This window comes from Halomonas sp. KG2 (genome assembly GCA_030440445.1).
Taxonomy (GTDB): Bacteria; Pseudomonadota; Gammaproteobacteria; order Pseudomonadales; family Halomonadaceae; genus Vreelandella.
Genome location: CP098528.1, coordinates 2184342 through 2299684, shown reverse-complemented (window position 1 = coordinate 2299684; position 115343 = coordinate 2184342). Strand labels below are relative to the sequence as shown.

The 115343-nt window shown below is 50.3% G+C and carries 110 protein-coding genes, 5 tRNA genes and 1 pseudogene (2 of these 116 cut by a window edge); 74 read left to right on the top strand and 42 right to left on the bottom strand.

Features of this window, described 5'->3' with window-relative positions; translation table 11 throughout:
* The 5 genes in view from rsxG to rsxA are tightly spaced (at most 5 nt apart) and all read right to left on the bottom strand, a layout consistent with a single transcriptional unit that may run on beyond the window.
* Positions 1 to 542 carry the 5' portion of an electron transport complex subunit RsxG gene (gene rsxG, locus NDQ72_10720; protein WKD26549.1) on the bottom strand. Its footprint begins 118 nt before the window's first position, so the window shows 542 of its 660 coding nt (coding positions 1-542); the start codon lies at positions 540 to 542; its stop codon lies beyond the left edge, outside the window.
* A complete protein-coding gene (locus tag NDQ72_10715) occupies positions 539 to 1588 on the bottom strand; it encodes an RnfABCDGE type electron transport complex subunit D (protein ID WKD26548.1) in 1050 nt (349 codons plus the stop codon). Before NDQ72_10715 ends, rsxG begins: the two co-directional genes overlap by 4 nt.
* Positions 1585 to 3264, bottom strand: coding sequence for an electron transport complex subunit RsxC (gene rsxC / locus NDQ72_10710; protein WKD26547.1), 1680 nt, complete (start codon positions 3262 to 3264; stop codon positions 1585 to 1587). The genes NDQ72_10715 and rsxC overlap by 4 nt, the downstream gene beginning before the upstream one ends.
* On the bottom strand, positions 3251 to 3853 hold the full coding sequence (rsxB, locus tag NDQ72_10705; GenBank protein ID WKD26546.1) for an electron transport complex subunit RsxB: 603 nt from the start codon (positions 3851 to 3853) through the stop codon (positions 3251 to 3253). The genes rsxC and rsxB overlap by 14 nt, the downstream gene beginning before the upstream one ends.
* A gap of 5 nt (positions 3854 to 3858) precedes the next feature.
* Positions 3859 to 4440 (bottom strand): electron transport complex subunit RsxA, encoded by a 582-nt coding sequence (gene rsxA / locus NDQ72_10700; GenBank protein ID WKD26545.1) that lies wholly within the window; start codon positions 4438 to 4440, stop codon positions 3859 to 3861.
* A gap of 273 nt (positions 4441 to 4713) precedes the next feature.
* Here rsxA and NDQ72_10695 point away from each other — a divergent pair, with 273 nt between their 5' ends.
* The 3 genes from NDQ72_10695 to NDQ72_10685 are packed head-to-tail and all read left to right on the top strand — an operon-like array spanning position 4714 to position 7087.
* Entirely contained in the window at positions 4714 to 5877 is a 1164-nt protein-coding gene (locus NDQ72_10695; GenBank protein WKD26544.1) for a Na/Pi symporter, read from the top strand.
* A gap of 20 nt (positions 5878 to 5897) precedes the next feature.
* Positions 5898 to 6128 carry a hypothetical protein gene (locus tag NDQ72_10690; protein WKD26543.1) on the top strand — a complete coding sequence of 77 codons (231 nt, stop codon included), beginning with the start codon at positions 5898 to 5900 and terminating at the stop codon, positions 6126 to 6128.
* Entirely contained in the window at positions 6125 to 7087 is a 963-nt protein-coding gene (locus tag NDQ72_10685) for a PstS family phosphate ABC transporter substrate-binding protein (protein ID WKD26542.1), read from the top strand. Before NDQ72_10690 ends, NDQ72_10685 begins: the two co-directional genes overlap by 4 nt.
* Before the next feature lie 130 nt (positions 7088 to 7217).
* Here the strand turns inward: NDQ72_10685 and metG are convergent, their stop codons facing one another.
* The 4 genes from metG to NDQ72_10665 form a co-directional block, all read right to left on the bottom strand.
* Positions 7218 to 9254 (bottom strand): methionine--tRNA ligase, encoded by a 2037-nt coding sequence (metG, locus tag NDQ72_10680; protein ID WKD26541.1) that lies wholly within the window; start codon positions 9252 to 9254, stop codon positions 7218 to 7220.
* 99 nt (positions 9255 to 9353) lie between these two features.
* A complete protein-coding gene (locus NDQ72_10675) occupies positions 9354 to 9635 on the bottom strand; it encodes a hypothetical protein (protein WKD26540.1) in 282 nt (93 codons plus the stop codon).
* A 215-nt stretch (positions 9636 to 9850) separates the two neighbouring features.
* Complete coding sequence (locus NDQ72_10670; GenBank protein WKD26539.1) at positions 9851 to 11032, bottom strand: 1-acyl-sn-glycerol-3-phosphate acyltransferase; 1182 nt, start codon at positions 11030 to 11032, stop codon at positions 9851 to 9853.
* Between the two features lie 58 nt (positions 11033 to 11090).
* Positions 11091 to 12029, bottom strand: coding sequence for a recombination-associated protein RdgC (locus tag NDQ72_10665; GenBank protein WKD26538.1), 939 nt, complete (start codon positions 12027 to 12029; stop codon positions 11091 to 11093).
* A gap of 157 nt (positions 12030 to 12186) precedes the next feature.
* Between NDQ72_10665 and NDQ72_10660 the strand changes: the two genes are divergently transcribed.
* The 8 genes from NDQ72_10660 (at position 12187) to NDQ72_10625 (ending at position 23235) form a co-directional block, all read left to right on the top strand.
* Positions 12187 to 12621 carry an acyl-CoA thioesterase gene (locus NDQ72_10660; GenBank protein WKD26537.1) on the top strand — a complete coding sequence of 145 codons (435 nt, stop codon included), beginning with the start codon at positions 12187 to 12189 and terminating at the stop codon, positions 12619 to 12621.
* A gap of 152 nt (positions 12622 to 12773) precedes the next feature.
* On the top strand, positions 12774 to 15548 hold the full coding sequence (gene gyrA / locus NDQ72_10655; GenBank protein ID WKD26536.1) for a DNA gyrase subunit A: 2775 nt from the start codon (positions 12774 to 12776) through the stop codon (positions 15546 to 15548).
* Positions 15532 to 16635 (top strand): 3-phosphoserine/phosphohydroxythreonine transaminase, encoded by a 1104-nt coding sequence (gene serC / locus NDQ72_10650; GenBank protein WKD26535.1) that lies wholly within the window; start codon positions 15532 to 15534, stop codon positions 16633 to 16635. Before gyrA ends, serC begins: the two co-directional genes overlap by 17 nt.
* A gap of 5 nt (positions 16636 to 16640) precedes the next feature.
* A complete protein-coding gene (gene pheA / locus NDQ72_10645; GenBank protein WKD26534.1) occupies positions 16641 to 17732 on the top strand; it encodes a prephenate dehydratase in 1092 nt (363 codons plus the stop codon).
* Positions 17733 to 17743: 11 nt separating this feature from the next.
* On the top strand, positions 17744 to 20035 hold the full coding sequence (locus tag NDQ72_10640; GenBank protein ID WKD26533.1) for a bifunctional prephenate dehydrogenase/3-phosphoshikimate 1-carboxyvinyltransferase: 2292 nt from the start codon (positions 17744 to 17746) through the stop codon (positions 20033 to 20035).
* Positions 20025 to 20714, top strand: coding sequence for a (d)CMP kinase (gene cmk / locus NDQ72_10635; protein ID WKD26532.1), 690 nt, complete (start codon positions 20025 to 20027; stop codon positions 20712 to 20714). Before NDQ72_10640 ends, cmk begins: the two co-directional genes overlap by 11 nt.
* A gap of 184 nt (positions 20715 to 20898) precedes the next feature.
* Positions 20899 to 22575, top strand: coding sequence for a 30S ribosomal protein S1 (rpsA, locus tag NDQ72_10630; protein ID WKD26531.1), 1677 nt, complete (start codon positions 20899 to 20901; stop codon positions 22573 to 22575).
* Positions 22576 to 22860: 285 nt separating this feature from the next.
* Complete coding sequence (locus NDQ72_10625; protein WKD26530.1) at positions 22861 to 23235, top strand: DNA binding protein; 375 nt, start codon at positions 22861 to 22863, stop codon at positions 23233 to 23235.
* Between the two features lie 78 nt (positions 23236 to 23313).
* Here NDQ72_10625 and NDQ72_10620 read toward each other — a convergent pair whose 3' ends face one another.
* Together NDQ72_10620 and NDQ72_10615 are read right to left on the bottom strand one after the other, a co-directional pair.
* A complete protein-coding gene (locus tag NDQ72_10620; GenBank protein WKD26529.1) occupies positions 23314 to 23751 on the bottom strand; it encodes a hypothetical protein in 438 nt (145 codons plus the stop codon).
* 177 nt (positions 23752 to 23928) lie between these two features.
* Positions 23929 to 24135: an AraC family transcriptional regulator gene (locus NDQ72_10615; GenBank protein ID WKD30381.1), complete on the bottom strand. Its 207-nt coding sequence runs from the start codon at positions 24133 to 24135 to the stop codon at positions 23929 to 23931.
* Positions 24136 to 24517: 382 nt separating this feature from the next.
* On the opposite strand from NDQ72_10615, the gene NDQ72_10610 reads away from it, so the two are divergent.
* Positions 24518 to 24865: a hypothetical protein gene (locus NDQ72_10610; GenBank protein WKD26528.1), complete on the top strand. Its 348-nt coding sequence runs from the start codon at positions 24518 to 24520 to the stop codon at positions 24863 to 24865.
* Between the two features lie 27 nt (positions 24866 to 24892).
* Here NDQ72_10610 and NDQ72_10605 read toward each other — a convergent pair whose 3' ends face one another.
* From NDQ72_10605 to pilB, 6 genes are read right to left on the bottom strand one after another with little or no spacing between them, the layout of a single operon-like run.
* On the bottom strand, positions 24893 to 25765 hold the full coding sequence (locus NDQ72_10605) for a DNA replication terminus site-binding protein (GenBank protein WKD26527.1): 873 nt from the start codon (positions 25763 to 25765) through the stop codon (positions 24893 to 24895).
* A 13-nt stretch (positions 25766 to 25778) separates the two neighbouring features.
* A complete protein-coding gene (yacG, locus tag NDQ72_10600) occupies positions 25779 to 26012 on the bottom strand; it encodes a DNA gyrase inhibitor YacG (protein WKD26526.1) in 234 nt (77 codons plus the stop codon).
* Positions 26013 to 26051: 39 nt separating this feature from the next.
* Positions 26052 to 26648, bottom strand: a complete 597-nt coding sequence (gene coaE, locus NDQ72_10595) for a dephospho-CoA kinase (GenBank protein ID WKD26525.1) — start codon at positions 26646 to 26648, stop codon at positions 26052 to 26054.
* Between the two features lie 40 nt (positions 26649 to 26688).
* Positions 26689 to 27534 (bottom strand): A24 family peptidase, encoded by an 846-nt coding sequence (locus NDQ72_10590; protein ID WKD26524.1) that lies wholly within the window; start codon positions 27532 to 27534, stop codon positions 26689 to 26691.
* 40 nt (positions 27535 to 27574) lie between these two features.
* A complete protein-coding gene (locus tag NDQ72_10585; GenBank protein ID WKD26523.1) occupies positions 27575 to 28804 on the bottom strand; it encodes a type II secretion system F family protein in 1230 nt (409 codons plus the stop codon).
* Positions 28805 to 28810: 6 nt separating this feature from the next.
* Positions 28811 to 30565, bottom strand: coding sequence for a type IV-A pilus assembly ATPase PilB (pilB, locus tag NDQ72_10580; protein WKD26522.1), 1755 nt, complete (start codon positions 30563 to 30565; stop codon positions 28811 to 28813).
* Positions 30566 to 30808: 243 nt separating this feature from the next.
* Here pilB and NDQ72_10575 point away from each other — a divergent pair.
* From NDQ72_10575 to NDQ72_10560, 4 genes and pseudogenes are all read left to right on the top strand, one after another.
* Positions 30809 to 30919 (top strand): annotated as a pseudogene (locus NDQ72_10575) (prepilin-type N-terminal cleavage/methylation domain-containing protein).
* A 416-nt stretch (positions 30920 to 31335) separates the two neighbouring features.
* Positions 31336 to 31791 (top strand): RcnB family protein, encoded by a 456-nt coding sequence (locus tag NDQ72_10570; protein WKD26521.1) that lies wholly within the window; start codon positions 31336 to 31338, stop codon positions 31789 to 31791.
* 93 nt (positions 31792 to 31884) lie between these two features.
* Positions 31885 to 32694: an inositol monophosphatase gene (locus NDQ72_10565; protein ID WKD26520.1), complete on the top strand. Its 810-nt coding sequence runs from the start codon at positions 31885 to 31887 to the stop codon at positions 32692 to 32694.
* 126 nt (positions 32695 to 32820) lie between these two features.
* Positions 32821 to 32897 (top strand) — tRNA-Pro (locus NDQ72_10560).
* Positions 32898 to 33037: 140 nt separating this feature from the next.
* Here NDQ72_10560 and NDQ72_10555 read toward each other — a convergent pair.
* Positions 33038 to 33790, bottom strand: coding sequence for a VIT1/CCC1 transporter family protein (locus tag NDQ72_10555; protein WKD26519.1), 753 nt, complete (start codon positions 33788 to 33790; stop codon positions 33038 to 33040).
* A gap of 78 nt (positions 33791 to 33868) precedes the next feature.
* Positions 33869 to 34228 (bottom strand): hypothetical protein, encoded by a 360-nt coding sequence (locus NDQ72_10550; protein WKD26518.1) that lies wholly within the window; start codon positions 34226 to 34228, stop codon positions 33869 to 33871.
* 944 nt (positions 34229 to 35172) lie between these two features.
* Between NDQ72_10550 and NDQ72_10545 the strand changes: the two genes are divergently transcribed.
* Positions 35173 to 36174, top strand: a complete 1002-nt coding sequence (locus NDQ72_10545; protein WKD26517.1) for a GGDEF domain-containing protein — start codon at positions 35173 to 35175, stop codon at positions 36172 to 36174.
* Positions 36175 to 36211: 37 nt separating this feature from the next.
* On the opposite strand, the gene NDQ72_10540 is transcribed toward NDQ72_10545, so the two are convergent.
* A complete protein-coding gene (locus NDQ72_10540) occupies positions 36212 to 36901 on the bottom strand; it encodes a Crp/Fnr family transcriptional regulator (GenBank protein WKD26516.1) in 690 nt (229 codons plus the stop codon).
* Positions 36902 to 37361: 460 nt separating this feature from the next.
* Here NDQ72_10540 and NDQ72_10535 point away from each other — a divergent pair, with 460 nt between their 5' ends.
* Positions 37362 to 40085 carry an HAD-IC family P-type ATPase gene (locus NDQ72_10535; protein WKD26515.1) on the top strand — a complete coding sequence of 908 codons (2724 nt, stop codon included), beginning with the start codon at positions 37362 to 37364 and terminating at the stop codon, positions 40083 to 40085.
* A 127-nt stretch (positions 40086 to 40212) separates the two neighbouring features.
* Here NDQ72_10535 and NDQ72_10530 read toward each other — a convergent pair whose 3' ends face one another.
* Both NDQ72_10530 and ppnN read right to left on the bottom strand, forming a co-directional pair.
* A complete protein-coding gene (locus NDQ72_10530) occupies positions 40213 to 40938 on the bottom strand; it encodes a sulfite exporter TauE/SafE family protein (protein WKD26514.1) in 726 nt (241 codons plus the stop codon).
* Between the two features lie 72 nt (positions 40939 to 41010).
* Entirely contained in the window at positions 41011 to 42363 is a 1353-nt protein-coding gene (gene ppnN / locus NDQ72_10525; GenBank protein WKD30380.1) for a nucleotide 5'-monophosphate nucleosidase PpnN, read from the bottom strand.
* Between the two features lie 206 nt (positions 42364 to 42569).
* Here ppnN and NDQ72_10520 point away from each other — a divergent pair, with 206 nt between their 5' ends.
* On the top strand, positions 42570 to 43472 hold the full coding sequence (locus NDQ72_10520; protein ID WKD26513.1) for a LysR family transcriptional regulator: 903 nt from the start codon (positions 42570 to 42572) through the stop codon (positions 43470 to 43472).
* Between the two features lie 65 nt (positions 43473 to 43537).
* Here NDQ72_10520 and gcvP read toward each other — a convergent pair whose 3' ends face one another.
* Both gcvP and gcvH read right to left on the bottom strand, forming a co-directional pair.
* Entirely contained in the window at positions 43538 to 46432 is a 2895-nt protein-coding gene (gene gcvP, locus NDQ72_10515) for an aminomethyl-transferring glycine dehydrogenase (protein WKD26512.1), read from the bottom strand.
* A 77-nt stretch (positions 46433 to 46509) separates the two neighbouring features.
* A complete protein-coding gene (gene gcvH, locus NDQ72_10510; GenBank protein ID WKD26511.1) occupies positions 46510 to 46899 on the bottom strand; it encodes a glycine cleavage system protein GcvH in 390 nt (129 codons plus the stop codon).
* A gap of 411 nt (positions 46900 to 47310) precedes the next feature.
* Between gcvH and NDQ72_10505 the strand changes: the two genes are divergently transcribed.
* On the top strand, positions 47311 to 48720 hold the full coding sequence (locus NDQ72_10505; GenBank protein WKD26510.1) for a sodium:alanine symporter family protein: 1410 nt from the start codon (positions 47311 to 47313) through the stop codon (positions 48718 to 48720).
* 93 nt (positions 48721 to 48813) lie between these two features.
* Positions 48814 to 49926, top strand: coding sequence for a glycine cleavage system aminomethyltransferase GcvT (gene gcvT, locus NDQ72_10500; protein ID WKD26509.1), 1113 nt, complete (start codon positions 48814 to 48816; stop codon positions 49924 to 49926).
* A gap of 51 nt (positions 49927 to 49977) precedes the next feature.
* Here gcvT and NDQ72_10495 read toward each other — a convergent pair whose 3' ends face one another.
* The 3 genes from NDQ72_10495 to NDQ72_10485 form a co-directional block, all read right to left on the bottom strand.
* Complete coding sequence (locus NDQ72_10495; protein ID WKD30379.1) at positions 49978 to 50778, bottom strand: LysM peptidoglycan-binding domain-containing protein; 801 nt, start codon at positions 50776 to 50778, stop codon at positions 49978 to 49980.
* Between the two features lie 83 nt (positions 50779 to 50861).
* Positions 50862 to 51743 carry an acyltransferase gene (locus NDQ72_10490; protein WKD26508.1) on the bottom strand — a complete coding sequence of 294 codons (882 nt, stop codon included), beginning with the start codon at positions 51741 to 51743 and terminating at the stop codon, positions 50862 to 50864.
* 146 nt (positions 51744 to 51889) lie between these two features.
* Positions 51890 to 52783 carry a LysR family transcriptional regulator gene (locus tag NDQ72_10485; GenBank protein WKD26507.1) on the bottom strand — a complete coding sequence of 298 codons (894 nt, stop codon included), beginning with the start codon at positions 52781 to 52783 and terminating at the stop codon, positions 51890 to 51892.
* Between the two features lie 147 nt (positions 52784 to 52930).
* Here NDQ72_10485 and NDQ72_10480 point away from each other — a divergent pair, with 147 nt between their 5' ends.
* Complete coding sequence (locus NDQ72_10480; protein ID WKD26506.1) at positions 52931 to 53629, top strand: CoA transferase subunit A; 699 nt, start codon at positions 52931 to 52933, stop codon at positions 53627 to 53629.
* A gap of 45 nt (positions 53630 to 53674) precedes the next feature.
* The gene (locus NDQ72_10475) at positions 53675 to 54340 is read left to right on the top strand and encodes a CoA transferase subunit B (GenBank protein WKD26505.1); all 666 of its coding nucleotides are present in this window, start codon (positions 53675 to 53677) and stop codon (positions 54338 to 54340) included.
* Between the two features lie 40 nt (positions 54341 to 54380).
* On the opposite strand, the gene NDQ72_10470 is transcribed toward NDQ72_10475, so the two are convergent.
* Positions 54381 to 55148, bottom strand: coding sequence for a DUF1338 family protein (locus NDQ72_10470; protein WKD26504.1), 768 nt, complete (start codon positions 55146 to 55148; stop codon positions 54381 to 54383).
* A 122-nt stretch (positions 55149 to 55270) separates the two neighbouring features.
* Entirely contained in the window at positions 55271 to 55534 is a 264-nt protein-coding gene (locus tag NDQ72_10465; protein WKD26503.1) for a GrxA family glutaredoxin, read from the bottom strand.
* Positions 55535 to 55675: 141 nt separating this feature from the next.
* On the opposite strand from NDQ72_10465, the gene hybE reads away from it, so the two are divergent.
* Both hybE and NDQ72_10455 read left to right on the top strand, forming a co-directional pair.
* On the top strand, positions 55676 to 56113 hold the full coding sequence (gene hybE, locus NDQ72_10460; protein WKD26502.1) for a [NiFe]-hydrogenase assembly chaperone HybE: 438 nt from the start codon (positions 55676 to 55678) through the stop codon (positions 56111 to 56113).
* Between the two features lie 75 nt (positions 56114 to 56188).
* Entirely contained in the window at positions 56189 to 56962 is a 774-nt protein-coding gene (locus NDQ72_10455; protein WKD26501.1) for a 3-hydroxybutyrate dehydrogenase, read from the top strand.
* 52 nt (positions 56963 to 57014) lie between these two features.
* On the opposite strand, the gene NDQ72_10450 is transcribed toward NDQ72_10455, so the two are convergent.
* From NDQ72_10450 to NDQ72_10440, 3 genes are read right to left on the bottom strand one after another with little or no spacing between them, the layout of a single operon-like run.
* Positions 57015 to 57554: a response regulator transcription factor gene (locus NDQ72_10450; protein ID WKD26500.1), complete on the bottom strand. Its 540-nt coding sequence runs from the start codon at positions 57552 to 57554 to the stop codon at positions 57015 to 57017.
* Positions 57555 to 57592: 38 nt separating this feature from the next.
* Positions 57593 to 58867 carry an ATP-binding protein gene (locus tag NDQ72_10445; protein ID WKD26499.1) on the bottom strand — a complete coding sequence of 425 codons (1275 nt, stop codon included), beginning with the start codon at positions 58865 to 58867 and terminating at the stop codon, positions 57593 to 57595.
* 7 nt (positions 58868 to 58874) lie between these two features.
* Positions 58875 to 59291 carry a hypothetical protein gene (locus NDQ72_10440; GenBank protein WKD26498.1) on the bottom strand — a complete coding sequence of 139 codons (417 nt, stop codon included), beginning with the start codon at positions 59289 to 59291 and terminating at the stop codon, positions 58875 to 58877.
* Positions 59292 to 59440: 149 nt separating this feature from the next.
* Here NDQ72_10440 and pyrC point away from each other — a divergent pair, with 149 nt between their 5' ends.
* Positions 59441 to 60478 (top strand): dihydroorotase, encoded by a 1038-nt coding sequence (gene pyrC / locus NDQ72_10435; GenBank protein ID WKD26497.1) that lies wholly within the window; start codon positions 59441 to 59443, stop codon positions 60476 to 60478.
* Between the two features lie 60 nt (positions 60479 to 60538).
* Here the strand turns inward: pyrC and mtnN are convergent, their stop codons facing one another.
* Both mtnN and folD read right to left on the bottom strand, forming a co-directional pair.
* Positions 60539 to 61252: a 5'-methylthioadenosine/S-adenosylhomocysteine nucleosidase gene (gene mtnN / locus NDQ72_10430; protein ID WKD26496.1), complete on the bottom strand. Its 714-nt coding sequence runs from the start codon at positions 61250 to 61252 to the stop codon at positions 60539 to 60541.
* Positions 61253 to 61300: 48 nt separating this feature from the next.
* On the bottom strand, positions 61301 to 62167 hold the full coding sequence (folD, locus tag NDQ72_10425) for a bifunctional methylenetetrahydrofolate dehydrogenase/methenyltetrahydrofolate cyclohydrolase FolD (GenBank protein WKD26495.1): 867 nt from the start codon (positions 62165 to 62167) through the stop codon (positions 61301 to 61303).
* Positions 62168 to 62499: 332 nt separating this feature from the next.
* Between folD and NDQ72_10420 the strand changes: the two genes are divergently transcribed.
* The 8 genes from NDQ72_10420 (at position 62500) to NDQ72_10385 (ending at position 67745) form a co-directional block, all read left to right on the top strand.
* Positions 62500 to 62576 (top strand) — tRNA-Pro (locus tag NDQ72_10420).
* A gap of 92 nt (positions 62577 to 62668) precedes the next feature.
* A tRNA-Arg gene (locus tag NDQ72_10415) sits at positions 62669 to 62745 on the top strand.
* Positions 62746 to 62802: 57 nt separating this feature from the next.
* Positions 62803 to 62877, top strand: a tRNA-His gene (locus NDQ72_10410).
* A 37-nt stretch (positions 62878 to 62914) separates the two neighbouring features.
* A tRNA-His gene (locus NDQ72_10405) sits at positions 62915 to 62989 on the top strand.
* Positions 62990 to 63515: 526 nt separating this feature from the next.
* Positions 63516 to 64757: an FAD-binding oxidoreductase gene (locus NDQ72_10400; GenBank protein ID WKD26494.1), complete on the top strand. Its 1242-nt coding sequence runs from the start codon at positions 63516 to 63518 to the stop codon at positions 64755 to 64757.
* A 118-nt stretch (positions 64758 to 64875) separates the two neighbouring features.
* A complete protein-coding gene (locus NDQ72_10395) occupies positions 64876 to 65085 on the top strand; it encodes a putative motility protein (protein ID WKD26493.1) in 210 nt (69 codons plus the stop codon).
* A gap of 245 nt (positions 65086 to 65330) precedes the next feature.
* Positions 65331 to 66920: a peptide chain release factor 3 gene (locus tag NDQ72_10390; protein ID WKD26492.1), complete on the top strand. Its 1590-nt coding sequence runs from the start codon at positions 65331 to 65333 to the stop codon at positions 66918 to 66920.
* Positions 66921 to 66953: 33 nt separating this feature from the next.
* Positions 66954 to 67745: a TatD family hydrolase gene (locus NDQ72_10385; protein WKD26491.1), complete on the top strand. Its 792-nt coding sequence runs from the start codon at positions 66954 to 66956 to the stop codon at positions 67743 to 67745.
* Here the strand turns inward: NDQ72_10385 and NDQ72_10380 are convergent.
* Entirely contained in the window at positions 67742 to 68710 is a 969-nt protein-coding gene (locus tag NDQ72_10380) for a folate-binding protein (protein ID WKD30318.1), read from the bottom strand. The genes NDQ72_10385 and NDQ72_10380 overlap by 4 nt on opposite strands.
* A 177-nt stretch (positions 68711 to 68887) precedes the next feature.
* Between NDQ72_10380 and NDQ72_10375 the strand changes: the two genes are divergently transcribed.
* The 7 genes from NDQ72_10375 (at position 68888) to NDQ72_10345 (ending at position 76559) form a co-directional block, all read left to right on the top strand.
* The gene (locus NDQ72_10375; protein ID WKD30317.1) at positions 68888 to 69085 is read left to right on the top strand and encodes a hypothetical protein; all 198 of its coding nucleotides are present in this window, start codon (positions 68888 to 68890) and stop codon (positions 69083 to 69085) included.
* Positions 69085 to 69492, top strand: a complete 408-nt coding sequence (locus tag NDQ72_10370; protein WKD30316.1) for an OsmC family protein — start codon at positions 69085 to 69087, stop codon at positions 69490 to 69492. The genes NDQ72_10375 and NDQ72_10370 overlap by 1 nt, the downstream gene beginning before the upstream one ends.
* A 27-nt stretch (positions 69493 to 69519) precedes the next feature.
* Positions 69520 to 71544: an excinuclease ABC subunit UvrB gene (uvrB, locus tag NDQ72_10365; GenBank protein WKD30315.1), complete on the top strand. Its 2025-nt coding sequence runs from the start codon at positions 69520 to 69522 to the stop codon at positions 71542 to 71544.
* 3 nt (positions 71545 to 71547) lie between these two features.
* On the top strand, positions 71548 to 72369 hold the full coding sequence (gene nei / locus NDQ72_10360; protein WKD30314.1) for an endonuclease VIII: 822 nt from the start codon (positions 71548 to 71550) through the stop codon (positions 72367 to 72369).
* Between the two features lie 177 nt (positions 72370 to 72546).
* Positions 72547 to 74052: a fumarate hydratase gene (locus NDQ72_10355; protein ID WKD30313.1), complete on the top strand. Its 1506-nt coding sequence runs from the start codon at positions 72547 to 72549 to the stop codon at positions 74050 to 74052.
* A 118-nt stretch (positions 74053 to 74170) separates the two neighbouring features.
* On the top strand, positions 74171 to 75589 hold the full coding sequence (gene cls, locus NDQ72_10350; protein ID WKD30312.1) for a cardiolipin synthase: 1419 nt from the start codon (positions 74171 to 74173) through the stop codon (positions 75587 to 75589).
* A 52-nt stretch (positions 75590 to 75641) separates the two neighbouring features.
* Positions 75642 to 76559 carry a LysR substrate-binding domain-containing protein gene (locus NDQ72_10345; GenBank protein WKD30311.1) on the top strand — a complete coding sequence of 306 codons (918 nt, stop codon included), beginning with the start codon at positions 75642 to 75644 and terminating at the stop codon, positions 76557 to 76559.
* A gap of 32 nt (positions 76560 to 76591) precedes the next feature.
* Here the strand turns inward: NDQ72_10345 and NDQ72_10340 are convergent, their stop codons facing one another.
* Complete coding sequence (locus NDQ72_10340) at positions 76592 to 77686, bottom strand: bifunctional nicotinamide-nucleotide adenylyltransferase/Nudix hydroxylase (GenBank protein ID WKD30310.1); 1095 nt, start codon at positions 77684 to 77686, stop codon at positions 76592 to 76594.
* Between the two features lie 174 nt (positions 77687 to 77860).
* Between NDQ72_10340 and NDQ72_10335 the strand changes: the two genes are divergently transcribed.
* Together NDQ72_10335 and NDQ72_10330 are read left to right on the top strand one after the other, a co-directional pair.
* Complete coding sequence (locus NDQ72_10335; protein ID WKD30309.1) at positions 77861 to 78760, top strand: YihY/virulence factor BrkB family protein; 900 nt, start codon at positions 77861 to 77863, stop codon at positions 78758 to 78760.
* 144 nt (positions 78761 to 78904) lie between these two features.
* Complete coding sequence (locus tag NDQ72_10330) at positions 78905 to 79180, top strand: acylphosphatase (protein WKD30308.1); 276 nt, start codon at positions 78905 to 78907, stop codon at positions 79178 to 79180.
* Here NDQ72_10330 and NDQ72_10325 read toward each other — a convergent pair.
* The gene (locus NDQ72_10325; GenBank protein WKD30307.1) at positions 79177 to 80142 is read right to left on the bottom strand and encodes a D-2-hydroxyacid dehydrogenase; all 966 of its coding nucleotides are present in this window, start codon (positions 80140 to 80142) and stop codon (positions 79177 to 79179) included. The two genes, NDQ72_10330 and NDQ72_10325, sit on opposite strands and share 4 nt — an antisense overlap.
* A gap of 202 nt (positions 80143 to 80344) precedes the next feature.
* On the opposite strand from NDQ72_10325, the gene NDQ72_10320 reads away from it, so the two are divergent.
* The 13 genes from NDQ72_10320 (at position 80345) to NDQ72_10260 (ending at position 91291) form a co-directional block, all read left to right on the top strand.
* Positions 80345 to 80626, top strand: a complete 282-nt coding sequence (locus NDQ72_10320) for a zinc ribbon domain-containing protein (GenBank protein WKD30306.1) — start codon at positions 80345 to 80347, stop codon at positions 80624 to 80626.
* Positions 80627 to 80692: 66 nt separating this feature from the next.
* Positions 80693 to 82474 (top strand): aspartate--tRNA ligase, encoded by a 1782-nt coding sequence (aspS, locus tag NDQ72_10315; protein WKD30305.1) that lies wholly within the window; start codon positions 80693 to 80695, stop codon positions 82472 to 82474.
* A gap of 102 nt (positions 82475 to 82576) precedes the next feature.
* A complete protein-coding gene (gene ruvC / locus NDQ72_10310; GenBank protein ID WKD30304.1) occupies positions 82577 to 83128 on the top strand; it encodes a crossover junction endodeoxyribonuclease RuvC in 552 nt (183 codons plus the stop codon).
* Between the two features lie 70 nt (positions 83129 to 83198).
* Positions 83199 to 83807, top strand: coding sequence for a Holliday junction branch migration protein RuvA (ruvA, locus tag NDQ72_10305; protein ID WKD30303.1), 609 nt, complete (start codon positions 83199 to 83201; stop codon positions 83805 to 83807).
* A 42-nt stretch (positions 83808 to 83849) separates the two neighbouring features.
* Positions 83850 to 84887 carry a Holliday junction branch migration DNA helicase RuvB gene (gene ruvB / locus NDQ72_10300; protein WKD30302.1) on the top strand — a complete coding sequence of 346 codons (1038 nt, stop codon included), beginning with the start codon at positions 83850 to 83852 and terminating at the stop codon, positions 84885 to 84887.
* Between the two features lie 14 nt (positions 84888 to 84901).
* Positions 84902 to 85276, top strand: a complete 375-nt coding sequence (gene ybgC / locus NDQ72_10295; protein ID WKD30378.1) for a tol-pal system-associated acyl-CoA thioesterase — start codon at positions 84902 to 84904, stop codon at positions 85274 to 85276.
* Positions 85277 to 85459: 183 nt separating this feature from the next.
* Positions 85460 to 86140 carry a protein TolQ gene (gene tolQ, locus NDQ72_10290; GenBank protein ID WKD30301.1) on the top strand — a complete coding sequence of 227 codons (681 nt, stop codon included), beginning with the start codon at positions 85460 to 85462 and terminating at the stop codon, positions 86138 to 86140.
* A gap of 11 nt (positions 86141 to 86151) precedes the next feature.
* Positions 86152 to 86589, top strand: coding sequence for a protein TolR (gene tolR, locus NDQ72_10285; protein ID WKD30300.1), 438 nt, complete (start codon positions 86152 to 86154; stop codon positions 86587 to 86589).
* Between the two features lie 13 nt (positions 86590 to 86602).
* Positions 86603 to 87739, top strand: a complete 1137-nt coding sequence (tolA, locus tag NDQ72_10280) for a cell envelope integrity protein TolA (protein WKD30377.1) — start codon at positions 86603 to 86605, stop codon at positions 87737 to 87739.
* Positions 87739 to 89031, top strand: coding sequence for a Tol-Pal system beta propeller repeat protein TolB (tolB, locus tag NDQ72_10275; GenBank protein ID WKD30299.1), 1293 nt, complete (start codon positions 87739 to 87741; stop codon positions 89029 to 89031). The genes tolA and tolB overlap by 1 nt, the downstream gene beginning before the upstream one ends.
* Positions 89032 to 89077: 46 nt before the next feature.
* Positions 89078 to 89623: a peptidoglycan-associated lipoprotein Pal gene (gene pal, locus NDQ72_10270; GenBank protein WKD30298.1), complete on the top strand. Its 546-nt coding sequence runs from the start codon at positions 89078 to 89080 to the stop codon at positions 89621 to 89623.
* Positions 89624 to 89707: 84 nt separating this feature from the next.
* Positions 89708 to 90496 carry a tol-pal system protein YbgF gene (gene ybgF, locus NDQ72_10265; protein WKD30297.1) on the top strand — a complete coding sequence of 263 codons (789 nt, stop codon included), beginning with the start codon at positions 89708 to 89710 and terminating at the stop codon, positions 90494 to 90496.
* A gap of 33 nt (positions 90497 to 90529) precedes the next feature.
* Entirely contained in the window at positions 90530 to 91291 is a 762-nt protein-coding gene (locus NDQ72_10260) for a YciK family oxidoreductase (protein ID WKD30296.1), read from the top strand.
* A gap of 71 nt (positions 91292 to 91362) precedes the next feature.
* On the opposite strand, the gene NDQ72_10255 is transcribed toward NDQ72_10260, so the two are convergent.
* Positions 91363 to 92028: an HAD-IA family hydrolase gene (locus tag NDQ72_10255; protein WKD30295.1), complete on the bottom strand. Its 666-nt coding sequence runs from the start codon at positions 92026 to 92028 to the stop codon at positions 91363 to 91365.
* Complete coding sequence (gene ubiG, locus NDQ72_10250; GenBank protein WKD30294.1) at positions 92029 to 92772, bottom strand: bifunctional 2-polyprenyl-6-hydroxyphenol methylase/3-demethylubiquinol 3-O-methyltransferase UbiG; 744 nt, start codon at positions 92770 to 92772, stop codon at positions 92029 to 92031.
* Positions 92773 to 92937: 165 nt separating this feature from the next.
* Between ubiG and NDQ72_10245 the strand changes: the two genes are divergently transcribed.
* The 6 genes from NDQ72_10245 (at position 92938) to NDQ72_10220 (ending at position 102242) form a co-directional block, all read left to right on the top strand.
* On the top strand, positions 92938 to 94230 hold the full coding sequence (locus NDQ72_10245) for a nucleotide sugar dehydrogenase (protein ID WKD30293.1): 1293 nt from the start codon (positions 92938 to 92940) through the stop codon (positions 94228 to 94230).
* A gap of 9 nt (positions 94231 to 94239) precedes the next feature.
* Positions 94240 to 95088 carry a hypothetical protein gene (locus tag NDQ72_10240; GenBank protein ID WKD30292.1) on the top strand — a complete coding sequence of 283 codons (849 nt, stop codon included), beginning with the start codon at positions 94240 to 94242 and terminating at the stop codon, positions 95086 to 95088.
* Between the two features lie 70 nt (positions 95089 to 95158).
* A complete protein-coding gene (locus NDQ72_10235) occupies positions 95159 to 97012 on the top strand; it encodes an autotransporter assembly complex protein TamA (GenBank protein ID WKD30376.1) in 1854 nt (617 codons plus the stop codon).
* 9 nt (positions 97013 to 97021) lie between these two features.
* Complete coding sequence (locus NDQ72_10230) at positions 97022 to 101029, top strand: translocation/assembly module TamB (GenBank protein ID WKD30291.1); 4008 nt, start codon at positions 97022 to 97024, stop codon at positions 101027 to 101029.
* A gap of 9 nt (positions 101030 to 101038) precedes the next feature.
* Positions 101039 to 101659: a peptide-methionine (S)-S-oxide reductase MsrA gene (gene msrA / locus NDQ72_10225; protein ID WKD30290.1), complete on the top strand. Its 621-nt coding sequence runs from the start codon at positions 101039 to 101041 to the stop codon at positions 101657 to 101659.
* Positions 101660 to 101744: 85 nt separating this feature from the next.
* Positions 101745 to 102242, top strand: coding sequence for a cytochrome c (locus NDQ72_10220; GenBank protein ID WKD30289.1), 498 nt, complete (start codon positions 101745 to 101747; stop codon positions 102240 to 102242).
* Positions 102243 to 102281: 39 nt separating this feature from the next.
* Here the strand turns inward: NDQ72_10220 and can are convergent, their stop codons facing one another.
* Positions 102282 to 102929 (bottom strand): carbonate dehydratase, encoded by a 648-nt coding sequence (gene can / locus NDQ72_10215; GenBank protein ID WKD30288.1) that lies wholly within the window; start codon positions 102927 to 102929, stop codon positions 102282 to 102284.
* A 172-nt stretch (positions 102930 to 103101) separates the two neighbouring features.
* Here can and gorA point away from each other — a divergent pair, with 172 nt between their 5' ends.
* The 10 genes from gorA to yidD all read left to right on the top strand — a co-directional run bounded on the left by gorA (position 103102) and on the right by yidD (position 112106).
* Positions 103102 to 104484 carry a glutathione-disulfide reductase gene (gene gorA, locus NDQ72_10210; protein ID WKD30287.1) on the top strand — a complete coding sequence of 461 codons (1383 nt, stop codon included), beginning with the start codon at positions 103102 to 103104 and terminating at the stop codon, positions 104482 to 104484.
* A 236-nt stretch (positions 104485 to 104720) separates the two neighbouring features.
* Complete coding sequence (gene ectA, locus NDQ72_10205) at positions 104721 to 105299, top strand: diaminobutyrate acetyltransferase (GenBank protein WKD30286.1); 579 nt, start codon at positions 104721 to 104723, stop codon at positions 105297 to 105299.
* Between the two features lie 114 nt (positions 105300 to 105413).
* The gene (gene ectB / locus NDQ72_10200; protein ID WKD30285.1) at positions 105414 to 106682 is read left to right on the top strand and encodes a diaminobutyrate--2-oxoglutarate transaminase; all 1269 of its coding nucleotides are present in this window, start codon (positions 105414 to 105416) and stop codon (positions 106680 to 106682) included.
* 84 nt (positions 106683 to 106766) lie between these two features.
* A complete protein-coding gene (locus NDQ72_10195; protein WKD30284.1) occupies positions 106767 to 107165 on the top strand; it encodes an ectoine synthase in 399 nt (132 codons plus the stop codon).
* A gap of 249 nt (positions 107166 to 107414) precedes the next feature.
* Positions 107415 to 108254, top strand: coding sequence for an ATP-dependent zinc protease (locus NDQ72_10190; GenBank protein ID WKD30283.1), 840 nt, complete (start codon positions 107415 to 107417; stop codon positions 108252 to 108254).
* 38 nt (positions 108255 to 108292) lie between these two features.
* Complete coding sequence (locus tag NDQ72_10185) at positions 108293 to 109816, top strand: inactive transglutaminase family protein (protein WKD30375.1); 1524 nt, start codon at positions 108293 to 108295, stop codon at positions 109814 to 109816.
* The gene (locus NDQ72_10180) at positions 109813 to 110811 is read left to right on the top strand and encodes an alpha-L-glutamate ligase-like protein (protein ID WKD30282.1); all 999 of its coding nucleotides are present in this window, start codon (positions 109813 to 109815) and stop codon (positions 110809 to 110811) included. The genes NDQ72_10185 and NDQ72_10180 overlap by 4 nt, the downstream gene beginning before the upstream one ends.
* 31 nt (positions 110812 to 110842) lie before the next feature.
* Entirely contained in the window at positions 110843 to 111292 is a 450-nt protein-coding gene (locus NDQ72_10175; protein ID WKD30281.1) for a transcriptional repressor, read from the top strand.
* Complete coding sequence (gene hisI / locus NDQ72_10170; protein ID WKD30280.1) at positions 111292 to 111759, top strand: phosphoribosyl-AMP cyclohydrolase; 468 nt, start codon at positions 111292 to 111294, stop codon at positions 111757 to 111759. Before NDQ72_10175 ends, hisI begins: the two co-directional genes overlap by 1 nt.
* A gap of 71 nt (positions 111760 to 111830) precedes the next feature.
* Positions 111831 to 112106, top strand: coding sequence for a membrane protein insertion efficiency factor YidD (gene yidD, locus NDQ72_10165; GenBank protein WKD30374.1), 276 nt, complete (start codon positions 111831 to 111833; stop codon positions 112104 to 112106).
* Between the two features lie 26 nt (positions 112107 to 112132).
* On the opposite strand, the gene NDQ72_10160 is transcribed toward yidD, so the two are convergent.
* Both NDQ72_10160 and NDQ72_10155 read right to left on the bottom strand, forming a co-directional pair.
* Entirely contained in the window at positions 112133 to 112549 is a 417-nt protein-coding gene (locus tag NDQ72_10160; GenBank protein WKD30279.1) for a SufE family protein, read from the bottom strand.
* 38 nt (positions 112550 to 112587) lie between these two features.
* Positions 112588 to 113784 (bottom strand): site-specific integrase, encoded by a 1197-nt coding sequence (locus NDQ72_10155; protein ID WKD30373.1) that lies wholly within the window; start codon positions 113782 to 113784, stop codon positions 112588 to 112590.
* 203 nt (positions 113785 to 113987) lie between these two features.
* Here NDQ72_10155 and NDQ72_10150 point away from each other — a divergent pair, with 203 nt between their 5' ends.
* Complete coding sequence (locus NDQ72_10150) at positions 113988 to 115022, top strand: DNA-binding protein (GenBank protein WKD30278.1); 1035 nt, start codon at positions 113988 to 113990, stop codon at positions 115020 to 115022.
* Positions 115023 to 115260: 238 nt separating this feature from the next.
* Positions 115261 to 115343: the beginning of a TetR/AcrR family transcriptional regulator gene (locus NDQ72_10145; GenBank protein WKD30277.1), read on the top strand. Its footprint extends 559 nt past the window's final position; 83 of the gene's 642 nt are visible here — the first part of the coding sequence; its start codon is at positions 115261 to 115263; its stop codon lies beyond the right edge, outside the window.

The following is a 115343-nucleotide window of genomic DNA, read 5'->3' as shown; positions in this document are numbered from 1 at the left end:
ATGGTGGCGCCCGTAAAAGCGTCAAAGTTGCCACCATCTTTACGTACGGCCCATCCTCCCGGCGGCAGGCTATTTAAACTCAAACCGTTAAACGTGGTTATCCAGTCACTACGCTGGCGCTCAATGTCATCGCCAAGCCCAGGCGTTTCTTTGTGTTGTGTAACGCGTACACCGGTAATGCGTTGCTGCTGGTCAATGCCCACCAGTAGCCGAATTTCGCCATTATAACCTTGGCGAGTAACAACCGGCAGAATGACGACCCGCTGTTGACCGCGCTGGACGTACCATCCTTGTTGAGGTTCGCGGTGCCCCAGCTGTTCTGGGTTAGGGAGCTTGAATACGCCATCTAAAACCGTTTGAACCGCTATATCTGTTAATGCGCCAGGCAATACATCCTGCAGTTGGCGGTGTTGGTAGGCTAGCTGATGATCAGCGATACGCTCGGCAGTCACCGCCCGGGTTAACGCAACGCTACCTGCGGTGACCAGTGAGAACATTCCTAAGGCGAAAGCGCCGCGTAGCATGGCTTGGCGGGGCGTCATGGTGAGCCACCGTGCTTGGCATGCTGCTGTGCTTTAGGCTGGCCCGTAGGGCGTGGCACGGTATAGATATCCAATAGCGGTACACATAAGTTCATCAGTAAAACGGCAAATGCCACTGCATCGGGGTAGCCGCCAAACGTGCGAATAATCATCACCAACGCGCCAATCCCTGCGCCAAAAAATAGTTTTCCTCGGCGGCTGGTCGCCGCTGAGACGGGATCAGTGGCAATGAAAAATGCACCGAACATTGCTGCACCCGTGGTTAGGTGAAACAGGGGTGAAGCGAAGTGGCTTGGGTCGCTGGCATAAAAAAGCGTGGCGAGCACTGTTATGCTAACAAGCATTGCAACAGGGATATGCCAACTGATAATCCGTTTGGCAACTAATAGCAGTCCACCTGCTAACCAGGCTAGCGCGACGTTGCGCCAAGCGTTCAATGCTCCTTCAGGTAAAGGCTGACTAGCCCAAAACTCGCTGGCCAGTAGCGTTTCGCCTTTATGTTTAAAGGCATCTAGCGGCGTAGCACCACTTAGCGCATCAAGTGTGGAAGCTGGTAAGGCTCCGCTTATCTGGGCCCATAGGTTTTCTGAGATTAGTGGCTGCGGCGGCGACCATAACGTCATGTAAGTGGGAAACGATACGAGTAATAGTGCGTAGCCCACCATAGCGGGATTGAAAGGATTCTGGCCTAGGCCGCCATACAGTTGTTTAGCAACCACGATGGCCGCAATAACGCCTATCCCAATGAGCCACCAGGGGCTAGCAGGTGGTAGCGATGCACCTAACAGTACGCCGGTTAATACTGCGCTTGAATCTCTAAGCGCAGGCTGTAACGGGCGCTGGCGAAGTTTTAACACCAGCGCTTCGGCGCCGAGTGCAAACAGGGCGGCTAAAAGCACATTACTAATAACGCCCAGGCCGAAGTAAAACGTCATTGCGGCAAGACCCGGTGCGGTGGCGACGATCACCCATCGCATTAGATGGGCGGTGGGTGGCATCGTATTTAATGATTCAGTCGTTCGCTGCGAGGCGTGCATCATGCTCATGGCGTTTCCTGTTGTGCCATCGTGGCGCGAGCTTCAGCCAGCCGGGTATCAGCTGCCTTAAGGTTTTCTTGGGCGGTGGCCAGTTGGGTTTCTAAATCATCGTGGCGCTGACTTGGGTCTTCTGCTGCAGCCCTTGCGAGGGTTTTTTCAGCTTTTCTGACTGCCGCTTTAGCGGCGGTTTGAGCAATCCGCAAGCTGCGTAAATCCACCACTGGCGCTGCACTGTCGGTGGCCTTTGCGCTATCTGACGTCTGACGATTTTGTGCCTGCCTCGCTTGGCGACGAGCTTGCTTCTCGGCATTCTCGCGTGCCAGTCGAGCCTGACGAAATTCAAATCGATGTTTAGCGTGCTCGGCTTTGGCGGACTCAATGCGCTTAACGCGAATACGCTGCTTTGCCGAACGATAGTCTTGCACTAATGGAATGTAGCTAGGGCAAACATAACTGCAGGCACCGCACTCAATACAATCAAATAAGTGGAATTTTTCCAATGTAGCGTCGTTCTCTGCACGGGCATACCAATGCAGTTGTTGCGGAAGAAGCTGAACAGGGCAAACACTTTCACAGGCACCACAGCGAATGCAGGGAGACTCACTGGGGGCTGGAGGAAGCTTTTCACGGGTGGCTGCAATCAAGCAGTTTGTCGTTTTGGTCACTGGGACATCAAGTGTTGTGAGTGGTGAGCCCATCATCGGGCCGCCCACAATGACTTGATGAAGCTGTTGGTTTGCTAACCCTACCTGCTGAAGCAGCGTTTCAACAGATGTGCCAAGGCGCACCCAGTAGTTGCCTGGTGTGTTGATGGCGTCTCCCGTCAAGGTGACGATTCGCTCGACCAAAGGTTTACCATCACGTACTGCGTATAGCGCTGCCAGCAGTGTGCCGGGGTTGTGACAGAGAACGCCGACATCGGCAGGAAGGCCACCACTGGGAATATCAAGGTTGAGCAGTTTCTTGATCAATTGGCGCTCACCACCGCTGGGATAGCGGGTCTCGATGACCTTCATCGTTATGCTCGCTGGAAGCTGGCAGTCAGACTGTTGAAAGTGAGCGAGCGCCTCCTTTAATGCATGGGTCGCTTCGGGCTTATTATCTTCAATACCCACCACAATCTGACGGGCACCGCAGAGCCTAGCGACCATTTGCGCGCCTTCCAGTATCTCGGTTGGATAGTGGCGAAGAGCCAAGTCGTCTGCTGTGATATACGGCTCGCATTCGGCGGCGTTGATGACGAGCGTATCAATGCGGTGATGATCCGCTATTTGGGCTTTGATATAAGCGGGAAAACCGGCACCACCAAGGCCTACTAGCCCGCAGCTGTCTAGTCTAGCAATGATCGCTTGGTGGTCTTCGCTACGCCAGTCAAGCGAGGGTTGCACGTGCCAACGGTCTAAGCCATCGGCGTCGATGGTGATGGCGGTATCACTAATCTGAGTCACTGTCCCGCTAATACTGGCGTGCAGGTTGGCTGATACCATGCCGTCTCGCTGGGCAATCAGGCTACCCACCTGAACCGCATCATCGATAGCAACACAGGGGATCGCGGGATTACCTGAATGCTGTTTAAGCGGAAGTGTTACCTGGGTAGGCAGCGTCGCGTTGCGAAGCGGCGATTGGTTAGAGCGGTCTTTTCGTTCGGGCGGAGTAATGCCACCTGGAAATTCATAGGCTGGCATGCTGGCTCCTGGTTAGCTGGCGATCGCTGGCGATTAAAGGTGCTATGGTGACGACAGGCTGCCATTGGTTGAGAGGCTTGCTTCTGGGCAACATATCAATACAGTCTACGGGGCAGGGTGCAACGCACAAATCGCAGCCGGTGCATTCATCTTCTATCACCGTATGCATTTGCTTTGCAGCGCCAATAATGGCATCCACTGGGCATGCTTGGATGCACTTAGTGCAGCCAATGCACTCGGCTTCACGAATAAATGCGACGCTATCTTCGCTGGCTGCTTCGCCATCCAGTGGCACAGGCTCTCGGCCTAATAAGTCTGCTAATGCGTCAATAGTCGCTTCGCCGCCAGGCGGGCACTTATTCAAAGCATCGCCCTGATTGATGGCTTCGGCATATGGCCGACAGCCTGGATAACCGCACTGGCCACATTGGGTTTGTGGCAGCAGCGCATCAATCTGCTCTACCAGCGGGTTCTCTTCGCCCTTGAAACGCACACTGGCCATTCCCAGTAGTGCTCCAAACGTGATGCCAATTCCGGTCAACACCCCCACTGCACTGAGAATGCCCCACCAAGAAAATATGTCTCCCATGGCGGTTACCCCTGTACTAAACCTGAAAAGCCGAGAAAGGCCAGTGACATAAGACTGGCGGTGACCATTGCAATGGCGGCGCCTCTAAACGGGGTTGGTATATCAGCACTGGCCAATCGCTCGCGCATCGCTGCGAACAGCACCAAAATCATCGAAAACCCAAGCGCAGCACCCAGGCCATAGAGAGTCGTATGAAAGAAACTAAGCTCGCGGTTAAGTGATAACAGGGCAACGCCAAGTACCGCACAATTAGTCGTAATCAGCGGTAGAAAGATCCCCAGCACTTGATGCAATAGGGGACTGAGTTGGCGCACCATGATTTCGGTAAACTGCACGACGGCGGCAATAACAACGATAAAGCTGATAGTGCGAAGATAGGTAACGTCCAAGGGTACAAGTAAGCCATGATAGACCACATAACTAGCGGCAGATGCTAGTGTCAGCACAAACGTCGTCGCAAGCGACATACCCATCGCGGATTCCAGCTTATTGGAAACCCCCATAAACGGGCAGAGCCCTAAAAACTGTACCAATACGAAGTTGTTGACCAGCGCAGTGCTGACCAAAATCAAGAAGAGTTCATTCATAGCGGCGTATTGTGCGCAGAAAAATCGTTGCTGGCTAGTGGGGGAAGCGCTATGACTCACTATTATCAGAAATAAGTACTTGGTCAGCAGAACTTGCTACCGCTCTCCTGATGCCCATCTTCGTAAATGACGGCAGGGGCAGGGGCAGGGGCAGGGGCAGGGGCAGGGGTAGGCACAGGCATTGGTCATGAGACCGTTTTGAACCTGTCATCAAACCTACATCATCGCTGCATACCCTCATCCAAATTAAAATCAGCTAGGGAGGGGGAACACATGTCGACTTCAGAAGTTGTCTTACCGACGCAGGGGGAGCGCCCAGGGACGTCGCAATGGCTATCATGGTTAATTGTCATTGGACTGGTTTATTTGTTGTTAGCCGCAGTGGGGGCTATCGGGGACGGTTTTAAGGCTGCTACCGCAAGCAATGCTAAGGAGCTATTTTCATTTGCTACTAATCCAATGATTGGGTTAGTTATCGGAGTTGTCGCAACTGCGCTAATTCAGAGCTCAAGCACTGTAACCGCTATCATTGTGGGGATGGTGGCGGGTGGTTTGCCAGTCAGTATTGCGATCCCGCTCATCATGGGCGCCAACATTGGTACGTCGCTTACCAGCACCATCGTCAGTTTAGGCCATGTGCGTAGTGGTGAGGAGTTCCGTCGTGCCTTCTCTGCGGCGACGGTGCACGATGCGTTCAATATCGTTGCCGTGGCTATACTGCTTCCGTTAGAAATGATGTTTGGTTTTTTAGAAAAAACCTCCGCCTTGCTGGCGGGCTTTTTTGTTAGCGATGCCAGCGTCGACATGAAAAGCGTCAATTTCATGAAAATGGCGATTTCACCGGCGACCGATGTGCTGAGCGCCTCGGTATCGTGGCTGCCGAATCAGGTCTGGATGGGCGTTGCGCTGATTGTTATTGGGGTGGCACTAATCCTATTTGTGGTAACGGCGATTGGTAAGGTATTACGCAAGGTCATGGTGGGTAAGGCGCGTGACATCATGCACGCAAGCGTGGGGAGAGGGCCTGTCTCGGGTATGTGTTCGGGGGCAATCATTACGCTGCTGGTGCAGTCGTCCTCTACCACCACAGCACTGATTGTGCCACTTGCTGGCACTGGCGTGTTTAATCTCAGGCAGGTCTATCCGTTCACATTAGGTACCAATGTGGGCACTTGTATCACTGCGTTGCTCGCTGCAACGGCGATAAGTGGCCCAACGGCGGTACTGGCTATGCAGATTGCCTTGGTGCATCTGATGTTTAACCTAGTGGGGATACTGACCATATACGGCCTGCCTTTTTTACGTGGCATTCCACCTAGCATTGCCACTGGCCTTGCGGAGCTGGCACAGAAAAACAAACTCTATGTGGTGGCTTATATTTTAGGTGTTTTCTTTGTGCTGCCATTGCTCCTGATCGGGGCGAGCCAGTTGTTTTGATCTGAGGGGATGGAATTGACATGAGTTCACAACGCAGAATTGAGACAGAAGCACGTATTCGCGAACTACGTGAATCGATTGATGAACTGGAAGCGCAGTTGGCTGAGGCGTCCACCGAGGAGCGGGAAGAGCATGAGCAGCATGAGCTGATCGACCAGCTTGATCATTATATTGATGCTGTAGATACCAAAGTGAGTGGTCTTAAAACCTTCTGGCAAGTTCTCAAGAAAGAGCTGGGGGGTAGGCAATGACTAATTCAACACGCGGATACTCCTACTCCTTGATGGCGTCAGGCCTGCTATTGGTCGTTTTGCTTCAAGGCTACAGCGAGGATAGCCACTCAATGCAGGCAGTCGCATCCGGTGATTTAACTGCCAGTGGTTCCAGCACCGTTTATCCATTGACTCGAGAGGCAGCACGTCGTTATGAGCGTGCCAATCCTGATGCCAATATTGCCGTCGAGTTCACTGGAACAACGGCTGGTTTTGAGAAGTTTTGTGCAGGCGAGATTGATATTAATAATGCATCGCGGCCAATAGACGAAAGCGAACGGGCGGTGTGCGCATCTAACGATGTAGCGTATGTGGAAGTGCCTATTGCGATGGATGCGATTTCGATCGTGGTGCATCCATCCAACCGCTGGGCAAACGATATTACTGTCGACGAGCTTCATAGGCTTTGGTCTCCGGCGTCAGAAGGAGAGGTCATGACATGGCGTGATGTGCGCGCAAGTTGGCCAGATGAGCCCATTGAGCTGTTTGGTCGAGGACAGGACTCGGGAACTTACGACTACTTCACAACGGCCATTGTAGGCACGACCCGTAGTAGCCGGATGGACTACGTTGCCAGCGAAGATGAGGAGTTTCTAGCTGCGCAAATGGCTGCTGAACCAGGTGCTTTAGGTTTTTTTGGTATCGGCGGATATCATCGTCACTGGAATGAGCTAAAGCTCCTTGCGGTGGCCAATAGTGATCAACCCGTATTTCCGACGCTGGAAACCGTCAAGCGTGGTGAATATACCCCCTTATCTCGTCCGCTTTATCTTTATCTGAATAGACAAAGTGTTGAGGAGAAGCCGGAACTTCATCGTTTTGCGATGGCTTATGTCGAAGGCATTCGTGACTGGATTCATTTTACCGGCTACCTTCCGCTTGAAGAGCAGGTATATGCTGACACCCTCGGCGCGCTTCGCCAGCTTGAGAGCCAGTAAGGGAGTAACAAGCTAACCGCATATTAGCTGTTTTCTGGGTAGCTTATTGTCGCTGAGAGATGGACAAAAAAAGGGGCTAAGGCTGTAGCAGGCCTTGCCCCTTATTAGTTACTGATTAATCTATTAGCCGTTAAGTTACACGCTGCCCTGGTTCCGCACCGGCATCGGGGGAAAGGAGGTAAATGCCTTCTTTGTTAGCAGATGCTAATACCATGCCTTCTGATAAACCGAAGCGCATTTTACGAGGGGCTAAATTAGCCACCATAATCGTCAAGCGGCCTTCAAGTGCTTCTGGTGAATAGGCCGAACGAATACCTGAAAAGACGTTACGAGTTTCACCACCTAAATCCAGCGTAAGCTGGAGCAGCTTGTCAGCTCCTTCAACGTACTGTGCCTTGGCAATGCGGGCAATGCGTAAATCAACTTTAGCGAAATCTTCAAAGCTGATTTCTGCCGCAATCGGTTCCTCCGCCAGGGGGCCTTTAGGAGTGTTTTTCAGCTTCTGTTCTTCCACTAAATCCTCCTTGGATGCCTCAATCATAGCGTCAATCTTATCCCGTTCAACACGCGTCATTAACGGCTTGAATTTGTTGATTGAGTGATTGACGAGTACGCTAGTGCGGCTGTCCCAGTCGAGTGATTCAATCGCCAGGAATTCACGTGCCTGTTCGGCCATGCTTGGCACCACAGGTGCAAGATAGACCATCAACTGGCGGAACAAGTTGATGCCTACTGAGCAGATTTCCAGCACTTCGGCATCACGGCCTTCCTGCTTGGCTAGTGCCCAGGGGGCTTTGTCGGCGATGTACGTATTGGCTTCGTCGGCCAATTCCATAATTTTGCGCATGGCCCGGCTAAATTCACGCGCCTCAAAATCGTCAGCAATCTCGTCGCCAGCCGCGATAAAACGCGCGACCATTTGTGGTTCGGCGCAGTGTTCAGCCAGCTTGCCGCCGCCCAGTTTTTTCACAAAGCCGGCGCAGCGGCTGGCGATATTGACAACTTTTCCTACCAGATCAGAATTAACCCGCGCAGAAAAGTCGTCGAGGTTAAGATCCAGGTCATCCACTTTGGACGTTAATTTAGCGGCAAAGTAGTAGCGTAAGTACTCTGGATTTAAATGTTCAGCGTAGGTAGCTGCTTTGATGAAAGTGCCACGAGATTTTGACATCTTGGCGCCGTCTACAGTTAAGAAACCGTGACAGTTGACCGCAGTCGGCGTACGAAGGTCTGCACCATGCAACATGGCAGGCCAAAACAGCGCGTGGAAATAGACAATATCTTTGCCAATGAAGTGGTACACCTCTGCGTCGGAACCCTTCTTCCAAAAGGTATCGAAGTCGATCCCTTCCCGATCGCATAAGTTTTTAAAGCTTGCCAGATAGCCGATGGGGGCATCTAGCCAGACATAGAAGTATTTGCCTGGAGCATCAGGAATTTCAAAGCCAAAGTAGGGCGCATCTCGGGAGATGTCCCACTCATTAAAGCCCGACTCGAACCACTCCATCAGCTTGTTACGAATTTGCGGCTGTACATGGCCGTCATTAATCCATTGCTGAAGAAATTCAGCAAAGTCTGGCAGCTTGAAGAAGTAATGCGTAGAGCTACGTACTTCTGGTGTTGCCCCAGAAATAGCGGAGACAGGATTGATTAAGTCAGCAGGCGTGTAAGTGGCACCGCACTTTTCACAGTTATCGCCATATTGATCATCGGCACCACATTTTGGACACGTGCCCTTAATAAAACGGTCAGCTAGGAATAGGCCCTTTTGCGGATCAAACATTTGCTCAATATCGCGGGTGGCAATATGGCCTTTATCACGCAAGCGGGTGTAGATCAGTTCGCTAAAATAGCGGTTTTCATCTGAATGGGTGGAATGATAGTTATCAAATCCCACGCCAAAGCGGGCGAAATCTTCTTGATGATCCTGGGAAACGCGCTCGATCAGAGCTTCGGGCGTGATGCCTTCCTGCTCAGCCCGCAGCATAATGGCAGTACCGTGGGCGTCGTCGGCGCAAACGTAGTAGCACTGCTGTCCACGACTTTTTTGAAAACGCACCCAAATGTCGGTTTGGATGTACTCAAGAAGATGACCCAAGTGAATGGCGCCATTGGCATAAGGAAGCGCGCTTGTCACCAAGATGTTGCGCGGGGCAGTATTTGACATGGTGAATGATAATTCCGGTTAGGCAGTGCAAATAAAGACGGCGAAGTAGGGGTGCGCTTCGCCGGTAACGTCAACATGCTGCTTACAGCTATTTCTCCACTAGTAGAGTGCCTGCTCTTCCTGAACGACTTCACGCAGAAGCTCTAAAAAAAGCTTGTCGGCTTCAGAGTGCTCAGTGGGGTCTTCGGGAATATGGACGCTCGTAGTGTCGGAGATTTCGTTGGCAATGTTGGCCATAACGGCAGGGCTGTTGCCTTCGACTAGCTGCAGCCGTGCAATCGCTAGGGATTGTTCTAAGATTTTTGGGTCTTGGAGCAGCTTGCGAATAAAATCGCGTAGTTCATTAATAATACGTGTTTTTTGAATTTCTGATGCGGACATTGGAGTTCTCCTTAAGACCGCGCTTGAGGGATGTTCAAGCGAGACCAATGAATGCTTTGACCATAGCACTTTTTTTACAGCTGAGCATGGGTTCCTGGAAGCATTGGATGCAGTCTATTGGCTTTTACTAGCACACTGTTCCAGTACGTTTGCTTCCAGTACGTTTGCTTCCAGTATGTATGTTTCCAGTGCGCATGTTTCCAGTACCCTGTGCTTTAAAGGCTCAGGCGCCCAGCCTTGTGTTTGACAGGGTTGGCGTATTGCTCCAGCCAATAAGGCCGCAGCGCTTCAGGTATGCTAGCCAGCCGAGCGTTAAAACGCTCTCTGTCTTGACGCGTTATCGTTTTGCGGGCGATCAGTTCTGGTGATTCGCCTAGGGCTTCCAGTGCTAAATAATGGCTAGGAAACAGGCGATAGCCACCGATCACTTGGCGGTCAATTTCCGCTGCCACTTCATCCGGCGTTGCCATATCAGCGCCTACCGGACTACCAAAGCGTAGTTGCACCCGACCTTTAGAGCCGGTGATGCCTGACACAATGGAGCGAATATCTTCGAATTCGCTTTTCGCGTAGCTTCCTTCGGTAGCGATATCGTGGAGTTCCTGGGCTTTCTGTTGGTCGCAAGGGTCGTATTCGTAGCTAATCGATACCGGCACCAGTTTCAACTCGGCAATGGCGTCACCGAATACCATATCCCGATCAGCGTGGCGTCTGGCCATGGTCAGCATTTTGATGATGGCGGGGTCGGTGCGATCAATGCCATTTTTAGCACGACCCTCTCGCTGCGCCATCCAAATAGAGTGCTGGTCAACAGTAATTGAGTGACGGATATAGGCTGATAACTGCTGATATGCCGCTAGCATCGCACGCTTGCCTCGGGCGCTGCGCGGTACAATAAAACTTTTATTTAGCCGCATCAGGTCGGTGACGTAGGGCTTTTTCAGGAGGTTATCTCCGATCGCAATACGCACTGTATCGCGGCCAGCCAGATAAAGCGCATAGTTCACAAAGGCGGGGTCTAGCGATATATCGCGGTGGTTGCCTATAAACAGGTAAGCGCTGTTGTTATCGAGCTTATCAAGCCCGGAGACTTCGAAGGCATCCGTAGTGGTGCGAATCATGCGCTCCATATAGCTGGCGATGCGCATTTGGAAGTCATATACGGATGTAACGCCCTTTACTTCACGACGGACGGCATGGCCTGCTAAAGCGCGGGCAATGGGAGGCGCCCACTTGGCCATGCGCGGGAGCCTGAACTGAGTCAATGCATTTAAAAGCTCGCTATCATGTGATAGGCGCTCAAGAACATTGGCCACTTCATGATCCATATAGGGGCGAATGTCAGCCCAGGGGTCGTTGGCGGTGTCAGCGTTAAGTGCGTTGTTGTGATGAGTCATGCGATCCGTTGGATATAGGCAGAAATAAACAGTTTATATCAGCAGGCTAACGGCTGAATTAAGCGTCTGGCTGCGTAGCAGCTTCGCGCTGAGCTTCACCACCCAGCCACTCGATTAGGCGAGGAATATCGTCAGAAAGTGCCTGCGCCATCAAAATAAAATCAGTTTCTAAGCGAGCAAGTGCATCATCGCCATCATCTGCGTGATCAGCTTCCTCTATTAATGCATCGCCAAAACGCAATGATTTCAGCGCTAAATCATCATGCAGAACAAAGCTTAAACGACCTTCCAGGCTAACTGCGAGCTTGCTGGCTTGACGTCCGCTTTCAAGCAGTTGCTGGATCTCGTCGCTGTCTAGATCGACCTGGCGAGCACGTAGCACGCCATCATCGCCTTTGGCTTTTAACTCAACCTGATCCCCTAACACAAGATCGGCAGGGCGGCTTTCCGCTTCGCCTAGCCATTGCGTCATAGCACGGATAGGCAGTGTTTGTGATGTCAGCGGCGTGACTTTCAAGCTGCCCAGCGTTTCACGCAGAAGATCCAGTACATCTTCTGCCCGTGTACGAGAGCTGGCATTGACACCAATTAATTGATGACGCGTATCCCACCATAAATCGATTTTCTGACTGCGAACAAATGCGCGGGGCATTAGTTCCTCAGTGACTTGCTCTTTCAGCGCGGTTTTTTCTTTGCGCGTTACCTTGCGTCCTTCGCTGGCTTCGATATCAGCGACTTTATCGTCCACTTCCTCTTTTACGACAGATGCAGGAAGCAAGCGCTCTTGGCGCAGGGCTGAAAGTAGCCTGTGGCCTTGGATTTCATGCAGCCGCTGGCCACCACCCAGTCGTCCTGCCGGGGCTGTCCACCCTAAACGACGTGCATCCGCATTACCTAGCGGCTTGGCTGCATGCTCGTCGAGTGCATTCGCTAGTGTATCGCTATCAAGCTCAGGGGCGCCGTGAAGGCGGTATAAATGTAGGTGCTTAAACCACATGTCACCAATCCTATTTAAAAGGTGGCACATTATGGCGAAACCAAGCCTTTCCTACCAGCGCCTTAGGGGATTGCCTTGTTGTTGCACTGGTTTAAAACTTGTGTTTGATTTGAGAGGTTTTGTGAATGGTTAACAGATTTTTAGAAATGGGGGTGTTATGTCTACAGCAATATCTAGCGTTGCGCTGCGGGTACGAGGTTACCATTTAGACGGCTATGGTCACGTCAACAACGCGCGCTATCTTGAATTTATGGAAGAGGGACGTTGGGCTTTTTTTGATGACCACCCGCGCCTGATAAATCAACTTCATAGGGCAGGTCGAGCGTTTGTCGTGGTCAATCTGAATATTGATTATCGAGCGGCCGCTGTTCAGAACGATGATTTGCAGATTATGACCGGCATAGTAGACGTGGGTGAGCGTAGCGCGATTTGCCATCATCGAATTGTGCGTCAAGACGGCGTGCTGGTTGCCCAGGCAGATTTGACCTTTGTGCTGCTAGATATGAAGGCGAATAAGGCCGCTCCTATTGAAGGAGACGTGCGAGAGGTGTTTGAGGGGCTTGTGGTCGATAAAGACGCCTTTTTAGCGTAAAGCGTAATGCCGTTGCCACTGACTGCCCATGGTGCTTATGCAGTGGTATGATGGTGCTGACTCTGCGCGCCGCCTTGTTGTGGTTCAAGGGCGGCTTTTTTAAGCGCTTTCAACTCTCGCAGTGCCAATGCAGTGCAAAGGATCTGACTTTCATGGGTGACATCGCCAGAGAAATCTTGCCCGTCAATATTGAAGACGAGCTTAAACAGTCGTACCTCGACTACGCGATGAGTGTCATTATCGGTCGCGCTCTTCCTGATGTGCGTGACGGCCTCAAGCCTGTTCACCGGCGCGTGCTTTTTGCCATGCACGAGCTGAGCAACGATTGGAATAAACCGTACAAGAAGTCGGCGCGTGTCGTCGGCGATGTCATCGGTAAATACCATCCGCATGGTGATAGTGCGGTGTATGACACTATCGTTCGTATGGCCCAGCACTTTTCCATGCGTCACGTACTGGTGGATGGTCAGGGTAACTTTGGTTCTATTGACGGTGATAACGCGGCCGCCATGCGTTACACCGAGGTGCGCATGGCGCGCCTTGCCCACGAGCTGCTAGCTGACCTGGAAAAAGACACCGTCGATTGGGTCGATAACTACGACGGCACCGAACGTATTCCTGCCGTGCTGCCAACCAAAGTTCCTAACCTGTTAATCAATGGGTCATCAGGGATTGCGGTGGGCATGGCGACCAATATCCCGCCCCATAATATGCGGGAAATAATTGATGGTTGTCTGGCGTTAATTGATGATTACACGCTCACCGTTGATGACCTCATGCAGTACATTCCAGGGCCGGATTTCCCTACCGGGGGCATTATCAATGGTCGCGCGGGTATTTTAGACGCCTACCGCACCGGGCGTGGGCGTATCTATGTGCGTGCCTGCCACACGATTGAGCATGATGATAAGAGTGGTCGAGATCACATTATTATCACTGAACTGCCTTACCAGGTGAATAAAGCGCGGTTGATCGAGAAAATTGCTGAGCTGGTAAAAGAGAAGAAAATCGAGGGTATTGCTGAACTCCGCGATGAGTCGGATAAAGACGGCCTGCGCGTGGTGATCGAGATCAAACGCGGCGAATCGGGTGATGTCGTCGTCAACAACTTGTTTGCGCAAACACAATTGCAAAATGTGTTTGGGATTAACATGGTAGCGCTGGAAAACGGCCAGCCGCGCACTCTTAACCTCAAAGAGATGCTTGAGGCGTTTATTCGCCATCGCCGTGAAGTTGTTACTCGCCGTACCTTGTATGAATTGAAAAAAGCCCGTGAGCGTGGTCATTTGTTGGAAGGTTTGGCCGTTGCCATCTCCAACATTGATGAAGTGATCGAGCTTATTAAGGCATCTCCCAATGCCTCTGAAGCGCGCGAAAAATTATTAGCTAAAACGTGGCAGCCTGGTCAGGTTACCGCGATGCTGGAACGCGCTGGCGCAACCTCATGCAAGCCTGAAGAGCTAGATGAAGGGTTTGGTCTAAATACGGCGGCGACGGAATATCGACTGTCGCCCGCGCAGGCTCAAGCAATTCTAGAGCTTCGTCTGCATCGCCTAACGGGTCTTGAAACCGAGAAGCTGTTAGACGAATACCTGTCGATCCTTGAGAAAATCGCCGAATTTACGACCATCCTGGCGTCTCCAGAGCGTCTGATGGAAGTCATTCGAGAAGAGCTGCATGCTGTACGTGAGCAGTATGGCGATGACCGTCGTACGGAAATTCAGGCGAGCCACCTTGATTTGTCGATTGAAGATCTCATCGCTGAAGAAGATATGGTGGTCACTGTTTCCCGCTCAGGCTACGCCAAGACTCAGCCGTTGTCTGATTATCAGGCGCAGCGCCGTGGTGGGCGAGGTAAGTCCGCCACCGCGATGAAAGATGAAGACGTTATCGAACACCTGCTGGTCGCATCTACCCATGACACCGTGCTGCTGTTCTCTAACCGAGGCAAGGTGTATTGGCTGAAAGTGTATGAGATGCCGAACGCCAGTCGTGGCTCTCGGGGCAAGCCGCTGGTCAATATGTTACCGCTCGAAGAAGGCGAAGCCGTCAACGCCATTTTGCCAGTGCGTGATTACGATCCTGAACACTACATTTTCTTTGCCACGGCGAAAGGTACCGTTAAACGTACCAGTCTTGAGCAATTCTCTCGCCCACGTAGTGTTGGCTTGATTGCCATTGATTTGGAAGAGGGCGATCGTTTGGTCGGGGCTGCTATTACGTCTGGCTCTGATCACGCTATGCTGCTTTCCTCTAACGGCAAGGCGATCCGCTTCGAAGAAGGCAATGTGCGCGCTATGGGCCGTACTGCCCGCGGTGTGCGCGGTATGCGCCTGGCAGGGGATGCTGAAGTTATTAGCTTGATCATTCCTAAGAGCCAGCAAATTGACGCCGAAGATGACGCCGATGTAGATGCTGATACCCAGGCTGTTGCGGCCGAGAATGCTCAGGCGGAAGGTCAGATCTATATTCTCACGGCCAGTGAGAATGGTTACGGTAAGCGTACGCGCCTGGAAGAATTCCCGCTGCGTGGTCGTGGTGGGCAGGGTGTTATTGCTATGCAAACCAGCGAGCGTAACGGTGCTCTGGTGGCCGCCATGCAAGTCTATGACAGCGATGAAATGATGCTGATCACTGATCGTGGCACCTTGGTGCGTACTCGGGTTGAGGAAGTGTCAACGACCTCGCGAAATACTCAGGGCGTTATGCTGATTCGCCTGGGTAAAGAAGAAAAACTAGTTAAAACTGTCCGTGTGGATGAGCCTGCCGAAATAGATGAGCTTGAGTCAGATAGTTCAGAAACAGACGCCCTAGACGCCGGCGCGATTGATACCGATGTCGTCGATAGCGATGCTGTTGATCCCGGCAAGCCATATAACGCTGACGATGGCGAACAGGAACAGGGAACCGATGACACGTCATTATAACTTTTGTGCAGGGCCAGCGGCCCTGCCTGTTGCCGTGCTTGAGCGTGCGCGCAACGAACTGCTGGACTTTCAAGGGCGTGGATTGTCTGTAATGGAGATGAGTCATCGCAGTGATGAATTTGTCGCTATTGCTGATCGAGCAGAAGCAGACCTGCGTCATTTGCTGGATATTCCCAGCAATTACAAAGTGCTCTTCTTGCAGGGCGGAGCCAGCATGCAGTTTGCGATGCTGCCGATGAACTTGCTTGGACAAGGGGGAAGCGCCAATTTTATCCAAACGGGCATTTGGGGTAAAAAGGCCATTAGTGAAGCTCGGCGGTTAGGGTTTAGCTGTCATATGGCAGCGTGCAGTGAAGCCAATGGTCATACGGCGGTGCCTGATGAACATGCATTGGCGATTAGCAGCGATGCCGCCTATTTGCATTACACCTCAAATGAAACCATCGGTGGCTTAGAGTTCGACTACACGCCAAGGGTGCAACGTGCAGATGGCGCGGATGTACCTTTGGTGTGCGATATGTCATCGAACATTCTGTCCGGCCCTATTGATGTGACGCAGTTTGGAGTGATTTACGCGGGGGCTCAGAAAAACATTGGCCCGGCTGGCTTAACCCTGGTCGCTATTCGTGATGATTTGCTCGGCAAAGCGCCTAGCTCCATTCCGTCACTGTTTGACTATCAAATGCTTGCGGACGCAGGCTCTATGGTCAACACGCCGCCAACATTTGCATGGTACTTGGCAGGCCTTGTTTTCCAGTGGTTAAAAGATGACATCGGTGGCTTAGAGGTGATGGATGACATTAACCGGCGCAAAGCGCAGAAGCTTTACGCCGCGATTGATGCCAGTGATTTTTATACTAATCCGATTGCCAGCCGTAACCGTTCCCGCATGAATGTTCCGTTTGTGCTAGCCGATAGCAGTTTAGACAGCGTATTCCTGCAAGAAGCTGACGAGGCGGGGCTTCTTAACCTAAAGGGCCATCGTAGTGTTGGCGGCATGCGTGCGAGTTTATATAACGCGGTGCCTGAAGAGGCCGTTGACGCGCTAATCGCCTTTATGGCGGATTTTGAACAACGAAGAGGCTAACCATCATGTCCGATACGCCAATTAAATTAGACGACTTACGTCAACGTATCGACCAGTTGGATGGCGATATTCTGCGCTTGATTAGTGAGCGCGCCAACTGCGCCCAGCAGGTGGCACACGTTAAGCTTGCTCAAGATAAAGACGCCGTATTTTATCGTCCTGAGCGGGAGGCGCAGGTGCTGCGCCGCATTATGTCATTGAATCCTGGCCCGCTAGACTCAGAAGAGATGGCGAGACTGTTTCGCGAGATTATGTCGGCGTGCCTTGCGTTGGAGCAGCCTGTCAAAGTTGCCTACCTAGGCCCAGAGGGTACATTTACCCAGCAGGCGGCGCTTAAGCACTTTGGTGAAAGTGCTGTCAGCATGCCGATGGCAGCGATTGATGAAGTTTTTCGTGAAGTAGAGGCAGGTGCTGTTCATTATGGGGTGGTGCCGGTAGAGAACTCCACCGAAGGGGTCGTCAATCACACGCTCGACACCTTTATGGACTCGTCAATCAAGATTTGCGGTGAAGTAGTACTGCGCATTCACCACCACCTGCTCATTAGTGAAACCACGCGTCGGGATAAGGTCTCACGCATCTATTCCCACCCGCAGTCGTTTGGCCAGTGCCGTAAATGGCTGGATGCTCACTATCCCCACGCTGAACGGGTGCCTGTTTCCTCTAACGCAGAAGCTGCCAAGCTGGTCAAAACAGAGTGGCACAGTGCAGCAATTGCCGGAGATATGGCGGCCAAGCTGTATGGTCTAGAGCGCATTGCCGAAAAGATTGAAGATCGCCCTGATAATTCCACGCGCTTTCTGATTATTGGTAATCAAGATGTGCCGATATCTGGCGAGGATAAAACCTCAATTGTTGTCGCTATGCGTAACCAGCCCGGTGCATTGCATGATCTGCTGGAACCGTTCCATCGTCACCGCATTGATTTAACGCGGATCGAAACACGGCCCTCGCGGACTGGTGTTTGGAATTATGTGTTCTTTATCGATTTCAAAGGGCATCGAGATGAGCCGCAGGTAGCAGCAGTGCTCGAAGAAGTAAGGTTACGTGCTTCTGAGCTGCGTGTGCTTGGCTCCTATCCTCTAGGCGTGCTGTGACGGAGTGTGCTGTGCAAGCGTTGGAATCTAGCGCTGGCGTTCGCTCATCTTGCCAAGAGTCACACCTGCTGATTGTTGGCCTTGGCTTGATCGGAGGGTCGCTGGCCGCCGCGCTACGGCACTCAGGTTTCAAAGGGCATATTTCAGCGTGTGACTCCAATGCGTCAGAAATCGCCTTGGGGATTGATTTAGGATTGATAGATCATGGCGGTTCGCAGCTAGCAGAACTGCTTGATGACGTCTCTATGGTGATTTTGGCCGTACCGGTATTGGCCATGGAGAGTGTGATGACCACCCTGGCAGGTTCGCTTCACCGTGCGTCTAAAAACGTGGTGATTACCGATGTGGGCAGCACGAAAGCGACGATCCGTGACTGTGCTGTGCGTGCCTTCGGGGAGGTGCCCCCTTCAGTGGTGCTAGGTCATCCTATTGCAGGCTCTGAAAAAAGTGGTGTTGCCGCAGCAGACTCCGCCCTCTATATCAATCACAAAGTGATACTAACGCCGGAGCCGAATGTCGACGCAGGAGCGCTTGCGCGGGTTGAGGCGTTGTGGTGTGCCACTGGCGCAGACGTACTGCAAATGAGTGTAGAGCGGCACGACCAAGTGTTGGCACGTACCAGTCATTTGCCGCATTTACTGGCATTTTCGTTGGTCGATACGCTGGCACGTCAAGACGAGCGGTTAGAGATCTTTCGCTATGCAGCCGGTGGGTTTCGTGATTTTACCCGAATCGCGGGCAGCGACCCTGTTATGTGGCGAGATATCTTTATTGCCAACCGGGACGCCGTCTTGTCGTCGTTAGATGATTTTGAGGCGGGGCTCGCTCGGTTGCGGAAGGCGGTAGAAAGTGGCGATAGCGATGCCCTTATTGCAACGTTTGATCGTGCCAGTCATGCACGCCATTATTTCGATACGTTATTGAATAAAACCAGCTATCAGGCGGAATATCATATGCAACCACACGGTAAAGTGACTTATCGGGTGCAGCCGGGCGGCCAGGCGCAAGGCCGTCTGCGCGTGCCGGGCGATAAATCAATGTCCCATCGCTCCATTATGCTGGGTGCTTTGGCGGAGGGAGTCACCGAGGTTAAAGGGTTTCTTGAAGGTGAGGACAGTCTTGCGACACTGCAGTCTTTTCGTGAAATGGGTGTTGCCATTGAGGGGCCATATCAAGGGCGGGTTACTATTCATGGTGTAGGGATGCATGGCTTGAAAGCCCCGGCAGGTCCCCTGTATGTAGGTAATTCGGGTACTGCCATGCGCCTATTTGCTGGATTATTGGCAGGCCAAGCGTTTGACAGTGAGCTAACCGGTGACGAGTCGTTAACCAAGCGGCCAATGGGGCGTGTTGCTGACCCTCTGCGTTTGATGGGGGCGACTATCGACACCGCTGAAGGTGGCCGCCCGCCACTTAAAATTAAAGGTGGCGCCCCATTGAAGGGTATTTACTACGACATGCCCATGGCCAGTGCGCAGGTGAAATCCTGCTTGCTGTTAGCCGGTATGTACGCCGAAGGTGAAACTCGCGTTCGTGAGCCTGCGCCTACTCGCGATCACACTGAACGTATGCTTAATGGTTTTGGCTACGAGGTCTCGCGCGAAGGCGATACTTGCTGGCTTCAAGGTGGCGGTAAGCTGGCGGCAAGCCCGATTGATGTTCCTTCTGATATTTCTTCTGCCACGTTCTTCCTCGTCGCTGCGGCTATTACGCCAGGGGCTGACATTACCCTTGAGCACGTAGGTATCAATCCTACGCGTGTTGGTGTGATTAACATCCTCAGCCTGATGGGGGCTGACTTAACGCTTGAAAATCAGCACGAGGTAGGCGGTGAGCCGGTGGCGGATATCCGGATTCGCTATGCGCCTTTAAAAGGGATTGATATCCCGGTTGATCAAGTACCGCTTGCCATTGATGAGTTTCCCGCACTGTTTATCGCGGCTGCTAACGCGCAAGGCAAAACGCGCTTGCGTGGTGCTGAAGAGCTGCGGGTCAAGGAGTCTGATCGGATTCAGGCAATGGCTGATGGGCTGGCAATACTAGGCGTTGAACACACAGTTGTTGAAGATGGCATTGATATTGTTGGTAATGCCGACGATTCTGTGGCGAGCTACGGTGGCGGGCGTATCGACAGCTTAGGTGATCACCGTATTGCCATGGCGTTTGCAATAGCCTCTTTGCGTGCAAGCGATGAGATTATTATTGATGACTGCGCAAATGTGGCCACCTCTTTCCCTGATTTTGTGACCTTAGCGCAGCGTATCGGTATGCAGGTAAGTGTGGAGGGAGCTAATGCCGATTAAAGCCCCCGTGCTAACGATTGACGGACCGGGTGGTGCCGGTAAAGGCACCATCAGTGGGTTGGTCGCCGAACGCCTGGGGTGGCACCTATTAGACAGTGGGGCGCTTTATCGGCTTACTGCTCAGGCAGCTTTAAAGCATGACGTGGCGTTGGATGATGAGGCGTCGTTGGCGTTGCTTGCTGAGCAGCTTGATGTCGCTTTCCCGGTACTAGGTGGGCAGCCTCAAACGCTTTTAGAAGGTGAAGACGTTTCCCGAGCGATACGAACAGAGCAGGCAGGTGAGCGGGCATCCCGTGTGGCGGCTCTACCGCAAGTTCGTGAAGCGCTGCTTCAGCGTCAGCGAGATTTTCAACAACCACCTGGCCTGGTAGCCGACGGCCGTGATATGGGAACCGTGGTGTTCCCTGATGCGCCATTAAAAATTTTTCTGACCGCAAGTGCGCAGGAGCGGGCTCGGCGTAGGCATCTACAGTTGCAGGAAGCCGGGGTGGATGCTAGTCTATCGAGTCTTTTAAAGGAGATTCAGGCGCGCGATGCACGCGATACGCAGCGCAGTGTGGCTCCTCTCAAGCCGGCAGATGATGCCATTACGCTTGATACCACATGCCTGAGCATACCGGAAGTGGTTGATCAGTTGACCGAATTACTAGACCAACGTGGCATAGTAAGCGGCATTTGATTCTCCCTTGCGGCGTTTTTGGAAAGGTGTCACGACGTGGCAGGGCGATAACTCCATATCAGAGAGCCCGGTCAGGTCTAACCAGCGCTAACACCTCCAGAAGCTGAATGACATTAGGCCCGTACTCGCTGGTGGTACGGAGAAGGCATTTATGCCTCAACAACGTTGATCACGTAGGAAAACCATGAGCGAAAGCTTTGCTGAACTGTTTGAACAGTCTCTTAACGACATCAACATGGAGCCAGGCGCAATTGTCGCGGCTCAGGTTGTCGACATTGACGGTGACTGGGTTACCGTTAACGCTGGTCTGAAATCTGAAGGTCAGATCCCTGCGTCACAATTCCGCGATGAGAACGGTGAACTGACCATCGCTATCGGTGACGACGTGCACGTTGCACTTGAAGCCGTAGAAGATGGCTTCGGTGAAACGCGTCTGTCCCGTGAAAAAGCCAAGCGCGCAGAAGCTTGGAAGATTCTGGAAGCAGCCTTCGAGAAAGACGAAGTCGTCAAGGGCGTGATCAACGGTAAGGTCAAAGGCGGCTTCACAGTCGACGTCGACTCTATCCGTGCCTTCTTGCCGGGCTCTCTGGTTGACGTTCGTCCGGTTCGTGACACTGCGCACCTGGAAAACAAAGAGCTAGACTTCAAAGTCATCAAGCTTGACCCGAAGCGCAACAACGTCGTTGTTTCGCGTCGTGCCGTGCTGGAAGCTGAAAACAGTGCTGAGCGTGAAGCACTGCTGGCTACCCTGCAGGAAGGTCAGCAAATCAAAGGTATCGTTAAGAACTTGACTGATTACGGTGCCTTCGTTGATCTCGGCGGCGTTGATGGTCTGCTGCACATCACTGATATGGCGTGGAAGCGCATCAAGCATCCGTCCGAAATCGTTGCTGTTGGCGACGAAATCAACGTCAAAGTGCTGAAGTTTGACCGTGAGCGTAACCGCGTATCACTTGGTCTTAAGCAGCTGGGTGAAGATCCTTGGGTCAACATCAAAGACCGTTACCCGGAAGGCACCAAAGTGCACGCAGTTGTCACTAATCTGACTGACTACGGCTGCTTTGCTGAGCTGGAAGAGGGCGTCGAAGGTCTGGTTCACGTTTCAGAAATGGACTGGACTAACAAGAATATCCATCCGTCTAAAGTTGTCCAAGTGGGCGACGATGTTGACGTTATGGTTCTTGACATCGATGAAGAGCGTCGTCGTATTTCTCTGGGTATCAAGCAGTGTACTGCTAATCCATGGGAAACTTTCAACGCTGAATACAACAAGGGCGATCGTGTTTCAGGTACCATCAAGTCAATCACTGACTTTGGTATCTTTATCGGCCTTGAAGGCGGTATTGATGGTCTGGTTCACCTGTCCGATATCTCTTGGACAGAAACTGGCGAAGAAGCCGTCCGTAACTTCAAGAAAGGTGACGAAGCTGAAGCCGTTATTCTTTCAATCGATCCTGAGCGTGAGCGTATCTCCTTAGGTATTAAGCAAATGGATTCCGATCCAGTAGCTGAATATCTGTCGGTTAACGACAAAGGCAGCATCGTTACAGGCCGTATCGTAGAAGTTGATGCCAAAGAAGCACACGTTGAGCTAGCGACTGATGTTGTTGCTATCCTCAAGGCGTCTGAAATCAGTGCTGATCGCATTGAAGATGCCCGTAACGTGCTGAATGAAGGCGATAGCATTGAAGCGCGTATCGTGAGCGTTGATCGTAAGAGCCGTCAGATCAATCTGTCGGTTAAAGCGAAAGAGCAAGATGATACTCGTCAAAATCTGAAGAAGCTGCGTGATCAAGAGCCGGAAGCAGGTGGTCCGACCACTATCGGTGATCTAATCAAACAGCAGATGGGCCAAGACTAATTAAGTAGTTGATAGTCTTGAAAAACGCCGCCCTAATGGGCGGCGTTTTTTATGAATCAGTATAATATGACATATATCATTAGCCTATGTTTGACTTGAGTATAAAGCTCGTTTTTATAGTTCCAACTAAGCAATAAAAATCGATTAGTATTTAAGCTAAAATCAACTAGACTATTGTCAGATAGCGCATTTAAAGTAATAATGTGCGCGTATCCTGAACCCGTGCGTACTGAGTTGATAGATTTATTAACCCGCGCAGTTAAATCTTTGCTAAAAGGAATCCCCATGTCGTTATTAAATGAGTATATTCAAAAGGAACAGCAGCTAAAACAACTGCAAGAAGACTTACAGCGCTTGGAAGGTGATCAGCGCTTGAAAAGCGAGCTTGAATTTAAAGCTAAGCTTGAAGCGTTAATGAACGAGTTTGGTAAGCGTCCTTCTGATGTTATTGCATTGCTGGACCCTAACGCGGATCAGCGTGGATCCAAAGGTGCTGCGGCATCCTCTACGCGTCGTAAGCGTCGTCTGAAGATTTATAAGAACCCGCATACTGGTGAAGTGATTGAAACCCGTGGCGGTAATCATAAAGGCCTGCGTAGCTGGAAAGATGAGCATGGTGATGAAGCCGTCGAATCCTGGCTGGAGCGTATGGAAGACTGAGTCGTTTTAAACCGGCATTTCTAACAAGAAGTGCCGGTTTTGGTTTGATGAGAGCGGATAAAAAATTATTCAGTCTGGCTAGGCAGATAAAGGTATTCGTAGCTCAATATGATGCGGATGCCATAATACTTGCGGTGCATCACCGCTGATATTTAAACGATTTTTTTCATCCATTAATGCCACTAGCGTTTCAGACATTACATAAGATAATTGCGAAATATTATCGAAATATATTTTTGCATAGTAGCGTGAAGGAATGTCTACCCGACGGTAGTTGACAGGCAGTGCTAGGTATTCGGCAGTATCTCTATTCTCTAGATAGAGCCCGATATCAGTTCTAGTGTGGTTCGGTGCAAGCTCTTCTACAGCGGCCGTCACTTTCTCTGTTAAAAGGTCTGGCAATACCATGGTTGGGGTGGATGTCTCTAGTTGGGCTTGTAGGTGGTCTAAATGGTTAGCGTGATACTTTGTGTTGCCTAGCCCATGAATGTGGTCTGGTGCTTGGTACAAGCGCATTAAAACCACATGTGCGGGACGGTTTCTTTCAATGCTAATTGTGAATTTTTTGTCAGGTCTGTTCAGAAGATACAGGCTGCTTATCGCTTGACGGTATTCGCGGGGTGACAGCCGGTAGCGGCGCTGAAATGCACGTGAAAAAGAAGAGTGATTAGTATATCCACAACGAATAGCGATTTACGCTATATTTTGTGAGGTGAGTGAAAGTAAGACAGCGGCTCGCTCAAGGCGCCTTTTTTCACGGTAAGCACTAGGTGAAATGTTGAAGCAGTGGCGGAACTGTCGGCGTACTTGTGATGCTGAGTATCCTAAGTGATTAGCAAGGTCTTCGATTCCAAGCGGTTTATCGAGAGTGTCTTGCAGCCAGATCTCAGCTCGCGTCATTGCATTGAACATTATCTGGCCTCCTATGCTTAAGTCGTACAGGTCGCGCTACTCATCTCACCTGTAATGCACCATCCCGGTGCTTGCGTTGCTAGTAATCTAATAGGCGATTAACATTGCTGCTTGCCTACTAGATGAATTTGCCGCTATATGCGCCACCTTAGGCTGCTTGACTGGGCGTTTTTGCTCTGCCAGTAGGAGCATCCTGTTTTATATCGTGAGCAGCTTATTTAATACTAAGCTGTGATGCCTTTATGCTGGCAACAGAGAGCAAAGGCAAGTTTGCTCAGAGGCTTTACGCGTTTGGGCACAGTTTTGTCGGAAAAAGGTCTGTTTCAGCAGACTTGTCATTCATTTCAAGTAAGGTGCAAATGAAACATCGATGAAATATCAAAAAGTTCAAAAACAGCTAGATGAGCGTGAAAAGCTACGTAAATTTCGTGAGCTGGATGATGCCTTCGCGCAGGCGCTGCGCCAGTTAGAAGATCCTAACAGCGATTTCAATATTCCAACGGGGCCGCCAGTACGTTCAATTGCGGCGTTGGAAGCTGAGGATCAAGCTGCAGACGAAGCGGCACACTCGCATGAGCAAGAGCGTCTGTTTGAGCAACGCTTAAAAGTGCTGATTGGCGAATATGATTTATCGGAGCGAGATGTAAGCGAGGTCATACACGCGTTGCTGGAGTCTAAGCGGTGGGAGCTTGATCACGTGCCAGTAGCAGATAAATAATTCGACGTTATGAGATAAGGTCGCTCGCTAGCGATACCGATAGATGCGTAAGCTAGGTAAATATACGTCATCTTCTAGTTTTTCGTCGCGCCGCTTAGCTCTTGTGCGAGTCGTTGGAGGTGTTTCGGCTGGGGCTTTGAGATGTGGTAATCGTCCTTCATTTGCAGGCACAATTAGCGGCATTGCAATATTAAGTGCTCGTCGCGTGTGTCCATCCGCAAGCGGTTCGACAAAAAACAGATTTGCGCGCATTAAAGGGGCTTGGGTTTGCACCTGCGCCAATATTTCTCCACTTGGAATGCTAGCGAGCTTGCGTAGCTGTATGCGAATATGTGGTGCATCACTGTCTAGCTGTAATAATTTTTGCTCAGCCTCTTGAACACTAACTCTTTTGATTGAGCGACCGCTGCTGTACCACGCTAGCCTAACTCTGGATACCGGCGCAGGGGCAATGGGGAGTTGTCGCCAGCACTGCTTCAGATGGAGTCTTGCAAATCCGCTTTTACGTAGTATTTCGTCGATATGTGGGTGACGGTTCGGTAAGCGAGACTTAGCGTCGCTCAACGCATTTGGATGAGACTGCTTAATGCGCGCGAGTAAATCGCTGATGTTTGCTTTTGCATGGTTAATTTGATGACACGCTGCTAATAAATCATCGTTAGCGGCGATGACTGCGATGTAGTTACGCGTTTCGCGGCCATCCTGGCCCTGCTGATGCCACATGTCCAGCAGTGCTTCCCGCAGCCAAATAGAATCGTTCGTGCCAGGGTGGAACCGCCAAGTAGGTGGTGGGCTAAATTCGTATAGCGCTGCAGCCCGCTCAATGGTGGCTACCAGTTGATCAAAGTGGGCATCAAGTTCATGCAGTAGATGATATAGAGGCAGCGTGGCGTCAGTCATGTTGGGCGAGCCTTTAAGAAAGAGGTGCGTCTCTATCTGCTTGAGCAAGCAGGGTATCTAAGTCCGCCTCGTCCATGGCGGATTCACCTGCAATGCGATGTGACTCTTCCGCCCAAGCGCCCAGGTCAAGCAGTTGGCAACGTTTGCTACAAAAAGGGCGATAAGTACTTTCTGGCCCCCAGATAACTTTCTTGCCACATTGGGGACAAGCAACCTCTAGCGGTGAATCATTTGCCGGTGTGGGCATGACAAGCTCCTGTTTCAATAGTACGTCTCAAGTACGTCGTTAAGTGCACCCAGCGCGATAACGACGATCCAGTTGGATGACCTGGCGCATCATATTCGCATGGTCACCACTGTTGTCGATGACATCATTGCCTTTAGCAAGGCGTTCTGCGCGCGGAAGTTGGGCGGCGAGGATAGCACGCACCTGGGATTCACTCACCCCATCCCGGGAAAGTGTGCGTGCTAACTGCAGCGATTCGGGCACATCGATGACTAACGTACGATTAACCAACTTATCTTGGCCAGACTCAAAAAGTAGAGGAGAGACTAATAATACATAAGGCGACTGCGCCTGCAGGCGGTCCAGATGTAAAAGAAGGCGTTCGCGTACCTTGGGATGAGTGACCGACTCTAACCACTGCCGTTGCGCAGGATCTTCAAAAATGATGGTACGCAGTGCTGGTCTATTCAGTGTTCCGTCGGAGTTCAATACGTCTGTGCCAAAGTGTTCGGCAATAGCTGCTAGCGCGGGTTCGCCAACGGCAACGACTTCTCTAGCGACATCATCGGCATCTATCCAGCCAATCCCCAGTTCTTCAAACGCACGGGCAACAGTAGACTTTCCCGAACCTATACCACCTGTTAGTCCAATGATCATGCATGCTCCCCAAAAAATTGAATCAAAACCAGCGTTAGGCTTAGTACAGTAACGACGTATAGAGTGTCATTAACTCGTTGCCTACCAGTATGCAAATCCAGCCCGCCAGCGCAAGAAAGGGGCCGAAGGGGAGAGGTTGGCCACGTAACCTGGGGGAAATAGCTTGAGCGGCTAATCCTATGATTGCACCAATACCCGCAGATAAAATAAGCAGTAGCGGTAACATGCTCCAACCTACCCAAGCGCCAAGGGCAGCGAGTAATTTGAAATCCCCAAATCCCATGCCTTCTTTGCCTGTTATGAGCTTAAATAGCCAGTAAAAGCTCCATAGCACAAGATAGCCCGCCATAGCGCCGATGACAGCGCCAGGGAGCAGTAGGGAATGAAAGAACAATTGGTAAGCTAAGCCAGCCCATAACAACGGTAGGGTCAACATATCAGGGAGTAAATAGGTTCGAAAGTCGATCACTGCCAAGGCCAGTAGTGTTACACAAGCGCCATAGATAAACATTGCGTCTAACGTTGGGCCATGCAAAGCCACAACGACCACAGCAAGTAGTCCGCTCATCAGCTCAACGAATGGATACTGTACACTGATGGAGGTTTGGCAATGGGCGCATTTTCCCCTTCTTTTTAGCCAGCCTATTAAGGGTAGGTTATCGTGCCAAGCAATGGGTTGTTCGCAGCGTGGACACATTGACCTTGGAGTAGCAAGGTTAAAGCGGGGGGATGTTTCTTCGGCCAGCTCAAGAGAGGCGCGTGCTTCATTACGCCAACGGCGCATTAGCATAACGGGTAAACGGGTGATGACAACGTTAAGAAAACTGCCAAAGCAGAGGCCAATCAGTAAAGCAAAAAAGAGGTAAAAGCTTGGCGATAAACCCATGGTATTCCAATTGTTGGGGAAGTGTGTATGAACGATTTATTTATAGTGCGGTGCCAATTTCAAAAATTGGCAAATACATGGAGACAACAACGCCGCCCACTAGTGCGCCAAGGACAACGATAATAATCGGTTCCATTAACGAGGTCAGGGCGTCTACTTTATTATCCACTTCTTCTTCGTAGTAATCGGCGACTTGATTAAGCATGGCATCCAGCGAGCCGGCTTCCTCACCAATATTCACCATTTGAACTGCCAGCGCTGGAAAGCGGTTGGTCATACGCATGGCGAAATGTAGCTGTTGGCCAGTAGTGACATCTTGGCGCACTTCATTAATCGCTCTGATATACACGCGATTATCCGATGTACCTGCGGCAGTTTCGAGCCCTTCAATAAGTGGCACGCCTGACGTAAAGGTAGTCGCTAAGGTGCGTGTGAATCGTGAGACAGCCGATTTGTGTAAAATATCGCCTAAGATGGGCAGATGAAGCATCATGCTGTCTAACCGATAAGCGAAGCGTGGTGAGCGTCGCGCTGCAGCTTTCAGCAGCATGATAATGCCAGTTAGTGTACCCGTTGCTTGTAACCAGTGCTTTTGGGCCATGTCCGATAAGTTAACCGTAAACTGAGTGAGCGCTGGCAGTTCTGCGCCAAAACCTTGAAACATACTCTCAAATTCAGGCACGACTTTGATGAGTAGCAGCATGGTAACGGCAACACCAATGATCATCACTGCCGTGGGGTACCAGAGCGCTTTTTTGACACGATTTTTGAGGGATTCAACTTTCTCTTTATAACTGGCTACCCGCTCCAGCATCTGGTCAAGCGCACCAGCCTGCTCTCCTGCATCGACCAGGCTAACAAACAGGCGGTCAAACTGTTTGGGGTGTTTTGCCATAGCGCTGGAAAGGCTGTCGCCCGAAGAGACGTCTTCCATGATTTTCTGGGTTAAGGCCACCATCGCGGGTTTTTTTAGGCTTTCAGAAACGGCTTGTAACGCCTGAAGAATAGGGATGCCTGCTCGCACCATGGTGGCCATTTGCCGTGCAAAAATCATGATGTCGACGTTGGTTACCTTGCTGCGTCCACTAAAGCTGCTGCGTTTCTGGACTTTTGTGGCGACAATACGCTGCTTAGCCAGTTGTTCAATAATTTCGGGCTTGGTGCGGCCAATCAGCTCGCCTCGCATAGCTCGATCTTGCGGCCCTTTACCTTCCCATTTCCAGCGGTGTAGCGGCATTGGCTTTGTGCGATATGCTTTAGCGTTGGCCATGGCGCATTACTCCTTACTGATGCGGTTAACTTCTGCCAGGCTAGTGCTGCCATCCAGCACACGACTTAGGCAACGCTGATAAAGGCTAGGGTAGCCTTCGCGGCGGGCCTGTTGATCGATATCTAGCGCATCGCCATCGCGCATAATCAACTGGCGCATGGCATCAGTAATAGGCACCACTTCATAGATACCAATACGACCTTTATAGCCCTGTGTGCACTGTTTACAACCGACCGCTGAATAAATCGTGCCGTTGCGAATATCCTGTTGGCTAAAGCCAGCCTGACGCAGCGCTTCGGCAGGAATCTTAGCGGGTGTTTTGCATAGGTCACATAGCTTGCGTGCCAAGCGCTGGGCAATGATCAAGCTAACTGAGCTTGCAATGTTATACGATGCGATGCCCATATTTGCTAATCGGGTTAGCGTTTCCGCGGCGGAGTTAGTGTGTACGGTAGATAGCACTAAGTGGCCTGTTTGGGCTGCCTTTACGGCAATTTCGGCGGTTTCCAAGTCGCGAATTTCACCCACCATAACGACATCCGGATCTTGGCGTAAAAAGGCGCGCAGAGCGCTGGCGAAGTTCAGACCGATTTTAGGGAGAACGTTCACCTGATTGACCCCCGACACTTTAATCTCTACCGGGTCCTCGGCGGTGCAGATATTGCGCTCAATTTGGTTAAGAATGTTGATGCCTGTGTAAAGCGTCACTGTTTTACCGCTCCCCGTCGGCCCGGTAACCAGGATCATTCCTTGTGGCTTTTTAAGCGTGTGTTCATAAACAGCCTGCTGTTCAGGGCTAAAACCTAGCTGCTCGATAGCGAGTTGAGCAGTGGCAGGGTCTAGCAAACGCAATACTATTTTTTCACCAAACACAGTGGGTAGTGAGTTCACTCGAAAATCAATTGAGCGTGTGCGTGAAAGCTGCAGCTTGATTGCGCCATCCTGAGGCAGGCGCCGCTCAGAAATATCCAGCCGAGACATGATTTTTACACGTGCCGCGATGCGGTGCCGCAGCGCAAAAGGTGGGCGAGCAATTTCAAGCAGCATGCCATCAATACGAAAACGCACCCGGTACTGGGTTTCATAGGGCTCAAAGTGAATATCGGAAGCGCCGCGGTTGATAGCATCTAGTAGTATTTTATTGACGAATTTAACGACAGGGGCATCATCGCTATCTGTTGCTGCCTTGTCTAATGTCGCCTCATCTTCGTCCAACTGAACAATATTCAACGCGCTGACCGCATCATCCACGTTTTCCAATTCATCTAGCATGCTGCGCTCATTTTGCGCTAGATACTGCGTTAGAGTGTTTTTAAGTTGATCAGCGGGAGCCAGCACTCCATCTATACTTAGCCCGGTAGCAAATTGAAGTTCATCCAGCTGGGTTAGCGTAGCGGGGTAGGGTACGGCGACAGTAAGGCGGTGCCCGTGGCGTGCCAGGGGAAGAATACCTAGACGCTCTAATATTTTAACGGGGTAGTCGTTGGCGGGTGGTAGCGCATTTATACGAATGGCATCTAGGTCAACGACCGGTAAACCATACTCCCAGGCAGCGGCCAGCGCTGCTGCGCCTGATTCTACTAGCCCACTATCGACCACGTGCTGTAACAGCGACATGTCAAGCTCTGTTGCTGTGCTTTCCGCGACAGTCGCCTGAGTATCGGTCAGCACGCCATGTTCTACCAGCCGTTTAGCGATACCCTGCAGGCCGCTATGCATAGCCACCTTGCTCGGCGTCGGCCCGGGGGGTGAATCGTTCATGGCTAAACTCAATCATGTTTATTGTATTTTTATGCCAAGTATTAATTATTATTAATGGTCAACGGAAATGTAACGCTGAGCTTGCTATCGTTGGTTCAATATAGCACCGAGAAGCTGTTGGTGTTGTTAAATAGTGTGGCATTGATTTATTTAACACACTTGTGGTCTTCATGTTATTGAAGAGGAAGTTTAATAACACAAAGGAGAAGTGTTATGAGTAAAAAGCTTTTTAAAATAACTACAATTCACAAGCAACGTGGTTTTACTCTCATTGAACTAATGGTAGTCATTGCTATTATCGGGATCTTGGCTGCCATCGGCGTGCCCAAGTATGGAAGCTACTTGGATCGCTCAGAGGCTTCTGCATGTGTCGGAGAACTCAACTCATATAGAACACTTGCAATCGCGGAAGCATCTTTTGGGGAGGACGCGCCTGAATTCAGCTTTCAGTCATGTGCTGATAGCACTGATGTTGAGGAGCTATTTACTGTATTTTCAGGCGCTGCAGATGACCAACTATCAGAAACTATTGAGGTTTCAACTAAGGATCGTCAGGAAACTGTGTATGTGTCTGGAGGCGGGATAATTTCTATAACTGAAGGGGGGTAGTGTACAGCACCCTTAAATCTAACCATTAGCTTTGGTTGTTGTACCAGCTAATGGTTTTTTGTATCTGCAGGTTTTTGCCCGTATTTTAATATTGCTCAATCTTCACACTGCCTGCGCATTTGCTCTCTATACTCAACGCTCCTGGTCATAAGGAGCCGATAATGAAATCAATTCCTCTTAGCGCTTGCCTGTTAGTTTGCACCCTGTTGTGGCAAGTGGCGGCAGTCGCACAGCCAGCACACGCACCCGCCCATGGTGCTAGAGACAACAGCCCACATTCCGAGCGCCAGCGTGGCGGGCAGGATATAGGCCGACATGAGCGTCGCCATCGCGACGAACGCGTTGTAGATCTTCCTCGTATTAACGAACGTGAACTGCTTCGTCTCTTGCGCCAATACGATGCGCCACGTGCCCAGCCATTGCCGCCGGGTATTCAGCGCAACTTGGAACGCGGTAAACCCCTTCCTCCGGGAATTGCAAAACGCTTTGATGGCCCGTTGGCATCTCAACTTCCCCATTACCCCGGCTACGAATGGGAGCGCGTAGGGGCCGATGTCGTCCTCATCGAGGCGGCTACCCGTATCGTTGTCGATGTGCTGGTTGATGCGCTTCGTTAAAGGTTGTTTCGCATAGCGCCATGGTAATGCCATGCGTCACCGCTTAAGCTGGGCTTATTCAGGCAATGTGAAACTACCAAGTAAGGAGCGTTAATGACGGCCTACACCCTAGAAGAGCGGCTGGCGCTAGCAGTGCGTATTGCGGAGGAGGCAGGCGATATGATTCGCCGCGCCCGTGAACAGCAAGACTTCAGTCAACGTTTAAAAGCCGGCATTGAGCTGGTGACCGATGTTGATGTGGCAGTTGATACGCTAATTAGCCAGCGCCTGGAGGAGCATTTTCCTGGTGAAGCGAGGCTGAGTGAAGAACTAAGCCCTGAGCGCGCGCTGCATACCCCCGCCGAGCAGCTGTGGGTGGTAGATCCTATCGATGGTACCGTCAACTTTGCCCAAGGCCTGCGCCATGTGGCGGTGTCGATTGGCTGGATAGAGAACGGCATCGGTAAAGTAGGCGTCGTTCATGCCCCTTTCTTGGGTGATACCTTCAGTGCCGCGCAAGGATTAGGTGCGTACTGCAATCAGCAACCAATCAAGCCGAGTGACGCTGAGACGCTTGAAAGTACCCTGGTGGCTACCGGTTTTCCCTACGATAAACAGGCTCGTAAACAGCTTCTACCACGTTTGGAAGCTGTGTTAGTGAACTGCCAGGATGTTCGCCGCAATGGCGCTGCTGCGATTGACCTCTGTGATGTCGCCTGCGGCCGCTTAGACGCGTATTACGAAAGCGTTTCACCATGGGACTTTGTCGCGGGTTGGGTCATTGCTCGCGAAGCAGGCGCGCAAGTAGGGCACTTAACTGAGGTGCCTGACGGCGTGCCAGCTGATCTCTACCCAGAGCAACTGCTCGTCACAACACCCAAGGTATATGATGCCATGGCATCGCTACTTAAGAGTATCGATTAAGTGCAAGCGGCAAGCAATTGAAAAGAAAGCGCAAAAAGAGCTTTTCATTTGGTTAAGAAAGCGCTAGTATACGCACCGTCTTGAGGCAAACGATGTTGGTTAACATTCGCTGCCAATCCAAGATATCGGAGTGTGGCGCAGCTTGGTAGCGCGTTGCAATGGGGTTGCAAAGGTCGCAGGTTCGAATCCTGTCACTCCGACCAAACACATAAAACGGTCACTAGCTATTACAGCGGTGGCCGTTTTTTGGTTTTAAGCTTAATTCTGGATTAGCAATCATTAGCATAAGTTGTGAAGCTTTCTGACACACTATGGATTGTCTAACCAAGCAGGTCTCATAGGTCTAGCCTGCTAATAGACTCTGTGCGAGATAGCCTGTCGCAAAAGCGAGCCCGGCCGCGGCGGAACCCATGGTAAGAGTACGCAGGCCTGAGCGCCAAGCCGGTAGGCCGTAGACGGCGCTCTTGAGCATGCCAATAGCAAGGAATATGCCGCAAGCTAGCCCTAGACTAGCTAGAAACTGCGTCGTGGTTGCTATGCTAGGTATTGTATACGGAAGTAACGGTAGAGCGCCCACGAGCAAAAAAGCACTAAAGGTAACTAACGCTGCCCGAAGAGGGTTAAGGCCAGCAGATGAAAGCCCATGCTCTTCTTGTAACATGGTAGCCACCCATCTATCTGGTTCACGACATAGCGTTTCCACTACTTGTTCAAGTAGTTCTCCTTCGAAACCTTTGGCGTGAAAAAGTTGGCGAATCTCTTCGCGTTCGCCCTCAGGCACCAGGTCGATATGTTGCCGTTCGATACGCTCAGTACTGGCGATCTGAGCAAGCTGTGCCTGCCCAGCTTCGTAATTGCTGACTGCCATGCTGAAGCCGTCAGCGAGTAAGTTGGCGAACCCGAGTACAAGCGCCACCTGGGGTGAAAAACCTGCTCCAAATGCTCCTGATACGACCGCAAAAGTCGTCACGCAACCATCGATAGCGCCGAGCACAGCATCGGGTAGCGTTGATGCTTTCACTGGAGTCGCTAGCCGTTTACGCACTGCATCAGGGTGATGGTCATTGAGAAGGCTTTCACGGTTTGGGGTTGGCATATAGAGGCCTCATACTTCTCCAGGCTAAAAGCAGCATTGAATAATTGCTCACCGCCTTCAAGTTAGCTTAGCCATGACTCAGAGCTCACTCCATATCTGCTCACGTAAGTCTTCGCTGAGTTCAGATACCTTGCGTATGCGGTTAAACGTTGCTTCTGCCATCTCTTCTGCAGTGTTGTGGTAGCAAACTGCCATTGACGAGAGGGTTTGAGGCCCTTCAAAACCGAGCATGCAGTAGGTTAGCTTGCTGTAGATCGGAGCCACCGCTGAAATAAACTCCAGTTCATGGCGAAGTGCTTCACTGGCTGCTTCTAGCCAGATTCGTTGTAGCTTGGCGGCCGAATGCGTGGTTTCCATCCAAGGCTGATACCAAAGCACCAGCATAGTCTCGCTGTTGATGGACTTTGTTGTCAGGTTGGGAAACAGTAACGTTGTCATTGTATTGGTTCCTCATGTGCCGTTTGAAATAGCATAGCCGTGCTTGGCATGGAGTTTGTTACTAATCGCGATTCATTTGACGCTGGTCATATTTTGTATTGACTGCAACAGAGTAATGATCTGATGCTATATTTTAAATGCATGTTTTTGTTGATGAATAAATTGGTGTTTTTGGTTTTCATTAGATATTGTTTATTTAAATAATTATAAATACTTAATTTTGATGAGTGAAAGCTAGTGCTAAAATATGATTCGTGTTGTTATTGATCTCCTGAATTCATATTTTTTAATAAAGTTGACAAATGTCATGGAAAATAAAATTTGTTTCGAACTAAGATAGCGTTATTCATGGTTCTATATGCACTTAGCGCACAGAGAGAAACAAGCACATGGAAAAGATAGTATTTCCTAATTTACTACCATACGAGCAGCTCGATTTAGCGCATTCACATGAATTAATAGAACTTAATCGATATAGATGGTTGTCACTTAGCTTTCTTCCTGTTGACCTTTCTATTAGCCGTTTAATGAGCTCAATTGGATTAGAGTGTGTACACCGTCTTAGCAAGCTGCATGAGGCTGCCACGCAGCTAGGGCTAGGTGCTTGTGTTAGTGATACTCCCTCTTGGAAGCTACCAAGCTTTTATAGAAATAACAGTCAACATTTCTTTGTCATAGATAAATGTATGGGGCAGCATTTACTTTAGTACGCTGAAGAGGCTGCTAGCGAGGCTTATGTTTTTTTAACTACTTATTGGAAACAAATGCTACCCCTGAACTGCATAAAGTATTGTGGAATTGTGTGAGCCAGAAAAATAACGAGTTTAAGGTGATTAAAGAATGTAGAGAGTTTTGGAAATCTAGATCGTTTGACCTGGGTGTCACCAAATTAAATGAAGTATAAGTGCATGAGTTTATCTTTTTATTTATGAGGAGGTAAGACCGTGTTTTCTTTTTTGAGTGCACTAATAAATATAAATAGACTTAGCAGTGATTCTTTTTTAATGATGGGAGGTGTTTTTGACTTTATCCCTGTGCAGGCGTTTTTTGTACAGATTGTAGAAGAGAATAGATTTGTTTTTATAACAATTGATCCATATAGAAGCGATAATTTAAGTTGTGGATTTGAATGTGAAGATAAGTACTTTGACCAGTTGTTTTCAAAATCCCTTAGTCAAAAAATAGTAGCAAGCTGTAAGCAATGTATAGAGGAGTGTACATCGATACATTATAAGTCACCGGGTGGAAATATTTATGAGAAAAACCTGGAGGGGGGAAGTCAGCTAATTTTATTGCCAGTTTTTGATGCTCAGGGGGGCTTGTTACATTTGGTTGGATTTATCTACGAAAAAAATCTGAAGAATACAGTAAATGAGCTAAATAAATATATTGAAAATGAAGTGGAGAAGAAAGTCAAACAGCGGACTGCCAAGTTAATGGCTACCAATGAGGAGCTGTTTTATCTAGCCAACCATGATTTTCTCACTGGTACATATAATCGCCGTTATCTTTTAGAGCTGGCTAACGCTGAGTTTAAGCGCGTTTGCCGTTATGGACTATCTCTATGCCTTATGATGCTCGATCTTGATAATTTCAAAGCAATTAATGATAATCAGGGCCACCCAGTAGGGGACGAAGCACTTAAAAAAGTCGCAAAAACTCTCCTTGAAACAGTACGGGATTGTGACCATGTTGGTCGATATGGTGGCGACGAATTTATAATTGTATTGCCAGAGACAGATATTTCTGGTGCTATGTTAATAGCTGAACGATTGAGAGAGGCTTTAAGTAACGTTAAACTTACTATAAGTATTGGTATCGCAAAGCTAGAGCGCGATGATGTTTGTATCGAAGAACTGATTCATCGTGCTGATCATTTGCTTCTTAAAGCTAAGCGTAGTGGGCGTGATAGAATTGAGTCAACTGCGCTCAAATACTCAGCTTAATTTTGGTCTTTTTTATATACTTTGACATGTTAGTTGCTTATGCTTTTTCGGCTATGTCAGCTAATCCTTCAGGGTTTAATATAAAATACTCGTGACCATTAGCCGCAAGTAGCCCTTCGTTTTCGAAGCGACTAACAATGCGACTGACGGTTTCTGATGCCATACATAAATAATTTGCTATTTCCTGTCTTGACATGGGTAGCCTGAAAGAGTTAGATGAATATCCTTGTTTACTAAACTTATGAGACATAGTAATAAAGAAATATGCCAATCTGGAGTCTGATGATTGACTTAATGTACGCCACAAGCGAGTATGTTCAGTACGCATTGATTTGCTTAAAATTTTTAATAATTTGATATGGGTTTCCTTTGTTATTGGGAGATCTTCTATGTCATGAAATTTTATTAATGATAGACCACATGTTTCAATCGAAACGATAGAACCGCAATAATGGCTTTCGCAAAGTGCGTCTAACCCTATCAGATCTCCAGAGAAGAAAAAATGTGTAATTATTTCATTTTCTGATGATTTTTTTAATTGGCTTTGTTTTAACAGCCCACTATGAACAAAATATAGTCCTCTGAATTTTTCACCATCTGTGATTAATGTAGTTTTTTTACGCAGTGTAAATAAAGGTTGAGCGAACGCTAGAAGTGACTTTATCTCGCCAAATGAGGATGAAGCGGCAATGCCTTTATTTTGTAAATATTTATGAGGTGTGTCCATGTTAATAAACCTCTTTAGTATAGGTATATTATTCTATAGTGAATTTTTCAATATACTTTAAGGTCGGGGTTTATTTATGTGAGTTGTGATTTTCAGGAAAGCTGCCTTTAATTTTATACGGTTTTTTCAATATTTCAATATTCAGAATGTTTCCTTTAAGGCAATAGGTGGATTTGTTTTTCTACTACAAGTTCATTTGTTTTGTATAGATAATGTATAGGGTTGCTTGCTCACTAGGATCATGCCGTTGTTTGAGCTAGTGACATTTTTATTGGCGAAAAAATTCAAAAAAAAACAATGTGATCAAAATATCTAGTTGAATGTGCAGAAAATGGTTCAGTTTTGCTAGTGAGGCTTTTTTTGTGTTGCATCATTTCCTTGTTAGTTTATAGATATTAGTAGTGTTGCGGTGCAGCAGGCTGCGGTAAGCTGACCATAGAGTTAACAAGGGAGCTTATGGATGGAAAACCCTCAAACACCAGTAAAGCCTTCTCGAGAGTGGCATTGTGCCTCGATAGATCAAGCGCTGGCGTGGCAGGCCGCTACTGCCGATGGCCTATCCACCGCAGAGGCGCAAGCGCGCTTAGAACGCTACGGGCCGAATCGTCTTCAGCAGGCGCAGGGACGTCCTTGGTATCGGCGTTTATTGGATCAGCTCAATAACATTTTAATTCTTATACTGCTGGTTGCTGCCATTGCCAGTTTCCTGCTTGGGCATGTCATCGATGCGGCGGCCATTGTGGGGGTGGTGGCCGTGATTGCGCTGATTGGTTTTATCCAGGAAGGAAAAGCTGAGCAGGCGCTTGATAGCATCCGCAATATGCTTTCTCCCCAGGCCAGTGTCTTACGTGACGGGAAGCGTACTACCATTCCTGCCGAAGCGTTAGTGCCTGGGGACATCGTGCTGGTGGAGAGTGGAGACCGGATACCTGCGGACGTGCGACTGATTGAAGCGCGGCGTTTTCGCACCGACGAGGCGGCTTTAACTGGGGAATCGGTGCCTGTGGAGAAGCAGTCGCACCCAGTGGGCGCAAATGTGGATCTCGCGGAGCGAAGCAGTATGGCGTTTGCCAGTACGATTGTGGTGCAAGGCAATGCCCGTGGTTTGGTTGTTGAGACGGGGCGTTACACTGAAATCGGCAAAATTTCTGAACTTCTGCGTGGTGTGGAAAAAATTAAAACGCCGCTGCTTCAGCAGCTTGATCGTGCGGGCAGGGTGCTGGCAATTTTTATTTTAGGTGCCGCCGCTATTACCGCATTGTTAGGTACGCTTCTTCATGACCAGCCCGCTGCGGATATGTTTATGGCTGCTGTCGGTCTTGCAGTGGCCGCGATTCCCGAAGGTCTACCCGCGATTGTCACCATCGGGCTCGCGCTTGGCGTGCAAAGCATGGCGAAGCGTAACGCCATTATTCGCCGGCTTCCTGCAGTAGAAACGTTGGGCTCCATCTCGACTATTTTTTCCGATAAAACGGGCACATTGACGCGCAATGAAATGACGGCTCGAGCGCTATGGCTGGGTGACGAGCAGTTTCTTGTTGAGGGTATCGGTTTCTCGCCCAAAGGGGCTTTTTATCGACTGCGTGCCAGCGGTGAACAAGAAACAGAATGTGTTGATATGGACAGTGCCCAACCGTTAAGCGATTTTTTATGTGCTGGCGTCTTGTGTAACGACACTGAGCTACAACAGCAGGCGGGACAGTATCAGATTTATGGTGACCCGACAGAGGGCGCGTTAGTGGTCGCCGGTGAAAAAGCAGGTATAAAAACGTCAGAGGTGCGCCAGCAGTTTCCGCGGGTAGATGCGATCCCTTTCGAGTCAGACTTTAAGTATATGGCCACTCTGCATGCAGAAGCCGATGGCCAGCGTATCATCGTAAAGGGAGCGCCTGATCGTTTGATAGAAATGTGCGATAGCGTTGCTACTACAAAAGGCACTGTCGCTATTGATCGTAATGAGTGGGAAAACCGCATTCACGAGCTTTCTTCGCGAGGTTTACGCGTCCTGGCCATTGCGGATAAACCTGCTGCTACTATTGATGAACTTGACCATCACCATATTGAAGGCGGGTTGCGTTTACTGGGAATTATTGGCTTGCTGGACCCACCAAGAGAAGAGGCAATCGAGGCGGTTAAGCGTTGCCAGCAAGCGGGTATTCGCCCCGTTATGATTACCGGTGATCATGCTTCGACAGCGCTGGCTATTGCTAAGCAACTGGGTTTTGCGCAAACGCAAAAAGCGCTTACCGGGCGAGAAATTGAAGCGATGTCCGATCAAGCGTTAGAAAACATCATTCTAGAGATTGATGTCTTTGCTCGAGCATCTCCAGAGCATAAGCTGCGCTTAGTAAAAGCGATGCAGGCACGGGGCGGGGTTTGCTCCATGACCGGAGATGGCGTTAATGATGGGCCAGCCTTAAAGCGTGCTGATGTCGGCGTTGCTATGGGTATACAGGGGACTGAGGCGGCGAAAGATGCTTCTGAAATGGTATTGGCAGACGATAACTTCGCAACCATTGTCAGTGCAATTGAAGAAGGTCGCAAAGTTTACGATAACATTCGTAAAACGATTACTTTTATTCTGCCGACCAACGGTGCTCAGGGCTTGGCGATTATGCTTGCTGTGCTATCAGGCTCGGTGCTACCGGTAACGCCGTTACAGGCACTATGGGTAAATATGGTGGTAGCGATTACGCTAGGCTTGGCATTAGCGTTTGAGACCGGAGAAAAAGACTTAATGGCGCGCCAGCCAAGAGACCCTAAAGCACCGCTGCTTGATCTGTTTTTATTGTGGCGAGTGATTTTTGTGTCTGTGCTGCTGCTCGTTGGCGTCTTCGGCATGTTCTCCTGGATACTCAACCAAGGAGGCAGCGAAGCGTTAGCGCGGGCAGGGGCGGTTAATATGCTGGTCACTGGCAGTGCCGCTTATTTAATCAATAGCCGCTTTTTAATTAATAGCACGCTGTCGTTTGCCGGCATTTTTGGCAGCCGGCCGGTATGGATCGCTATTATGATGGTAATGCTGCTGCAAATGGCGTTTACCTATCTACCCGTTATGCAGCTTATCTTTGGTAGCGAAGGGTTAAGCATTACGCACTGGCTAGCCATCATTTTAAGTAGTGGGATGATTTATCTGTTAATTGAGGCTGAGAAGGTGGGCTGGCGCATGCTCAAGGCTAAATAGAAATTGAGCATGGGCTAATTGTAATGTCCTATTTATGAAAGATCAGCGCCACCTAGGGGGATAACAAGTCATAGGTGGCTAAGGTTATTTCCCTGTGCGCCATTTCTGTCTAGTGGTAAGGCTTGGTTTAAAACGCAGCATCCACAATAATTTTGACTGCAATGCCTGCCAGCAACAGCATGATGAGATTATCAAACCAACGGTGCGGCAGGCGTTTGCCGAGCTGTGCACCGATGGGCATGGCAGCGAGAATGACGAATAGCGCTATGAAGCTGTAAAGCGTGCGTTCCAGTGTGAGTATTTCCGCACTTAGCAGTGCGGGTATTTGCACGCAGGTGATAGCAACAAAAAACACTGAGATAGAGCCGATAAACACGCGTCGCTCCAACTGCATTGCGTTTAGAAACGTTACAGACGCGGGCGCTGACATACCCGCAGCGCCTTGCAGAACGCCAGCGAGCAAGCCAACAGGCAGTACGATGCGGTTGGCAGTCGCGAAAGGAAGAGCAAGCGTTCGCCTAGCTATTTTGATGACTAAATAGAGCACGATCGACGCGGCCACCCCAAGCGATAACAGAGTGGGTGATAACACGACTAAGCCCCATGTGCCCAGCACAATGCCTAACCCACCTGATAGAGAGAAGGCGGCGAGAAAACGCAGCGGTAACAAATGGTGCCGATATTGCCATACTTGTAAAATGTTGCTGAACAAATTGGGGGCTATTAATACGGCAATAGCCAGCTTCACGTCGTAAAGCATGGTGAGTACAGGTACTACGATGACTGGCACGCCAGAACCGATAGCACCTTTGATGATGCCTGCTGCAATCAGCGTTAAAAGAGCAATAATCACGGTGAGTTTCCTGATATATCAGGCGCAGCGCGGCTGGGGTGCGCCTGATTTAAACGGTTCTTGCTAAATTAGTTACTTTAGAACATAGCAGGGTGTATATGCTTGTCCATCAAGTTTCATGCGTCCTTGGGCGACAAATGAGGTTAATAGCTCGTCTAAGCGCTGCATGAGTTCAGGTTCAGCGGTTAACTCAAAAGGCCCATGGGCTTCAATTGCTCGAATCCCAGGCTCTTTAACGTTACCCGCCACAATGCCAGAAAAAGCACGACGCAAGTTGGCCGCTAGTTCATGGGTAGGCTGCTGACGATGAAGCGCTAGACCACGCATAGCTTCGTGGGTGGGCTCGAAGGGAGCCTGAAAATCACGTGCAATGGTAAGACGCCAGTTGTAGTAAAAAGCGTCCTGATGCTTGCGGCGGAAGTCTGCAATCTCGTCAATTTCTTCACGCATTTTGCGTGCGACGGCCACAGGATTGCCGGTAATAATTGTGTAGTAGCGGCGGATATCCTCGCCCAGCGTATAAACTAAGAATTCATCGATTTTCTGGAAGTACTCGGCGGAATCAGCGGGGCCAGTAAACACGAGCGGGTAGGGAATATCGTGATTGCTTGGATGAAGCAGAATTCCTAGCAGGTAAAGAATTTCTTCTGCAGTACCCACGCCTCCGGGGAAAACAATAATACCGTGCCCTAAGCGCACGAATGCTTCGAGCCGTTTTTCGATGTCTGGCATGACAACTAGCTCGTTAACGATAGGGTTGGGCGCTTCGGCTGCAATGATACCTGGCTCAGAAATACCTAAATAGCGGCCATCTTTACGGCGCTGTTTGGCATGGGCAACGTTAGCCCCTTTCATGGGGCCTTTCATGGCGCCAGGGCCGCAGCCGGTGCAGATGTCTAGATCCCGCAAGCCAAGGTGATAACCAACGTCCTTGGTGTATTCATACTCTTCTCTGGAAATTGAGTGGCCACCCCAGCACACCACCAAACTTGGGTCGCGCCCAGGCTTCAGCGTGCCCGCCTTGCGCAGGATATGAAACACGGCGTTAGTTGTGCCTTCACCCGTGGTTAAATCAAACCGCTTGTGGTGTTGGATTTCGTTGTAAACATAAACAATGTCGCGAAGAATGGATGATAAATGCTCACGTATACCACGAATCATTCGTCCGTCGACAAAGGCTTCGGCGGGCGCATTGGTGAGCTTCAGACGGATGCCTCGGTCTTGCTGTAAAACTTCAATATCAAAGTCTTTGTAGGCTTCCATAATGGCCAAACTATCATCCGTTGGGCTGCCGCAGTTAAGCACCGCGAGTGCACAGCGGCGTAGCAGATCATGCAAGCCACTTTTAGAGGTGCTTTTTAAACGGTTGACCTCATGCTGGGAAAGCACTTCGAGGCTGCCTTCCGGGGAAATAATGCTGGAAATGGTGGCGCGCGGCACTGGGAGTTGCGTCATTAGTCTGGCTGTCCCTAATCATATTGTTAACGAAACCACATACTATCATGGCCTTTACTAACTGAATTCAAGCAATAAGGGTAGTGACGGTCCTTGGCGTCCGTTTAAGAGTCGGATTGTGCTACTCTGTGCTCTCGTTAAGAGCACACGGTGGCTAGTCAAGATGGCGCTTTATTATGTTTAATGCCCAGTATTTTCGGACGTTTATAACGTTAGTGGAAACGGGGAGTTTCACACGAACTGCGCGCCGTTTGGAGATGACGCAGCCTGGCGTCAGCCAGCATATCCGCAAGTTAGAAAGCTATTTAGATAAACCGCTGATAGAGAGAAAGGGCAGAAGTTTTACGCTAACCGAGTCTGGACGAAGGGCTTATGATTATGCGTTGAAGCTATTTGCCGAGCATGAGCAGTTTCGCCATGGTTTAGATGACGACTCACTGGATAGCGGCGAATGCCGGATTGCATCCCCAGGAAGTGTTGGGTTGATGTTTTATCCTTTTATTCTTGGTCAGCAGCAGATGCACCCTAACTTAACGGTCAATTACAGTTTTGCTTTTAATCACGAAATCGTTAATGACCTGCTTGAAGGTCGCTACGATATTGGCATCGTGACTGAGCAGGTCAACCATACCGAACTGACCTGCACGGTATGGCACAAAGAGCCATTATGTTTAGTCGTGCCTGCTGATTTTGCCGGCAGCACGCTAACCGACCTGATGGGTATTGGTTTTCTTAATTACTACGACGGTATTAATCACGCCAATGCACTACTGCGCGCTAACTATCCCGACGAATTTCGTTCAATGACGCATTTTCGGCATCAGGGATTTACTAACGAAGTGAGCATGGTGCTGGATGCGGTCGCGCGAGGGCTAGGTTTTACCGTTGTCTCACGCTTGGTGTTAGAAACCTCCCCTTGGCAGCGCCAAGTAAAAGCGTTGGCGTTACCTCAAGGGATTAATGAAGTGCTTTATCTGCTGCGTCGGCGAGATTCGGTCTTGCCGAAACGTTATGAAAAGTTACTGGAGGGTTTTCATCACCAACGCCTGCAAGAAAAAACACCCCTGGTGCCCGAGTAACGAGCGCCAAGGGCGTTTAAGTGACAAGGAAGTCGTGTTGTGCTTAAAAGCGTATGCGTTGAGTATTAACGACGGTATTCGTCAATGCTAGGGCAAGTGCAGATAAGCTGCCGATCACCGAATACGTTATCAACGCGGTTAACCGCAGGCCAATACTTTGACGCAGCAACAGCCTCTGTTGGGAAGGCGCCCAGCTTACGGTCATAAGGGCGTTGCCACTCGCTATCCATCAAATCTGCTTGGGTATGAGGGGCATTCACCAACGGGTTATTATCCAGCGGCCATTCATCCTTCTCGACGCGCGCAATCTCTTCTCGAATCGCGATCATGGCATCACAGAAGCGATCAATTTCGTAGAGTGACTCAGACTCAGTGGGCTCGATCATTAGTGTGCCTGGCACAGGGAACGACATGGTCGGCGCATGGAAGCCGTAGTCCATCAGACGCTTGGCAATATCTTCTTCACTGATACCAGAAGCACTCTTGAGCGGGCGAATATCGATGATGCACTCGTGGGCGACATTGCCGTTCTGGCCACGGTAGAGAATCGGATAAGCACTCTCTAATCGCTTGGCAATATAATTGGCATTAAGAATAGCCAGCTCGGTTGCTTCGCGAAGCCCACGTGCGCCCATCATCTTAATGTAAGCCCAAGAGATTGGCAGAATTGACGCGCTGCCAAATGCTGCAGCGGAAACCGCACTGTTTTCTGGGTTAACACCATTAATAGGCGTAACCACGTGATTGGAAACGAAGGGGGCAAGGTGAGCTTTAACACCAATCGGGCCCATGCCCGGGCCACCGCCACCGTGGGGTATACAAAATGTTTTGTGCAGATTGAGGTGCGAGACATCACCACCGAAGTCACCGGGCCGCGTCAAACCCACCTGAGCATTCATGTTGGCACCATCCACATACACCTGGCCGCCATGCTGATGTACTACCTCGCAAACCTTGCGAACATGGGACTCGAAGACACCGTGAGTCGAGGGGTACGTGATCATTACGGCAGATAGGCGATCACTGTGTTGCTCGGCTTTGCGCGTCAGGTCATCCAAGTCAATGTTGCCGTTGGCATCACACTCAACCACGACAACGTCCATGCTTAGCATGGCGGCAGACGCTGGGTTAGTGCCGTGGGCAGAGCTGGGGATTAAGCACACATCACGATGAGCTTCTCCTTGTGCTGCCTGATAGCGACGAATGGCTAGCAGCCCAGCATATTCACCCTGGGCGCCTGAGTTGGGTTGCATGGAGATATGGTCATAACCCGTTACTTCCACTAAGAAGGCGGCTAGCTCATCAATCATTTGATGATAGCCGGCCACTTGATCGCGAGGAGCGAATGGGTGGAGGTGCGCAAATGCTGGCCAGGAGATCGGAATCATTTCACTGGTAGCGTTTAGCTTCATCGTGCACGAACCCAGCGGGATCATGGCATGAGCCAAGGAAAGGTCTTTGTTTTCGAGACGTTTCAAGTAACGCAGCATCTCGGTTTCGCTGCGATAACGGGTAAACGTGGGGTGTTCCAAAAAGCTGCTTTCACGCCGATACATTGCAGGAATGCCGCTGAGCTCATCACTAATGACCTGTCCATCAAGCGCTGCGACGGACAAGCCATGCTCATCGCCTAACAGCACATCAAACAGCGTCGCGACGTCGTGAGCCGTTGTCGTTTCATCCAGGCTAATGCCCACATCGCCATTGGCGAAGTAATGAAGGTTGATATCATGCGTCATGGCGCGGCCATGAATTTTACCCGCATCTATTTGAGTCAGGCGGAGTGTATCAAACCAGCTGTCGTTCGCTAACGTGACCCCACCTTGCTTTAGGCCTTCTGCTAGCAAGGTGGTGAGGCGATGCACGCGGCCTGCGATTTTGCGAAGACCTTCTGCACCATGGTAGGTGGCGTAGAAGCCAGCAATATTTGCTAGTAGTGCCTGAGCAGTACAAATATTGGAGGTCGCTTTCTCGCGGCGGATATGCTGCTCGCGGGTTTGCATGGCCATGCGCAATGCAGTGTTACCGCGGCTATCTTTGGATACACCAATAATGCGGCCAGGAATCGAGCGCTTTAGCTTGTCGGATGTGGCGAAGAAAGCCGCATGCGGGCCACCAAAGCCCATGGGGACACCAAAACGCTGGGAGTTACCGACGACGATATCAGCGCCCATTGCTCCTGGCTCTTTCAGCAATACTAGGCTCAATAGATCCGTGGCAACGCACGTCATGATGCCGCGTTCTTTGGCAGCACTTAGTAGCGGAGAAATGTCCGTGATGTTGCCGCTGGCGGAAGGGTATTGCACCAGGGCACCAAACACATCGTGTTCTGCCAGCGTTTCAGCGGGGCCACTAATTAGCTCAAATCCAAAAAACTCCGCGCGAGTTTTAATAACGTCTAACGTTTGCGGAAATAGATCATCGGCAACAAAGAAGGTTGTTGACTTACTTTTCTTGTTACTGCGCTTGCATAGCGCCATCGCTTCCGCTGCGGCGGTCGCTTCGTCCAGCAATGAAGCATTCGCAAGCTCCATGCCGGTTAAATCCATAATGACCTGCTGAAAGTTAAGCAGGCCCTCTAGTCGGCCTTGAGAGATCTCAGGCTGATAAGGCGTATAAGCGGTGTACCAGCCCGGATTTTCCAGCACATTGCGCTGAATGACCGCCGGCATGTGGGTGCCGTAGTAACCTTGGCCGATGTAGCTTTTAGCCACACGATTTTGGCGCGCCAGCTGGCTTAGGTAGTCTAGCGCTTCTGCTTCGCTGCGTGGGTCGTCCAGGGCTAACTCACGGCCAAGGCGGATATCGCTTGGCACGGTTTGCTCAATAAGATCTTCCATGCGCTGCAAATTGAGCGCTTTTAACATGGTGTCGACATCAGCGGGACTAGGCCCATTGTGGCGTTTGATAAAAGCATCATGGTCGGCCAATTCGGCCAAACGGCGTGTTTCAAATGGCATGGGAGGGTTCCGAACGTAATGAGAAAACCGCGCAGGGTGAAACTAGAAAGCCTGCTTTACGCAGGCTTTCCGACTAATTAATCGTCTGAACTAAGTGTTGCCTGGTAAGCATCTGCGTCTAACAACCCCTCAAGGGCTGTATCTGTCAGGCGCACCTTCATGATCCAACCACCTTCATAAGGCGCTTCATTGACCGTTTCCGGTGAATCTTCAAGTGCCTCATTTACTTCGATAACTTCACCGTTAACCGGCGAGTAAAGGTCAGAAGCAGCCTTAACAGATTCGATAACGCCGAACTCTTGGCCTTTATTGAGTGCCTGACCGACTTCTGGCAGTTCAACGAAAACAACGTCACCCAGCGCTTCTTGGGCATGATCAGTAATGCCGATCGTGACGGTACCGTCTTGGTGGTCAAGTACCCATTCGTGGCTTTCGGCATAACGAAGATTGGCAGGAAGATTGCTCATGATGATTCCCTTTATGAAACAGTTGTCTGGACAGGAGCATACTAACGCCTGTCGTTCACCTTGGCGACTATTGGCCAGTTCTAAGCCAGGCGATCTGTGCCCTATGTTAACGTGTTTCCGATCGGAAACAAATTTCTTCAACGCCCCATAGTGGCAAAAAAGCCACTTCGTGTTTCCTGATGCTTTATATCTGCTAGTTTTTTGGAAAACAGACGCTTTCTCTGCTGATTTGCGACATTACAATGGATGCGCACTAGGAAAATGGTGCAAAACATGCCAATTATGCGTTTTTTCAAAGCGTGAGACGCGCTATGGTGGAAACGTTTGATAAACTCAGCAGCATAAAACAAGGCAGCTTGACTGCTCGGTACCCATAATAAACGAGCTAACGAACAGGGTAAGGAGAAGCGCGTGGAAATACTAACTAACCTCCTAGGGGCAATTAACGGTGTCGTTTGGGGCCCGATAATGTTGGTCCTACTGCTAGGTGTGGGGATTTACTTACAGATTGGCTTGAAACTGATGCCGATTAGAAAGCTCGGTGTGGGTTTCAAACTCATGTGGAAGGGCCGCGACCCTAAGCCTAGCAAAGCAGATGCCGACCAGGCGTCTGCTGACCAAGACGGTGAGATTTCACCTTTTGATGCACTGATGACGGCGCTATCCGCGACAATTGGCACAGGTAATATCGCGGGTGTGGCAACGGCTATTGCGCTTGGTGGCCCAGGCGCGGTGTTCTGGATGTGGATCACTGCGTTAGTGGGGATGGCCACTAAATTTTCCGAAGCGGTTCTTGCTGTACGTTATCGTGAAACCGATAGCACTGGCTACCACGTCGGTGGCCCGATGTTCTATATAAAGAATGGTCTCGGTAAGAAATGGCTCTGGCTGGGGGGGCTATTCTCATTCTTTGGTGCGGTAGCGGCTTTCGGGATCGGTAATACCGTACAGTCAAACTCTGTAGCGGATGCAATGGACTCTACCTTTGGTGTTCCGCATTGGCTAACCGGCGTGATTATCATGGTGTTGGCGGGGGCTGTTATCCTTGGCGGCATTAAGCGCATTGCAAAAGTAGCCGGTAAACTAGTGCCCATCATGGGGATTGCTTACGTGATTGCCGGTCTGTTGGTATTGATCGTGAATGCAAGCCAAATTGGTGAAGCGTTTGGTTTGATTTTCTATTACGCCTTTAACCCGATGGCAGCAGCGGGTGGCTTCGCCGGTGCGGCGGTGATGGCAGCTATCCGGTTTGGTGTAGCACGCGGTATTTTCTCGAACGAAGCAGGTTTAGGTAGTGCACCCATTGCACACGCAGCAGCGCAGACCAAAAACCCGGTTCGCCAAGGTCTTATCGCCATGCTGGGCACCTTTATCGATACTATCGTCGTTTGTACCATTACGGCATTGGTTATTTTGACCTCCACGGTATGGATGGATGGTGAGGCGGGTGCATCACTGACGGCGCTCTCGTTCGATGCTGCATTGCCCGGTTTTGGTAACCAAATTGTTGCGATTGCCCTGGCTGTGTTTGCCTTCACTACCATTCTTGGCTGGTCTTTCTACGGCGAGAAGTGCTGCCAGTTCCTGTTCGGTACACGTTCGATTATGCTGTATCGCGTGCTGTTCGTTCTGGCAATCCCGCTGGGTGCGATCGCGCAGCTTGGTTTTATTTGGCTGATGGCTGATACCTTTAACGCTATGATGGCCATTCCGAACTTGATCGCGCTGGCGCTACTTTCGCCAGTGGTATTCAAACTTACCCGTGATTACTTTGCAGGCAAAGATGTGCTGCCAGGTGAAGCGCTGGATCATGATAAGTAAGCCCTATTCAACGTAATGTGGGCCGATAAGATGTAATAGAGCCGGGAAGCCAGTCATGGCTTCCCGTTTCTCTTTCTCGACCGAGGAAATCCCATGACCGACCTTAAACAGACGCCACTTCATGAATTGCATCTTTCGCTAGGAGCCAAAATGGTTCCCTTTGCGGGTTATGACATGCCGGTGCAATACCCATTGGGTGTCAAAAAAGAGCATGAGCACACACGTCAGCAATGCGGGCTGTTTGATGTTTCTCACATGGGCCAAATAGCGGTTTCTGGCGACAATGTTGCCGAAGCGCTTGAGTCACTCATCCCAGCAGACCTAGTGGGGTTAAGCAAAGGTGAACAGCGCTACGGACTATTCACCGGGACTGATGGCGGTATTATCGATGATCTAATGGCCGTCAATGCAGGCGATCATTTTTATCTGGTCGTCAATGCTGCTTGCAAAGAGCAGGATATTGCCCACCTGCGCACGAATCTTGCTGCTACTCATCACATTGAGGTACTCGACCGTGGGCTGCTGGCTCTACAAGGTCCGCAAGCCCGCGATGTCATGGAACGTCTGTGCCCCCAAGCGTGTGAGCTAACGTTTATGCAGCATGGCCGCTTCACGATGGTTGGGCAGGAAGTCTGGATTAGTCGTAGCGGTTACACCGGTGAAGATGGCTTTGAAATATCAGTGGCTTCTGATGCATGCCAGGCATTTGCAGAGCAGCTGTTAGCGGAGCCCGAAGTTGAAGCAATTGGCTTGGGTGCGCGTGACTCGCTTCGCCTAGAAGCAGGGCTGTGTTTGTACGGGCACGATATGGATATGACGACGACGCCTGTAGAAGCTGGGCTTATTTGGGCGATTGGTAAGCCTCGCCGACAGGGTGGGGAGCGTCCGGCAGGTTTCCCAGGAGCGGAGATTATTCTGCACCAAGTAGCCGCGAAAGATCATACGCGTAAGCGGGTAGGGCTAGTGGCAGAAGGGCGTGCACCAGTAAGAGAGGGCGCGCTTTTAGTTGACGCAAATGGCAATGAAATTGGTGTTGTGACTTCCGGTGGCTTTGGGCCAAGTGTTGGTAAGCCAATTGCCATGGGATACGTGGGGCGTGAATGGGAAGCACCTGAGACCACTGTTTATGCGTTGGTGAGGGGTAAGCAGCTGCCGATGGTTGTGACATCTACCCCGTTTGTGAAGCCAGGCTATTATCGCGGCTAATACCGCCACTGTTGATGAAAAAAGCCCCTGAAATTCAGGGGCTTTTTTATGTCATCTTAATACTTGTCGGGGGTCGATTGGTTTGCCGCCTTGGCGCAGGTCGAAAAGCAGGTCGTAGCGCTGTGTCGCACTGCTTTGGCCGACATCACATAGCGGGTCGCCTGCGCTTACTTGCTGGCCGACACGAACTAAAATGCGTTCGCACAATGCGTAGACGGTCTGCAGGTTGTCTGCATGATGAATAATGACAACTTCGCCAAGCTGGCGCATTCCATCGGCAAAACGTACTTCACCGGGCGCAACTGCTTGGGCTTTGGCACCTGCTTGGGTGGCCAGTAGCATAGGTTGTAGCGTGCCACGGCTATCAGCACCAAAGCGGCGCACAATCCGATAGTCCTCTAAGGGCCAGGGCCAACGACGTGCAGATGCAGGCAAGCTTGCGCTTGGCGTCGGTGCTGGCTGGCTAGTGCTGGAACTGCTAGCCCGGCTTGAGGTGGTACTGCTACTAAGCGGTACACTGACAATTTGGCCAACCCTGAGCGCTGTGGGAGAGGTGCCTGGATTGGCACTCTGTATACGCCCCGGCGTGGTGCCAAAATGACGCGCGATACTTGAGTAAGTATCGCCAGGCCGAATCTGGTAGCGATAGGGCCCGCCGGAGGGCGCTCGCTCTTGCTGGGTAGGTATTAATAAACGTTGTCCAACGTTTAAGCGTTGAGCATTTGTTCCAGGGTTGAAGCGTTCAAGACGTTCCAGAGGAACGTTTGCTCGGTTCGCAAGTTTACCCAGCGTATCGCCACGCTGTACCTCTACCCATTCACCATTTATTTGACCGGCAGTGCTGCTGGGCACAGGGTTATTTTGATCATTTGAAGAGGGAGAACCAGCACATCCCACTAACAACGTTGCTAGCAAACAGGCCGCTAACCACCGAGCTAGTCGTGATTGGTTTGCTTGGCTAGCAAGGCGTCTTTTTCCTGCCAGAGTGAATTGATCCATGCGTGGAACCGTTCCTTGTGCTGCTGTTCTTCGTGATAGTTGGCTTCGTTCATCCATTGGGGAATAGCGAGTTGCCTTGCGTTAAGTGTAATGCAAGCCTCTTTTCCGCATAGAAAACCCCAGAAAGTTGGCGTTGGATTTTCATAGCTGATGGTGACATCCAAAATGCCATCCAGTTTGTCACCAAGCAGGCTAAGTACCTGTGAGACACCACCAGCCTTGGGCCTCAGTAAGTGCCGAAACGGGCTTTGCTGTTTTTCCCGTTTTGCCACGGTAAAGCGTGTCCCCTCGACAAAATTAAATATTGCAATGGGGGCATTTCTAGCTTGTCGGCAAACACGCTCAGTTGATTCACGGTCGATAGTGGCGAGTTCAGGGTTTTTAGCAAGTTGCTCACGACTGAAGCGGCGCATAAAAGGGAATTCTAACGCCCAAAATGCCAGTCCAACGATAGGAATCCAAATTAACTGATGTTTCAAAAAGAACCGGGGCATTGGAATGCGGCGATGCAATGCCATAAACAGAATGAAGATATCTGTCCAGCTACGGTGGTTTGAAATAACCAGCCACCATTGATGTGGACTGAGTGAATCCGGAATGCTGATATTCACATCAGGCTTGATCCACCGGCGCATCCACCACAGATTTGCGCCAATCCAATTGAGCGCAACGCTGCACAGACCATTAAGAATCTTCTGTTTTTGATGTCGTCCTGGGGTGATGACCTTTAACAGCGTTAACAAAATGAGTGGCACGCCCCAAAACAGCGTCGTTAGCGTCAGCAATAACAGGCTGACGACTCCTTTGGCAGTAGACATACCACAGTTCCTTTTACGTATGATGACACCAGTGGTGCAATTCTAGCGATAGATGACCAATTTATAAGCAACCTCGCGTAAATGCTAAAGGATCACGTCCACGCTGCCCAGTATATTACCAAACCTTAGCATGCTTAACGGATGTGCTAGGGCGTCAGTGTCGGTGTGTTGATACCTTCGATTAGTACTTTGCTCAGAGCCTGTGCCGCGACAGATAACTCATGATGCGTCAGTATCCCAACTCGGCAGGCAATGCCTGGCGAGGTTAAGGGAACGCAACGAGCGCCGAGTTGGTGCATTTGCTGAATACACATGGAAGGCACGGCACTTACGCCTAAGCCATCGGCCACCATTCTACCAACGGTTGAAAGCTGATGGCTTTCAAAAGCGACCGGTAAGTCAATGTGTTGTTTGGCAAGTCCCTGCTCTAGCAATCTACGCACCATTGATGGGCGTTGAAGGGTAATAAAATCCTGTTGTAACAAGGTGGCCCAGCTCAGTGTGTTGGCCTGGGCCAAGTCTGATTGGGGGGGAACAACAGCGATAAACTGATCTTCAAAGAGTGGCGTAAACGTTAAGCTGCCGGTTCCTTCGGGTAAAAAGGCAATGCCGATTTCCACTTGGCGAGAGCGCACCATGTCGATGACTTCTTCGTTGATAACATCATGGACAGTAATATTGATTTTCGGATATTGCCGACGAAAGGTAACCAGGGCGCTAGGCAGCAAATTACACGCAAAAGAGGGCATGGCTGCTACGCTTAAACGGCCAAGCTGGAGAGTGAAGCGTTGGCGCAGTCGCTCTTCAGTATTATCCCACTGAGCAAGTAAATGCTTCGCCAGTGGGATAAGGGTTTCACCCTCAGGTGTGAGTCGGACGCTACGGGTGCTGCGTATCAACAGCTTTCCCCCCAGCGAATCTTCAAGCCCTTTGATGGCCAAGCTGAGTGCTGGCTGAGACAGGTGCAGGCGCTCACAGGCTTGGGTAAAGCTCAGGGTTTGGGCTACCGCCAGAAAAGCGCGAAGTTGCTTAACGGTCATACGGACCCTTTAATAAGTTTTTTGTATAAATTGATAAGAAAAACAAACTTAACAAATATATCATCTGGTACAACACTGGCTATACAGATCCAACCGCATCATAACGACGCGTGCAACGTACCACCGATAATAATGCGAGGCATAACAATGGCAGGATTTGATAAGCGTGTATCTTCCTATGAGGAAGCGATGGAAGGTATCGAAAGTGGCATGACCGTGATTGCTGGCGGTTTTGGCCTTTGCGGCATTCCTGAAAATTTGATCGCTGAGATTAAACGTCGGGCTGTCACTGACCTCACGGTAGTGTCTAACAATTGCGGTGCTGATGGTTTCGGACTTGGCGTGCTGCTCGAAGATCGTCAGATTCGTAAAATTCTCGCTTCTTATGTTGGCGAGAACGCAATGTTTGAACAGCAAATGCTTAACGACGAAATTGAAGTTGTGCTAACACCCCAAGGCACGCTGGCCGAGAAAATGCGCGCCGGTGGTGCGGGTATCCCTGCATTCTATACCGCCACAGGTTACGGAACACCTATTGGTGAAGGTAAAGAGGTGCGTGAATTTAACGGCCGCCACTATATTTTAGAAGAAGCCATTACTGGTGATTTCGCGATTGTTAAAGGCTGGAAAGCGGATCGCTACGGCAACGTCATGTATCGGCACACGGCACAAAACTTCAATCCTATGGCAGCCACTGCTGGAAAAATAACGGTTGTAGAAGTTGAGGAAATTGTTGAACCAGGCGAATTGGAGCCAAGCCAGATCCATACCCCCGGTATCTACGTGGATCGCATTATTCAAGGCTCATTCGAGAAGCGCATCGAAAAACGCACGGTACGTAGCTGATCGCTCTCTGGTTTAGGCATTTTCACTCAATAAGAGGTATACACCATGGCTTTAACACGTGAGCAAATGGCACAGCGCGTTGCGCGTGAACTTGAAGACGGCTTTTACGTCAATTTAGGTATCGGCATACCTACGTTGGTTGCCAACTATGTGCCGGACGGCATTGATGTCATGCTGCAGTCCGAAAATGGACTGCTGGGTATGGGGCGTTTTCCCACTGAGGAAGAAGTTGATGCTGATATGATCAACGCCGGTAAGCAGACGGTCACCGCTCGTCCTGGGGCTGCTATTTTCTCTTCAGCAGAATCATTCGCCATGATTCGTGGCGGTCATGTGGACCTGACCGTGCTGGGTGCTTTTGAAGTGGACCAAGAGGGAAATATTGCGTCATGGATGGTGCCAGGCAAGCTCATCAAAGGGATGGGTGGTGCGATGGATTTGGTTGCTGGCGCAGAAAATATTATCTGTACTATGACGCACGCCTCGAAACACGGTGAGTCCAAGTTGCTAGAAAAGTGCACGCTTCCTCTAACAGGGGCAGGTTGCATCAATCGCGTATTGACCGACCTCGCTTATTTGGAAATTAAAGACGGTGCTTTTATTCTCAAAGAGCGTGCACCGGGTGTCAGTGTTGAAGAAATTATTGAAAAAACAGCTGGTAAACTGATTGTGCCCGATCACGTTCCTGAAATGACGTTTGACGCTGAATAACCCTTAGTCGACTACTTTTAACAGGCGTGAGCTAATCTGCTCACGCCATTTCACAGCGGGTGTGGAAAGGCAGCAGGATTTCAGCAATACGCTCATGGTCGTCGCCGACATGTTTTTGCACGAGTGCTAGTCCCCCCAGACAAAGACGATGCTCATCGCCTGAGCTGAAAACGGTTTTTTGTGGCATTGCAGGATAAAATCGATGCTCAAGTAGCGATGACACGGAAAATACGCCGTTTTGTTGTCCCTCAAAACTGGGCATGCCGCATGCTTCAAGCTGACTATGCAAGGTGTCTAGGGGCTCGCCAATCGTTGAGCAGTCGAAACCTGCGTGATGCAGTCTAGGGCCCATGATCGCTAGCCAAGCAGCGAGGGGATGTGCCTGTTGTAGCTGCTGATAGAGCGCCCAAGAGGGCATTGGCCATGGGCGTCCTCGGCTTAGTAAATTTTGCCCTTGGCAATCGGCCGGGTGGCTTTGTAGCACGAGCTGCGTTAGTGCTTCGCGGGGGGCTTTTGAAAGCGTACCCAGCTGCAATTCTGCTAATACCAGCCAACTGCTATTGTCATTAGGTGCAAGTAAATGCACCAAAAGGCCTTTATCAGCCATAGCGTAATGGCCAACTGATCGGTAGCCCATATGTGCAAGGCTGGCGTTGAGCTCGCTAGCAGCAAAGGGGCCATGATTTAGCGTCACCAAGGTCAAATACTCGGCTGAGGTACTTAGTGGCCACAATCTTAGTCCGCCAAGGTCTGGGTGTGTATGTATGTAGTCCAGCCAAAGCTGTTGAACAAACTCCTCTCGCTGCATGGGGATACCCTCGCCGCCTAATCGAACGTCACATGAACTGTCATATAAGCTGTGATACTTCAGTATAGGCAAGCGAAGATTTGGTTGTTCAACGGGTGTAAACGTCAGTTTTAACGCCTGGGTTAAGAAGCCAGTAGCTGCTGTTGGCGCACAAAATGGTCGAACTCAGTAAAACCGCCTATGTGCTGCTGGTCAACAAACACTTGGGGAACGGTATGAATAGGCTTACCAGCCGTTTTTGCAATATCTTCCTTGGTAACGCCTTCTGAAGGCATATCAACGTAGCGGTAGCCTTCTATCTTTCCGTTGCTCTCTAAATGCTCTGCGAGATGTTTTGCGCGTACGCAGAAAGGGCATGACATGCGGCCAAAAATTACCACAAACATCGTAGGAACTCCTTTAGGATAAAGATCTATTAAAAATGGGTTGTCTATTGTGGCGCAGCTCATGCAGTTTGGCTAATAGCGCTACACTACACGCTTCATTAAGCCGTGTTATGGGCGAATATTTAATCATCGGAAGAGCGTATGCAAACCTTAGCTGGCCAAGAATACGCACGCTTAGCTGAATTAGCGTTGCATTATCGAGATGCGCATCTGCGCTCAATGAAGCAGACGGATCATTATAACCCTCGTCTTGGTGTTGATGCGCTGTGCTTCCAGCCTTGGGAAGAGGGGCATGCGACACTACTGGTCGGTGCGTTAATAACACCTTGTGCGATGTGGCTAGTGGCTGTGCCACGTCTGGATCAGCATGACCCCCTGGGGAGTGTATTGCGTCTCAACCTTCCTTCTGGGCACTATTCGCTTTCATGTGAACAGTTGCCCAACGGCAGCGAGCTTTATAAGCGCGTCATTCTGGAGGATCTAAGTGATCTAGAAAGTATCCAGGAAGCTGCGCGACTGGCCCAGCGCATGATGATGCAGTTAATGGCGTCTGATAAATCTTCTCCAGAGGTTGGTTAGGCAGAAATGTCTACCTCTCTCTACACTGGTGTTTTTACATTTTTACTCTGAATAATCTCAGCAAAAGGAACGTTTATGTCCTCTGAAAAAGCTGTCACACCCCGTGTTGCTGTGGTCACTGGCACTAGCAGCGGTATTGGTGAAGCGGTAGTGAAGCATTTCTGTGAGCAGGGTTTTCAAGTGTTAGCAGTAGACTTTAACCCGGCTGGAAAAGAAGTGGCTGACGCGGCTGGCGCAGCGTTTTATCAGGGGGATTTAACCGACCCCGACGCGTGCCGTGGAGCGATTGCTGATGCGGTTAAACGCTTTGGTGGCGTCGATATTTTGGTTAATAATGCAGGTATTCAACACGTCGCTTCTATTGAGACGTTCCCTGAAGAGAAGTGGCGCCAAATCATTGATTTAATGCTGACGGCGCCGTTTTTGCTTACCCAGGCAGCATGGCCACATATGCGTAAAAAAGGCTGGGGGCGTGTGATTAATATTGCGTCTGTTCATGCACAGGTGGCTTCACCAGGCAAAGCCGCTTATATCAGTGCCAAGCATGGCATGATCGGGCTAACGAAAACCGCCGCTTTAGAAGGTGGTGAGCAGGGGATTACCGCCAATACTATTTGCCCCGCCTATGTAAAAACACCGCTGGTAGATAATCAGATTGCTGACCAAGCCAAGCTACATGGGATGGATGAGCAAGAGGTGATTGAAAAAATCATGCTAAAAAACGCAGCGGTTAAGCGCTTGATCGAGCCTTCCGAGGTGGCTCAGCTAGTTGCTTACTTAGCTTCCGATGCGGCAGGCGCTGTAACGGGTGCCAGCTGGAACATTGATCTAGGATGGACCGCCCAATAGCATCACGTTGACGCCCACTCTTTGCGTCGTTGTTGCGCAAAGAGTGGACGAATTACCGACGTACCGGGCGCTTCTGTAATTTGCGTTGTAATGTGCGCCGATGCATGCCGAGCGCCCTAGCCGTGGCTGAAATGTTGCCATCATGCTCTTGCAACACCTTTTGAATGTGTTCCCACGTTATACGGTTGATAGAGGGAGGATTGTCGGCTAACTCAATATTGGGATCGCCATCCTGATGGTCAAAAGCTGCAATAACATCGTCGGCATCCGCTGGTTTGCATAGATAGTTAACGGCGCCAAGTTTGATGGCTTCTACCGCTGTGGCGATGCTGGAATACCCCGTTAATACCACAATGCGGCAATTCGGTGCGCTTGCCAACATGTCGGGCAGTAGCTTAAGCCCGGAACTATGCTCAAGTTTTAGATCGAGTGTTGCCATCGTTGGCATAAACTGCGTGATCAGCGTCATTGCTTGATCAGCATCGTGGGCAACTTGCACCTCAAAACCACGACGCGAAAGCGCTCTGCTTAGCACGTGACAAAACATTTCATCATCGTCGACGATTAGAAGGCGTTGGTCTTGCGTCTGCATGATGTCCTCGATTTTCTGGCGAATGCTCTGCGTCGCTGTTACTTATCAGGGGCGGAACAAAGCGGCAGCGTCACTTCCGTTAACGTACCGCCTTCAGGATGATTGTACAGGCTTACTCCACCACCGAAACGATTAATGGTGGCATGGGTTAAAAACAGCCCAATCCCCATGCCTTTGCTTTTGGTGGAAATAAACGTGTCGCCTAGCTGGTCAGCAATCGACATGGCGATGCCGGGTCCATGGTCGCGTATATCAATAACAACGCTTTCATCTTGCCAATCCAGTCGAATAGCAATTTGTTCCGGATTGGCGTCGGCGGCGTTATTCAGCAAATTGGTTAGCGCTTGATCTAATGTGGCATCGACGGCCAACCAGGGGCGGCCGCGTTTCTCGGCAACATCAAAAAAGTGGCTAACATCTGGCCTGATAACGAGCCAGCGTTGCACAACGGCGGCTAACCACAGTTCAGCATCCAGTATCTCTGGTTCTGCCATGCGCCGACGATCAGCCGTCGCAACAAGGTGTTGTAAGCGCGATTTGCACACGTCTACCTGCTGGCGAAGAATGGCTATATCTTGTTGCAAGGGGGAGTCATTAGGCGCGTCCTGGTACATTTCATTTAGCAGCACGGCCATGGTTGAAAGCGGTGTGCCAAGCTCATGAGCCGTGCCAGCGGCCTGAGTAGCAACGGCTAACACCTGTTCATTGCGCAAGGCCGCTTCTCGCGTGCGAGATAGTGCTTTATCTCGATTACGCAGTGCATGGGCCATTTTGTAGATAAAAAACGTGACCAGTCCGGCTGATAAGCCGAAATTAAGCCACATACCCAATACGTGAAGGCTTAGTGGGCCGTCGCTGTTGATGTGGCCCAGCTGAGGTATCGGGTGATAAAAGAACATCAGGTAGGTGTAACCTGCCATTGAACATGCGGCGATGATCCAAGCATGCCGCCAGGGGAGGGTTGCAGCGGCGATAGTGACAGGCACTAAATAGTAAGTAATAAAGGGGTTTGTTGAGCCGCCTGAAAAATAGAATAGCAGTGTTAAGCCTGCAATATCGGCCAGTAAATGAGCAAGATATTCGAAATGATTAACCGCTTTGGGTCTGCCTAAGCGCCACCATGTGACGATATTCAGTATCCCCATGGCAATCACAACACTGACGACTGCGGTCACTGGCAAGTCGAAAGCGAGCAGCTCAATGCCAACAATAATGGCCAGTAAAAAGCCGGTCCAGGTGATACCTCTGACGATCGTTAATCGAACGAGGTTACGGTTTGGCGTCGAAAGCGGGAGAGGCAGGGGGGTAGGCATAGCGTGCTTATTTGCTCGATGCTTTCACATTGTGAATAACATATTTTATAAATAACGTCATAACGAACGTCAGCCATCCCGCTGAGGCAAGCAAGTTGAATAGCAGGATTTTAGGAGGTAGCCAGGCACTGCCCAGTACGGCTTCCAACATGATATGGAAAAACATAGCGAGCAAGAGTGGTAGTGCTAGTGTATGAATCCACATGTCAGTACGGCGCTTACGTACGTGATAGCGTTTCAACAGGTAACGCAATGGACGGTGCGCCCAACCGAATAGCACGAGTGCACCAACAACGAATAGGACAGCCAGCGTCGGTTCGGTACTCCCAAAATACATTGAAAAGGATATCGACCAGGCAAGACCAAGCCAAAGTAACCCTTCAATACTGGCGACAATGTCCGCATAGCGACGCACATTCTGCATAAAAAACTGAATCCTTGACCTTACAAAGTGTCGCCATGATACGACACTTGGGAACGGCTGTGGGATGGATAGGGGAGATTTATCCGTTACCCGTATTGGGTATACTGTTCTGACCCTTTGACTAAATTCATTTCTGCACAGGACTTGCCGTGGACGCTATTACGTTGACTCGCCCCGATGATTGGCATCTTCATTTACGTGATGATGAAGCACTAAGCGCTGTGGTAGGTCATACCGCCGCCCAAATGGGGCGTGCGATTATAATGCCTAATTTAAGGCCGCCGATAACCACTACCGCGCAAGCACTAGCGTATCGGCAGAGAATTTTAGCAGCGTTGCCCGAAGGGAGTACGTTTGAACCTTTGATGACGCTCTATTTAACAGACACGACGCCTCCTGAAGAAATTGAGCGTGCTGCTGAAAGTGGTGTCGTGAAAGCCGTGAAGCTCTATCCCGCGGGCGCTACCACTAACTCTGCATCGGGCGTCACCGACATTGCCCACTGCGATGACACAATTGCGATGCTAGCAAGCGTTGGCATGCCGCTGTTGGTGCATGGTGAAGTGACCGATCATGAAATTGATATTTTTGATCGAGAAGCGGTGTTTATTGAGCAGGTGATGAAACCGCTTTTGGCTAGACACCCTAAGCTTAAGGTAGTGTTTGAGCATATTACGACCCAGCAGGCTGCCGAGTTTGTCGCAGCGGCACCTGATAACATTGCCGCTACGATTACGGCTCACCACCTGCTGTTTAATCGTAACAAAATGCTGGCAGGTGGTATTCGTCCACACTATTACTGCTTACCCATACTAAAGCGTGAGCAACATCGCCAGGCGTTGTTGAAAGCGGCGACCAGTGGCAGTCCTAAATTCTTTTTGGGCACCGATAGTGCGCCTCATGCCCAGGGTGACAAAGAGTCTAGCTGCGGCTGTGCAGGGGCATATACAGCGCCTGCTGCCATTGAACTCTATGCAGCTGCCTTCGAAGAAATGGATGCCTTGGACAAGTTAGAAGCGTTTGCCAGCCTCAATGGACCGCGTTTTTATGGATTACCGGCTAATGCTGATAGCGTGACGTTGGAGCGTCGTTCATGGAGTCTGCCAGCGCATTATCCCTATACGGCTGGTCAGCATATTATTCCATTAATGGCGGGGGAGAGCTTGGCATGGAAGCTGAAAGCGTAGCGCGTATAGCTGGATAGCAAATCAAAAAAACGGAGCCGACTGGCTCCGTTTTCTTAACGTCTATTGCTTGATCTTACCAAGCTCGATCAGCATCTGATCCACCATCCGTGATGAGTGGTCAGCCGCGATGTCTAAAAATTGCTCGAATGACAGGTGGTTGTCACCGCTGCCAGGGATATCAGACAGCGCGCGAATGACCACAAATGGGCAGTCAAAAAGATGACATGTTTGTGCAATAGCGGCGCCTTCCATCTCGACAGCTAGCATGGTTGGAAACTGTTCACGGGTAGTCGCGACACGAACAGGGTCGGCCATAAAGGCATCGCCTGTGGCGATGAGCCCCTCACGTACATTGACTTCACCTAATGCGGCAATGGCGTTGCGGGCAATATCACGAAGTTGTTTGTCTGCTTGGTAGGCTGCCGGCATGCCAGGTACCTGACCAAGCTCATAGCCAAAGACCACTGCGTCAACGTCATGATGGCGAACTTCATCCGAAATAATCACATCACCAATAGCAAGATCGCTCGCAAAGCCGCCTGCGGAACCGGTGTTAATGATCGCATCAGGCTGGTGCCGCTCAAGTAAAATCGCGGTGCCTACCGCCGCATTGACCTTGCCTATCCCCGACTGCAGCACAATAATTTCCAAGCCGTGACGGGTGCCCGTATAAAAAACGAAGCCAGCATGCTCGTAGCGTTCAGCGCCTTCTAGCTGTCCTGCCAGTATGTTTACTTCCTGCGCCATCGCGCCGATGATTCCAATACGTTGCACTCGTGATTACTCCTTAAGAAATCGTTAACGGCAGTGGTGTGGGTAACACTACTGCTCTAGGCCTTTGTCGTGCCGTTCAGCGGCTTCTAGCGTGTTTTCAAGTAGCGTGGCAACGGTCATCGGCCCAACGCCGCCAGGCACGGGTGTAATGAAGCTAGCGCGTTCTGCTGCGGCTTTAAAATCAACGTCACCAGTGAGCGTGCCGTCTTCTTGGCGATTAATGCCAACGTCAATCACGATGGCACCCGGCTTGATCCATTCCCCTTTGACAATGCCGGGTTTGCCGACAGCGACAACAACCAAGTCAGCGCGGCGCACGTGTGACTCAAGCTGTAGAGTGAAGCGGTGGCATACCGTTGTGGTGCAACCTGCCAGCATCAACTCCAACGCCATTGGCCGACCGACAATGTTGGACGCGCCGACTACAGTGGCATCTAACCCCCGTACGGCAATGCCGCTATGGGCGAGCATGGTCATAATGCCTTTCGGTGTGCAGGGCCTGAGTGAGGGCATACGTTGCGCCAGGCGACCAATGTTGTATGGGTGAAAACCGTCGACGTCCTTGTCTGGGCGAATGCGTTCAAGAATAGGGCGAGAGTCTAAATGCTCTGGCAATGGCAGTTGAACAAGAATGCCGTCAACCGTTGCATCGTTGTTTAACTGATCGACCAGTGCTTCCAGTTCATGCTGCTGCGTATCAGCGGGTAGCGCATGTTGAAAAGAGTGGATGCCTGCCTGCTCACAGGCGCGGTGTTTGTTGCTGACATAAACATGGGAGGCTGGGTCTTCCCCGACCACAACAACAGCTAGTCCAGGTGCCCGCGCGCCAGCTTGCTGGCGCGCGCTGATTTTCTCGGCAACTTGCTGGCGGACATTAGCGGCGATGGCCTTGCCATCGATAAGTTGGGCGGTCATGTAATAGAATCCCTGTGAAGGTTAGAAACGAAGCTTAGTGACTATGTCTAGGCCGTGGCGTTTAAAGTATGGGAGGGCGGCGCGTGAGCATCGTACCCGAACCTCTGTTGAACACCGATACTTAAACCTCGCTATCTATAACTCAGCACCTAGAATTGTGTGGCTGAGCGCAGGAGGTCACTGGCTTTCGAGAAGGGCTGATTTTCGCATGCTAGGACGACAAGGCAAAGCTTCTAACGAATCAATCACTTTAGGTGTTGACTTTAAACTCAGAAATAGTAATATATGCCTCGCTTGAGACGGGACATGCAGCAGCGTCTAAGGTAAGAAATCGGGATGTAGCGCAGTCTGGTAGCGCGCCTGCTTTGGGAGCAGGATGTCGGGGGTTCGAATCCCTCCATCCCGACCACATACCTAGCGCGGAAGGTGGTAACTTGCTTTTCCGAACATTGGTTGTGGTCAAGTGCTCATCAGTATTCAGTCTCTTAGAATGCTTTATGTGCGCCCATAGCTCAACCGGATAGAGCAACGGCCTTCTAAGCCGTAGGTTGCGGGTTCGAGTCCTGCTGGGCGTGCCATTAAGGCTTTTTAGTGGACGCATTCGGTAAGACATGTAAGTCAGTACTTCATCAATGGTGGATGTAGCTCAGTGGTAGAGCCCCGGATTGTGGCTCCGGTGGTCGTGGGTTCGATCCCCATCATCCACCCCATTTGATGACTCGTATTAGATTCTAGTTTTAGGTTGTGGTGGATGTAGCTCAGTGGTAGAGCCCCGGATTGTGGCTCCGGTGGTCGTGGGTTCGATCCCCATCATCCACCCCATTAACCTTGATATTATCCTCAAAAAAATCCTCTCGCGTTATTATTACTTTTCCCCTTTATTAATTATTTTGTTTGAAACCAAGCTGACCTATGTTCGGCTTTTTTGCGTTTTGCTCGCTCGTGTTTTAAACCTCTTTCACCTTATTTGCTACGCAATGCCTTTCCTGGGTTTTGCCTTTGATTCATTTCTTGCCCGAAAAATGTCTCTCTACCTGAAATTGTTGCGAAATTTTCCTAGGCTTCTTATCGCGATGCCGCCTTAGTAGGGGGGCAGGCCTACGCTTGATGAACCGCTTAAAAAGGTCTTTAGTAAGAAACGCTGGTGCATTTTGATGGCTTTGGCGATACGTGCAGTGAAGTCATCTATATTATTTTTTAATGCGATATTTGTTGCTGCTTTTAGGTCTGAAAACAGTTTTTTAAGCTATGTTAATGCTGTTTGGATAGTGATATTTTTTAACGAGTTGTTTGTTGAAAACAATCATTTGAACTGTAGGCAGTATTTTCTTTTACGGAGTGCAACGCAATGGCGCGTCAAACGGTGGTGTTAGGGGCAGGTATGGTCGGTGTCAGCATTGCATGGCACCTGCAGCAGCGTGGTCATCAAGTAACGCTGGTTGATCGCCGCCAACCTGGTCGTGAAACCTCTTTCGGCAATGCTGGCATTATCCAGCGCGAAGCGGTTCGTCCTTATGCTTTCCCGCGGGATATGAAAACCATCCTGAGCGTGCTGCCAAACAAGCGTGTTGATATTCGTTATCGGCCTGCCGGCATGATTAATGCTGCTTCGCCGCTGTTGAGCTACTGGCATAACTCTTCCAGCCGACACTATAAAAAAATAGTGCCTGAATATGCGTCATTGATACAGCTCTGCTTGAAGACTCACGGCCCCATGATTGAAGCGGCAAAGGCTGATCATTTGGTTCGCAGGGAAGGCTGGTTGGAAATTTATCGCACGCCTGAAGAATTAGCAAAACGTGTAAAAGAAGCGCAAGACGCCCGTGATAATTTTGGTGTTCAGTTTGACGTTTTGGACCGCGCTGCATTAGAGGCTAAAGAGCCAGATTTAGGTAGTGATATTATTGGTGCTATTCACTGGCTTGACCCCTGGACAGTTGCCGACCCGGGTGGGCTGGTTGCCGCTTATGCGGATGCTTTTGTCCAGCAGGGCGGACGTGTTTTGCAAACTGATATTGAGGGGCTGAAGCAACAAGGAGAGCGCTGGCAAGTCGATACGGCTGCTGAGTGCCTAGAAGCAGATGAGGTTGTCGTTGCACTAGGTCCATGGGCAGGTAGCTGGCTGAAAGGCTTAGGTTATCATTTCCCGACCTTTGTTAAGCGTGGCTATCACATGCACTACGCCACACAGCCTTCTAAAAAGCTTCATTACTGGTTAATGGATGCGGAAGTGGGTTACTTGCTTGCCCCCATGAATGCAGGCGTTCGGTTAACCACCGGGGCTGAGCTTGACCGGCTTGAGTCGCCAGCAGATGAGCAGCAGTTAGCGGCTGCAGAAAAAGTTGCGCGCACGATATTCCCCCTCGCTGAGCGTCGCGACGCCTCTGCTTGGAAAGGCGCGCGGCCATGTTTGCCTGACATGAAGCCTGTTATAGGGCCGGCTCCCAAGCATCGTGGTCTGTGGTTAGCTTTTGGACATGGGCATCAGGGATTTACCCTAGGTCCTGCTACCGGGCAATTGCTGGCGGATATGATAGAAGGTAAGCCGACAGAGATTGATATGGCGCCTTTCAGGGCTGACCGTTTCTAAATCAGTGGGTAGCTGTTGACATAGTACTGTTGGCTAAGTACTTAGTGGGAGAGGTGCTTGGTAGTAAAGCATGATGTTTGCTATCTTGGTGCAACATATCGCAATCGTGAGGTGGAAGATGGATGTTGCCGTAAGCAACGCAGTGAGCACCGCACTCTATATGAATCAAGCACAATCTGCTGAACAAGCACAGATGCAGCTTTTTAAGCAGGCTCTTGATATGCAAGCACAGCAAGTGTCGGAAGTGCTTGCCTCTGCTAATATGGGCGCTCAACCAAGCCTTGCCCAAGAAGGCAGCGTGGGGACTCAGGTCAATACTTACGCCTAGCCAAATAAACGTCAGTACGAGAAAAGCGCCGACAAGTTCGGCGCTTTTTTTCAATTTCCCTTCACTACCCTTTTAGCGGTTGCTCTAGCTCCTCTTTTTACGACGCTAGTGCCTACATTCTTGATTCCCCCTTTGCTATCCATGGTATGCCGCAGCGGCCTAGTTGCGTTACCATATATCCATGTAAACGCCGATATTTAAGGCGCCATCCCAGTCATAACGTTGCACCATTTTTAGAGAACTCCATGTCTGACGCCAAATTAGCGCGCGAAGCAGAACTACGCCGTACGTTTGCGATTATTTCGCACCCCGACGCTGGTAAAACCACCATCACCGAAAAAATGCTGTTATTCGGAAATGCTATTCAGTTAGCTGGCTCTGTTAAGAGCAAGCGTAATGATCGCCATGCCACATCAGACTGGATGAAGATGGAGCAAGAGCGCGGGATCTCGGTCACGACGTCGGTGATGCAGTTCCCTTATGGTGGGCGTATCGTGAACTTGCTGGATACGCCGGGGCACGAAGACTTTTCTGAAGATACTTACCGTACATTAACCGCGGTGGATTCCGCGTTAATGGTGATTGATGGTGCGAAAGGTGTTGAAGATCGTACCATTAAGCTGATGGAAGTCTGCCGTTTGCGCACCACGCCTATATTAACGTTCATCAACAAGATGGACCGCGATATCCGCGACCCCATCGAAGTCATGGACGAGGTCGAGACAGTACTGAACATCCAGTGTGCGCCGATGACATGGCCGATTGGCATGGGACGGCACTTTAAGGGCGTGTATCACCTCTATAACGATGTTATTCATCTGTATACCCAGGGGCAAGGCAGCCGTATTCCAGATGACAAGCGAATTGAGGGTTTAGATAACCCGGAAGTTGACGCTGTACTTGGTGAAGAGCAGGCCGAAGAGTTGCGCATGGAAGTCGAATTGGTGCGTGGTGCTTCCCATGAGTTTGATCTTGATGCCTATCGCCGTGGTGAGCTGTCGCCCGTGTACTTTGGTACCGCAATGGGTAACTTCGGCGTACGCGAAATGATGGACGGGTTTGTTGAGTACGCGCCACCGCCCCAGCCACGCCAGACAGACATCCGCGAAGTAACCGCTCAAGATGATCGCTTTACTGGGTTCGTATTTAAAATTCAGGCGAATATGGATCCGAACCATCGTGACCGTATTGCTTTTTTGCGTGTCTGTTCCGGTAAGTACGAAAAGAATATGAAGATGCGCCACGTGCGGATAGGCAAGGATGTGAAAATTGCCGACGCCCTAACGTTTATGGCGTCAGACCGTTCTCAAGTAGAGGAAGCCTGGCCAGGCGATATTATCGGCCTGCACAATCACGGCACGATTCAGATTGGTGATACCTTCACCGTTGGTGAAGATATGCGTTTTACCGGCATTCCTCACTTTGCGCCAGAGTTGTTCAAGCGTGTTCGTTTAAAAGACCCGTTGAAAATGAAAGCGCTGCAAAAAGGGCTCCAGCAGCTCTCTGAAGAGGGCGCTACGCAGGTCTTTATGCCGATGGATAACAACGACCTGATTCTTGGTGCTGTCGGTACGCTGCAGTTTGACGTTGTTGCTCACCGTTTGAAGGAAGAGTACAAAGTTGACTGTCTGTATGAAGGGGTCAATGTACAAACCGCACGCTGGGTCTATTGCGAAGACGCCAAGATGTTGGAAGAGTTTAAGCGTAAAGCGAGCTCCAACCTTGCTATCGATGGCGGCGGCTACCTGACGTATATCGCACCAACGCGGGTCAACCTGCAGATGACCCAAGAGCGCTGGCCAGATATTCGTTTCCAGCCCACTCGCGAGCACTGATCATACCTTTCTTACTATAGTGACTTCCTTGCTATGTTGATTGATGCCCACTGCCACCTGGATTTCGAGGTGTTTAACGATGATCGCGATGCGGTCATCGAAAATGCCAAGGCAGTGGGTGTCAAACACTTTGTTGTGCCATCAACGACGCGCTCTCTATGGCCAAATGTGCTGGCGCTTGGTGCGCGTAAGGAGGTAAGTAGTTGTGTTGGCCTTCACCCTTACTTCATTGATCAACACGTTAACCACGATTTAGTCGCCTTGGAGCAGCTTTTAGCTGAGCAGAAAGTCGAAACCGAAAAACGCGTTGTGGCAATAGGTGAGTGCGGTATCGATGGCCGCTTTACGGAGTCATTAGATAAACAGTGGGCCTATTTCGATGCGCAGCTCGGTCTAGCAAAGCAGTTCGCTTTACCTGTTGTGGTGCACTGCGTAAAAGCCAATGATCAGGTAAGCAAATGCCTACGCCAGCTGACGCTTCCCCGTGGTGGGCTTATCCATGCGTTCGCAGGGTCTTATGAGCAGGCCGCTAAGTTTCTCGATCTAGGCTATACCCTGGGGTTGGGAGGGGCGATTACCTACGAGCGCGCGCAACGATTGCGTAATGTGGTGTCACGCTTACCTGACGATGGCTTTGTGTTAGAAACTGACAGCCCCGATATGCCGCTTAGCGGCTATCAGGGGCAACGTAATGAACCATGCAGAGTTGCAAAGGTGGCTGGTGTAGTAGCAGAACTCCGGAACCAGCCATTTGCAAAAATTGCGGCACACAGCAGCGCGAATGCTATTCGCTTATTTCAGTTGCCACATTGCAATTCCTACTAGGCAGTTAGGCTGCTGGCTAGCTGTTCAGGATCCAGGCGCTCAACAGTATAGGGCAGCTCGCAGAGCGTTATCAGATGCCCTTGCCAATAAAGGGGCGAGAGCGCTTCAATCGCTTTAGTATTCGCAACGGCGAGCATTTCAATTTGCTGCTTGTCACTAAATGCGCTGCTAACGATTTCACCGACGGTTTTATCCTGCTCATCCACTAGCGTGTCACCGACCTGGGGTAAGCTGTTAACACTAGCGGTAACGCGCACTAAGCGTTTTTTCACTTGGCCCCGGAAATGCGCCCGTGCAACGACTTCTTGTCCTGTATAGCAACCTTTTTTAAAGCTAATTCCCCCAAGTGCTTCCCAATTCAACATTTGTGGGAGGAAGTGATCTTGCTGTGGGGCTGTTAACCACGCCAAACCACTGCGGATATCTGCTAATTGCCACGTGTTAAGCGCCTCTTCATCATCATTTATTTCAATAGCGCTCTGTTCAGCAGAATCTTCTATGCTGATTAACCAACGCCCGCTACCTGGCTGGCATAAGGCCGTCGCTTGGGCATTGCTGTGATGGGTATAAGGTTGATCAGGAAGCGCTAAACCAAACGCTTGAGCAACCCCGTTGGCACTTTCGCTGGCGCCTACGATAAGCATCGATGACTGAGCCTGCAATTCGACGCGATAAAAAGCGGCAAATTTGGCTAAATGACTGGCGAGCATATCGATCAATGAGGTGCTCAACAGTAGCCTATAATGGTCGTTGCTGATTTTTAGTAATTGAGCATTGGCCAGCATTCTTCCCTTTGGTGTGCAAAAGCAGGTAAGAGGCGCAAAAAAACCATTGGCTAAGCTAACCTGTGCGCTTGTTTGCCCTTGCAGGAATTTCTCAGCATCTGCACCTTTGACATCTAAGGCGGCGAGGTGAGGCAAACGGACGCAGCCATTCATCTTGAGTAACGAAGAGACAGTCGCCATATAGACTCCATAAGGGAAGATAGGGTAAACGTAACATAATCGCATTTGTATCAAAGGTGCGGGCACTGCGGGTAGATTGCAAGGGCTCTGGCGCATGCTAGACTTCTTTGCCCGTATCAGGTTTGCATAGCTTTCAATAGCGTACTCACTTCAATTCAGCGTAGAAAAGGGCAAGGAATGGCATATCAATCATTAACGTTCCAAGGTGTCACAACAGTCGATCAGGTGAATAAGATTACCACGGCGCTGATGATGCTGGATGGCGTCGATAGTGCTGAGGTAGGGCGCCACGGAGCAGAAGTAGAAGGGCGAGCTAAGCGTGAAGCGCTTATAAAAGCTGTCGAGAAGTTAAACCTCGGTATAAAGGTTTCCTGATGCATAAGCCAATCACGATTATTAGTGAGCGTAACCATACATTTCGTCAGCGTATTGAAGTCGATGGTTTGGAAGACCTCTATGGTGACGTACCGCCGGTAGTCGGAGGAGACGGTAGTGCACCCGACCCGCATGATTACTTTGATATTGCCCTAGGTACCTGCAAAGCGATTACCGTGCAAATGTATGCCAGGCGCAAAGAGTGGCCGCTGGAAGGCATCACCGTTAAAGTGCAGCGCGATGATAGTGAGGAAAGAAAAGGTGTCTATAAGTTAGCCGTGACAATGATTTTCCACGGTATTGAGGATCCTGAACAGCGGGCAAAGCTAGAAGACATTAGCCACCGCTGCCCGATACAGCGGTTGATGACCCAGGCGACGGTTGAAATTTCCACGTTTACCGAGTAGTTCACTTCCCCCTCTTAAGGAGTAATGATGAGCAAGGAATTCCGGCTGCAGTCCAAATTTAAGCCTGCTGGTGATCAGCCCGCCGCGATACGCAGCCTGGTTAGTGGGCTTGAGTCGGGTCTTGCCCATCAGACCTTACTAGGGGTGACTGGCTCGGGTAAAACGTTCACGATGGCAAATGTTGTGCAGCAGCAGCAGCGCCCAACGATTGTAATGGCGCCCAATAAAACGCTCGCTGCCCAGCTATATGGTGAGTTCAAATCGTTTTTTCCGGATAACGCTGTCGAGTATTTTGTCTCTTACTACGATTATTATCAGCCGGAAGCCTATGTCCCTTCTTCAGATACCTTTATTGAGAAAGATGCCTCAATAAATGACCATATCGAGCAAATGCGTTTATCGGCTACCAAAGCGCTGCTTGAGCGCCGTGATGCGCTTATCGTTGTCTCGGTATCGGCAATCTATGGTCTCGGTGATCCGGATCAGTATCTCAAGATGCGATTGCACTTCACCCGTGGTGAGCTAATTGACCAGCGTGCCTTTTTACGCCGCTTGGCCGAGTTGCAATATACCCGCAACGATATGGATTTTCGTCGTGGCACCTACCGGGTACGGGGCGATGTGATCGATATTTTCCCCGCAGACTCTGACGAAGAAGCGGTGCGGGTGGAGTTGTTTGACAATGAAGTTGATTCTATTCGCCTATTTGATCCGTTAACTGGTGAGGTGCGTACCCATGTGCCTCGCATGACCATCTATCCTAAATCTCACTATGTTACTCCGCGAGAAACTATTTTAGGTGCTATTGATGCGATCAAGGCAGAGCTTAAGGAGCGTCTTGAGTGGATGCGTAAGCACGAGCGTTTAGTTGAAGCGCAGCGCTTAGAACAACGAACCCTTTACGATATTGAAATGATGCTAGAGCTTGGCTACTGCAATGGCATTGAGAACTACTCGCGCTATCTTTCAGGCCGCGCGCCTGGCGAGCCACCCCCGACGTTCTTCGACTATCTGCCGGATGATGCGTTACTGTTTATTGATGAGTCTCATGTGAGCGTACCCCAGGTTGGCGGTATGTATAAGGGCGACCGTTCTAGAAAAGAGACCCTGGTTGAATATGGCTTTCGGTTACCCTCAGCGCTAGATAACCGCCCAATGAAATTTGAAGAGTGGGAATCTATTTCGCCTCAAACCATCTTTGTGTCGGCAACACCGGGCAAGTATGAAGCAGAACATGCCAGTCAAATTGTCGAACAGGTGGTGCGTCCAACAGGCTTGTTAGATCCAGAAATAGAAGTTCGCCCTGCCAGTACTCAGGTTGATGACCTGCTCTCAGAAATTGGCTTACGTACCGCCGTTGGTGAGCGTGTTCTGGTGACGACGTTGACTAAACGCATGGCGGAAGATTTGACCGAATACTTTGATGAGCACGGTATCCGCGTGCGCTATTTACATTCGGATATTGATACCGTTGAGCGGGTAGAAATCATTCGCGACCTGCGTCTTGGCAAGTTCGATGTTTTAGTGGGTATCAACTTACTTCGAGAAGGCTTAGATATTCCTGAAGTGTCGCTTGTTGCCATCCTGGACGCGGATAAAGAGGGCTTTTTACGCGCTGAGCGCTCACTGATTCAAACCATTGGCCGTGCAGCCCGTAACGCCCATGGTAAAGCTATTTTATACGGTGACAAAATCACCGATTCAATGCGCAAAACCATCGATGAAACCGAACGTCGCCGCGCCAAACAGACCGCTCATAACGAAGAGCATGGCATCACGCCAACCACCGTGACGCGCTCTGTGGCGGATATTCTTGAAGCCGCCCAGGCACCAGGCAAGAAGAGCAGCCGTCGCCGTGGCAACGAGCGGAAAGTAGCAGAGAGTGCTGCTGAATATGATGTGGCCACGATGAGCAAACACGATCTGATGGCGGCTATTAGCAAGTTAGAGGACGCCATGTTTGAAGCCGCGCAGAACCTGGAGTTTGAAGAAGCGGCGAGACTTCGTGATCAGCTTCATCAAATGCAAGAAAAACAGCTGGCGCTGGGGTAATCGATGCCTGAAGGCCCTGAAATCCGCCGTGCAGCAGATAGAATTGAGCAGCAGATAGGTGGCAAACATCTTGATGATGCGTGGTTTGCATTTCCTGAACTCGCCGTGCAAGCGGATTCATTGATTGGTCAGCGAGTTGAGGCAGTTGATACGTGGGGCAAGGCCATGCTCGTTCGTTTTGCAGACCGCCGCGTGCTGTATTCCCACAATCAGCTTTATGGCGTATGGAAGCTACATAGTGAAAATAGGCCGCCAAGCACGAAAAGGTCACTACGAGTTCGGCTGGTGGCTGAGGGCAGGGTGGCTAGTCTTTACAGCGCGTCTGATATTTCGCTCTGGCATGAGAGTGAGTTGAGCCATCACCCTTTCTTGTCGCGCCTTGGGCCTGATTTATTAAGTCAAAACGTATCGTCTGATGATGTGAAACAACGCCTGACTGATCCAGCGTTTATACGCAGAAGCCTGGGTGCATTGTTACTTGATCAAGGGCTTGTCGCTGGGTTAGGAAATTACTTGCGCTCTGAAATTCTTTTTTTATCTAACGTGCACCCTAAAAAGCGCCCCTGTGACTTAACTGAAAAGCAGCTAGACCTGCTCGCCACTACGATTGTGGAAACGACCCGTCAGGCGTATTTGGAAGCGGGTGTTACTAATCGTGAGGCATGGATTAAACAAGCCATTGCCTCCGGTGAGCCACGCCGACAATGGCGCTTTAGTGTGTTTGAACGCGCTGGCCTTTCCTGCCACCGCTGCGGTTCAGTGATCGAACGCATAATGGTTGGCTCTCGCCGTTTATATTTATGCCCAACGTGCCAGCTCCTATAGTTTATACCGTTATATTGCTCAAGCTGATAAACATCAGACTAATGCCCTAGTTATCAGATGTAGGTTAGCCTTGGTTGTGGCTGCCGCATATAAGGTCAATACGGTATACTTACCGGTACATCTAGACGGCCATTAAAAAGGCCGCAGCCAAGACGATAACCGAGGAGCTGTTTGTCCATGACCGTGATTCGCCAGGACGACGTCATTCAGAGCGTTGCCGATGCTCTACAGTACATCTCTTACTACCATCCTAAAGATTTCATTGATGCAATGTCAGCCGCTTACGAGCGTGAAGAGAACCCCGCGGCGAAAGACGCGATTGCACAAATCTTAATTAACTCAAGAATGTGTGCTACGGGACATCGTCCAATTTGCCAGGATACAGGCATTGTGACGGTGTTCGTTCACGTGGGTATGAACGTCACCTGGGACGCCGAGCTAAGCCTCGATGACATGATTAACGAAGGTGTGCGCCGCGCGTATCAGTTGCCTGATAACGTGCTGCGTGCTTCTGTTCTCGCTGATCCCGACGGTAAGCGAGCCAATACCAAAGACAATACCCCCGCGATTATTCACCATTCGATTGTGCCGGGCGATAAGGTCGATATCCACGTCGCCGCGAAGGGCGGTGGTAGCGAAGCTAAATCTAAGTTTGCGATGCTAAACCCATCCGATAGTGTTGTGGACTGGGTGATGGAGCAGTTGCCCAAAATGGGCGCAGGCTGGTGCCCGCCGGGAATGTTGGGAATTGGTATTGGCGGCACCGCTGAAAAGGCGATGATGATTGCCAAAGAAGCGCTGCTCGATCCTATCGATATTCAAGATTTGCAGGCGCGAGGACCTAGCAACCGCGCTGAAGAGTTGCGTCTGGAGCTGTTCGATAAAGTGAATAAGAGCGGTATCGGCGCTCAAGGCTTAGGTGGTTTAACCACGGTGCTGGATATTAAAGTTAAAGACTATCCAACCCATGCGGCCAATAAGCCTGTGGCAATCATTCCCAACTGCGCAGCCACGCGTCATGCGCATTTCACGCTTGATGGCAGTGGCCCCGTGGCGCTTCCTGCCCCTAAACTTGAAGACTGGCCGGAAATTACCCGCGAAGCAGGCGATAACGTCAAGCGCGTTAACCTGGATAGCGTTACTCCCGAAGAAGTTAAAACGTGGCAGCCGGGTGATACGCTGCTGTTGAACGGTAAGCTATTAACCGGCCGTGACGCGGCGCATAAACGCATGGTGGACATGATTGCCAAAGGTGAGCCATTACCGGTTGATATGAAAGGTCGCTTTATTTACTACGTGGGTCCTGTTGATCCGGTAGGTGACGAAGTGGTTGGCCCCGCTGGGCCGACCACCGCGACTCGAATGGACAAATTCACCCGCACCATGCTTGAAGAGACCGGCTTGCTAGGCATGGTTGGTAAAGCGGAACGTGGTCAGGTCGCTATTGATGCCATTCGCGATAACCAGGCGGTTTATTTGATGGCTGTTGGCGGCTCTGCCTACCTTGTTGCCCAGGCAATTAAGAAGTCACGGGTTGTTGGTTTTGAAGATCTAGGAATGGAAGCCATCTACGAATTTGAAGTTGAAGATATGCCGGTCACGGTCGCTGTCGACAGCCAAGGAACTTCCGTCCACCAGACAGGCCCTGCCAAATGGAAGGAGATCATCGCTCAAAAGGCGTAGCATACTGATGGCGTAGAACCGCAGTCAGTGACAAATAAGCCCCGTCTCTCGCGGGGCTTTTGTGCATTAGCAGTGCAATAATCTGATCAACAGCTCACTTGATAGCGAGGAACAGGCAATGACCTCATGGTTGCTAGGGACCAGCATTATGCTGATACACCTATTGGGTATCGTGTCAGCGGTCATGGCGCTTATGTCGAGCAGAACGTCCCAGGGGGCTATCGCCTGGATTATTTCACTATTAACGTTTCCTTATGTTGCGCTGCCTGCGTATTGGTTTTTCGGACGCCCGCGTTTCTATGGCTATGTAACAGCAAGAGGGGAACGCGATAACGTATTACGTCGAGTGTTGGTACGTTATCGCCATAACATTAAGCCGCACCTTTCATCGCCGACTAGCACTGATATTCAGGCAGTGGAGCAGCTGGCAATGATGCCGTTGACTAAAGGTAATAGTGCCGACTTGTTGATCGATGGTGAAGCCACTTTCACAAGCCTTTTTGAGGGTATTGATCAGGCAAAAGATTATCTGCTGCTGCAGTTTTTCATTGTACGTAACGATGCTTTAGGCAACCGATTGCAGCATCATTTGATTAAAGCTGCACAGCGGGGTGTGCGCGTTTATTTTCTATACGATGAAGTGGGTAGCCGGAAACTAAACGATGGCTTTTTAAATGAGATGATCAAAGAAGGCATCGAAGTAAAAGCATTTCGTTCTTCTCGTGGCTTCAAACATCGCTTTCAGCTTAATTTTCGCAACCATCGTAAAATAGCCGTCGTAGATGGTAAGCAGGGCTGGGTAGGTGGTTTTAATGTTGGTGTAGAATACCTTGGGCAAAATCCACGGCATGGCCCCTGGCGTGATACCCATTTAGCGCTTGGTGGCCCGTGTGTGCTGGGGTTGCAGGAAGCTTTTTGGGAAGATTGGCACTGGGCAACAGGGGAGGTCATTACCTTAAACTGGCATGCCGAGAGTCATCCGCAAGATGATCATCATGTGGTTATCGTGCCATCCGGCCCGGCCGATAAACAGGACACGGCTAGCCTTTTAATTCAACAGTTAATTCATAGTGCTAATGAAAGGCTCTGGGTAACCAGCCCGTACTTCGTACCAGATCAAGGAGTACAGGATGCGCTTAGGTTAGCAGCAATGCGAGGCGTAGATGTACGGGTTATGATTCCCGAGCGGCCCGATCATTTGTTGGTGTTTCTATCCGCATTTTCATTTTTGCCTGATATGTTAAGAGCAGGTGTAAAAATATACCGTTATCTTCCTGGCTTTTTACACCAAAAGGTCATGCTTATTGACAACAATGCAGCAACCGTCGGCACAATAAACCTGGATAATCGATCTTTTAGGCTCAACTTTGAAATAACAGCCTTCATACCCAGTACCGCGTTTGCTAGTAAAGTACATGCCATGTTGGAGCAAGATTTTGCTCACTGTCGACGCGTTACAATTGACGAAATTAGCCAGCGCCCAATGTGGAAGAAAGTAGTTTCTCGTGCGGCATATTTAACCGCACCTATTCAGTAATCAATAATAACCCTGCACGCCGCTAACAACGATTAGGCAAAAGGAGTTTTGGGTGAATTTAGAAACAAAATGGCTCGAGGATTTCGTTGCATTAGCCAATACACGAAGTTTTTCGGCATCTGCCAGGCAGCGCCATGTTACTCAGCCTGCATTCAGCCGCCGTATTCGTGCGCTAGAGCAAGCGGTAGGGGTCATCTTAGTCGATCGTTCTACAACGCCGATTGGCCTGACCTCAGAGGGACAATTGTTTTTGATCACCGCACGCAATCTAGTGGAGCAATTAAACGAGTCATTAAGCCACCTCCGGGGAGTTTCTATTGCGAATGAAGCGCTTGATATCGTCGCGGCACACTCACTGGCATTAAGCTTTTTCCCGCCTTGGATTTCTCGTTTACAAAAAGGCTTGGGTGAGCTGCCTACACGATTGGTCGCTATGAACGTTGGGGAGGCTATCCATGTTCTGCGCGAAGGTAACTGTGATCTGATGCTGGCATATTATGACCCCTTTGCCACTATGCAGCTGGATGCAGAAGTCTTTCCCTCTTTCTCGATTGGCCAAGTAAAAATGTTGCCGGTTTCACTGCCAGATGAAGACGGCAAGCCGCTTTTCTCGATTCAAAATGACAGCTCAATTCCCTATTTAGCTTATACGCAGGGTGCTTTTCTGGGGCGAAGTGTACGCATGCTGCTCAAAAACGATCCATTACGACTGAAGCTGCGCACGGTTTATGAAACGGCCATGGCGGAAGGATTGAAAGGCATGGTACTTCAAGGAGTGGGGGTTGCTTGGATTCCTGATTTTTGTATTCGTGAAGAGCTCAAAACCGGCAAATTGGTAAGAGCTGGCGATGAAAATTGGGATATCCCTCTAGAAATTAGACTTTACCGCTGTTCGTTAGTCCATAAACCCGGCGTTGAGCGTCTCTGGCGTCAAATGATGAAATTGCCACGCGATTTTCTGCAGGCTTAGCCTGCAGAGCGGCTAGAAAAAAGCCTTAGATTTTAAAATGTGCCTAAATCGGCCGGTAATCCAAGAAAATTTTGAATAATAAAGAAGTGATCTTCAAACAAGCTTTCAGGTTCTAGATCAGCAAGGGCGACCCAGCGAGCATGGTCGCCGCCTTTGACTGGCTTTAAACGGGGCAACTGCTGATCAGGCCTGAGAGCAAAATAGAAAGCTTCAGCTAACGTTCGTCCACGCCAACTGCGGTGAGGCTCATCAAACAAGCGTTGTCCACGTAGCGAGCCCTTTAACACGGGCTCGGGCACTTTAAGTCTTAACCGCTCACGGAGTTCCCTTAAGCAAGCATCTAGTAAGCGCTCATGCGGATTTATAAAGCCTCCGGGTAATGCCAGAAGTCCTTTACCCGGTGCCGCCATGCGCTTTACCAACAAAATATGGCCTGATTGGACGACAACCGCATTAACAGTCACAAAAATGGGCGGATAGGGGGCCTGTGCCCAAGCTTGCTTGTATTGATCAAGTAGCTGCTGCTCTTCCAGTAGGCCGTGATAGGCAATACCTTTGCAAAACTTGTCAACGCTTTTGACGACTTCTGGAGGTAAATCGTGGTAGGCGCCTGTACTCAAGTAGTCATCGGTAGAACCAGGCGAGCGAAACAACCGCTCACGTATTTGACTCGCTGAAATACCTTCAACGAGTGGGACACTGATGGACTCCCATTGGGGGAAAAGCGATAAATAGTAGCTTGATTGTCCTCTGCTCGCGCCAATCAAACCAATACGGGGTAAGCGAGCGTTTGCAGGGGACGTCAAATCACGTACTTTGCGTTGCACATCACGCACCCACACATCATCGTTATAAAGCGCATCAAGTAGTGGAGTGATTTCCAGGCGTTGATTGTCTTGATCATCAAACCCAGAACGAATCATTGTCTGTCGCTCATCGAACGTCCACGGGTTGCGTAAAGAGCGTGCCTGCCAAGCAGAGCCCACTAATACAATGACTTGGCGTGCCTGTTTTAACGCCTCTCGGATAATGGCAAGGTGGCCAAGGTGGGGAGGCTGAAAACGACCAATAAACACCAAGCAATCAAAGTCGTAAGCCGTAGTAGATTTAACAGCATCCGAATTCATAACGCTTCCTTGGTCGTGGGTGAGAAAGTAGCAGAGAAAAGAGAGCCATTATGAAGTGGGCAGTTAAGGTGCGCAACGCGTCTCCGCCTGCGCTCAACGTTTTAGTTCGGTATGATTGTTAGATGTATCTTGCGTTAGTGCTTGATAGGGACACTCTTTTTTAAGGGAATGAATATGCTGAAAAAAACGATTATTTTTTGGTGGAACGTAGTTCAAGATGCAACGGCGTTATGGCTTGAACGAAATGCCTTCAGTTATGCCGGATCATTAGCGTTTTACACGCTATTCTCTTTGGCGCCTACCGTTATTATCGCGGTAACGGTAATAGGTGTCGTGCTGGGTGAAGATGCTGCTCAAGGCCAAATAGTTGCTCAGCTACAGGACACGTTAGGCGCTGACGCAGCAGTTGCGATTGAGCAGGCCGTTGCCCAGTCACGTATCGAAGAGTCGGGTATCTTACCAACAGTGCTTGGCTTTGTAGCCTTATTGGTGGGTGCCACAACCGTGTTTGCGCAGATGCAATTTTCGCTCAATACCATTTGGGGCGTCACTGCAAAGCCCACCTCTAACAGTGCTCTTATCTTTATAAAAAATCGTTTGCTTTCCTTAACCGTCGTGTTGTCTATTGGCTTCATCCTACTAGTATCGTTAGTGCTGGGGGTTGTCTTGCGAGGAATGCTCCACGGAGCCGGTAATTTATTACCCTATGCCAGTTTATTAACGACATCGCTTGAGTCATTAATTTCACTGGCGATGGTGGCATTGTTATTTGCTACTATTTTCAAAGTGTTACCGGATGTTGTTCTCCGTTGGCAAGATGTGCTGATTGGCGCGGTAGTAACCGCTGTACTGTTTACAATTGGGCGCAGCGTTATTGCTATTTATTTAGCATATACCGCCACAGCGTCGACCTATGGTGCTGCAGGGTCTGTTGTGATGATTTTGTTATGGGTGTATTACAGTTCATTAATTCTACTATTTGGCGCTGCTTTTACGCGCTCCTTGTTACTTCGTCGTGGGCGGCCATTGGTGCCACGTAATAGTGCAGTGCTGGTGAAGCGAGAGTTAGTGTAAGACAAGAATTAGTTTAAAAAAGTGGGTAGAAAGAGCCCTATAGAGGGCTCGTTTGAAAAGAGCGAATATCAACAGACTTCAGCCTGTCGATTTATCAGGCTGAAGTCTATAAACGCTATTGTATAAATACTGAGAGGACAGTTTATGCCTACTTGTTGTGTACGTGCCTATGTAACAGGAAAAGTGCAGGGAGTATGGTTTCGGCGTTCAACACAGGAACAAGCGCTTCAACGAGGGCTAACGGGCTACGCCAAAAACTTACCCGATGGGCGGGTAGAGGTGTTGTTATGTGGCAATTCAACCGCCGTATCTACGCTAACTGAATGGTTATGGCAGGGGCCCGAAGGAGCGCAGGTCACGCATGTCACTATTGAAGTGCTGGATGGCCACCACGCTCCCGATCATTTTGCGACCTATTAATCAGTGCTTAATACGTTCGCCTCAGTTTGCCATTGCTTAATATTATCAGCAGTGAGCGCCACAATGTTCTGGCGAGCCTCAGGCGTGATCCAGGCATTGTGAGGGGTCACTATCAAATTAAGTGCCTCGCCTTCTGCTAATGCTGTTAATAGAGGGTGTCCTTCTTTCGGCGGCTCAGTGGGGAGCACATCAACTGCTAACCCTCCAATCTTGCCAGTACGAAGCGCCTCAAGTGCCGCTTCTTCATCGATAATGCCGCCCCGGGCACAGTTGACTAATAGCAGTGATGACTTTGCGTTTGCCAATCGCGTGCGATTAATAAGGTGCTTGGTTGTTTCGTTAAGCGGGCAATGCAAGCTAATAATATCTGCCGTCGGTAATAAATCGTCGAGAGAGGGCCGTTTGTCGTTTGATTCATTGCCAGGGCGAGCAGCAAATGTAACCTTCATCCCAAAGGCTTCAGCTAAACGTGCCACTTCTGAGCCAAGCTCACCTTGCCCCACCATCACCAGATGCTTATTGGAAAGCTGCAGCGTCGAGTGAGCTTGTAAACAAAAGAAATCACTGCGCTGCCATTCGCCACGAGCGATATCGGCTTGGTATCGTGGCAATCGGTTTGCCAGTGTCAGCATTAACATTAATGTGTGCTGAGAAACGCTTGCAGTTCCGTAGGCGGTGACGTTTTTTACCAGAATGTTTTGGGCTTTAGCTGTGTCGAGATCAATATTGTTAAGCCCTGTCGCCAGCACACATATAAGCTTGAGTTTGGGTAAGGCTGATAGTGTTTCTGCGTTCAGTACAACCTTGTTGACGATCGCTATGTCCGCATCCGACAAGCGCTCACTTGCCTGTTCGACAGTGCTTTGCTGATACACCTCTAAATGACTAACAAGGTCTCGAATTGCTGTTAGATCGATATCCGCGCCTAAGCTCTCGGCATCCAGCATTACCGCATTGGGCATTTTTCTTTTCTCCATTATCTGCCGAAAGGCACTTGGCCTTGCTCAGCAGGGGGCACAAAAGGGTATAATGTGTCGCTCTATCAACCGCAGTCTTGGAATTTATCCCAGCAGGCCACATATTCTTTGTCTGGCAAGCGTTGGTTTTGCCACTAGTTTATACAAACTTAGCCTGTCGGAGTTGAGCTTTTCAGGAGTTATCAACATGCCCATCTATGAGTACGAGTGCAAGGCCTGCGGTCATCGCATGGAAAAATTGCAGAAAATCAGCGCGGATCCGCTGAAGGATTGCCCCGCGTGCCAGCGAGCCAGTCTGGAACGCTTGGTCTCGGCGGCTGGTTTCCGCCTTGCTGGCGGCGGTTGGTATGAAACCGATTTTAAAACAGGAAGTAAGAAAAACTTGGCAGCAGAAGGCCAATCTACTTCTAGCACTGGTACCACAAGCGATACCAGTAGCGCATCAACGAAAAAGGGCGCCGCGGCTTAGCCGCGGTTGTCAGGGTCAGAACGGCCCACGACAATCTCATTGCCACGTAACAGAACAGGATTAGACATGCGCAGCCATTATTGCGGCCAGCTTAACGAAACTTTGGTGGAACAAACGGTCACTGTCTGCGGTTGGGTACATCGCCGCCGTGATCATGGTGGGGTCATCTTTCTGGATATGCGCGATCGCGATGGCATCGCTCAGTTCGTTGTCGACCCAGATACCGCCGAGGCATTTGCTAATGCTGACCGTGCTCGCAGTGAGTACGTACTTCGTATTACTGGCCGTGTCCGGCTGCGCCCTGAAGGAACGCAAAATCCTAACATGCCAACGGGCATGATTGAGGTATTAGCTAAAGAGGTGGAGGTGCTCAACACAGCCGCCACACCACCTTTTCAGCTGGATGAGCACAACAAAGTAGGCGAGGAAGTTCGCTTAAAGCATCGCTATATCGACCTTCGACGCCCGGATATGATTGAGAAGCTACGCTTGCGTTCGCGTATTTCTCACAACGTCCGCGCTTACTTGGAAAACCAAGGCTTCCTGGATATCGAGACGCCGGTATTGACTCGCGCAACGCCGGAAGGTGCCCGCGACTACCTCGTTCCTAGCCGGACACATGCAGGCAGCTTCTTTGCACTACCGCAGTCGCCACAGTTGTTTAAGCAGCTGTTAATGGTGGCCGGTTTTGATCGCTACTACCAGATCGCTAAATGCTTCCGTGATGAAGATCTGCGGGCTGATCGCCAGCCTGAATTCACGCAAATCGATATCGAAGCCTCTTTTGTGGAAGAAGACGACATCATGGGCATTACCGAAGCCATGATTCGTCAACTCTTCCAGGAAGTGCTGAGCGTTGAGCTGCCTGAGTTCCCACGCATGACCTGGCAGGAAGCAATGGATCGCTTTGGCTCTGATAAGCCTGATCTGCGCATTCCGTTAGAATTGACCGATGTTGATGACTTGATGCAGCAGGTTGATTTTAAGGTCTTCTCAGGCCCTGCAAGTGCAGAAGACGGCCGCGTAGCGGCATTGAAAGTGCCGGGTGGTGCCAAATTGTCTCGTAAAGAGATCGACGAATATACTAAGTTCGTTGGTATTTACGGTGCGAAAGGGCTGGCATGGATTAAAGTCAATGAGTGTGCCAAAGGGCTTGAAGGTCTTCAATCACCCATTGTTAAGTTCATGGAGAATGTGGTTGAAGAGCTGCTTGATCGCGTAGGCGCTGAAGATGGCGACATCATTTTCTTTGGTGCGGATAAAACGCGCATCGTCAATGAAGCAATTGGTGCATTACGCGTCAAGTTAGGTGCCGACCTTGAGCTTTACACCCAGGCGTGGGCGCCGCTATGGGTTGTCGATTTCCCGATGTTTGAAGCAGACGACAACGGTCGCCTCAGCCCGTTACATCACCCGTTTACCGCACCTTCTTGCTCGCCAGAAGCGCTTAAAGCTGACCCAGCAAAGGCCTTGTCGCGTGCTTACGATATGGTGCTTAACGGAACCGAGCTCGGTGGTGGTTCCATTCGTATTCACGACCAAACCATGCAAAGCACTGTGTTTGAAATCTTGGGCATTGGCCAAGAGGAAGCGCAAGAAAAATTTGGCTTCCTGCTGGATGCGTTGCAATACGGCGCGCCTCCCCATGGCGGCCTAGCGTTCGGTTTAGATCGTTTAGTGATGCTGATGGCTGGAGCTAAGACAATTCGTGAAGTGATTGCCTTCCCGAAAACCCAAAGTGCCGGCTGTTTACTGACTGATGCACCAGGTGAAGTCAGTGCAGATCAGTTGAAAGACTTAAACATCCGTCTGCGCCAAAAAGCGAAAGCAGAGACCGCCAGCGAATAATCGCTCAGCACTGCTTTGTCATTCAGTAACAAGTAGTTCAGCACCGACGTTTAGGCGTCGGTGTTTTTGTTTGAACCGCTCGCTACCAATAGGACAGCTGCCATGGATGAAAAACAGCCCGCTCCCGCGATTAGGATTTTGGGTATCGACCCAGGTTCGCGTATCACGGGCTATGGGGTCATCGATTTAATCGGTGTTAAGCCTCATTATGTCGCCAGTGGCTGCATTAGAACGACCGATGGCCCTTTAGAGCAGCGTTTGGCGCAAATTTATGCAGGTTTAAGCGAAGTAGTAGGGCTGCATCGGCCCGATGCCGTCGCCGTAGAGCGAGTCTTTATGGCTAAAAATCCCGATTCAGCACTGAAGCTTGGACAAGCACGGGGCACAGCTCTCGTCTGCATCGCGAATCACGGTCTGAACATTGCAGAATACGCAGCAAGGCAGATCAAACAAGCCGTTACTGGCCAGGGAGGCGCGGAGAAAAGCCAGGTGCAGCATATGGTCACCGCTATTCTACAGCTCTCTTCAACACCGCAGGCTGACGCCGCGGATGCGCTAGCTATCGCGCTTACCCATGCGTATGCAGGACATGGCTTACTTGCTGCCCCCTCTAAGGGCAGTCGTCGGCGCAGCACAGGGCGGTGGCGGCTTTAGCTGCTTACTGGTCATTTGTACAGAGTGTCTTTATAGTAAATGACTGCTTTTTATTATTGCGAGCATACACATGATCGGTCGTATTAATGGTTTTTTGTTAGAAAAGCACCCCCCTTGGATTGTGGTTGATGTGCATGGTGTCGGTTACGAGCTTGAAGCCTCTATGAATACCCTAGTGGCACTTCCAGCCGTAGGAGAGAGCGTATCCATGTATACGCATCTTACCATTCGTGATGATGCCCATTTGCTTTACGGCTTTGGTCGCGAACAAGAGCGCGCACTGTTTCGTGCCCTCATCAAAGTCAACGGCGTAGGGCCAAAGCTAGCACTCGCCATCCTTTCCGGAATGGATGAAGCCGCCTTTATGCGCTGCGTCCGTGACGACGATAGTAAAGCACTGACGAAGCTTCCGGGCGTTGGTAAAAAAACCGCCGAGCGGTTAATTATTGAAATGCGTGACCGTTTCCCTGAATGGGAAAACGCGGCGGATGCGCCCCTCGCGTTAGAAGCGGCGAATGGAGAACCTGCTCCCCGTGACTCATTAGCAGATGCGGAAGCTGCCTTGGTGAGCTTGGGCTATAAGCTTACTGAAGCCTCAAAAATGCTGGCTGACATTAATCCCAGGCAGTCAACAGAGGCGATTATTAAAGCCGCGCTGACAAAACGCATGACGGGGTAACAACGTGGGTTATTTCATGGAACGACTGATAGTGCGCACTTTATGTTAGAACATGACCGATTAATCGCGGCTGAGCCCGAACAAGGGGAAGGGCGTATTGATCATGCTATTCGTCCCAAACATTTAAAGGATTATATTGGGCAACCGCGAGTACGCGAGCAGCTTGAAATTTTCATGGGAGCCGCAAAGCTACGTCAGGAAAGCCTAGATCATACCTTGGTATTTGGGCCCCCAGGGCTTGGTAAAACAACGCTTGCGAATATTATTGCTACCGAGATGGGGGTAGGGCTGAAGTCAACTTCTGGCCCAGTGCTTGAGCGTGCAGGTGACTTAGCAGCCATGCTGACCAACCTAGAGCCAGGTGATGTGCTGTTTATTGATGAAATTCACCGGCTGTCACCCGTGGTAGAAGAGGTGCTTTATCCGGCAATGGAAGATTTCCAACTGGATATTATGATCGGTGAAGGACCCGCTGCCCGCTCAATCAAACTAGATTTGCCTCGCTTTACCTTGGTAGGTGCGACAACGCGCGCAGGCTTACTAACCTCTCCATTACGTGACCGCTTTGGCATTGTGCAACGCCTGGAGTTTTATAACCTTGAAGAGCTGACTGAGATTGTCACTCGCTCAGCCTGCTTGCTAGGTGTTGAAACGAGCCATGAAGGTGCTATAGAGGTTGCCAAGCGCTCCCGAGGCACCCCGCGTATTGCCAATAGGCTGCTGCGCCGCGTACGTGACTATGCAGAAATAAAGGGCAATGGCATCGTTGATGTTACTCTCGCCGATGCGGCACTCAACATGCTAAATGTCGATCACCATGGGCTGGATCATATGGATCGGCGCCTTTTGTTGGCAATGATCGATAAGTTTGATGGCGGTCCTGTGGGAATTGACTCAATCTCAGCCGCTATTAGTGAAGAGCGCGGTACCATTGAAGACGTCATTGAACCTTACTTAATTCAGCAAGGATTAATGATGCGCACGCCAAGGGGGCGCGTAGTGACGCGACAAGCGTGGTTACACTTCAACAAAACGCCTCACGAACATGCTATTGATCCAGAAGGAGAGCGGCGCCCATGAGTAATGGGTTCACGATGCCGGTGCGCGTCTATATGGAAGATACTGACGCCGGTGGAATTGTCTACTACGTTAACTACTTGAAGTTTATGGAGCGCGCTCGCAGCGAATGGTTACGTACGCTAGGCCTTAATCAGCAAACTTTGCTAGACGATGGCACCCAGCTAGTGGTATATCGCTTGGCCTGTCACTACAGCAAGCCTGCACGCTTGGATGACTCACTTATTGTCAGTACAAATATTGAGAATGTTGGTCGATGCCGAATGACTTTTTTGCAGCAAGTGCAGCGAGATGAGGAACTCTTATGCGCTGCTACAGTCGAGATAGCCTGCTTATGCGCGCATAAGATGCGGCCAAAAGCATGGCCAAAAACATTGCAAGCGCTTGGTTGATTCGTTTATGGCGAACAGCGAAAACACGCATAAATCTGTGATATGTGTAAACCTATGTCATGTGTAAACCTATGGAGTAGATAGCGCGATGTAGCGTGCGCACTTCATGGCCTTTATATACCACCACTGTTCGGAAATTCCGACATTAATAGCTTGATGAGGGTAACTGTGAACGATAACACCATGTCCATCCCCCACTTGATAATGAGTGCCAGTACGGTTGTTCAACTGGTGATGTTACTGCTGGTGGTGGGGTCAATCCTCTCATGGGTGGTTATTTTCCAACGCAGCATTGCCCTGCGCAGGGCAAAACAGGAATACAACCAATTTGAAGAATCCTTTTGGTCGGGTGTCGATTTAAACGAGTTATACCGAGAGATTCCTGCTGACGACCCACGTTATGGAGCAGAGCATATTTTCCAGGCAGGCTTTCGCGAATTTAATCGCTTAATGCCAAAAACACGCAACCCCGACACAATCTTAGAAGGTGTGCAGCGGAGTATGCGCGTCGCCTGGTCTCGGGAAGAAGATCGCCTAACGCAGCATCTTGTATTTCTCGCCACTGTGGCATCCGCGAGCCCTTACATTGGCTTGTTCGGAACAGTCTGGGGGATTATGGGGTCTTTCCAATCCCTTTCTATGACCCAGCAAGCTACATTGGCAACCGTTGCGCCTTGGATTGCTGAAGCGTTAATTGCAACGGCTATGGGCCTGTTTGCAGCTATTCCCGCGGTAATTTTCTATAACCGTCTATCGAATGATGCCGCTCGTTTGTTGGGCAAATATGAAGACTTTGCCGAGGAATTTCACGCTATCTTGCACCGTAATTTGCAAGGTCGTGAAAGTAAGTCCAGCGCTAGCTAAGGGAGTACGCTATGCAAGGCCCGTTTAATCGCAGCGGCAATAAAAAGCCGATGGCTGAAATCAACGTAGTCCCCTTTATTGACGTCATGCTGGTCTTGCTGGTGATCTTTATGATCACCGCACCCATGCTCACTCAAGGGGTGCAAGTCGATCTACCTCAAGTCACATCAGAGCCTATCGAAAGCCAAGACGAAAGCGATCCAATTATTATCTCTGTCGATCAGGATGGAGGCTATTTCATCACGCTTGGCGAAGACTCAACGGCTGTCTCTCTTGAGCAAATGGCAGAGCGAGTAACAGCGATATTACAGCGACGACCTGAAACGCCTGTCATGGTTCGCGGCGATCGCAACGTTGCTTACGGACAAATAGTCGTATTGATGAGCACACTGCAACGCTCGGGTGTCGCTAATGTCGGTCTATTATCTGAGCCGCCACAAGATGGTTAAACGTAGCGCGCAAATGGCAATCAAACCACCCCGTGACCCACAGGATGTTGGCTATACTTGGCCTACCGTCCTGGCGGTTGCGGTGCATCTATTAGTTGTGCTTTTTAGTTTGGTTAGTCTGCCAAGTTCTACGGCAGAGCCAGACTCATCCTCTATTGTGCAAGCGACCTTCGTCAGTACTGAAACATTCACTGACCAAGCACAGCAAACAACGGATCAACAAGCAGCTCTCAATAGTTCAACCGACCCCGATGAGGCTGAGCCAGCACCTGAGCCTGATGCAAGTGAGCAAGAAGCATTGCAGCAGCAGGCAGATGAGGCCGCTGCTAGAGAAGAAGCGCAAGCACGAGCAGAAGAGCAAGCTCGCGAGCTGCAAGAAGCTCAAGCTCAAGCCGAAGCCGAGGCACAGCGACGAGAAGAAGAAGCACAACGCCTAGCTGAACAGCAGGAAGAAGCGGCTCAAGCCAGAGAAGAGGCTCAACGTGAAGCCGAGGCAGAAGCTCAGCGCCAGCGGGAAGCCGAAGCAGAAGCTCAGCGCCAGCGGGAAGCCGAGGCAGAAGCTCAGCGCCAGCGGGAAGCCGAGGCAGAAGCCCAGCGCCAGCGGGAAGCTGAGGCAGAAGCTCAGCGCCAGCGGGAAGCCGAGGCAGAAGCTCAGCGCCAGCGGGAAGCCGAGGCAGAAGCTCAGCGCCAGCGTGAAGCCGAGGCAGAAGCTCAGCGCCAGCGTGAAGCCGAGGCAGAAGCCCAGCGCCAGCGGGAAGCTGAGGCAGAAGCCCAGCGCCAGCGTGAAGCCGAGGCGGCCATGCAGCGTCAGCTAGAGGGAGAAGCCCAGGCTGCTGCTAACGCACAGCAGGCGCAGCAAGCCGCGAATGGTTTTATTAATATTGTGCGTCGAGCGGTAGAGCAAGCATGGTTAATTCCAGCAGGTGCCAGTGACGCAATGAGTGCTACGATTCAAGTAAGGCTTGGCCCATCAGGAGAGGTACTTTTAACCACTATCGCCACATCCAGCGGTGATAGTGCCTTTGATCGGTCTGCCATGCAGGCTGTTGAACACGCTGCTCCTTTCAGCGAGCTGAGGGATTTGCCCGCAGAGCAGCAGCGTAACTTACGTCAATTTAATCTGCGATTTACCCCGGGGGATGTTCGCTGATGCAAACCATAAGCAAAGTGTGGCTGTTTTGCGTGCTGCTATTCGTTAGTAGCTATGCAACTGCAAATGCAAACCTGACTATCGAAATAACACGTGGGAGCGACCAGGCTTTACCGATTGGTATCGTTCCCTTTGCAGGTGGCGATAACCTGCCTGAAGATGTGGCTCAAATCATTCAGGACGATCTTGAGCGCAGCGGCTTTTTTGCGCCCTTAGAACGCAGTGCCATGTTTGATAGGCCAAGCCAGGCGGATGACGTTGAGTTTGGCACTTGGCGTTCGCTTGATGTTCGATATTTGGTGGTAGGCCGAGCGCAACAGACAAATAGTGGTTACCAGATTCAGTTTGAGTTAATGGATATCAGTGGGCAGCGCCGTATGATTGGCGAAACGGTCACGGCAAATGTGAACGATTTGCGTGGTGCTGCTCACTATATGAGCGATCAAATTTTTGAAGAAATTACCGATATCCGGGGGGCTTTCTCAACTAAAATTGCTTATGTAACCGCTCAAGGGTTGGGCGATAACATGCAATTTGGCCTGTATGTGGCCGATGCGGATGGACGTAACAGTCAACAAGTGCTTACCTCCGACCAGCCGATTATGTCACCTGCATGGTCTCCCGATGGCCGGAAGCTGGCATACGTATCCTTTGAAACAGAGCGTCCAGCTATCTATATTCAAGATGTTTCAACGGGGCAACGGATACAGGCAACTTCTTTCGACGGTATTAATGGTGCCCCTACATGGTCACCTGATGGCCGCAAAATCGCTATGTCGCTGTCCAAAGATGGACAACCAGAAATTTACATCCTAGACATCGGTAATCGCTCAGTGGAGCGTATAACTCAAAACAGTAGCATTGATACCGAACCAACTTGGGCGCCCGATGGACGTAGTCTGCTGTTTACCTCTGACCGTAGCGGTGGACCACAGATTTATGAATACTTGCTAGGTAGCGGTGAAGCAAATCGCATTACATTTACCGGCAACTATAATGCGCGCGCGCGCTATTCACCTGACGGGGAGCAAATCTTTTTAATTCACCGCTCCAACCGTGGATACCAAGTTGCGCGTCAGGAGCGTGATGGAGGACGTCTTGTTGTAATAAGCGAAACAACAAGAGATGAATCTCCTAGTGTTGCGCCGAACGGGACCATGGTAATCTTCGCTACCCAACAGGGTAGTAATGGGGTGTTAAGTGCCGTTTCAGCGGATGGCCGCTCGTCATTTAGATTACCCGCAGCGCAGGGTGATGTTCGCGATCCCGCGTGGTCACCTTTTTTAAATTGATTGACGAAAAGTTTACATTTTTTGTTTTCAGGCAAGGAGTCTGATTATGCAACTTAAACCGTTGGCTCGCTCATTGGCAGTAGCGTTATCTATCGTAGTAATCGCTGGCTGTTCCAGCACCGGCGGAACCCAGGACGGTGACTCTTATGGAAGCCAGGATGGCAGTGGCACAGGAACTAGCACCTCAGGTGCTGGCACTGGTGGCCAGTATGGCTCTACCTCTGGTTCTGGCGCAGGCGCTGGTCAACAAGCCGATTCACGCATTCCAGAAGTCCGTACTATCTATTTTGACTTTGACCGCGACACTATCAAGGGCGATTACGAATCAGTCGTGATGGCTCATGCTCGCTATTTGCGTGCTAATCCCAGCGCCCAAGTTGTTCTGCATGGCCACACCGACGAGCGTGGCACTCGCGAATACAACATGGCCCTTGGTGAGCGTCGTGCCGGAGCTGTTAAGCGGTTCTTAAATATTCAAGGCGTGTCTCCCTCGCAAATGAGCGTCGTGAGCTATGGTGAAGAGCGTCCGGCTGCTAGCGGCCAAGGTGAAAGTGCCTACTCTCAAAACCGTCGCGTCGTCTTTAACTACTGATGGCATTGGCGTACCTAGGTGCTCAACATCAAGTACTCGCTATTAGGCGCTAGGTACGCTAACTAAGTAATGATTGGAGTCATCATGAATCACAGTCTCAAACGTTATTTTGAGAGGCTGTGCGGTGCGGGAGCCATAGTGCTCCCGCTGTCCGTATTGCCCTTGACAGCCTTTGGTCAACAGCCCCTCGTTCAAGACTTATCAAGCGGGTCTGGCTTTTATCAGCAAACCCAACGCCAGGAAGCATCGGGTGGTAACTTGGTACTCTTTAACCAAGTGCAAGAGCATCAGACAGAGATCCAGCAGCTACGTGGTCAAATTGAAGAACTGCGACACCAGTTAGAGCAGCTTCGTCGGCAATCACAGCAACAATACCTGGACATTGAAGATCGTTTGATGAATAGCGGTCCTAGCCAAATTGAACAATCGACGCCTGCAGTGGAGCCCGAGGCGGCAGAGCAAGTTGCCAACGCACCATCTGCGCGGAACGTCAGTGAAGACGCTCAGGCAGACTACCAAGCAGCGTTTGCCCACGTTCAAGCACGTCAATTCGCAGATGCGATCAATGCGTTTAAAGCATTTGTCACTGATCACCCCGACAGCAGTCTGACCTCGAACGGCTATTACTGGCTGGGGGAACTTTATGCTGCTGAAGGCGAACTTAGCGCTGCTGATGAATCATTTAGCCGTGTTATTGAGCAGTACAGCGGCAGCAGTAAAGTCCCCGATGCGCTTTATAAGCTAGGATTAGTAAAAGCACGGCAGGGCGAGGCTGAACGCAGTCGTGAACTGCTCGAACAAGTACGTGATGATTACCCGCAGAGTAGCGCGGCAGGACTTGCCAATGACTTTTTACGTCAGTCTGCAGGATAACGTCTGTTTACATTTTTGTATCAAGGAAACCTCATGAGCTGCAAAATCGACTATCAACCAGCGTCCAATCTTTTGGAAAACCGCGTCGTGTTGGTAACCGGTGCGGGTGATGGAATTGGACGTGCGGCTGCACTTACCTACGCCCGCCATGGGGCAACTGTGATACTGCTTGGCCGCACGATAGCCAAGCTTGAGCGTGTCTACGATGAAATTGAAGCAGAGGGCGGACCACAGCCTGCAATTTTTCCGCTCAACTTTGAGGGCGCAACGCTCAAAGACTTTCACGATATGGCTGAAACGCTGGACAAAGAGTTTGGCCGTTTAGATGGATTGCTGCATAACGCTGGCTTGCTAGGCAGAATTACGCCTTTTGAGCAGTACAATCCAGAGCTGTGGGAACAAGTCATGCAGGTCAATATCAATGGGCCTATTTGGATGACCCAAGCGTTGCTACCACTGCTTCAGCAGTCAGCTGATGCTTCTGTGGTCTTCACCTCATCAAGCGTTGGACGAAAAGGCCGGGCCTACTGGGGGGCATATTCGGTTTCAAAGTTCGCCACTGAAGGTTTTGTGGAAGTGCTTGCTGACGAACTTGAAAACCAGTCTACTGTGCGGGTTAATACGTTAAACCCAGGGGCAACACGTACCCAAATGCGCCGGACTGCTTACCCAGGTGAAGATCCGTTGACGCTGCGTACCCCTGAAGAAATTATGCCTACCTACTTATGGCTTATGGGGCCAGACAGCACGGGGGTTAGTGGCCAGAAGTTTGACGCTCAACCACCACGTGCATAAACGTACCCTGTTTGTAGCTTTCTTACGCACCACTTGTCGATGTTCTAGGCGTTTTCATTCCATTAACGCTATCAATGAAAAGCAGTCAGAGCATCGACTAAGTCTTTGCAGGTTTCAAACCATAAGTCAGCTGGCCATTGCTGATAGTCGTCTTCCTCACTGATATACCCGTAGCCAACGGCAACAGCCGTCATTCCCGCCGCTTTCGCCGCCTCCATATCACGAATATGATCACCGACGTACCAACACGCTTGTGGCGCCACGTTAAGCCTGCGCGCAGCCTCCCAAAGAGGTTCCGGAGCGGGTTTTCTGACCGCTAGATCATCTGCACATAAAAGAGCCCCAGGCGTTAGCGCCAATGCATCTAACAGCGGAAGGGTATAGCGTCTTGGTTTGTTCGTTACGATTCCCCACAAGCGTGATGCTGAATGCCAGCGGTCTAGCCATTGGTCAAGGGGTTCAAATAGCCGACTGTGAACAGCAACTGCTTGTTCATAATTATCTAACAAATACTGCCGCGCCGTATCGTGTTCAGTAGAACCACTTTCGATACCAATAGCCAAGGTTACTAAAGCACTGCCACCGTTAGAAACCTGGCCTCGTATTTTTCCGTAGGGCAGTGGTGTCAGCCCATGATGCCGCCTCAATGCATTCGTTGCTTCAGCAAGATCAGGGGCAGTGTCAACAAGAGTTCCGTCTAAATCAAACAGTATGGCTTCAGGTATTGATGTTGACATTTATTCGCTCGCTTTCCGGCAATACATCATGTAATTGACCGATACATCATTTGCGACCAAGCGGTAGTGGCGAGTCAGCGGGTTATAGGTCAGCCCCGTTTGTTCGTTAATCTCAAGATCGGAGGCTCTTGCCCATGCGGCCATCTCAGAAGGGCGGATAAATTTTGCATAATCATGGGTGCCGCGCGGCAATAGTTTAAGCACATACTCAGCACCTAAAATCGCAAAAGCATACGATTTAGGGGTGCGATTTAGGGTCGAGAAGAAAACATAACCCCCAGGGCGAACCAGCTCACTGCAAGCACGAATGACCGAGGCGGGGTCAGGTACATGCTCAAGCATTTCCATGCAGGTTACGATGTCATAATGCCCTGGCTGCTCTGCTGCCAGCGCTTCAACACTTATCAGCCGATAATCCACCGATGCACCGCTTTCTGTCGCATGTAGCCGGGCAACGCTAAGGGGTGCTTCTCCAAGATCAATGCCGGTAACACTAGCTCCTCGATGGGCCATTGACTCACTTAGAATCCCACCACCACAGCCGACATCGAGCACCTTTTTACCGGCTAAGCCTGCACGCGCGTCAATAAAGTCAAGGCGCAAGGGATTGATAGCGTGCAGCGGCTTGAATTCCCCCTCTGCGTCCCACCAACGACTAGCAAGTGCTTCAAATTTCGCAACTTCCGCTGCGTCGACATTGTCGTGGTTGCGATGAGTAGTGCTATCCTGAGGTATCGCTTGCATGTTTTAACTCCCATTGTCGGTAAGTTGGCATGAAGGTGGCAACCAACCAGTCGTTCAGTATTATGTCATTCTAACCACTCCTGGAAAGGAACGCATGAAAAGGAACGCGACATGAATCTTAACCCCCTATTTTCGCGACTTTTATTTTCTCAGGGAGCGTGATGAATGCGAGTATTACTCCACGGAAGTGAACTAAGTGCCGCTACCGCCGCCGCAGCGCTAGCCTGGGTAGGCCATCAAGTTGAGTGGCTACTACATGAAAGCGCACCATGGCCACAGCTTTTGAAAGCAGACTGGCTGCGCAGTGAACCTGAGTTAATGACGCATATTGAACAAGCGTTAGCCAGTGAAACACTGAGAATCATTGAAGCGCCAGCGCAGGCTCATTCTCCTGATGTGGTTTGGTTAGCTCTGTCGCCCGATCAGCGTCAGGCGGCCAAAACGCTGCTTGAAGCCCCTATATTTGAGCGCCATAGTGGTGCTGTATTAATTAATAATTCAACATTTCCAGTAGGCGAAACAGAGCAGTTGCACGCGCTTATGGGGCCCCAGCACAGTAGCGTTGCCTTACCCGACACTTTGGAAGAAGGGCGGGCCTGGCTCTCCTTTACGCGTCCTTCACGCTGGCTGCTCGGCTGTGACGACGCAACAGGTGAACAGGTAGCGCGCGAGCTTTTACGTGCCTTTAATCGCCGCAATGATGTGTTCCAACGGATGCCTTGTAGAGCGGCGGAGCTGACTAAGCTCGCTATAAACGGCATGCTGGCAACACGTATCAGCTACATGAACGAGATTGCAGGCCTTGCAGATACGCTCGGAGTTGACGTTGAACATGTTCGCCAAGGTATGGGCGCTGATACCCGAATTGGCTATGAATATTTATACCCTGGCTGTGGCTTTGGTGGCCCCAATTTCTCTCGCGATCTAATGCGCTTAGCTGATGTTCAGTCAGCCAGTGGCCGTAACTCGGCACTGCTAGAGCAAGTAATGGACATCAATGAACAGAAGAAAGAGACGTTATTTAGGAAACTCTGGACGCTCTTCGAGGGCGATTTAGCAGGCAAAACGATTGCTATTTGGGGGGCTGCCTTTAAACCTGGAACCACTCGAATCGATCACGCGCCAGTGCTGACACTCCTTGCAGCCTTATGGGCACAAGGTGTGAAGGTGAATCTGCATGATCCAGCGGCAACCCCCGCGCTGCTCAATGCCGTAGGTGACCGAGACGATCTAACTACGTTTACCAGTGACCCATACTTGGCATGTGAAGGAGCCGACGCACTGATGCTGGTGACTGAATGGAAATCTTATTGGAACCCTGACTGGCATCGTTTAGCCTCGTTATTGAGCGCTAAGTTGGTGCTGGATGGACGAAACATTTATGACCCAACTTTCGTGGCTAGCTGTGGCTTACGGTATAGAGGAATCGGGCGTCGTGCAGATCCCGCAACGTATTGAGGAAAAGTCATGCCCAACAGTACTGCGTCTTCTCGCATTGTTCCCGATGTGGATCAAAGCTTGACCGCACAACACTTGCGTCATCGCAGGGGGCCCAAACTGTGGCCATTGTGGTTATTGATGATGCTTATTATCATTTCGCTGGGTGCCGCCGCAGTGGGCCTTTGGTATGAAAGAGAACGCTTATTAGAAGAGGTCCATCGAGTAAGTGGAGAGGTATCTAATCTTCATGCAAGACTCGACTCGGGTGACACGGACACGCAAGATGCGATAGCCTTTGTACAAGCACAGATGACAACGCTGTTCCAAGAACAGGAGCAGTTAGCCGTTGCGGTGACACGCACTCGTGAAGAGCTCTACGGGCTTTTGACGTCAAACGAAGAGCTCGTGAATGGTGATGCCCTGAGCAGCATTGCTGAGCGTATTAGTCAGTTGGAAGAACAAGCAGCGTTACGTGACCAACAGCTTGCCGCTATACGTACATCACTTGATTCACTTGAGCAAGCAGGCATGTCTGGGCGGCAAAATTTAGCAGAAGAGGTAACTTACCTCGAAGAAATGCTATCGCAGCGCCTATCTACGACTACCAACCGACTCGATGATATTGCTAAGTTAGAAAACGAAAACAGCGAATTGGTAACAAATGTTACTGCATGGCAAGAAGAGGTCGATCAGCGCTTTACTGAGGTAAACTCAACGCTTGAAATGCTAAGCAGTACTGATACTTCAGCTACTCAAGAAGCCTTACAAGCACTCGAACAGCAGTGGGCGCAACGATTAAACACCTTAGAAAGTGATATCCGTCAAGTGCGGCAAGCCCAGCTGGCATTTAGTGCTCAGATGGAGATGCTCCGCTAGAAATTGTCGGCAGCATAGAGCAATGGGTAATAAAGCCACCGAGTCGCTGATTTGGTTAGGGATGAACTGCATGGAAAGAAAACGGCGATGGCCTACCGTTAAACAAGCGACTCGTGAGGTGGTTTTACCACTTCTTGTAACGTGGTCAGCTCCCGTTTGGGCACTTAACGCGTCGATCAATGGTGTCAGTAGTGAAGTAGAGGACAATATTGATGCCTATTTACAGAACATTGACGAAGATCAGTACACTGATGTCCGTCTAGAAGGCGAAATACGTAAGCGTGCGCAAGAAGCCATGCGCGTTTTCGGCTACTACGAGTCTGACATTGCGGTTGATGTTGATAGCTCACCCATCACACTTCGCATCGAACCTGGCTCGCCGGTCAAAATCGACGTGCTTTCTGTCAATATCAGCGGTGAAGCAAGCGATGACCCTCCGTTTCAGGAAGCACTCGATGCATTTCCCTTAAAGGAAGGCGATACATTAAGGCATGCCCCGTGGGATCGCCTACGCAACCAGTTTTCAGGCCTGGCACTTGAGCGCGGTTATTTCGACTGGGGGTTTACTGATCGTCGAATGGAAATAAGGCCATACCTTGAAAGCGCTCGCCTTTATATGGATTTCGACAGCGGCCCACGCTATCAATTTGGCAATACGACTATTTCAGGCAGTCATATCGAACCTGAGCGTTTGCTTCAAATGCAGACCTTTGAAGCAGGAGAGCCTTATCTAGCGGAATCGATAGCCCGTTATAATCAACGTTTAGCTGAGACAGAGTGGTTCAGCTCTGTGACGGTGCGACCACGTTTAGAGACAGCGCGCGAGCTGACCCTATCGCCGCCAACAGGAAGCTCACCGTGGTGGAATGAAGCAACGGCATCGCAGCCTCAACGTCCTAGGCTGTCCAGCACAGCGCTTGCCAGCGCATTTAGTGTCACTCAGCGGGACGACACCAGCCTGCCTATTGACGTAAGTGTAGAGCCTGCCGACCGCCATCAATTTGAAGTCGGGATTGGCTTTGCAACTGACGTAGGACCGCGCATGCGCTTTGGCTGGAAACAGCCATGGATTAACCGCTTTGGCCATAGTCTGGATCATGATCTGTATGTTTCAGCACCAGACCAGCGCTTCACAGGGACTTACAATATCCCGTTAGAAGATCCGTTACGCGATAGCTATCGTCTGCAATATGGCGTGCGTAATCTGGATGACGGCGATACCCAGTCGTTAGAGGGTACCGTGGAAATCGCTCGTCGATGGAAGTTTGAAAACCGCTGGGTACAAACACTTTACTTCCGGACGACCTATGAAGACTTCACCCAAGGCGGAGTCTCAGATGAAGTATTACTGTTTTATCCAGGCATTCAGTGGTCCCGTACAAGAACGCGTCCTCAGCGGTTTCCGCTTTGGGGAGATAGGCAACAATTATCGCTCGAGTATTCAGACACGATATGGGGATCCGATGCCCAGTTCGCGCGTATGACGGGTGACACAGAATGGATTCGCACCATTGGCGATGACAACCGTTTTTCTGCACGGCTAAGCATCGGCGCGATCGAAACAGATAATTTCGATAAGTTGCCTCCTTCGTTGCGCTTTTTTGCAGGCGGTGACCGAAGCGTCCGGGGTTACTCCTACGAAAGCCTATCTCCGCGAAATGAAGAAGGGCTTTTACGTGGCGGCCAGCAAATGCTGACCTCGACTCTCGAGTACCAGCGTCGAGTGACTGGCGACTGGTGGGGAGCAACTTTTGTCGATACTGGAGATGCCTTCGATAATTGGGGGCCAGAAGAGTTAAAAACGGGCGCAGGGGTTGGCATACGCTGGATTTCCCCTGTGGGCCCTATCCGACTTGATGTAGCACACCCATTTGACGATGAAGACGATTGGCGCCTGCATTTTTCCATCGGACCGGAATTTTAGGAGAGCATTTTGGCTAAGGTTGCAACAGCGGCATCTATCAAGCGTCAACCGCTCTCAGTTAAACATCGTATAGGATTGTTTTTGTGGAGTTTTGTACGATTAGCCATTGTGCTACCACTCTGGCTATTTGGTCTGGTCGCTCTGCTACTCGGCGTTGCGCTCTCTCCTTGGGGAACAGGTCAACTGTTTTCGCAAGGGGAGCAACGGGGCTTCTTTACGTATGAACACCAGGAGGGCGCACTGCTAGACCAGTTTGCCTTACGCGGTTTTCAGCTATCGCTTGGTGAGACGCGCGTCAACGTCGACAGCCTTGAGTTAGCCTGGGCCGAAGACTGTGTGCTGTCAGGTAAGCTTTGCCTAGACAAATTGCATGTAGAAGGCGCAGATATACGTTTGGGCGAGAGCACTGAAGCGGAGAAAGACTCACCAGAATCTGATGGGATGCCTAGCATCCAACTTCCTTTTCCTATTGAACTACGTTCAGTTGAGTTCACTAACGTTCAACTGCAGCTAGCTGATGGAACTCGCGTCGGCTGGGAGTCGTTTTCAACCGCAATTACTGCGCAGCAACATCTTGTCAGTATCGCGCCCACTACGCTCATGCAGCCAACTGTGTACTTGCCTCCCACGGCAGGCACTCAGCTAACAGAAGGTATCCAGACGCCGTTACATGCATCTGCTATTGATGGTGCGGTTATGGCTACCCAACCGGTCATAGCAGAACCTGATCAAGCGGTAGAGGCCTTAACAGCACGGGAGCGAATTGAGCTACCTGAAATAGTGCTTCCCATTGATATCGACTTAGCATCCTTCACCGTGACTGATGTCACTGTCAGCGGAGCCGTTGATTACCAAGTCGAACGATTAGCCGTGGTTGCGAGTGCTGAAGGCAACCAAATAACTCTCCGCTCATTAGAGTTGCTCACGCCTGATGCCGAGGCGAACTTAACAGCCAACGCCACATTATCAGACAGCTATCCGTTAGATGCTCGATTAACGACAACCTTGTTTTTACCCGAGATATTTCCTGAGCTAAGTGGCGAAGAGCTTGTTTTGGAGCTGTCGGGATCCCTAGATGAGCTGACAGCCAGTTTAGGGGCATCCGGTGTCGTTAATGCAACACTGGAGGCTCAAGTCGATGCGCTGGCACCGACGCTACCCTTCGAAATACGGCTGCAGAGTAACCGCCTACAGTGGCCACTCACACAACCTAGTAGTGACGAGGCAACGGCAGAACCCTATGTTGCTGAAGATATAGACATCATTGCTAGCGGCAGTTTGGAAGCGTACCAGACAACGCTTTCCTTAAACGCTCAAGGCCCGCAAGTGCCGGCCACCGATATTCGACTCAGTGGCAACGGAGATCTTTCATCGTTCCGCTGGACGCCGCTAACCCTAGCGATTGATGACAGTTCGCTCAGTAGTGAAGGGGAAGTGAATTGGGCTTCGTCACTACGCGTTGATACCACCATCAGGCTGGATCAATTTGATCCCTCGCACTTTGTCGAACAGCTCAACGGCAATCTCAATGGCGACATTACCGCTAGTGTGCGTCAAACCGGTGACCTCTGGGAAGTCAGTCTGCCAGTCCTCGATATTACTGGGGAGCTCCAGGAGTACCCCTTGGCGCTACAAGCCTCCTTAGAGGCTAACAGTGCGCTTGAAGTAGATATCCAAGAACTGCTTTTTACTCAGGGAGACAACCGATTAACGGCCTCTGGTCAAGTTAGTGAGCAAGCAATGTCGCTAGACACCGAGATTGCATTGCGTCAATTACAGACGCTGCATCCAGACTTAGCGGGGACATTAACAGGTAATATTCTGGCCAGAGGTAGCATTAGCCAACCTAGGGTGGAAGCCGAATTAACTGGACGTGATTTGCAGTTTGCCGAAAACCGTCTTGAAACGTTATCACTGACCAGCAATATCGAGGGGATCGAAGACCCAACGCTAGACATTAACCTTGGTTTGCAGCAGGTCAATGCAGGTGGGCAGGCATTTTCGAGTATTGCCCTTGAGCTTAACGGACGCCTATCTCAGCATGCACTCACTGTCAGTGTCGACGGCCAAGCCGATAACATGCTAAGCCGTGCGCTTGTAGCTCTAGATGGGCGTTTTGATCAGCAAGCGCAGCAGTATCAGGGCCAACTAACACCACTGGAAATCGACTCCGAGTTTGGCAACCTACGTTTAGAAGCCCCTCTTGATATTCGTTACAACCTAGCTAACGGCCAAGCGCAACTCTCACCTTTCTGCGTGCGTCGCGAAGAAGGAGGGCTTGTTTGCTCGCAAGAACAGATTGCCGCATCGGCTGACCAAGGGCGCGCGGTGTTGAGCATCAGAGAAGTGCCGATGGAAGCTCTCGAGCCTTTATTGCCAGAAGAGTGGAGCTTTGAGGGTGACACAACGGCAGACATTGTTGCAGCTTGGCGCCAAGGGGGAGCTCAGTGGCAAGCCGATGTTCAGGTATTAAGTGAGTTAGCGATTACGGCAGTCAACGATTACGGCCAGCCCGTACAGCTTCCTGTGATTAGCTTAAACACGCAGTTAGACGCCAGCCAAGCTCAAGCTGATGCCGATATTGTACTGTCGTTTGAAGATGCTGGTGAGCTGGCACTCGATCTCAGCATTAGTGATCCACTTGGTCGTGGTGGTCTTAGCGGCGAGCTAAGCGCCCAAGCGCTTTCCTTAGCACCTTACCGTCCATTGGTGGTGGGCATGGATCGCTTAGAGGGCGACTTAAATGGCCGTATACAAATTGCAGGAACCACCAGTCAGCCCGATTTACAGGGACAGCTTGCGCTTCGCAATCTAAGCGTTCATGGCCCAGATATTCCTATCGATATCAAAGATGGCGAGCTGGTCGTTGCGTTTGACGGCGAACAAGGGGACATAAATGGTTTTGTTGCTGCTGAACGTGGTCGCTTGAATATCACTGGGGATGCTTACTTGCCCGCAGATGACGACTGGCGTATTGGTGTCGATGTTAACGCGACTCAGGAGCCATTATTAATCGTTTTGCCACAGTTTGGGCGTTTAGAAGCAGCGCCTGATATCCGCATTCGAGTAACACCGGATCGCTTGCAAGTACGTGGCAATGTCGATCTACCGTGGGCGCGCTTAGAAGTTGGCGATCTTCCTGCCTCAGCTGTTAGCCCAAGCTCTGACGAAGTCATTATCACCGAACGCGATGATCGAGAAGCTGAGCGACTGGCTCAGCAACGGGCTGCGAATGGCGAGCCAAGCGCTGCTGATGAGCTTTCACAATCAGGAATGGACATTGATGTGCTCATCACACTAACCTTGGGCCGTGATATGCAAATATCAGCATATGGGCTTAATTCTGATTTAGGTGGCACGTTAGAAATTCGTCAAGGCAGCGGTGCACTTCAGCTGTTTGGTGATGTCAATCTTATCAATGGTCGTTTTAAAGCCTTTAGTCAGGATCTGCTGATTCGCCGTGGACAGCTGATATTCAGCGGCCCTCCGGGGCTGCCAATTCTCGATTTCGAAGCAATTCGTAATCCTGAAATCACAGAAGATGAGGTTATTGCCGGTCTTCGTGTCAGTGGCAATGCAGAAGAGCCCAACTTACTGATTTTTTCAGAACCAGCAATGGATGAAACCCGTGCGCTGTCATATTTATTGAGAGGGCGTGCACCCGATGCTGCTGGAGGAGGGATCGATAGTGCGCTTACTACCGCCTTAATCGGTATGTCTCTCGGTAAGACAGGCGGAGCCGTTGGTTCCATTGGGGAAGCGTTTGGTATTAGCGATTTAACCTTGGATACCACCGGGGCAGGTGACAACAGCCAAGTAGCACTCACTGGGCAGTTAACCGACGATATTCGAATTAGCTACGGCGTTGGGATTTTCTCGCCCATTGCAGAACTGACCCTACGCTACACACTTTGGCGCAACCTATATGTGCAGGCAGTATCTGGTGCAAATCAAGCCGTCGACTTAATCTATACATTTACTCGGTCAGGTGACCCTACGATTTATCCACGGCAATAAGAGGGCGTTATGACGCTATTTTCTAAAGCAAATTCAGCACCGCTTGGCCGCGTAACGCCGATTGAAACGAGCAGCGTACATACCGTTACTGGCCACTCACTTCACCCTCCTTTCCCAGCAGGGTATGAAGAAATTGTGTTAGGCATGGGGTGCTTTTGGGGCGTTGAACGCCTGTTTTGGCAAGTGCCGGGGGTATACGTCACTGCCGCAGGTTATGCCGGGGGAGAAACACAAAACCCAACTTATCAAGAAACGTGTACGGGACAAACAGGCCATACCGAGGTGGTTCGAGTGGTATACGACCCCAGTGCCACATCCTTGGCTACGCTGTTGCAAATTTTTTGGGAGCAGCACGACCCTACTCAAGGCAATCGTCAAGGCAACGATGTGGGTAGCCAGTACCGCTCTGCCATTTTCACAACAACGGCTGCTCAGTTGGTGGCTGCTGAAAAGAGTGCCAATGCCTATCAAAAGGCGCTCGATGAGGCTGGCCGTGGAACTATTACTACCGAGATCAAGCCGCTGAATATTTTTTACTACGCGGAGGCGTATCATCAGCAGTATTTGGATAAGAACCCTGCGGGGTACTGTGGACTTAAAGGGACTGGCGTTACTTGCCCCATCGGTTAGTCGTGGTGAAAAGAGCCAAGTACTCCATCACAAGGTCAGTAATAAGGTCAGTAAAATGCCACACACTTTAAAACGTTCATGGCTCATGCCTTCGGCTTGGGCCTTGGTCATCTCTGCTGCAATTGCGACGCCCGCTATAGCCGAGGAAATTACTGAAGATGTCGTGCCAGCGATGCCACAAACGGTTGAAGAGAGCCCGTTTTCAAGTGAGCGAGAAGCGGTCATATGGCGTCAGGATGAATTGAAAGAGCTAGAAAGCCTTCTGCGTCAGCTGCGTTTTGACTTGGTGAATAACCAGGATGCACGCGGAGCCGCGCCGCGCTTAGCAACGCTTCAGGAACAGGCGACTCAAGCTCATTTTTTGCCCGCGTTTATTGTCGGCACTCATGGGCGTGGATCTGACGCTCGCCCAGAAATCTGGGAAGAGTGGGAAGATTTCGCAGCGGGATTTACGGATCTTGAGCAAAAGGTGGCGGCGCTGATCGATGCGGCCGAGCAAGAGGACTATCGCGCGGCCACGCGAGCATTTTCTGATGTTGGCTTAAGCTGTAAAAGTTGTCATCGCGCCTACCGCTATAACTGACCGAGATCGATGTCATTAGAGCGATAGGCACAGATAGTGTCAGTCGCTTTGTTGAAGGCGGTCGATACGATAAAGGGTCTCAACCTGCTCCAGGCCGGTTATGGTGCATTTGAGATCTTTTACACGGCCGTCGCTCAACCCATAGACCCAACCATGCACTGAAATATCTTGGCCTCTCTGCCAGGCACGTTGCAGAATTTTGGTTCGGCACAAGCTATTAACTTGAGCCTTTACGTTCAATTCGCACATGCGGTCAATTTGCTCTTCCATTGGTAAATGTTCAAGCGTATTACGGTGATGGTTATACTGTTCGCGCACCGAATGCAGCCAGTAATCGACGACTCCGCACTCACCGCCGGTTACTGCCGCCTTAATGCCACCACAACCGTAGTGCCCCACAATCATGATATGACTGACCTTGAGTACATCCACCGCAAACTGCACGACTGACAGTGCGTTCATATCGGTATGGTGGAGAAGGTTAGCGACATTACGATGGACAAAGACTTCGCCTGGCGGAAGGGCAATAATTTGGTTAGCAGGCACACGACTGTCAGAACAACCAATCCAGAGGTAATCAGGGTTTTGCTGATTGGAAAGGCGTTTAAAGTAGTCAGGATCTTCCTCACACATACGCTCTGCCCAGGCGCGATTATTATCAAGCAGTGTTTCAATAGCGTTAGACATTGGATCTCCGTCACAGGTTAGGAGCTGTTAGGTTCAAGATAGAGCAAACTAGGGTACAGAGAGAGGGGTTTTAACCTTCTCAGAATCTAAGGTCAATCTTTGTGCTTAACGACCGTTGTCGGTAAGTACATGACCGATAAGTACATGCAATGGTTCAGGATAGGAATAGCACATGGCTGATAACGCGGAATATGAATACGATTTACTGGTAATTGGAGCAGGGTCAGGGGGTGTTCGCGCCGCACGGATGGCAGCTGCAACCGGTGCCAGAGTTGCTATAGCTGAAGACCGTTACTTGGGCGGCACCTGTGTCAATGTCGGCTGTGTGCCTAAAAAACTGTACTCCTATGCGGCCCACTTTCACGACAGCTTCGATGATGCCGCAGGCTTTGGATGGCAGTTGCCTGGGCCTGCTGTCTTTGAGTGGTCAGTGCTACGCGATAATAAAACCAGTGAAATAAAACGGCTTAATGGCATTTATCAGCGGATGTTAGAGGGCGCGGGAGTCGTACTGCTCCACGCTAGAGCAACCGTGACAGATGCACACACCGTTTCATTGACCTCGGAAGAGAGCGTTACCCAAGTAACCGCACAAAAGATACTGCTAGCGACAGGTGGTTGGCCATGGGTGCCTGATTTTCCTGGCAGTGAATACACAGTCACTTCAAACCAGATATTTGACCTTGATGCTTTTCCAGAGCGGTTTCTGGTGTTGGGAGGCGGCTATATTGCGGTCGAATTCGCGAGCATTTTTAACGGCCTCGGTAGTGAAACACATTTGATTTATCGTGGAGAGCTGTTTCTAAAAGGGTTTGATGAAGAAGTTCGAGCTTTTACCCGCGATGAAATGAGCAAAAAGGGCGTCAACCTGCATTTCAATACCAATATTGAACGGATTGAACCCAATGGCTCGGCGTTTAACGTGTATTTAACTAACGGTGATGTTCAAGAGGTAGATGCCGTCTTAGCAGCGACAGGACGTAACGCCAATACGCAGGGGCTAGGGCTTGAAGCATTGGGCATTCATCTTGATAGCAGTGGAAAAATCCCCGTGAATGAACGCTACGAGACGTCGGTTCCTTCAATTTTGGCGCTTGGCGATTTGACCCAGGGGCCTGAGTTGACGCCCGTAGCACTGGCTGAGGCGATGCAGCTAGTCGATATCCACTTCAATGAAACACTGCCTAAACCGTTGGACTATGCCACGATTCCTACGGCTGTTTTTTGTCATCCCAATATTGGGACGGTAGGGCTATCTGAAGAGGCTGCCAGAGAAAACATTGGCAAGATTCGCGTTTATAGCGCGGACTTTAAAGCAATGAAACACACATTGTCAGGTAGCCAAGAACGCACCTTAATGAAGCTAATCGTTGATGATGCGACAGATGTTGTCGTAGGGGCTCACATGGTAGGTGAAGAGGCCGGTGAATTAATACAAGGGATTGCCATTGCGGTCAGGGCGGGGCTTACAAAAGAAGATTTTGATCGTACCATCGGTATCCACCCAACAGGTGCGGAAGAGTTTGTGACAATGAGAACAGCTACGCGCAATTGATTACATAAAATTCACATTTTTAAGGCGAGCATTAGCTCGCCTTTTTTTGTCTCGCAGCTATGTGAGGTTGATCTAAACTCTTTCAATACAGCGGCTCTTTCACCTGATTTTTGCAGGTAGAGACGCCTTTGATAACCAAAAATTATGGAAAAGGACGGGATGAATAATATGATTTTTGAATTGCTCATAATCAGCTGTTATAATGGCGCTCAAATTCGCTACAGCGAAGCATAACCATGAGCACGCCAATAACACCTTTTACCCCTTCTGCAGACCTTGCACGCCCAACAGTCGCTGATGCTGTGGTCGGTCATGCATCTACTCCGTTATTTATTCGCAAGCCGAATGCAGATGATGGTTGGGGCGTCTACGAGTTGATAAAAGCTTGCCCACCGCTTGATGTTAATTCTGCTTATGCTTATTTACTGTTGGCAACTCAGTTTCGCGATACCTGTGCGGTCGCAACAAATGAAGAGGGCGAGATAGTAGGATTTGTATCTGGCTATGTGAAAGACAACGCGCCGGATACCTACTTTCTATGGCAGGTTGCCGTCGGTGAAAAAGCACGTGGTACAGGCTTGGCACGCCGCTTAGTCGAAGCCATTATGTCGCGTCCAGAGCTTGATGATGTGCATCATCTGGAAACGACGATCACTCCAGACAATCAGGCCTCTTGGGGCTTATTTCGCCGCTTAGCTGCACGCTGGCAAGCCCCTTTAAATAGCCGTGAATATTTCTCTACCGAACAACTCGGTGGAGAGCATGATCCTGAAAACCTAGTTCGTATAGGTCCATTTCAAACAGACAGCATGTAACGGAACGGACCAGCTATTGCCCAATACGCGGTTCTTGCTAGCTGGTTACGTGTTACCGCTGTTTCCGCCAGTTTGTCCTACGCTTGGCTCAATGATTTAAAAAGGAGGTCGTTAATGCAGACCCAAACGCTTGAACGCATGGAATCTAACGTACGTACTTATTCGCGCTCATTCCCCGTTGTGTTTACGAAAGCCCAGAATGCTCGTTTAACGGACGAGAATGGTCGTGAGTACATTGATTTCCTAGCCGGTGCCGGCACGCTCAATTACGGCCACAACAACCCACATCTCAAACAAGCAATGATCGACTATCTGTCAACAGATGGCATTGTTCATGGCTTGGATATGTGGACCGCGGCAAAGCGTGATTACCTGGAAACCCTTGAAGAAGTTATCTTCAAACCGCGTGGCTTAGACTACAAGGTACATCTGCCTGGTCCGACAGGCACTAACGCAGTAGAAGCGGCCATCCGTTTGGCCCGTGTTGCTAAAGGTCGCCATAATATTGTGACCTTCACCAACGGCTTCCACGGCGTCACCATGGGAGCACTGGCAACCACGGGTAACCGCAAGTTCCGCGAAGCGACCGGTGGCATTCCCACACAGGGCGCAAGCTTTTTACCCTTTGATGGTTATATGGGAGAGCATGCGGATACGCTGGATTACTTCGAAAAATTACTTAACGACAAATCTGGCGGCCTCGATATACCGGCAGGTGTTATTGTCGAAACCGTGCAAGGCGAGGGCGGTATTAACGTGGCAGGCCTTGAGTGGCTCAAGCGTTTAGAAAGTATCTGTCACGCCCATGATATTCTGTTGATCATCGATGACATCCAAGCAGGCTGTGGCCGCACGGGTAAGTTCTTTAGCTTTGAACACGCGGGCATCACGCCTGATATCGTGACGAACTCAAAATCACTCTCTGGATTCGGGCTGCCATTTGCCCATGTATTGATGCGTCCAGAGCTTGATAAATGGAAGCCAGGTCAGTACAACGGCACGTTCCGTGGTTTCAGTCTGGCGATGGTGACCGCTACGGCTGCGCTTAAAAAATATTGGTCAAATGATGTTTTTGAGCGTGATGTTCAGCGCAAAGCGCGTATTGTTGAAGAACGTTTCCAAAAGCTGGCAGCCTTACTCAGTGAGAACGGCATGCCTGCCACTGAACGTGGACGCGGCCTCATGCGCGGTATTGATGTTGTCTCTGGTGATATTGCCGACAAAATCACCAGCAAAGCATTTGAGCACGGCCTTATTATTGAGACCAGCGGCCAAGACGGCGAAGTAGTGAAATGCTTATGCCCGCTGACTATCAGTGATGAGGACTTGCTGGAAGCGCTGGATATTCTAGAAGCCTCGGTCAATGCTGTTATCCAAGCGTGATGTAGAGTTAGGCTAATTTTGCAGCATCGATTCAGCACTGGGCCGCTTCGGTTAATACCAAGTGCCTCATAACGGAGCAATTCTATGATCGTTCGTAATCTTGAAGAAGCACGCAAAACAGATCGCCTTGTCACCGCCGAAAATGGCAATTGGGACAGCACGCGTCTTGTTCTAGCCAATGATAATGCGGGTTTTTCATTTCATATTACCCGTATTTTCCCAGGCACTGAGACGCATATTCATTACAAAAACCACTATGAAGCTGTGTTTTGCTATGAAGGCGAAGGCGAAGTAGAAACCCTAGCCGATGGCAAAATCTGGCCGATCAAAGCAGGCGATATTTATCTGCTGGATCAGCACGACGAACACCTGTTACGCGGTAAAGAAAAAGGCATGACCGTCGCATGCGTCTTCACGCCAGCAATTACTGGTAATGAAGTACACCAGGAAGACGGCTCATACGCTGCACCCGCTGGTGAGTAAGGCCTAACGTTAGCGTTACGGATTGGCTAATGACAAAACAGCCTGCTTAAAAAGCAGGCTGTTTTTTATGAGGGTTGCCATTGATGATTAGGATTTTAACGTGATGCCCGTGAGATCATGCAGGTTCGCATAATATATATTATGTTAAATTAACTAAATAAAGGTTCCAAAACCAGCGGATCAAGTTGGACAATACAATGTCCTTCTCCTTATCATTCATGCTCTTCTTGTTTAAGGATATCTCACGTTATGCGCTCAGGTGTATTGTGTCTAATGGCTGGTTTGTCGCTTTCGTTTGCAGGCTGTGCTGTGACACCGCCAGAAACGAATGAGCCACCGCCATTAAGCGAAGCGTCTTTTAACACCCGCATCCTTGAACTTGAAACCTCTCTTGCTCAGCAGTGTGCATCTGCGTCTGCACTACTACACGAGCAGCAGCTTAACCAACAGCGAGCGTTGACAGCTGATGTTCGCGAAGTCGGTAGCCTGTTGCGCTATTTGCGCCAAGATGTGGCTGGTCTACAAGCTCGCGGTGAAGATCCCGTTATTGTTCGTGAAGAGTGCGATGTTGATGCCACTCAAGACAACAAAACACTGCTGGGCCGCAGTGAATGGGTTGGTTTACCCAGTGTTGGCACTTATTTGAAGGCGCGCGTTGATTCAGGAGCCAACACTTCATCACTATCAGCAGCCGAAATTACCCGCTTTGAACGTGATGGTGAAAATTGGGTGCGCTTTAAGTTGGCACTAAATGACGAAGACGTGGTCGTAGATCGCGTGCGTGATGAATGGATCGAAGCGCCAATTGTACGTAGGGTGCGTATTGTTCAGGCATCTGGTGAAGAGTCTCGCCCAGTGATCTCACTGTTAATGACCTTGGGCCCAATCCGCGAAAACGTTGAGTTCACGCTTAATAATCGCACCCACTTGGACTACCCAGTGCTGTTAGGACGGCGATTCATGATGGATATTGCCACCATTGATGTTGCTCAAACCTATCTTTACGAACGTCCAGAATTCCCTGGCGGTGAACCTGCCGATCAAGCCGCTGAAGATGAAGCAGCAGATCAAGACGATACTGAAGAGTAACAGTTCTCCCCCGCCGTTTTTCGCTGAAAGGAATCATGATGTCACGGTTGCCGTTTTATTTGATCGTTGGACTACTGCTGTTGGTTGGTATTGCCGCCAGTGTGCATCGACATGTTCAGTTTGAAATCCCCTGGCTACCCGGCGAACAGCGCCAAGTATGGGAAATCGAAGCTGTTATCAACTTTAATGCCCAGGACGGCCCTGTGCAGGTTGATCTAGCGCTGCCTTCTCATCAGGCCGGATATCGGGTTTTGACGGAAAACACCGCGTCTTCCGGCTATGGGCTTGCCTATAAAGCAGATGAACTAGGTCGTCAGGCCGAGTGGACTATTCGCAATGCCGCCGGTAGCCAGCAGCTTTACTATTCTGTGCAAATGCTTGTTTCGCCAGATGCGCGCTCACCCGTGCAAACGCCACCAGAATTATCGACTGTTCCTCCCTGGGAAAGCCCGTACGACACTGCCGCTAGCCAATTAATTGATCGTGCTTGGGCACGTAGCGCCAATAACGCCACCTTTGCGAGAGAATTGATTTTAGATATTAATGGCGAACGCCAAGGGGAAAATGCACGACTACTCTTAGCCCAGCAACAGCCATCGCCACTGATTGTACGTTTGTTGAATCAAGCGGGTGTTCATGCAAGGGAAGTCAGCGGCCTATTGATGGAAGATGGTCGTCGTCGACAAACCCTCAGCAGTTGGATTCAAGTGTTCGACGAATCTGCCGAAACCTGGACACTTTTTAACCCCACGACCGGCGAGCAAGGAAAACCCGACAACCTTCTACTCTGGGAAACAGGTGGTCGCGCGGTGTTAGAGGTCCAGGGCGGAACCAATTCGCGTGTCACCTTTTCAATGTTGACGCATTACCAACCTGCTTCTGCGGCGGTTCGTAATCACTACTCTGATGACACGCTACTCAATTTCTCTATCCATAGCCTTCCTTTGGAAGAACAGGCACTTTTCCAAACGATTCTGCTGATACCCATTGGCGCGCTGGTAGTGGTGTTTTTGCGAGTGTTGGTTGGGGTAAAAACATCGGGCACTTTTATGCCGGTGCTGATTGCATTAGCGTTTATTCAAACCACTCTGCTAACGGGTTTAATTGGCTTCCTGCTGATTGTGGCTGTAGGCCTGATCATCCGTAATTATCTTTCATACCTCAACCTATTGCTGGTAGCGAGGGTTTCGGCGGTCATCATCACTGTCATAGCAATCATCTCAATTTTCACTGTTATTGCTTATCGTATGGGGCTAAGCGCGGGGTTAACTGTCACATTTTTCCCGATGATCATCCTGGCATGGACGATTGAGCGGATGTCGATTCTCTGGGAAGAGGAAGGGCCAAAGCAGGTATTGATTCAAGGCGGAGGCAGCCTCTTAACCGCTGTATTAGCGTTCCTTGCCATGAATAACCCCTGGGTTCGCCACATTACTTTCAACTTCCTTGGCGTTCAGTTCATTCTGATGGCGCTCATCTTGTTGCTTGGTAATTACACGGGCTACCGCTTATTGGAGCTACGCCGTTTTAAGCCAATTACTGATGAAGAGAAATCCTCATGAGCTGGCTAAAGAACTGGACATGGCCAACACGGCTTAGAGACAAGGGAATTATCGGCATGAATCGGCGAAATATTCGCTACATCGGCCGCTATAATTCCCGACGTTTATATCCGCTGGTTGACGACAAGCTGAAAACCAAGCTTCTTGCGCAACGTTACGGCATTACAACGCCGGAGCTCATTGGTACAGTCACGACTCAGTTTGGGGTCAAGCATATCAGCGAGATGCTAAGTGGCCATTCGGGCTTTGTGATCAAGCCTGCCAAAGGCAGTGGCGGAAAAGGCATACTTGTTATTGAAAAGGTACAAGAGGGTATCTTCATCAAACCGAGCGGTGCCAGCTTGTCGATTGAAGATATTGAGCGCCATGTTTCGAACATACTTTCTGGGCTGTATTCGCTAGGCGGCTCACCGGATGTCGCCGTCATCGAAACACTGATCAATTTCGATGAAAGCCTGATGGCCTATACCTATGAAGGCGTACCGGATATTCGAGTCATCGTGTTTAAAGGTTATCCAGTGATGGCCATGATGCGGCTTTCTACCGCCGCGTCGGATGGCAAGGCCAACCTTCACCAAGGGGCCGTAGGCGTTGGGCTGAACATTGCCACAGGCGCGGCCCTACGTGGAGTGCAGTTTGATCGTCCGTGCTTCAGCCACCCAGATACAGGTCACGACTTGGCAAGTCTGGTTGTCCCACAGTGGGATACCCTGCTCCACCTGGCAGCAGGCTGCTACGAGATGACCGGACTTGGCTATCTTGGCACCGATATGGTGCTAGATAGAAAGCATGGCCCCATGCTGCTTGAGCTTAATGCGCGCCCCGGGCTTGCGATTCAAATGACCAACGGAGAAGGACTTCGTCGCCGGCTTGACCTGATCGAACAGCAGCCTGACGGTGTTCCCGTCGCTGAGCGGGTAGCGTTCGCACAGCACCACTTTGCCCGCCAAAGCGAACTCGTAGAAACGCCTGACACTTCTTCGGCGACGGCGTAGACTACGCATATCCCGTTCAACGAGTGCCCTAATGACAGAAGCTAATACGCTATTACAACAAGCGGAATCCCAGTGTCATACCCGAGGTGTGAGATTTACACCTATTCGCCGCCGTGTACTAGAACTGATTGCTGAGAATGGTGGCGGCCTAAAAGCGTATGACTTGTTAGACCAACTATCTACTGAGCATGCCGCAGCAAGACCTCCCACGGTTTACCGTGCTCTCGACTTTCTTATCGAACAAGGTCTCGTTCATCGTATAGAGTCACAAAACGCTTACGTTGCCTGCGCCTGTCCTGAGCATGCCCATGGCTTTCAGCTGTTGATTTGTCGCCATTGTGGCTATGTTGAAGAGCTTCACTTGGATGAAATAAGCGCTCAACTGGCCGAATTAGCCAAACGACAAGGGTTTAACGTCGAGCGCCAAACGATAGAACTTCAAGGCTTGTGCCAAAATTGCCGATCTGCGAGTAACGAGTAATGTCACGTTTTGACCAATTAGCCCCGCGCGACCTATTCAAAGCCCTAGAGTCTGCCAGCCCTTCCGACACGTTGCCCGGGACAGAAACGCTTATTGAAGCAGTACGCTTTAACGAACAAGGCTTGCTGCCTGCCATTGCCCAGCAGTTTGATTCGGGTGAAGTGTTAATGATGGCGTGGATGAACCGCGAGGCACTCGAAGAAACGCTAGCAACGCAGCGTGTTTGCTACTATTCACGCTCGCGTAAAAAGCTCTGGCGTAAAGGTGAAACCTCGGGCCAACAACAGCAGCTGAAATCTGCGGCTCTCGACTGCGATGGTGACACGCTATTACTGCAAGTCGATCAAACGGGACCCGCTTGCCACACCGGTCGACGCAGCTGTTTTTACTTATCGGTAAATGAAGAGCGTGCGGTGATTACCAGCGAGCCGCTTATCGACCCAGCGGCACTTTACGGCAAGAAATAGTGGTAAAAGAAATAGTGGTAAAGCTGCTATCCCAAGCAAAGCACTGGGCCTTGAAAGCCCTCGCCATCGTCATGATTGGCTGTATCAAGGTCTATCAATACACCATTAGCCCCCTGCTGGGGCCGCGCTGCCGCTTCTGGCCAAGCTGCTCGTCCTATACCGTTGAAGCCATTCAAGTGCATGGCCCTTTCAAGGGCGGCTGGATGGCGATAAAGCGTATTATGCGCTGCCACCCAGGCAGCGCCGGTGGTATCGATCCCGTGCCTGGTGGCAGAAGCGAGCAGCTGTGTCGTGAAGACCCCGACTTAACAGCACCGCCGCACTCAAAGTGCGACCATCATCACTGATAAAGCTTTCCAATGCGCGCTTACAATTACGACTGTTTTGCCACTTGGTAAATACGCTCCAACATGGCATGCAAGCCATTACTGCGAGTAGGTGATAGGTGCTTATCCAAACCTAAATCTTTCAAAAAGTGAGGCTCGGTTTGGCTAATCTCATCAGGTGTGCGATCGCTATAGATTCTCAGCAGCAACACAATCAGTCCTGAAACGATGGCCGCATCCGACGTTGCCTTAAAGATAAGCTTGTCGCCCTGCTCTTCGTGACACATCCATACGTTAGATTGGCAGCCCTGAATCTTAAACTCTTCAGTTCGCTGCTCTTCCGGAAAGTCAGGCAGTTGCTTCCCCATATCGATAATGTATTGATAACGATCCATCCAGTTATCAAATATTTCAAACTCTTCGACCAGTTCTTGCTGGGCCAGCTCAGCGCCTGAAGTTGCCATGGCGTTACCTTTGGGTTGGGTGTCTCAATGTACCGACATTATAACGGGTTAGACGTCTTTTTTGGGGCCGTTTTCAAGCGATGACGCTGCTGCTCTTGGTGCCATTCATTATCTTCGGTGTGTAAGTAGCGACTCGTCGTATCCAGTTTAGAATGGCGCGCGCTCTCGGCTAAATAGCGCAGGCTTACCCCCGCTTGTGCTTGATGTGTAATCGCCGTATGCCGCAGCCAGTGGGGTGTTGCACGACGCAGCGCGCTCACATAGGCAGGCTTGCCATTTTGCGCTTCTAGCGCATCAGCCGCTTCGCTAAATACGCCTTTAATCAGCCGATAAAGTTGGTTATCGCTAATGCCACGACGTTTATCTAGCGCACGGATAAGAGGGTCGGGTTCGTGATAACTGGGCAGGCCTGATAATCCTAGCGCTTCCCGCCATTCGAACACGCACTCGAGCATGTCATCAGGCACCGGAATGCGTGCAAGCTTACTCCCCTTACCGACCACCACCCACCACCATCGCCCCTCGCTTTCCTGGAAGTCATCCATCCGAGCGTTAGCCATTTCACTAATACGAGGCGCTAATAGATAAGCGAAGCTGAATACAAATCGTCGCCGCGCTTGCTCATACGCCTCTCGCTCATTAGCGTACCCGACTGGCACATTCAGCCACTGCCAAAACCATGCCCAAAGATCGCGCTCTAAATAACGCTCAATGGTTTGCGTCTGGTTATTCAGCCGCCTTGCCTTATCGCGCATTAGCACAAATGGGTTATGGCGTACCCACCCTGCTTCCACCAGCCAGCTAAATAAGCCCTGCAAAATAATCAGACTTTGCCGACGGCTTGCTGGCGATAGCCCACCACGAAAAGGTCGCCATTGCGCATGTTTGCGAGGCTTACTTACCCCTACCCACTGCTCAGCTGGCTGAGGATCTTCCAAAAAAGCGTCGTACTGGCGCAACATTTCACGATTCATATCGCATAGCGAGGCGCCGTGGCTAGACAGCCAAAGCAGCAGGCGCTCCGCCTCTCGGCGGTAACTTTTCAATGTTTGAGGACTGTCTTGATACTCCCTTAGCCACGCAGCAACAGCCTCAACGTCGTTTTGAGCATCAATTAACGGCGTGTCAGTTCCTGGAGTGGCGAGTACGGAAGACTTAGCCAGCAAATCAGGCCAACTGCCCTTTTCTAGGCTTTTACCTACGTGTTTTTGCTGTTTTTCGACCTCTCCGGGCATCGCTACGCCCTCCCATGTCCACTGACTGACTTTCCAATGGGTTAAGTCTGCTGCTATCGGCATTAAAATTCAAGATAAGGGCAGTAATCTTGAATTTATAGCACTTAATGTAAATAATTTTACGTTTTATGTATTACGTAATTATTGTAATTTTAACCAAACCCTATGAAAATAGCGCTACCAATCTGACAGGGATAAGCACCATGGCTCGCAGCGGGATTCAATACAGTGATGTTCAGCAAGCAATCGACACCCTGCTCGCTCGCGGCGACACTCCTAGCGTGCAACGCATTCGGGAAGTACTGGGAACCGGCAGCTTCACAACGATCAGTGAGCATTTCCGTAATTGGCGTATTGAACGAGAGCAAAATCGCGATGTTCCGCCACCTAAAGGCGTCCCAGAAGTCATCGTTAACGTCGCAACCGAGCTATGGCGCGAGGCGCAAGAGGCCGCCAATCAAGCGCTCGTCCACTATCGTGAAGATGCTAATCGGCAGGTAGAGAGCGCCCAGCAGGAAGCCGCCGAAGCGCTTCAGCAAACAGCCAATGCGCAGCAACGAGAAAGCGCCCTTGCAGAGCATCTACGACACACAGAACAGCGTTTGGAAGCACTTAATCGCGAGCTGGCCGCTAGCCAAGCGAACGAGCATCAGTGGCAGCAACAGGCAGAGCAAGCCAACCAAGATGCTAAGCGATATCAGCAGTTGCTTAGCCAATCTGAGCATGATGTCGCTTCGCTGAAAGAGCGCTTCACTGAAGAGCAGCAACAACGCCAAGCCGCTTGGGAACAGCGCCTTGCTCAGGAAGAGCAGCGTAACGAAGCAGCAGAAGGAAAACTGATGGCGTTGCTAGACACGCTTAGACAAGAGCGTGCCCAAGAAGAAAAAGCACTACAAAAGCGCTTGCTCCAGTTGGAACAGCGCTCAGACAGCTTGGCGAAAGAACTTCAGCTCAAAAAAGATACGTTGCAGCACTACCAGTTAGACAACAGCAGCTTGCAACAGCGTATTGACGAGCTTGAGCGCAACAATATATCGCTAAAAGAACAACACGCCAGCCTGCAGAGCGAGCTTGATAAAGCCCACCAAGCACTAGAAAAGCAGCACCAAGCGGCACTTCAGGACGAAAACTGGCAGCAACAGCTTTGGCAACGAATGGAAGCCCTTCAGGCGCAATTAACAGCCCTGCCGGAGACGATCTCCTCGCAAGAAAAAGCAGACAATCCAACCAACGAGTGATCTACAGCTCATAAGTATGAAAAGCATCAAATACTTACATAGGCAGGCTACACAGGACTAGAAGCCTTAACTCCCTATTCTGGCTTGATTGAAGGAGGCGGAGTTCAGCCTAGAAACCGGACCCGCTGCAATATCATCCAATCAATGGGCAAGTTCAAGCGGCTAGTACAGGCTCCCAAAGACATCCAGACTTCCTGCTTTTACACTACATGTCTTTATCAACACTTGAGAAAATGAAATGCAAGGAAAGTCCTCTGACGCGAAGAAACCAGCCGACCAGCGCAATCGCCCTCGCACAAAACCTGCTGATGTACGACTTAA

Excerpts from the sequence above, each read along its gene's own strand:
- NDQ72_10715 (WKD26548.1), bottom strand. The coding sequence starts at position 1,588 with ATGAGCATGATGCACGCCTCGCAGCGAACGACTGAATCATTAAATACG.
- rsxC (WKD26547.1), bottom strand. The coding sequence starts at position 3,264 with ATGCCAGCCTATGAATTTCCAGGTGGCATTACTCCGCCCGAACGAAAA.
- rsxB (WKD26546.1), bottom strand. The coding sequence starts at position 3,853 with ATGGGAGACATATTTTCTTGGTGGGGCATTCTCAGTGCAGTGGGGGTG.
- rsxA (WKD26545.1), bottom strand. The coding sequence starts at position 4,440 with ATGAATGAACTCTTCTTGATTTTGGTCAGCACTGCGCTGGTCAACAAC.
- NDQ72_10695 (WKD26544.1), top strand. The coding sequence starts at position 4,714 with ATGTCGACTTCAGAAGTTGTCTTACCGACGCAGGGGGAGCGCCCAGGG.
- NDQ72_10690 (WKD26543.1), top strand. The coding sequence starts at position 5,898 with ATGAGTTCACAACGCAGAATTGAGACAGAAGCACGTATTCGCGAACTA.
- NDQ72_10685 (WKD26542.1), top strand. The coding sequence starts at position 6,125 with ATGACTAATTCAACACGCGGATACTCCTACTCCTTGATGGCGTCAGGC.
- metG (WKD26541.1), bottom strand. The coding sequence starts at position 9,254 with ATGTCAAATACTGCCCCGCGCAACATCTTGGTGACAAGCGCGCTTCCT.
- NDQ72_10675 (WKD26540.1), bottom strand. The coding sequence starts at position 9,635 with ATGTCCGCATCAGAAATTCAAAAAACACGTATTATTAATGAACTACGC.
- NDQ72_10670 (WKD26539.1), bottom strand. The coding sequence starts at position 11,032 with ATGACTCATCACAACAACGCACTTAACGCTGACACCGCCAACGACCCC.
- NDQ72_10665 (WKD26538.1), bottom strand. The coding sequence starts at position 12,029 with ATGTGGTTTAAGCACCTACATTTATACCGCCTTCACGGCGCCCCTGAG.
- NDQ72_10660 (WKD26537.1), top strand. The coding sequence starts at position 12,187 with ATGTCTACAGCAATATCTAGCGTTGCGCTGCGGGTACGAGGTTACCAT.
- gyrA (WKD26536.1), top strand. The coding sequence starts at position 12,774 with ATGGGTGACATCGCCAGAGAAATCTTGCCCGTCAATATTGAAGACGAG.
- serC (WKD26535.1), top strand. The coding sequence starts at position 15,532 with ATGACACGTCATTATAACTTTTGTGCAGGGCCAGCGGCCCTGCCTGTT.
- pheA (WKD26534.1), top strand. The coding sequence starts at position 16,641 with ATGTCCGATACGCCAATTAAATTAGACGACTTACGTCAACGTATCGAC.
- cmk (WKD26532.1), top strand. The coding sequence starts at position 20,025 with ATGCCGATTAAAGCCCCCGTGCTAACGATTGACGGACCGGGTGGTGCC.
- rpsA (WKD26531.1), top strand. The coding sequence starts at position 20,899 with ATGAGCGAAAGCTTTGCTGAACTGTTTGAACAGTCTCTTAACGACATC.
- NDQ72_10625 (WKD26530.1), top strand. The coding sequence starts at position 22,861 with ATGTCGTTATTAAATGAGTATATTCAAAAGGAACAGCAGCTAAAACAA.
- NDQ72_10620 (WKD26529.1), bottom strand. The coding sequence starts at position 23,751 with ATGCGCTTGTACCAAGCACCAGACCACATTCATGGGCTAGGCAACACA.
- NDQ72_10615 (WKD30381.1), bottom strand. The coding sequence starts at position 24,135 with ATGACGCGAGCTGAGATCTGGCTGCAAGACACTCTCGATAAACCGCTT.
- NDQ72_10610 (WKD26528.1), top strand. The coding sequence starts at position 24,518 with ATGAAATATCAAAAAGTTCAAAAACAGCTAGATGAGCGTGAAAAGCTA.
- NDQ72_10605 (WKD26527.1), bottom strand. The coding sequence starts at position 25,765 with ATGACTGACGCCACGCTGCCTCTATATCATCTACTGCATGAACTTGAT.
- yacG (WKD26526.1), bottom strand. The coding sequence starts at position 26,012 with ATGCCCACACCGGCAAATGATTCACCGCTAGAGGTTGCTTGTCCCCAA.
- coaE (WKD26525.1), bottom strand. The coding sequence starts at position 26,648 with ATGATCATTGGACTAACAGGTGGTATAGGTTCGGGAAAGTCTACTGTT.
- NDQ72_10590 (WKD26524.1), bottom strand. The coding sequence starts at position 27,534 with ATGGGTTTATCGCCAAGCTTTTACCTCTTTTTTGCTTTACTGATTGGC.
- NDQ72_10585 (WKD26523.1), bottom strand. The coding sequence starts at position 28,804 with ATGGCCAACGCTAAAGCATATCGCACAAAGCCAATGCCGCTACACCGC.
- pilB (WKD26522.1), bottom strand. The coding sequence starts at position 30,565 with ATGAACGATTCACCCCCCGGGCCGACGCCGAGCAAGGTGGCTATGCAT.
- NDQ72_10570 (WKD26521.1), top strand. The coding sequence starts at position 31,336 with ATGAAATCAATTCCTCTTAGCGCTTGCCTGTTAGTTTGCACCCTGTTG.
- NDQ72_10565 (WKD26520.1), top strand. The coding sequence starts at position 31,885 with ATGACGGCCTACACCCTAGAAGAGCGGCTGGCGCTAGCAGTGCGTATT.
- NDQ72_10555 (WKD26519.1), bottom strand. The coding sequence starts at position 33,790 with ATGCCAACCCCAAACCGTGAAAGCCTTCTCAATGACCATCACCCTGAT.
- NDQ72_10550 (WKD26518.1), bottom strand. The coding sequence starts at position 34,228 with ATGACAACGTTACTGTTTCCCAACCTGACAACAAAGTCCATCAACAGC.
- NDQ72_10540 (WKD26516.1), bottom strand. The coding sequence starts at position 36,901 with ATGGACACACCTCATAAATATTTACAAAATAAAGGCATTGCCGCTTCA.
- NDQ72_10535 (WKD26515.1), top strand. The coding sequence starts at position 37,362 with ATGGAAAACCCTCAAACACCAGTAAAGCCTTCTCGAGAGTGGCATTGT.
- NDQ72_10520 (WKD26513.1), top strand. The coding sequence starts at position 42,570 with ATGTTTAATGCCCAGTATTTTCGGACGTTTATAACGTTAGTGGAAACG.
- gcvP (WKD26512.1), bottom strand. The coding sequence starts at position 46,432 with ATGCCATTTGAAACACGCCGTTTGGCCGAATTGGCCGACCATGATGCT.
- gcvH (WKD26511.1), bottom strand. The coding sequence starts at position 46,899 with ATGAGCAATCTTCCTGCCAATCTTCGTTATGCCGAAAGCCACGAATGG.
- gcvT (WKD26509.1), top strand. The coding sequence starts at position 48,814 with ATGACCGACCTTAAACAGACGCCACTTCATGAATTGCATCTTTCGCTA.
- NDQ72_10490 (WKD26508.1), bottom strand. The coding sequence starts at position 51,743 with ATGTCTACTGCCAAAGGAGTCGTCAGCCTGTTATTGCTGACGCTAACG.
- NDQ72_10485 (WKD26507.1), bottom strand. The coding sequence starts at position 52,783 with ATGACCGTTAAGCAACTTCGCGCTTTTCTGGCGGTAGCCCAAACCCTG.
- NDQ72_10480 (WKD26506.1), top strand. The coding sequence starts at position 52,931 with ATGGCAGGATTTGATAAGCGTGTATCTTCCTATGAGGAAGCGATGGAA.
- NDQ72_10475 (WKD26505.1), top strand. The coding sequence starts at position 53,675 with ATGGCTTTAACACGTGAGCAAATGGCACAGCGCGTTGCGCGTGAACTT.
- NDQ72_10470 (WKD26504.1), bottom strand. The coding sequence starts at position 55,148 with ATGCAGCGAGAGGAGTTTGTTCAACAGCTTTGGCTGGACTACATACAT.
- NDQ72_10465 (WKD26503.1), bottom strand. The coding sequence starts at position 55,534 with ATGTTTGTGGTAATTTTTGGCCGCATGTCATGCCCTTTCTGCGTACGC.
- hybE (WKD26502.1), top strand. The coding sequence starts at position 55,676 with ATGCAAACCTTAGCTGGCCAAGAATACGCACGCTTAGCTGAATTAGCG.
- NDQ72_10455 (WKD26501.1), top strand. The coding sequence starts at position 56,189 with ATGTCCTCTGAAAAAGCTGTCACACCCCGTGTTGCTGTGGTCACTGGC.
- NDQ72_10450 (WKD26500.1), bottom strand. The coding sequence starts at position 57,554 with ATGCAGACGCAAGACCAACGCCTTCTAATCGTCGACGATGATGAAATG.
- NDQ72_10445 (WKD26499.1), bottom strand. The coding sequence starts at position 58,867 with ATGCCTACCCCCCTGCCTCTCCCGCTTTCGACGCCAAACCGTAACCTC.
- NDQ72_10440 (WKD26498.1), bottom strand. The coding sequence starts at position 59,291 with ATGCAGAATGTGCGTCGCTATGCGGACATTGTCGCCAGTATTGAAGGG.
- folD (WKD26495.1), bottom strand. The coding sequence starts at position 62,167 with ATGACCGCCCAACTTATCGATGGCAAGGCCATCGCCGCTAATGTCCGC.
- NDQ72_10400 (WKD26494.1), top strand. The coding sequence starts at position 63,516 with ATGGCGCGTCAAACGGTGGTGTTAGGGGCAGGTATGGTCGGTGTCAGC.
- NDQ72_10395 (WKD26493.1), top strand. The coding sequence starts at position 64,876 with ATGGATGTTGCCGTAAGCAACGCAGTGAGCACCGCACTCTATATGAAT.
- NDQ72_10390 (WKD26492.1), top strand. The coding sequence starts at position 65,331 with ATGTCTGACGCCAAATTAGCGCGCGAAGCAGAACTACGCCGTACGTTT.
- NDQ72_10385 (WKD26491.1), top strand. The coding sequence starts at position 66,954 with ATGTTGATTGATGCCCACTGCCACCTGGATTTCGAGGTGTTTAACGAT.
- NDQ72_10380 (WKD30318.1), bottom strand. The coding sequence starts at position 68,710 with ATGGCGACTGTCTCTTCGTTACTCAAGATGAATGGCTGCGTCCGTTTG.
- NDQ72_10375 (WKD30317.1), top strand. The coding sequence starts at position 68,888 with ATGGCATATCAATCATTAACGTTCCAAGGTGTCACAACAGTCGATCAG.
- NDQ72_10370 (WKD30316.1), top strand. The coding sequence starts at position 69,085 with ATGCATAAGCCAATCACGATTATTAGTGAGCGTAACCATACATTTCGT.
- uvrB (WKD30315.1), top strand. The coding sequence starts at position 69,520 with ATGAGCAAGGAATTCCGGCTGCAGTCCAAATTTAAGCCTGCTGGTGAT.
- nei (WKD30314.1), top strand. The coding sequence starts at position 71,548 with ATGCCTGAAGGCCCTGAAATCCGCCGTGCAGCAGATAGAATTGAGCAG.
- NDQ72_10355 (WKD30313.1), top strand. The coding sequence starts at position 72,547 with ATGACCGTGATTCGCCAGGACGACGTCATTCAGAGCGTTGCCGATGCT.
- cls (WKD30312.1), top strand. The coding sequence starts at position 74,171 with ATGACCTCATGGTTGCTAGGGACCAGCATTATGCTGATACACCTATTG.
- NDQ72_10340 (WKD30310.1), bottom strand. The coding sequence starts at position 77,686 with ATGAATTCGGATGCTGTTAAATCTACTACGGCTTACGACTTTGATTGC.
- NDQ72_10335 (WKD30309.1), top strand. The coding sequence starts at position 77,861 with ATGCTGAAAAAAACGATTATTTTTTGGTGGAACGTAGTTCAAGATGCA.
- NDQ72_10330 (WKD30308.1), top strand. The coding sequence starts at position 78,905 with ATGCCTACTTGTTGTGTACGTGCCTATGTAACAGGAAAAGTGCAGGGA.
- NDQ72_10325 (WKD30307.1), bottom strand. The coding sequence starts at position 80,142 with ATGCCCAATGCGGTAATGCTGGATGCCGAGAGCTTAGGCGCGGATATC.
- NDQ72_10320 (WKD30306.1), top strand. The coding sequence starts at position 80,345 with ATGCCCATCTATGAGTACGAGTGCAAGGCCTGCGGTCATCGCATGGAA.
- aspS (WKD30305.1), top strand. The coding sequence starts at position 80,693 with ATGCGCAGCCATTATTGCGGCCAGCTTAACGAAACTTTGGTGGAACAA.
- ruvC (WKD30304.1), top strand. The coding sequence starts at position 82,577 with ATGGATGAAAAACAGCCCGCTCCCGCGATTAGGATTTTGGGTATCGAC.
- ruvA (WKD30303.1), top strand. The coding sequence starts at position 83,199 with ATGATCGGTCGTATTAATGGTTTTTTGTTAGAAAAGCACCCCCCTTGG.
- ruvB (WKD30302.1), top strand. The coding sequence starts at position 83,850 with ATGTTAGAACATGACCGATTAATCGCGGCTGAGCCCGAACAAGGGGAA.
- ybgC (WKD30378.1), top strand. The coding sequence starts at position 84,902 with ATGCCGGTGCGCGTCTATATGGAAGATACTGACGCCGGTGGAATTGTC.
- tolQ (WKD30301.1), top strand. The coding sequence starts at position 85,460 with ATGTCCATCCCCCACTTGATAATGAGTGCCAGTACGGTTGTTCAACTG.
- tolR (WKD30300.1), top strand. The coding sequence starts at position 86,152 with ATGCAAGGCCCGTTTAATCGCAGCGGCAATAAAAAGCCGATGGCTGAA.
- tolA (WKD30377.1), top strand. The coding sequence starts at position 86,603 with ATGGCAATCAAACCACCCCGTGACCCACAGGATGTTGGCTATACTTGG.
- tolB (WKD30299.1), top strand. The coding sequence starts at position 87,739 with ATGCAAACCATAAGCAAAGTGTGGCTGTTTTGCGTGCTGCTATTCGTT.
- pal (WKD30298.1), top strand. The coding sequence starts at position 89,078 with ATGCAACTTAAACCGTTGGCTCGCTCATTGGCAGTAGCGTTATCTATC.
- ybgF (WKD30297.1), top strand. The coding sequence starts at position 89,708 with ATGAATCACAGTCTCAAACGTTATTTTGAGAGGCTGTGCGGTGCGGGA.
- NDQ72_10260 (WKD30296.1), top strand. The coding sequence starts at position 90,530 with ATGAGCTGCAAAATCGACTATCAACCAGCGTCCAATCTTTTGGAAAAC.
- NDQ72_10255 (WKD30295.1), bottom strand. The coding sequence starts at position 92,028 with ATGTCAACATCAATACCTGAAGCCATACTGTTTGATTTAGACGGAACT.
- ubiG (WKD30294.1), bottom strand. The coding sequence starts at position 92,772 with ATGCAAGCGATACCTCAGGATAGCACTACTCATCGCAACCACGACAAT.
- NDQ72_10245 (WKD30293.1), top strand. The coding sequence starts at position 92,938 with ATGCGAGTATTACTCCACGGAAGTGAACTAAGTGCCGCTACCGCCGCC.
- NDQ72_10240 (WKD30292.1), top strand. The coding sequence starts at position 94,240 with ATGCCCAACAGTACTGCGTCTTCTCGCATTGTTCCCGATGTGGATCAA.
- NDQ72_10235 (WKD30376.1), top strand. The coding sequence starts at position 95,159 with ATGGAAAGAAAACGGCGATGGCCTACCGTTAAACAAGCGACTCGTGAG.
- msrA (WKD30290.1), top strand. The coding sequence starts at position 101,039 with ATGACGCTATTTTCTAAAGCAAATTCAGCACCGCTTGGCCGCGTAACG.
- NDQ72_10220 (WKD30289.1), top strand. The coding sequence starts at position 101,745 with ATGCCTTCGGCTTGGGCCTTGGTCATCTCTGCTGCAATTGCGACGCCC.
- can (WKD30288.1), bottom strand. The coding sequence starts at position 102,929 with ATGTCTAACGCTATTGAAACACTGCTTGATAATAATCGCGCCTGGGCA.
- gorA (WKD30287.1), top strand. The coding sequence starts at position 103,102 with ATGGCTGATAACGCGGAATATGAATACGATTTACTGGTAATTGGAGCA.
- ectA (WKD30286.1), top strand. The coding sequence starts at position 104,721 with ATGAGCACGCCAATAACACCTTTTACCCCTTCTGCAGACCTTGCACGC.
- ectB (WKD30285.1), top strand. The coding sequence starts at position 105,414 with ATGCAGACCCAAACGCTTGAACGCATGGAATCTAACGTACGTACTTAT.
- NDQ72_10195 (WKD30284.1), top strand. The coding sequence starts at position 106,767 with ATGATCGTTCGTAATCTTGAAGAAGCACGCAAAACAGATCGCCTTGTC.
- NDQ72_10190 (WKD30283.1), top strand. The coding sequence starts at position 107,415 with ATGCGCTCAGGTGTATTGTGTCTAATGGCTGGTTTGTCGCTTTCGTTT.
- NDQ72_10185 (WKD30375.1), top strand. The coding sequence starts at position 108,293 with ATGTCACGGTTGCCGTTTTATTTGATCGTTGGACTACTGCTGTTGGTT.
- NDQ72_10180 (WKD30282.1), top strand. The coding sequence starts at position 109,813 with ATGAGCTGGCTAAAGAACTGGACATGGCCAACACGGCTTAGAGACAAG.
- NDQ72_10175 (WKD30281.1), top strand. The coding sequence starts at position 110,843 with ATGACAGAAGCTAATACGCTATTACAACAAGCGGAATCCCAGTGTCAT.
- hisI (WKD30280.1), top strand. The coding sequence starts at position 111,292 with ATGTCACGTTTTGACCAATTAGCCCCGCGCGACCTATTCAAAGCCCTA.
- yidD (WKD30374.1), top strand. The coding sequence starts at position 111,831 with ATGATTGGCTGTATCAAGGTCTATCAATACACCATTAGCCCCCTGCTG.
- NDQ72_10160 (WKD30279.1), bottom strand. The coding sequence starts at position 112,549 with ATGGCAACTTCAGGCGCTGAGCTGGCCCAGCAAGAACTGGTCGAAGAG.
- NDQ72_10155 (WKD30373.1), bottom strand. The coding sequence starts at position 113,784 with ATGCCCGGAGAGGTCGAAAAACAGCAAAAACACGTAGGTAAAAGCCTA.
- NDQ72_10150 (WKD30278.1), top strand. The coding sequence starts at position 113,988 with ATGGCTCGCAGCGGGATTCAATACAGTGATGTTCAGCAAGCAATCGAC.